At 62.8% G+C, this 112,871-nt stretch carries 110 protein-coding genes, 1 tRNA gene and 2 pseudogenes (1 of these 113 running past the window's edge); 62 read left to right on the top strand and 51 right to left on the bottom strand.

The window, feature by feature from the left end:
* From NKI58_RS11385 to NKI58_RS11375, 3 genes are all read right to left on the bottom strand, one after another.
* Positions 1-1,494, bottom strand: the 5' portion of a protein-coding gene (locus tag NKI58_RS11385) for an aldehyde dehydrogenase family protein (protein ID WP_352825218.1). Its footprint begins 879 nt before the window's first position; the window shows 1,494 of its 2,373 coding nt (coding positions 1-1,494); the start codon lies at positions 1,492-1,494; its stop codon lies beyond the left edge, outside the window.
* 13 nt (positions 1,495-1,507) lie between these two features.
* Positions 1,508-2,557: a deoxyribose-phosphate aldolase gene (deoC, locus tag NKI58_RS11380; RefSeq protein WP_031211867.1), complete on the bottom strand. Its 1,050-nt coding sequence runs from the start codon at positions 2,555-2,557 to the stop codon at positions 1,508-1,510.
* Positions 2,558-2,719: 162 nt separating this feature from the next.
* On the bottom strand, positions 2,720-3,547 hold the full coding sequence (locus tag NKI58_RS11375; protein ID WP_023677121.1) for a ferredoxin--NADP reductase: 828 nt from the start codon (positions 3,545-3,547) through the stop codon (positions 2,720-2,722).
* 218 nt (positions 3,548-3,765) lie between these two features.
* Between NKI58_RS11375 and NKI58_RS11370 the strand changes: the two genes are divergently transcribed.
* From NKI58_RS11370 to NKI58_RS11355, 4 genes are read left to right on the top strand one after another with little or no spacing between them, the layout of a single operon-like run.
* A complete protein-coding gene (locus NKI58_RS11370; protein ID WP_352571525.1) occupies positions 3,766-5,850 on the top strand; it encodes a hydantoinase/oxoprolinase family protein in 2,085 nt (694 codons plus the stop codon).
* Position 5,851: 1 nt separating this feature from the next.
* Entirely contained in the window at positions 5,852-7,567 is a 1,716-nt protein-coding gene (locus NKI58_RS11365; RefSeq protein ID WP_352636289.1) for a hydantoinase B/oxoprolinase family protein, read from the top strand.
* A 38-nt stretch (positions 7,568-7,605) separates the two neighbouring features.
* Positions 7,606-8,124: a hypothetical protein gene (locus tag NKI58_RS11360; protein ID WP_352853206.1), complete on the top strand. Its 519-nt coding sequence runs from the start codon at positions 7,606-7,608 to the stop codon at positions 8,122-8,124.
* A complete protein-coding gene (locus tag NKI58_RS11355) occupies positions 8,121-8,282 on the top strand; it encodes a hypothetical protein (RefSeq protein ID WP_352787113.1) in 162 nt (53 codons plus the stop codon). The genes NKI58_RS11360 and NKI58_RS11355 overlap by 4 nt, the downstream gene beginning before the upstream one ends.
* Before the next feature lie 28 nt (positions 8,283-8,310).
* On the opposite strand, the gene NKI58_RS11350 is transcribed toward NKI58_RS11355, so the two are convergent.
* From NKI58_RS11350 to NKI58_RS11335, 4 genes are all read right to left on the bottom strand, one after another.
* On the bottom strand, positions 8,311-8,967 hold the full coding sequence (locus NKI58_RS11350; protein WP_352787114.1) for a methionine ABC transporter permease: 657 nt from the start codon (positions 8,965-8,967) through the stop codon (positions 8,311-8,313).
* Positions 8,948-10,045, bottom strand: coding sequence for a methionine ABC transporter ATP-binding protein (locus NKI58_RS11345; RefSeq protein WP_502897010.1), 1,098 nt, complete (start codon positions 10,043-10,045; stop codon positions 8,948-8,950). The genes NKI58_RS11350 and NKI58_RS11345 overlap by 20 nt, the downstream gene beginning before the upstream one ends.
* A gap of 100 nt (positions 10,046-10,145) precedes the next feature.
* Positions 10,146-10,994, bottom strand: coding sequence for a MetQ/NlpA family lipoprotein (locus NKI58_RS11340; RefSeq protein WP_352571523.1), 849 nt, complete (start codon positions 10,992-10,994; stop codon positions 10,146-10,148).
* A gap of 345 nt (positions 10,995-11,339) precedes the next feature.
* Positions 11,340-11,639, bottom strand: coding sequence for a DUF1236 domain-containing protein (locus tag NKI58_RS11335; RefSeq protein ID WP_023677114.1), 300 nt, complete (start codon positions 11,637-11,639; stop codon positions 11,340-11,342).
* A gap of 96 nt (positions 11,640-11,735) precedes the next feature.
* On the opposite strand from NKI58_RS11335, the gene NKI58_RS11330 reads away from it, so the two are divergent.
* Positions 11,736-12,632, top strand: a complete 897-nt coding sequence (locus NKI58_RS11330) for a DUF1236 domain-containing protein (protein WP_502897011.1) — start codon at positions 11,736-11,738, stop codon at positions 12,630-12,632.
* Between the two features lie 106 nt (positions 12,633-12,738).
* Here NKI58_RS11330 and NKI58_RS11325 read toward each other — a convergent pair whose 3' ends face one another.
* The 3 genes from NKI58_RS11325 to NKI58_RS11315 all read right to left on the bottom strand — a co-directional run bounded on the left by NKI58_RS11325 (position 12,739) and on the right by NKI58_RS11315 (position 13,992).
* Positions 12,739-12,981, bottom strand: a complete 243-nt coding sequence (locus NKI58_RS11325; RefSeq protein WP_352636298.1) for a polymerase — start codon at positions 12,979-12,981, stop codon at positions 12,739-12,741.
* Positions 12,982-13,228: 247 nt separating this feature from the next.
* Positions 13,229-13,783, bottom strand: a complete 555-nt coding sequence (locus NKI58_RS11320) for a DUF4142 domain-containing protein (protein ID WP_352853204.1) — start codon at positions 13,781-13,783, stop codon at positions 13,229-13,231.
* Positions 13,784-13,901: 118 nt separating this feature from the next.
* A tRNA-Ser gene (locus NKI58_RS11315) sits at positions 13,902-13,992 on the bottom strand.
* Positions 13,993-14,441: 449 nt separating this feature from the next.
* On the opposite strand from NKI58_RS11315, the gene NKI58_RS11310 reads away from it, so the two are divergent.
* Positions 14,442-15,629, top strand: coding sequence for a porin (locus NKI58_RS11310; RefSeq protein WP_352785812.1), 1,188 nt, complete (start codon positions 14,442-14,444; stop codon positions 15,627-15,629).
* Positions 15,630-15,867: 238 nt separating this feature from the next.
* Positions 15,868-16,929 carry a tyrosine-type recombinase/integrase gene (locus NKI58_RS11305; protein WP_352785815.1) on the top strand — a complete coding sequence of 354 codons (1,062 nt, stop codon included), beginning with the start codon at positions 15,868-15,870 and terminating at the stop codon, positions 16,927-16,929.
* Between the two features lie 203 nt (positions 16,930-17,132).
* Here the strand turns inward: NKI58_RS11305 and NKI58_RS11300 are convergent, their stop codons facing one another.
* From NKI58_RS11300 to NKI58_RS11290, 3 genes are all read right to left on the bottom strand, one after another.
* Positions 17,133-18,434, bottom strand: coding sequence for an IS4 family transposase (locus NKI58_RS11300; RefSeq protein ID WP_352853202.1), 1,302 nt, complete (start codon positions 18,432-18,434; stop codon positions 17,133-17,135).
* Between the two features lie 287 nt (positions 18,435-18,721).
* Positions 18,722-19,615 (bottom strand): alpha/beta fold hydrolase, encoded by an 894-nt coding sequence (locus tag NKI58_RS11295; RefSeq protein WP_352785821.1) that lies wholly within the window; start codon positions 19,613-19,615, stop codon positions 18,722-18,724.
* A gap of 356 nt (positions 19,616-19,971) precedes the next feature.
* Complete coding sequence (locus tag NKI58_RS11290) at positions 19,972-22,011, bottom strand: lytic transglycosylase domain-containing protein (protein WP_352853231.1); 2,040 nt, start codon at positions 22,009-22,011, stop codon at positions 19,972-19,974.
* Positions 22,012-22,337: 326 nt separating this feature from the next.
* On the opposite strand from NKI58_RS11290, the gene dapA reads away from it, so the two are divergent.
* From dapA to NKI58_RS11270, 4 genes are all read left to right on the top strand, one after another.
* Positions 22,338-23,219 (top strand): 4-hydroxy-tetrahydrodipicolinate synthase, encoded by an 882-nt coding sequence (gene dapA, locus NKI58_RS11285; RefSeq protein WP_352490891.1) that lies wholly within the window; start codon positions 22,338-22,340, stop codon positions 23,217-23,219.
* Positions 23,220-23,244: 25 nt separating this feature from the next.
* Positions 23,245-23,724 carry an SsrA-binding protein SmpB gene (smpB, locus tag NKI58_RS11280; protein ID WP_023768487.1) on the top strand — a complete coding sequence of 160 codons (480 nt, stop codon included), beginning with the start codon at positions 23,245-23,247 and terminating at the stop codon, positions 23,722-23,724.
* A 106-nt stretch (positions 23,725-23,830) separates the two neighbouring features.
* The gene (locus NKI58_RS11275; RefSeq protein WP_352569836.1) at positions 23,831-24,559 is read left to right on the top strand and encodes a GH25 family lysozyme; all 729 of its coding nucleotides are present in this window, start codon (positions 23,831-23,833) and stop codon (positions 24,557-24,559) included.
* A 106-nt stretch (positions 24,560-24,665) separates the two neighbouring features.
* Complete coding sequence (locus NKI58_RS11270; protein WP_352826597.1) at positions 24,666-25,187, top strand: hypothetical protein; 522 nt, start codon at positions 24,666-24,668, stop codon at positions 25,185-25,187.
* 30 nt (positions 25,188-25,217) lie between these two features.
* On the opposite strand, the gene NKI58_RS11265 is transcribed toward NKI58_RS11270, so the two are convergent.
* Complete coding sequence (locus NKI58_RS11265) at positions 25,218-25,895, bottom strand: uracil-DNA glycosylase (RefSeq protein WP_245274739.1); 678 nt, start codon at positions 25,893-25,895, stop codon at positions 25,218-25,220.
* Positions 25,892-26,473 carry a LabA-like NYN domain-containing protein gene (locus NKI58_RS11260; RefSeq protein ID WP_023677774.1) on the bottom strand — a complete coding sequence of 194 codons (582 nt, stop codon included), beginning with the start codon at positions 26,471-26,473 and terminating at the stop codon, positions 25,892-25,894. The genes NKI58_RS11265 and NKI58_RS11260 overlap by 4 nt, the downstream gene beginning before the upstream one ends.
* Positions 26,474-26,751: 278 nt before the next feature.
* On the opposite strand from NKI58_RS11260, the gene rpoZ reads away from it, so the two are divergent.
* From rpoZ to NKI58_RS11165, 19 genes are all read left to right on the top strand, one after another.
* Complete coding sequence (gene rpoZ, locus NKI58_RS11255; RefSeq protein ID WP_023677773.1) at positions 26,752-27,153, top strand: DNA-directed RNA polymerase subunit omega; 402 nt, start codon at positions 26,752-26,754, stop codon at positions 27,151-27,153.
* A 111-nt stretch (positions 27,154-27,264) separates the two neighbouring features.
* On the top strand, positions 27,265-29,493 hold the full coding sequence (locus NKI58_RS11250; RefSeq protein WP_023677772.1) for a RelA/SpoT family protein: 2,229 nt from the start codon (positions 27,265-27,267) through the stop codon (positions 29,491-29,493).
* Positions 29,494-29,560: 67 nt separating this feature from the next.
* Positions 29,561-30,139 (top strand): orotate phosphoribosyltransferase, encoded by a 579-nt coding sequence (gene pyrE, locus NKI58_RS11245; RefSeq protein ID WP_352826598.1) that lies wholly within the window; start codon positions 29,561-29,563, stop codon positions 30,137-30,139.
* 42 nt (positions 30,140-30,181) lie between these two features.
* Complete coding sequence (locus tag NKI58_RS11240; protein ID WP_352826599.1) at positions 30,182-30,592, top strand: VOC family protein; 411 nt, start codon at positions 30,182-30,184, stop codon at positions 30,590-30,592.
* A 230-nt stretch (positions 30,593-30,822) separates the two neighbouring features.
* On the top strand, positions 30,823-31,404 hold the full coding sequence (locus NKI58_RS11235; RefSeq protein ID WP_023677769.1) for a DUF2062 domain-containing protein: 582 nt from the start codon (positions 30,823-30,825) through the stop codon (positions 31,402-31,404).
* Positions 31,401-31,814: a holo-ACP synthase gene (gene acpS, locus NKI58_RS11230; RefSeq protein ID WP_352826600.1), complete on the top strand. Its 414-nt coding sequence runs from the start codon at positions 31,401-31,403 to the stop codon at positions 31,812-31,814. Before NKI58_RS11235 ends, acpS begins: the two co-directional genes overlap by 4 nt.
* 77 nt (positions 31,815-31,891) lie before the next feature.
* On the top strand, positions 31,892-32,641 hold the full coding sequence (lepB, locus tag NKI58_RS11225; protein WP_352471047.1) for a signal peptidase I: 750 nt from the start codon (positions 31,892-31,894) through the stop codon (positions 32,639-32,641).
* Positions 32,642-32,645: 4 nt separating this feature from the next.
* The gene (rnc, locus tag NKI58_RS11220; protein ID WP_023677766.1) at positions 32,646-33,371 is read left to right on the top strand and encodes a ribonuclease III; all 726 of its coding nucleotides are present in this window, start codon (positions 32,646-32,648) and stop codon (positions 33,369-33,371) included.
* A complete protein-coding gene (gene era / locus NKI58_RS11215; protein ID WP_352826601.1) occupies positions 33,368-34,294 on the top strand; it encodes a GTPase Era in 927 nt (308 codons plus the stop codon). The genes rnc and era overlap by 4 nt, the downstream gene beginning before the upstream one ends.
* Before the next feature lie 367 nt (positions 34,295-34,661).
* Positions 34,662-35,366 (top strand): antitoxin Xre/MbcA/ParS-like domain-containing protein, encoded by a 705-nt coding sequence (locus NKI58_RS11210; protein WP_352785843.1) that lies wholly within the window; start codon positions 34,662-34,664, stop codon positions 35,364-35,366.
* A gap of 362 nt (positions 35,367-35,728) precedes the next feature.
* Positions 35,729-36,817: a porin gene (locus NKI58_RS11205; protein WP_352785846.1), complete on the top strand. Its 1,089-nt coding sequence runs from the start codon at positions 35,729-35,731 to the stop codon at positions 36,815-36,817.
* A gap of 115 nt (positions 36,818-36,932) precedes the next feature.
* Positions 36,933-37,721, top strand: a complete 789-nt coding sequence (recO, locus tag NKI58_RS11200) for a DNA repair protein RecO (protein WP_352771023.1) — start codon at positions 36,933-36,935, stop codon at positions 37,719-37,721.
* Positions 37,722-37,854: 133 nt separating this feature from the next.
* The gene (locus tag NKI58_RS11195) at positions 37,855-38,022 is read left to right on the top strand and encodes a hotdog fold domain-containing protein (protein ID WP_352785849.1); all 168 of its coding nucleotides are present in this window, start codon (positions 37,855-37,857) and stop codon (positions 38,020-38,022) included.
* Positions 38,023-38,076: 54 nt separating this feature from the next.
* Positions 38,077-40,776: a DUF2339 domain-containing protein gene (locus NKI58_RS11190; RefSeq protein ID WP_352853200.1), complete on the top strand. Its 2,700-nt coding sequence runs from the start codon at positions 38,077-38,079 to the stop codon at positions 40,774-40,776.
* A gap of 899 nt (positions 40,777-41,675) precedes the next feature.
* Positions 41,676-42,194 (top strand): RNA polymerase sigma factor, encoded by a 519-nt coding sequence (locus tag NKI58_RS11185; protein ID WP_023677758.1) that lies wholly within the window; start codon positions 41,676-41,678, stop codon positions 42,192-42,194.
* Complete coding sequence (locus tag NKI58_RS11180; RefSeq protein WP_352785854.1) at positions 42,191-42,982, top strand: anti-sigma factor family protein; 792 nt, start codon at positions 42,191-42,193, stop codon at positions 42,980-42,982. The genes NKI58_RS11185 and NKI58_RS11180 overlap by 4 nt, the downstream gene beginning before the upstream one ends.
* 209 nt (positions 42,983-43,191) lie before the next feature.
* Entirely contained in the window at positions 43,192-44,298 is a 1,107-nt protein-coding gene (locus NKI58_RS11175) for a peptidase C39 family protein (RefSeq protein ID WP_023677756.1), read from the top strand.
* Positions 44,295-45,758 carry a RimK family ATP-grasp domain-containing protein gene (locus tag NKI58_RS11170; RefSeq protein WP_352785857.1) on the top strand — a complete coding sequence of 488 codons (1,464 nt, stop codon included), beginning with the start codon at positions 44,295-44,297 and terminating at the stop codon, positions 45,756-45,758. Before NKI58_RS11175 ends, NKI58_RS11170 begins: the two co-directional genes overlap by 4 nt.
* 22 nt (positions 45,759-45,780) lie before the next feature.
* Entirely contained in the window at positions 45,781-46,053 is a 273-nt protein-coding gene (locus tag NKI58_RS11165; protein ID WP_023719871.1) for a DUF3303 domain-containing protein, read from the top strand.
* 129 nt (positions 46,054-46,182) lie between these two features.
* Here the strand turns inward: NKI58_RS11165 and NKI58_RS11160 are convergent, their stop codons facing one another.
* The 3 genes from NKI58_RS11160 to ygfZ form a co-directional block, all read right to left on the bottom strand.
* Positions 46,183-48,321 carry a putative bifunctional diguanylate cyclase/phosphodiesterase gene (locus NKI58_RS11160; RefSeq protein WP_352785859.1) on the bottom strand — a complete coding sequence of 713 codons (2,139 nt, stop codon included), beginning with the start codon at positions 48,319-48,321 and terminating at the stop codon, positions 46,183-46,185.
* 64 nt (positions 48,322-48,385) lie between these two features.
* On the bottom strand, positions 48,386-49,018 hold the full coding sequence (locus NKI58_RS11155; protein ID WP_023719870.1) for a YfbR-like 5'-deoxynucleotidase: 633 nt from the start codon (positions 49,016-49,018) through the stop codon (positions 48,386-48,388).
* Positions 49,018-49,878 (bottom strand): CAF17-like 4Fe-4S cluster assembly/insertion protein YgfZ, encoded by an 861-nt coding sequence (ygfZ, locus tag NKI58_RS11150; RefSeq protein WP_352785861.1) that lies wholly within the window; start codon positions 49,876-49,878, stop codon positions 49,018-49,020. The genes NKI58_RS11155 and ygfZ overlap by 1 nt, the downstream gene beginning before the upstream one ends.
* Before the next feature lie 83 nt (positions 49,879-49,961).
* Here ygfZ and NKI58_RS11145 point away from each other — a divergent pair, with 83 nt between their 5' ends.
* Positions 49,962-51,293, top strand: a complete 1,332-nt coding sequence (locus tag NKI58_RS11145) for a dihydroorotase (RefSeq protein ID WP_352785864.1) — start codon at positions 49,962-49,964, stop codon at positions 51,291-51,293.
* Here NKI58_RS11145 and NKI58_RS11140 read toward each other — a convergent pair.
* The 4 genes from NKI58_RS11140 to NKI58_RS11125 all read right to left on the bottom strand — a co-directional run bounded on the left by NKI58_RS11140 (position 51,290) and on the right by NKI58_RS11125 (position 53,656).
* On the bottom strand, positions 51,290-52,093 hold the full coding sequence (locus NKI58_RS11140) for a hypothetical protein (protein WP_352785867.1): 804 nt from the start codon (positions 52,091-52,093) through the stop codon (positions 51,290-51,292). The genes NKI58_RS11145 and NKI58_RS11140 overlap by 4 nt on opposite strands.
* 80 nt (positions 52,094-52,173) lie before the next feature.
* Entirely contained in the window at positions 52,174-52,431 is a 258-nt protein-coding gene (locus NKI58_RS11135; protein WP_023677749.1) for a hypothetical protein, read from the bottom strand.
* 373 nt (positions 52,432-52,804) lie between these two features.
* The gene (locus NKI58_RS11130) at positions 52,805-53,182 is read right to left on the bottom strand and encodes a TIGR02301 family protein (protein ID WP_023677748.1); all 378 of its coding nucleotides are present in this window, start codon (positions 53,180-53,182) and stop codon (positions 52,805-52,807) included.
* Positions 53,183-53,230: 48 nt separating this feature from the next.
* On the bottom strand, positions 53,231-53,656 hold the full coding sequence (locus NKI58_RS11125) for an NUDIX hydrolase (RefSeq protein WP_352745002.1): 426 nt from the start codon (positions 53,654-53,656) through the stop codon (positions 53,231-53,233).
* Between the two features lie 123 nt (positions 53,657-53,779).
* Between NKI58_RS11125 and NKI58_RS11120 the strand changes: the two genes are divergently transcribed.
* Positions 53,780-54,541, top strand: coding sequence for an SOS response-associated peptidase (locus NKI58_RS11120; RefSeq protein ID WP_352785870.1), 762 nt, complete (start codon positions 53,780-53,782; stop codon positions 54,539-54,541).
* Positions 54,542-54,596: 55 nt separating this feature from the next.
* Here NKI58_RS11120 and NKI58_RS11115 read toward each other — a convergent pair whose 3' ends face one another.
* Complete coding sequence (locus tag NKI58_RS11115) at positions 54,597-54,746, bottom strand: hypothetical protein (RefSeq protein WP_023677745.1); 150 nt, start codon at positions 54,744-54,746, stop codon at positions 54,597-54,599.
* Between the two features lie 414 nt (positions 54,747-55,160).
* On the opposite strand from NKI58_RS11115, the gene cysS reads away from it, so the two are divergent.
* The 7 genes and pseudogenes from cysS (at position 55,161) to rarD (ending at position 61,571) form a co-directional block, all read left to right on the top strand.
* Entirely contained in the window at positions 55,161-56,630 is a 1,470-nt protein-coding gene (gene cysS, locus NKI58_RS11110) for a cysteine--tRNA ligase (protein WP_352826602.1), read from the top strand.
* Positions 56,627-57,012 (top strand): annotated as a pseudogene (locus NKI58_RS11105) (VOC family protein). Before cysS ends, NKI58_RS11105 begins: the two are co-directional and overlap by 4 nt.
* Before the next feature lie 6 nt (positions 57,013-57,018).
* Positions 57,019-57,510, top strand: coding sequence for a GFA family protein (locus NKI58_RS11100; protein ID WP_352785876.1), 492 nt, complete (start codon positions 57,019-57,021; stop codon positions 57,508-57,510).
* Positions 57,507-57,983 (top strand): GFA family protein, encoded by a 477-nt coding sequence (locus NKI58_RS11095; RefSeq protein WP_352448982.1) that lies wholly within the window; start codon positions 57,507-57,509, stop codon positions 57,981-57,983. The genes NKI58_RS11100 and NKI58_RS11095 overlap by 4 nt, the downstream gene beginning before the upstream one ends.
* On the top strand, positions 57,980-58,936 hold the full coding sequence (gene pip / locus NKI58_RS11090) for a prolyl aminopeptidase (RefSeq protein ID WP_352785880.1): 957 nt from the start codon (positions 57,980-57,982) through the stop codon (positions 58,934-58,936). Before NKI58_RS11095 ends, pip begins: the two co-directional genes overlap by 4 nt.
* Positions 58,933-60,555 carry a citramalate synthase gene (gene cimA / locus NKI58_RS11085; RefSeq protein ID WP_352785883.1) on the top strand — a complete coding sequence of 541 codons (1,623 nt, stop codon included), beginning with the start codon at positions 58,933-58,935 and terminating at the stop codon, positions 60,553-60,555. The genes pip and cimA overlap by 4 nt, the downstream gene beginning before the upstream one ends.
* Positions 60,556-60,638: 83 nt before the next feature.
* Complete coding sequence (rarD, locus tag NKI58_RS11080) at positions 60,639-61,571, top strand: EamA family transporter RarD (RefSeq protein WP_352824951.1); 933 nt, start codon at positions 60,639-60,641, stop codon at positions 61,569-61,571.
* Between the two features lie 55 nt (positions 61,572-61,626).
* Here the strand turns inward: rarD and NKI58_RS11075 are convergent, their stop codons facing one another.
* Positions 61,627-61,917: a muconolactone Delta-isomerase family protein gene (locus NKI58_RS11075; RefSeq protein WP_352448978.1), complete on the bottom strand. Its 291-nt coding sequence runs from the start codon at positions 61,915-61,917 to the stop codon at positions 61,627-61,629.
* 100 nt (positions 61,918-62,017) lie between these two features.
* Between NKI58_RS11075 and NKI58_RS11070 the strand changes: the two genes are divergently transcribed.
* Positions 62,018-62,893 (top strand): LysR family transcriptional regulator, encoded by an 876-nt coding sequence (locus tag NKI58_RS11070; RefSeq protein ID WP_352853198.1) that lies wholly within the window; start codon positions 62,018-62,020, stop codon positions 62,891-62,893.
* Between the two features lie 138 nt (positions 62,894-63,031).
* On the opposite strand, the gene NKI58_RS11065 is transcribed toward NKI58_RS11070, so the two are convergent.
* Entirely contained in the window at positions 63,032-63,643 is a 612-nt protein-coding gene (locus NKI58_RS11065; RefSeq protein WP_352785890.1) for an LOG family protein, read from the bottom strand.
* A 114-nt stretch (positions 63,644-63,757) separates the two neighbouring features.
* Here NKI58_RS11065 and NKI58_RS11060 point away from each other — a divergent pair, with 114 nt between their 5' ends.
* From NKI58_RS11060 to NKI58_RS11045, 4 genes are all read left to right on the top strand, one after another.
* Entirely contained in the window at positions 63,758-65,251 is a 1,494-nt protein-coding gene (locus tag NKI58_RS11060; RefSeq protein ID WP_352785893.1) for a LysM peptidoglycan-binding domain-containing protein, read from the top strand.
* 60 nt (positions 65,252-65,311) lie between these two features.
* The gene (locus NKI58_RS11055) at positions 65,312-65,686 is read left to right on the top strand and encodes an ArsR/SmtB family transcription factor (protein ID WP_352637880.1); all 375 of its coding nucleotides are present in this window, start codon (positions 65,312-65,314) and stop codon (positions 65,684-65,686) included.
* Between the two features lie 20 nt (positions 65,687-65,706).
* Positions 65,707-67,593, top strand: a complete 1,887-nt coding sequence (locus NKI58_RS11050) for an ABCB family ABC transporter ATP-binding protein/permease (RefSeq protein WP_352785896.1) — start codon at positions 65,707-65,709, stop codon at positions 67,591-67,593.
* A gap of 89 nt (positions 67,594-67,682) precedes the next feature.
* Positions 67,683-68,030, top strand: a complete 348-nt coding sequence (locus NKI58_RS11045; protein WP_254820223.1) for an antibiotic biosynthesis monooxygenase — start codon at positions 67,683-67,685, stop codon at positions 68,028-68,030.
* 5 nt (positions 68,031-68,035) lie between these two features.
* Here NKI58_RS11045 and NKI58_RS11040 read toward each other — a convergent pair whose 3' ends face one another.
* The gene (locus NKI58_RS11040) at positions 68,036-68,902 is read right to left on the bottom strand and encodes an SMP-30/gluconolactonase/LRE family protein (RefSeq protein ID WP_352785899.1); all 867 of its coding nucleotides are present in this window, start codon (positions 68,900-68,902) and stop codon (positions 68,036-68,038) included.
* A 263-nt stretch (positions 68,903-69,165) separates the two neighbouring features.
* Here NKI58_RS11040 and NKI58_RS11035 point away from each other — a divergent pair, with 263 nt between their 5' ends.
* The 3 genes from NKI58_RS11035 (at position 69,166) to NKI58_RS11025 (ending at position 71,193) form a co-directional block, all read left to right on the top strand.
* Positions 69,166-69,864, top strand: a complete 699-nt coding sequence (locus NKI58_RS11035; protein ID WP_352706675.1) for a phosphatidylserine decarboxylase — start codon at positions 69,166-69,168, stop codon at positions 69,862-69,864.
* A 3-nt stretch (positions 69,865-69,867) separates the two neighbouring features.
* Positions 69,868-70,683, top strand: a complete 816-nt coding sequence (locus NKI58_RS11030) for a CDP-alcohol phosphatidyltransferase family protein (RefSeq protein ID WP_023677728.1) — start codon at positions 69,868-69,870, stop codon at positions 70,681-70,683.
* A 246-nt stretch (positions 70,684-70,929) separates the two neighbouring features.
* Positions 70,930-71,193: a hypothetical protein gene (locus NKI58_RS11025; protein WP_352592069.1), complete on the top strand. Its 264-nt coding sequence runs from the start codon at positions 70,930-70,932 to the stop codon at positions 71,191-71,193.
* A gap of 121 nt (positions 71,194-71,314) precedes the next feature.
* Here NKI58_RS11025 and NKI58_RS11020 read toward each other — a convergent pair whose 3' ends face one another.
* Positions 71,315-73,537, bottom strand: a complete 2,223-nt coding sequence (locus NKI58_RS11020) for an AMP-binding protein (RefSeq protein ID WP_352785903.1) — start codon at positions 73,535-73,537, stop codon at positions 71,315-71,317.
* Positions 73,538-73,668: 131 nt separating this feature from the next.
* On the bottom strand, positions 73,669-74,076 hold the full coding sequence (locus tag NKI58_RS11015; protein ID WP_352785906.1) for a tautomerase family protein: 408 nt from the start codon (positions 74,074-74,076) through the stop codon (positions 73,669-73,671).
* Positions 74,077-74,190: 114 nt separating this feature from the next.
* Between NKI58_RS11015 and NKI58_RS11010 the strand changes: the two genes are divergently transcribed.
* Positions 74,191-75,084, top strand: coding sequence for a LysR substrate-binding domain-containing protein (locus tag NKI58_RS11010; RefSeq protein WP_352637885.1), 894 nt, complete (start codon positions 74,191-74,193; stop codon positions 75,082-75,084).
* 157 nt (positions 75,085-75,241) lie between these two features.
* Here NKI58_RS11010 and NKI58_RS11005 read toward each other — a convergent pair whose 3' ends face one another.
* On the bottom strand, positions 75,242-76,150 hold the full coding sequence (locus tag NKI58_RS11005) for a DMT family transporter (protein WP_502898811.1): 909 nt from the start codon (positions 76,148-76,150) through the stop codon (positions 75,242-75,244).
* Between the two features lie 321 nt (positions 76,151-76,471).
* Here NKI58_RS11005 and NKI58_RS11000 point away from each other — a divergent pair, with 321 nt between their 5' ends.
* Complete coding sequence (locus tag NKI58_RS11000) at positions 76,472-76,978, top strand: OsmC family protein (RefSeq protein ID WP_352448969.1); 507 nt, start codon at positions 76,472-76,474, stop codon at positions 76,976-76,978.
* 151 nt (positions 76,979-77,129) lie between these two features.
* Here NKI58_RS11000 and NKI58_RS10995 read toward each other — a convergent pair whose 3' ends face one another.
* From NKI58_RS10995 to rpsF, 14 genes are all read right to left on the bottom strand, one after another.
* Positions 77,130-77,351, bottom strand: a complete 222-nt coding sequence (locus tag NKI58_RS10995) for a hypothetical protein (protein WP_254820234.1) — start codon at positions 77,349-77,351, stop codon at positions 77,130-77,132.
* A gap of 130 nt (positions 77,352-77,481) precedes the next feature.
* Positions 77,482-78,111 (bottom strand): hypothetical protein, encoded by a 630-nt coding sequence (locus tag NKI58_RS10990; RefSeq protein WP_352785909.1) that lies wholly within the window; start codon positions 78,109-78,111, stop codon positions 77,482-77,484.
* Between the two features lie 80 nt (positions 78,112-78,191).
* On the bottom strand, positions 78,192-78,938 hold the full coding sequence (locus NKI58_RS10985) for an SDR family NAD(P)-dependent oxidoreductase (protein WP_352647445.1): 747 nt from the start codon (positions 78,936-78,938) through the stop codon (positions 78,192-78,194).
* 23 nt (positions 78,939-78,961) lie between these two features.
* On the bottom strand, positions 78,962-79,231 hold the full coding sequence (locus NKI58_RS10980; protein WP_352637891.1) for a hypothetical protein: 270 nt from the start codon (positions 79,229-79,231) through the stop codon (positions 78,962-78,964).
* Positions 79,232-79,245: 14 nt separating this feature from the next.
* Positions 79,246-80,715 (bottom strand): amidophosphoribosyltransferase, encoded by a 1,470-nt coding sequence (gene purF, locus NKI58_RS10975; protein ID WP_023677717.1) that lies wholly within the window; start codon positions 80,713-80,715, stop codon positions 79,246-79,248.
* A 125-nt stretch (positions 80,716-80,840) separates the two neighbouring features.
* Positions 80,841-81,512, bottom strand: a complete 672-nt coding sequence (locus NKI58_RS10970) for a CvpA family protein (RefSeq protein WP_023677716.1) — start codon at positions 81,510-81,512, stop codon at positions 80,841-80,843.
* Between the two features lie 47 nt (positions 81,513-81,559).
* The gene (gene radA / locus NKI58_RS10965) at positions 81,560-82,978 is read right to left on the bottom strand and encodes a DNA repair protein RadA (RefSeq protein ID WP_352785912.1); all 1,419 of its coding nucleotides are present in this window, start codon (positions 82,976-82,978) and stop codon (positions 81,560-81,562) included.
* A 228-nt stretch (positions 82,979-83,206) separates the two neighbouring features.
* The gene (locus NKI58_RS10960; RefSeq protein ID WP_352592085.1) at positions 83,207-84,697 is read right to left on the bottom strand and encodes a replicative DNA helicase; all 1,491 of its coding nucleotides are present in this window, start codon (positions 84,695-84,697) and stop codon (positions 83,207-83,209) included.
* Positions 84,698-84,903: 206 nt separating this feature from the next.
* Positions 84,904-85,875 carry a small ribosomal subunit Rsm22 family protein gene (locus NKI58_RS10955; protein WP_352785914.1) on the bottom strand — a complete coding sequence of 324 codons (972 nt, stop codon included), beginning with the start codon at positions 85,873-85,875 and terminating at the stop codon, positions 84,904-84,906.
* 3 nt (positions 85,876-85,878) lie between these two features.
* Positions 85,879-86,202, bottom strand: coding sequence for a YnfA family protein (locus NKI58_RS10950; protein WP_352467171.1), 324 nt, complete (start codon positions 86,200-86,202; stop codon positions 85,879-85,881).
* A gap of 77 nt (positions 86,203-86,279) precedes the next feature.
* A complete protein-coding gene (locus tag NKI58_RS10945; RefSeq protein ID WP_352569676.1) occupies positions 86,280-87,569 on the bottom strand; it encodes a cyclopropane fatty acid synthase in 1,290 nt (429 codons plus the stop codon).
* A 153-nt stretch (positions 87,570-87,722) separates the two neighbouring features.
* Positions 87,723-88,307 carry a 50S ribosomal protein L9 gene (gene rplI / locus NKI58_RS10940; RefSeq protein ID WP_352785918.1) on the bottom strand — a complete coding sequence of 195 codons (585 nt, stop codon included), beginning with the start codon at positions 88,305-88,307 and terminating at the stop codon, positions 87,723-87,725.
* Positions 88,308-88,581: 274 nt separating this feature from the next.
* Positions 88,582-88,830: a 30S ribosomal protein S18 gene (gene rpsR, locus NKI58_RS10935; RefSeq protein ID WP_006203718.1), complete on the bottom strand. Its 249-nt coding sequence runs from the start codon at positions 88,828-88,830 to the stop codon at positions 88,582-88,584.
* Positions 88,830-89,330, bottom strand: coding sequence for a 30S ribosomal protein S6 (rpsF, locus tag NKI58_RS10930; protein ID WP_352454399.1), 501 nt, complete (start codon positions 89,328-89,330; stop codon positions 88,830-88,832). Before rpsF ends, rpsR begins: the two co-directional genes overlap by 1 nt.
* A 455-nt stretch (positions 89,331-89,785) precedes the next feature.
* Here rpsF and NKI58_RS10925 point away from each other — a divergent pair, with 455 nt between their 5' ends.
* Positions 89,786-91,330, top strand: a complete 1,545-nt coding sequence (locus tag NKI58_RS10925) for a TadE/TadG family type IV pilus assembly protein (protein ID WP_352785921.1) — start codon at positions 89,786-89,788, stop codon at positions 91,328-91,330.
* Between the two features lie 20 nt (positions 91,331-91,350).
* On the opposite strand, the gene NKI58_RS10920 is transcribed toward NKI58_RS10925, so the two are convergent.
* Positions 91,351-93,276, bottom strand: coding sequence for an LTA synthase family protein (locus NKI58_RS10920; RefSeq protein WP_352785924.1), 1,926 nt, complete (start codon positions 93,274-93,276; stop codon positions 91,351-91,353).
* Positions 93,277-93,523: 247 nt separating this feature from the next.
* On the opposite strand from NKI58_RS10920, the gene fabD reads away from it, so the two are divergent.
* The 7 genes from fabD to gmk all read left to right on the top strand — a co-directional run bounded on the left by fabD (position 93,524) and on the right by gmk (position 100,041).
* Complete coding sequence (fabD, locus tag NKI58_RS10915; RefSeq protein WP_352785927.1) at positions 93,524-94,489, top strand: ACP S-malonyltransferase; 966 nt, start codon at positions 93,524-93,526, stop codon at positions 94,487-94,489.
* A 60-nt stretch (positions 94,490-94,549) separates the two neighbouring features.
* The gene (gene fabG, locus NKI58_RS10910) at positions 94,550-95,287 is read left to right on the top strand and encodes a 3-oxoacyl-[acyl-carrier-protein] reductase (RefSeq protein WP_352785930.1); all 738 of its coding nucleotides are present in this window, start codon (positions 94,550-94,552) and stop codon (positions 95,285-95,287) included.
* Between the two features lie 187 nt (positions 95,288-95,474).
* Positions 95,475-95,711 (top strand): acyl carrier protein, encoded by a 237-nt coding sequence (locus NKI58_RS10905; protein WP_006203723.1) that lies wholly within the window; start codon positions 95,475-95,477, stop codon positions 95,709-95,711.
* A 34-nt stretch (positions 95,712-95,745) separates the two neighbouring features.
* Positions 95,746-97,008 (top strand): beta-ketoacyl-ACP synthase II, encoded by a 1,263-nt coding sequence (gene fabF / locus NKI58_RS10900; RefSeq protein WP_352785933.1) that lies wholly within the window; start codon positions 95,746-95,748, stop codon positions 97,006-97,008.
* A 93-nt stretch (positions 97,009-97,101) separates the two neighbouring features.
* On the top strand, positions 97,102-98,322 hold the full coding sequence (gene mltG / locus NKI58_RS10895) for an endolytic transglycosylase MltG (protein WP_352785936.1): 1,221 nt from the start codon (positions 97,102-97,104) through the stop codon (positions 98,320-98,322).
* Between the two features lie 138 nt (positions 98,323-98,460).
* Positions 98,461-99,351 carry a YicC/YloC family endoribonuclease gene (locus tag NKI58_RS10890; protein WP_352569681.1) on the top strand — a complete coding sequence of 297 codons (891 nt, stop codon included), beginning with the start codon at positions 98,461-98,463 and terminating at the stop codon, positions 99,349-99,351.
* Positions 99,352-99,384: 33 nt separating this feature from the next.
* Positions 99,385-100,041, top strand: coding sequence for a guanylate kinase (gene gmk, locus NKI58_RS10885; RefSeq protein WP_023677701.1), 657 nt, complete (start codon positions 99,385-99,387; stop codon positions 100,039-100,041).
* Here gmk and NKI58_RS10880 read toward each other — a convergent pair whose 3' ends face one another.
* From NKI58_RS10880 to lptF, 7 genes are all read right to left on the bottom strand, one after another.
* The gene (locus NKI58_RS10880) at positions 100,042-100,335 is read right to left on the bottom strand and encodes a DUF1330 domain-containing protein (RefSeq protein ID WP_352569682.1); all 294 of its coding nucleotides are present in this window, start codon (positions 100,333-100,335) and stop codon (positions 100,042-100,044) included.
* A 75-nt stretch (positions 100,336-100,410) separates the two neighbouring features.
* Positions 100,411-101,250: a 16S rRNA (adenine(1518)-N(6)/adenine(1519)-N(6))-dimethyltransferase RsmA gene (gene rsmA, locus NKI58_RS10875; RefSeq protein ID WP_023677699.1), complete on the bottom strand. Its 840-nt coding sequence runs from the start codon at positions 101,248-101,250 to the stop codon at positions 100,411-100,413.
* 67 nt (positions 101,251-101,317) lie between these two features.
* On the bottom strand, positions 101,318-102,337 hold the full coding sequence (gene pdxA, locus NKI58_RS10870; protein WP_352454406.1) for a 4-hydroxythreonine-4-phosphate dehydrogenase PdxA: 1,020 nt from the start codon (positions 102,335-102,337) through the stop codon (positions 101,318-101,320).
* Between the two features lie 12 nt (positions 102,338-102,349).
* On the bottom strand, positions 102,350-103,276 hold the full coding sequence (locus tag NKI58_RS10865) for a peptidylprolyl isomerase (protein WP_352454407.1): 927 nt from the start codon (positions 103,274-103,276) through the stop codon (positions 102,350-102,352).
* 116 nt (positions 103,277-103,392) lie between these two features.
* Complete coding sequence (locus NKI58_RS10860) at positions 103,393-105,810, bottom strand: LPS-assembly protein LptD (RefSeq protein WP_352785942.1); 2,418 nt, start codon at positions 105,808-105,810, stop codon at positions 103,393-103,395.
* Complete coding sequence (gene lptG / locus NKI58_RS10855) at positions 105,810-106,895, bottom strand: LPS export ABC transporter permease LptG (protein WP_023677695.1); 1,086 nt, start codon at positions 106,893-106,895, stop codon at positions 105,810-105,812. Before lptG ends, NKI58_RS10860 begins: the two co-directional genes overlap by 1 nt.
* Positions 106,892-108,094, bottom strand: a complete 1,203-nt coding sequence (gene lptF / locus NKI58_RS10850; protein WP_352785945.1) for an LPS export ABC transporter permease LptF — start codon at positions 108,092-108,094, stop codon at positions 106,892-106,894. Before lptF ends, lptG begins: the two co-directional genes overlap by 4 nt.
* 354 nt (positions 108,095-108,448) lie before the next feature.
* Here lptF and NKI58_RS10845 point away from each other — a divergent pair, with 354 nt between their 5' ends.
* The 5 genes and pseudogenes from NKI58_RS10845 to NKI58_RS10825 form a co-directional block, all read left to right on the top strand.
* A complete protein-coding gene (locus tag NKI58_RS10845; protein WP_352454410.1) occupies positions 108,449-109,615 on the top strand; it encodes a flavin-containing monooxygenase in 1,167 nt (388 codons plus the stop codon).
* A 73-nt stretch (positions 109,616-109,688) separates the two neighbouring features.
* On the top strand, positions 109,689-110,072 hold the full coding sequence (locus NKI58_RS10840) for a VOC family protein (protein WP_352471101.1): 384 nt from the start codon (positions 109,689-109,691) through the stop codon (positions 110,070-110,072).
* A gap of 49 nt (positions 110,073-110,121) precedes the next feature.
* Positions 110,122-111,618, top strand: coding sequence for a leucyl aminopeptidase (locus tag NKI58_RS10835; RefSeq protein ID WP_352621266.1), 1,497 nt, complete (start codon positions 110,122-110,124; stop codon positions 111,616-111,618).
* A 38-nt stretch (positions 111,619-111,656) separates the two neighbouring features.
* Positions 111,657-112,106: a DNA polymerase III subunit chi gene (locus tag NKI58_RS10830; protein WP_352708523.1), complete on the top strand. Its 450-nt coding sequence runs from the start codon at positions 111,657-111,659 to the stop codon at positions 112,104-112,106.
* A gap of 92 nt (positions 112,107-112,198) precedes the next feature.
* Positions 112,199-112,871 (top strand): annotated as a pseudogene (locus NKI58_RS10825) (phosphotransferase); the annotation flags it as partial.

Genomic DNA, 112,871 nt, shown 5'->3' with positions numbered 1-112,871 from the left:
CGTCGCCGGTTTGATAACCGGGCCGAGCGGCAGTTTTGCCGAGAGATATTCGAACATGCCCTCGCGCCCGCCTTCGCGGCCAAAGCCGCTCTCGCGGTAACCGCCAAAGCCGCAGGAGGCGTCGAACATATTGGTGCCGTTGACCCAGACGACGCCGGCCTTCAATTGCGGCGCGACGTGCAGGGCAAGATTGATGTTCTCGCTCCACACCGAAGCGGCCAGGCCATAGCGCGTGTTGTTGGCGAGCTCGACCGCTTCCTCGGTGTTGCGAAAGGTCATGGTGGCAAGCACCGGCCCGAACACCTCTTCCTGTGCCAGAATGTTAGCCGGCGAAACACCTGTCGCCAGCGTTGGCAGATGGTAATAGCCCGAGGAGGGCAGCGCCGAGTCCGGCTGCCAGCAGATTGCGCCCTGCTTGGCGCCCTCGGCGATCAGGCCCTTGACGCGATCGAGCTGGGTCAAATCGACCAGCGGGCCGATATCGGTGTTCTTGTCGAGCGGGCTGCCGACGCGCAGCCGGCTCATCCGCGTCTTGACCTTGGCGATGAAGGCATCGGCGATGCCCTCCTGCACCAGAAGGCGCGAGCCGGCACAGCAGACTTGGCCCTGGTTGAACCAGATGCCGTCGACCAGCCCCTCGACGGCGCTGTCGAGATCGGCATCCTCAAAGACGACAAAGGCCGACTTGCCGCCAAGCTCCAGCGACAGTTTCTTGCCCGAACCGGCGGTGGCTTTGCGGATGATCTTGCCGACCTCGGACGAACCGGTGAAGGCGATCTTCTGGATGCCGGGATGATTGACGATTGCCCCACCCGCTTCCGGCCCGCCCTGGACGATGTTGACGACGCCCTTCGGCACGCCTGATCGTTCACAGATCTCGGCGAACAGGATCGCGGTGAGCGGCGTGAATTCGGCTGGCTTCAGCACCACGGTGCAGCCGGCGGCGAGCGCCGGCGCGATCTTCCAGGCCAGCATCAAGAGCGGGAAGTTCCACGGGATGATCTGGCCGACGACGCCGACCCCCTTATGGCCTGAAAAATCCCTGTCCAGCGCCTGCGCCCAGCCGGCATGATGGATGAAATGGCGGATGGCCAGCGGCACGTCGATGTCGCGGCTTTCGCGGATCGGCTTGCCATTGTCGATCGATTCCAGCACCGCGAACAGGCGTTGGTGACGCTGCATGGCGCGGCCGATGGCGTGGAGCACTTTGGCGCGTTGATAACCGGTGCTGGCGCTCCATTTCGGCAGCGCTTTTGTGGCGGCCGAAACCGCCGCGTCGATATCGGCGGCACCGGCATCCGACACCTTGGCCAGCAGCTTTCCCGAGGACGGATCGCTGGTGTCGAAGGTTTTGCCTCCGCTGGCTGCCTTCCAGTCGCCGCCGATAAACAGCGCTTTGCCGAAATCCCGCGCGGCAAGCCACGCATCGGCCTCGTTGCGCGCCTCCGGCGCCGGGCCGTATTCCATGGCATGATAGCGTTCGAGAATGTTCATGGCGCGCTCCGAATCACGCCATCGCGTGGCGATGATTGGCCGAGTAGTGGCCGGTCAGATGATGCTCGAGCTGGCGCTCGATGTCGGTCAAAAGGCTCGATGCTCCGAAGCGGAACAGCTCCGGCTCCAGCCACGGCCGGCCCAGTTCTTCTTTCATCAGCACCAGCCAGTCGAGCGAGGCTTTTGCCGTGGAAATGCCACCGGCCGGCTTGAAGCCGATGAGATAGCCGGTTTCCTCGAAATAGGCGCGGATGGCGCGCACCATGGCAAGGCCGACCGGCAGCGTCGCGTTGACGCTTTCCTTGCCGGTCGAGGTCTTGATGAAATCTGCACCCGCCATCATCGCCACCATCGAGGCGAGCATGACGTTGCGCAGCGTCGCGAGGTCGCCGGTGCCGAGGATCACCTTCAGATGGGCCTCGCCGCAAGCGGCGCGCATCGAGACAATCTCGTTATAGAGCTCCTGCCATTTCGCCCCGAATACCAGGCCGCGCGGGATGACGACGTCGATCTCGTCGGCGCCGTCCCTTACCGATGCTTCGATCTCCTGCAGACGTGTCGAAAGCGGTGCAAGGCCGTGCGGGAAAGCCGTGGAAACGGCGGCGACATGGACGCCGCTGCCGCGCAGCGCTTCGACGGCAGTGGCGACGAAGGGCTGATAGACGCAGACCGCCGCCGGGCGGATCTTTTCACCAGTAATGCCGAGCCCCTCGGCAATGTCGCGACGGAACGGGTTGACCGCCTTGGCACAAAGCCGGCGCACGCGCTCTTCCGTGTCGTTCGAGTTCAGCGTCGTCAGGTCCATGCAGGCGACGGCGCGCAGCAGCCAGGCGGCCTGGTTATCGGCCTTGATCGAGCGTCTTTTGGTCAGGCTGGCGACGCGGCGTTCCAGCGCCGAGCGGTTGACGCCGCGCATCGATTCCATGAAGCCGAGATCGAGCCTCATGCCGGGATTGCGAGCAATGCCATGGGCTTGCGGGATTGGTGCATTGGCGGCGGCGCGTGCCGGCAGCGGCGTGACCTTCGATATGCCAACGTCGGTTTCGCGGATTGTGCTGCTCATCTCCTGCCCCTTGTTCAGCGACTTATGCCGAAGATAGACCGTGAAGCAGCGCTTCACGAGTCCTTCAAGCGGTCATAGCGGAAAAAGACAGTCAAGGCAGCCGATTTTTGACCGCATGATCAAAATCAGGGTCTCGAACCAGTGGACGCTGAACTGCGCGTCTCAGCCGACGAAGGCGCGCTCGACGACGAAGCTTGCCGGATGATGCAGCGAGCCTTCCTGGAAGCCGTGGCTTTCGGCCAGTTCCTTGACGTCCTTCAGCATATGCATCGAGCCGCAGATCATGATGCGGTCGGTTTCGGGATTGAGCCTGTCGATGCCGAGATCGGTGTAGAATTTGCCCGAGCCGATCAGCGCGGTGATGCGGCCCATGCGCTCGGAGGTCTCGCGCGTCGTCGAATTATACAGCGTGACGCGGCCGCCGGTCAGTTCGCCGATCAGCGGATCGTTCTCCAGTGCGGCCACCAGTTCCTGGCCGTAGGTGAGCTCGGCATTGTCGCGGCAGGTATGGGTCAGGATAACCTGCTCGAACTTCTCATAGGTATCGGGATCGCGCAGCAGGCTGGCGAATGGAGCAATGCCGGTGCCGGTCGAGATCATGAACAGGCGCTTGGCCGGCGTCAGCGCGTCGACCACCAGCGTGCCGGTCGACTTCTGCCGTATGATGACGGTATCGCCGATCTCGATTTTCTGCAGCTCCGAGGTAAGCGGGCCGTCCGGCACTTTGATCGAGAAGAATTCGAGTTCGTCGTCCCAGGCAGGGCTGGCGATCGAATAGGCGCGGAACACCGGCTTCTCGGCATTGGGCAGGCCGATCATGACGAACTCGCCGGAACGGAAGCGCAGCGATTGCGGCCGGGTGATGCGGAACGAAAACAGCCGGTCGGTATAATGCTTCACCGAGACGACGGTTTCGGCATAGACATTGGCCGGTATCGGGAACTGCAACGGCCGGGCGCCGGCAGTGTTGAACGCGGATATGGTGTTCATCAAACCTAACCTTCCGGGCCAGCTCAGCGCCCGCGCCAAATCTTCACCTGCGCGCCCGAACCGGTCAGGTTCCAGCGTGCCGTTTGCACACTCCGAAGCGGTAAGCTCTTGTGTCCGGAATTTATTAGTATACAAACGATATTTGCGTCAAGACGCCGCCGTAAAACAGCTTTCCAAACTGAGGCATGTAAGCAGTTCGGGCATTTCGGGTTTCGACAATGGAACAGAATTTTTCGGCGCAAGCTCTGGATTCGACGGGCAGCGTCGTCGCCGGTATCGATGTCGGCGGCACCTTTACCGACCTGCTTCTGATCGACGGCCGTGACGGCGGCCGGGTGCATATCGCCAAGACCCCGACGACGGTCGACAACCAGGCTTTCGGCGTCGTTGCAGCTCTTGGTGCCACCGGCTTTCCCGTCGACGGCATCGACCTCATCGTGCACGGCACGACGACCACCACCAACGCGGTGCTGGAGCGCCGGCTGGCCAAAACCGGCATGATCACCACGCGCGGCTTTCGTGACGTCATCGAGCTTGGCCGGCGGACACGGCCGCAAGCCTATGGCATGACAGGCACGTTCGTGCCGATCATTCCGCGCAATCTGCGGCTCGAAGTGTCGGAGCGGGTCGAGGCCTCGGGCGCGGTGCGCATACCGCTCGACGAGGCCGAGATGCGGGCAGCGATTTCACAACTGATCGCGGCCGGCTGCGAATCCCTCGTCATCCATTTCCTGCATTCCTACGCCAACCCGAGGCATGAGCGGCGTGCCGCCGAGATCGCGGCCGAGCTTTGGCCGAACGGCTACATCACGACAGGCCATGCGCTGCTTTCGGAAGCGCGCGAATTCGAGCGCGGCGTCACCGCTTCGGTCAACGCCTCGGTGCAACCGATCCTCGAACGCTATGTCGAGCGGCTGCGCAAGGAGCTGGCGTCAAAAGGCTACGCCCGCGACTTCCTGATCATGAACGGCAATGGCGGCATGATCTCGGCCCGCTTTGTCACACGTGAGTCGGCCAAGACCGTCATGTCCGGCCCCGCTTCCGGCGTCATTGCTGCCGCCTATACGGGAAAACGCGCCGGCTTCGAAAACCTGGTCACCTATGACATGGGCGGCACCTCGACCGACGTGGCGCTGATCCGCAACGCCGAGCCGGCGGTGTCGAACGAGATCGAGATCGAGTATGCGATGCCGATCCACGTGCCGATGGTGGCGGTGCATACGGTCGGCGCCGGCGGCGGCTCGATCGCCCGCGTCGATGCGGCCGGTCTGATCCAGATCGGCCCGGAAAGCGCCGGCGCCAATCCCGGCCCGATCTGCTACGGACGCGGCGGCTTGGAGCCGACCATTACCGACGCTAATCTGGTGCTCGGCAGGCTGGCGCCGAAGAAGCTGCTCGCGGTGGAAAACCCGGTCACCGTCGAACGGGTCACCGGCATATTCGAGGACAGGATCGGCCGCGCCACAGGCTTGTCCGGCGTCGAGGCGGCGGGTGCGGTGCTGCGGCTCGGCAACGTGAAGATGGCCGGCGCCATCCGCATGGTGTCGGTGTCGCGCGGCCACGACCCGCGCGATTTCGCGCTGTTCGCCTTCGGCGGCGCCGGGCCGCTGCATGCGACGGCACTGGCGCGCGAGCTCGGCCTGCCCAAGGTGCTGGTGCCGGCGCGGCCGGGCATCACCAATGCGCTCGGCTGCGTCGTCGCCGATCTGCGCCATGATTTCGTTAATACGGTCAACCAGCCGGTGGCCCGTCTCGATGAAATCCAACTCCACGAGACATTGGAACGGCACCGAAACGAAGGCAAGGAGCTGATCGGCAAGGAGGCGGTGAAGCCGGAAATGATCCGCGTCACGCATTCCGCCGACATGCAGTTCGTCGGCCAGACGCATATCATCAACGTGCCGCTGCCGTCGTCTGCGGTGACACGCGAGGGACTGCAGCAACTGTTCGAGAAGGCCTATTTCGCCCGCTTCAAGGTCCAGTTGCCGGAAATCCGCGCCAATCTGGTCAACCTCAACACCTCGGTCACCGGCGTGCGGCCGGCAATCGATCTGTCCCGGCTGATCGACCCGGCTGGGCGCGCCAAAACGCTCGAAGAGGCGCGGCGCGAGATCCGGCCTGTCTGGTATGGCGGGCGCTGGTACGACACGCCGGTCTACAGCAGAGAGAAGTTGCCGCTCGACGCAACAATCGAAGGTCCGGCGATCCTCGAACAGATGGACGCGACGACTGTGCTGGAGCCCGGTGACCGGGCGCGATCGGATGCCGACGGCAACATCATCATCGATATCGGCGAGGCCTGAGATGGAAAAACTCGACGCCATCACCCTTTCGGTCATCCAGGCGGCGCTACAGCAAGTCTGCGACGAAATGGACCTGACATTTTCGCGCGCCGCCTTCTCGCCTGTCATCGCCGAGGCCAATGACCGTTCGGATGGCATCTATTCGGCGCTCGATGGTTCGCTGATCGCGCAAGGCAGCCAGGGCCTGCCGGTGTTCGTCGGCGTCATGCAGTATTCGACCAAAACGGTGATCGAGATGATCGCCGACGGTCGCTGCCTGCCGCCCGAGCCAGGCGATATCTACATCGTCAACGATCCCTATCTCGGCGGCACCCATTTGATGGATGTGCGCTTCGCCATGCCGGTCTATCGGGACGGCAAGATATTCTGCTGGCTGTCGAACACCGGCCACTGGCCCGACATCGGTGGTTCGGTGCCGGGCGGCTTTTCCGCCTCGGCAACAGCGGTCGAGCAGGAAGGCTTGCGACTGCCGCCGGTGAAATTATTCAAGAAGGGCGTGCTCGACCCTGAGATCTACGCCATCATCTGCTCGAACATCAGGGTTGCCGACCAGCGCATCGGCGACATCCGGGCGCAGGCGGCGGCACTGCTGATCGGTCAAGACCGACTGAACGGAATCCTGGATCGTTACGGAGATGAAACGGTCGTCGGTGCGATCGCCGAACTGCGCCGCCGCGCCGCCGAACAGATGCGCGCGAACATATCAGCCATTCCCGACGGCATTTACCGGTCGCAGGCTTTTGTTGATTCCGACGGCGTGGTCAACGAGCCGCTGACTATCGCGCTGGCGGTCGAAAAACAGGGCGACACGCTCAGCTTCGACTTCTCCGGTTCGTCAAAGCCCTGCGCTGGGCCGATGAACAGCGTGCTGGCGACGACCTTGTCCTCGGTCTATCTCGCCATGCGGCACATTTTCCCCGACGTGCCGATCAGCGCTGGCGCCTTCGAGCCGCTGATCGTCAAGCGGCCGGAAGGCACCTTCCTCGACGCCAAATATCCGCGGCCGGTATCGGGCTGCGCGGCTGAGGTTTCGCAGCGCATTGCCGAAGCGGTGTTCGCGGCGATGGTGCAGGCGCTGCCGGACAAGGTGACGGCGGCCCCCGCCGGCTCCAGCGGCAATTTCGCGCTCGGCGGCAACGATCCGGCCCGCGGCCGCGATTATGTCATGTATCAGATCTCCGGGGGCGGCTATGGCGGCAATGCCGGTCACGACGGCCTGACCAATGGCTGCTCGACCATAGGCATTTCCAAGTCGCCGCCGGTCGAAATCATGGAGCAGGCCTTCCCGGTGCTCTACCGCCACTATGCCTTGCGCGAAGGCTCGGGCGGCGCCGGCAAGCATCGCGGCGGTTTTGGCCTCGCCTATGAGGTCGAGATCCTGCGCGGCGACGCCCGCGCCTCCTTCGTCATGGATCACGGCCGGTTCGGCCCGCAAGGCGCGCTCGGCGGCAAGGACGGTGCGGTCAACACGGTGACCGTGTTCCGCGACGGCAAGGAACATGTGCCGCCGCATCTGTCCAAGGAGCAGGACATCGCGCTGAAGACAGGCGACCGCGTGTGCGTCGGCACGCCTGGCGGCGGCGGCTACGGCGATCCGTTGCAGCGCGATCCGCAATTGGTCGCTCGGGATGTCAAGCTCGGCTACTATACCGCAGAGCAAGCCAGAGACCTGTTCGGAGTCGTAGCGGATGAGCAACCCAAATCCCCTGGAGGCTGATCTCTCGTCTGAACTGGCCCACGCAGTCGAACGCGTCTATGCCGCTTTCGCGTCTTATCCATCGCCCCGCCACCTGCATGGCTCGCCGTACAAGGATTTGGAATCGATCTTTCGGGGAGTATTCCAGTGGTCCGCTTCGGGAGCTCAGTGGTGAAAACCTCGGCGCCTATGCCGGATCGGCCATATGGACGGTCGGCGACGTCGATGACTACCGGCACTTTCTGCCGAGAGTGCTTGAACTTGCCATCCAAGGCGAACCTTCGATGGGGTTCGACGCCAACGTGATTGCCGCAAAGCTCGAAAGGACCTCCTGGCGCGATTGGCCGTTGGAAGAACAGCAGGCTGTCGAGGTGCTGTTTCAGGTTGCCTGGCGAAAAGCGATGACCATGCATCCCGATGAAGGGAACGCGGTTCCCTGGCTGGAGGGCATAGTGCTTGCCGGAATGGATGTAGCAGCTGCATTAGCGGCATGGCGTGATAGCCCTTACCCCGAGGCCATGTTGCACTGTGCGGACTTGATTACCGGCAACATCAAGACACTCGATAGGGGCACGTGATCTTCAGCGAACAGGTCACCACATGGCTTCTATCCGACAGTCTCGCCTGGCACTTGTTCACCGTCGCGGTCGAGGCTCCCTTGCGCCCCGACGATCGCGAAAAGCTCGCTTGGGCGAGCGAGACCATCGAGAACAATCTGAACTTTCCCGGAAATTAAAGGCATTGATTGGGCCGCGTTTCGCCGGTCACGCTCTGTGGTCCAGCCTCGCGACCAGCCGGTCGCCGGCCCACTGGATGCCGCAGACCAGGATGATCAGCACAATGACAACGGCGATCATGACGGACGTCTCGAAGCGCTGGTAGCCGTAGCGGATGGCGAGGTCGCCGAGGCCGCCGGCGCCGATGGCGCCAGCCATGGCCGAGGCGCCGATAAGCGTCACCAGCGTCACCGTGAAGCCGGCGACGATGCCGGGCAACGCTTCCGGCACCAGCACCTCGCGAATGATCGTCCAGCGGTTGCCGCCCATGGCGCGTGCTGCCTCGATCAGCCCGTGGTCGACCTCGCGCAGCGACACTTCGGCGATCCGCGCATAGTAGGGCGTCGCCGCGATCGACAGCGGCACAATCGCTGCCCAGGTGCCGATCGAGGTGCCGACGATCAGCCGCGTCACCGGGATCAGCGCAACCAGCAGGATGATGAAAGGCACCGAGCGGAAGCCGTTGATGAGCGCTCCGAGCGCGCGGTTCACCCACAGGTTTTCGGCGATACCGCCGCGGTCGGTGGCGACCAGCGCCAGGCCGAGCGGCAGCCCGAAAACCAGCGAGATGAGGCCGGAGGCGGCCGTCATCAGGATCGTTTCCCAGATCGAACGGACGAGAAGCTCAAACAGAACCGGCGACATGGCCAAGCACCTCCACCCGCGCTTGGCGGGCTTTCAAGAACGCGATCACCTCTGCCAGGTGAGCTTCATTGCTGCCGGCGACCGCCACGAACAGTGTCCCGACAGGCTGCTGCTGGACGTGATCGATGCCGCCATGCACGAGGCGGAACGAGCCGGGAACTGCCGAGGCAAGATCGGACAAAAGCGGGCTTCGCGCGGCCTCACCGGCCACGTCGATCTTGAGGATCGCCTCCACGCCGGCGTTCTGCGTTAGCTGGCTTGCGATCTCCGCCGGCAATTGCGGCCGGATGCCGCCGAGCAGGCTTTGTGTGATCGCCGATTTCGGGTCGGCAAAGACCGACCACACCGGCCCTTGCTCGACGATCCGCCCAGCGTCGATCACCGCGACCCGGTCGGCGATCGAGCGGATCACCTCCATCTCATGCGTGATCAGCAGGATGGTCAGGCCGAGCTGCCGGTTGATGTCTCTGAGCAAGGCAAGGATGGAGCGCGTCGTCTCCGGGTCCAACGCCGAGGTCGCTTCGTCGGACAGCAGCAGCGCCGGGCGCGCCGCAAGCGCCCGGGCAATGCCGACGCGCTGCTTCTGCCCGCCCGACAGCGACGCCGGATAGACTTTCGCCTTCTCCGACAGGCCGACAAGCTCGAGCAGCTCGGCGGCGCGCGCCAGGCGTTCGGCCCTGGGCCGGCCTTCGATCTTGAGCGGCAGCGCTACATTGTCTTCGACCGTCTTGGCGGACAGCAGGTTGAAATGCTGGAAGATCATGCCGATACGCCGGCGCAGCGGTTGCAATTCGCGCTCGCCGAGCCGGCTGATGTCGCGGCCTTCGATGAAGACCTGTCCTGTATCCGGCCGCTCCAGGCCGTTCAGGCAGCGTATCAGCGTCGACTTGCCGGCGCCGCTCCGGCCGATGATGCCGAGGATCTCGCCCTGGCGCACGTTGAGCGATACGCCGTCCAGCGCCGCTGTCGCGCCGAAGCGGCGCTTCAGCTCGATGAGGCGCACGACATCATTCGGTCCGGCGGAGCGGCCGCCGACGGGACGCATGACTTCGGTGACCGAGGCGAAATGCTGGTTCATAAAAGTTCCTGTATTGGTGTCCCGCAAACGCGATCGCGGTCCGCGTTGAAGCGCGGACCGTTTTATCATGCCGGGCTTCGGCGCCCAGTCGAGCTCGGCATCAATAGGCGCTGATGCCGGTTCCCTTGTAGACTCGGTCGAATTCGGCCTTCACCTTTTCGTTCTGGTAGGAGGCGACCAATGTCTTTACCCAGGGCTGGTTTTCATTGCCGGCCTTGACCGCGATGAAGTTGCGGTAGGGATTGTCGGCCACCGCCTCCTGGGCGATGCGGTTCTCCGGTGTGAGGCCGCTTTTAAGCGCCCAATCCGTGTTGACCACGGCCCCGTCGAGGTCTTCCACCGAGCGCCCGACAATCCCGGCGTCAAGCTCCTTGACGACTAATTTCTTCGGGTTTTCGGCAATGTCGGTCGTCGTAGCCAGAATGCCGGTGCCTTCCCTGAGCTTGATCAGACCTTCGCTCTGCAGAACGCGCAGTGCGCGGCCCTCATTGGACGGGTCGTTCGGCACGCCAATGACGGCGTCTTCGGGCAGGTCGGCAATCTTCGTGTACTTCTTGGAATAGAGGCCGATCGGCCAGACCCCGGTATAGCCGACCGGGACGATGTGATAGCCCTGCGTCTTGATCTGGTTGTCGAGATAGGGCTTGTGCTGGAAGGCGTTGGCGTCGATTTCGCCACGCTCGAGTGCTTCATTCGGCTGGGTGTAGTCGTTGAACACCACGGTCTCGATCGTCAGCCCCCTCTCCGCCGCCTGGGCGGTGACGACGCGCCACACATCCTCGTCCTCGCCGCTCATGATGCCGACCTTGACCGCCGTCTTGTCTTCGGCGAACGACGGCGCAGCAAGGCCGACAATCGCAACCGCCGACGCGAAAAGTACAGCCAGACCGGCGCGCCGGTTTATACTTGCGGAGAGAAATGAGAGCAAAGTGTTGGTATTCCCAGACATGATCTATCCCGTCGGTTCTGAAGTCGTTGCGGCCAGGCGGAGTGCCAAGCCTTGCCGGCATCATCGGGAATGCTGACCGTCGGATCAAAGCACCGTATTTCCCGCGAAATGCGAAGCCAGGAATATTCTCTCAAAGTTTCGGGCCTGGCGAGCACAGGGCGTGCTGGGATCATGCGTTCTAACCCAATGCTGGTTCAGAAATTGTCCGGACGTCGTCTCCGCTATGAGGCCCGCCGTGCTTCGAAGCGGCGGGCCTTTCTGCGTCCGAATGCCCAACACGGGCAGCAGTGTGGGATGTCGACAATGCTGGACGCGCCGCATGTCCCTTCAAAGCGACGCGCTTGCTCACTCGATGACCTTTACAATCCTGCGCGTGCCAGGATCGACCAGGACGGTCCGATTGTCGACGACGACATAGCGGTATTTGACGTCGGGAACCTCATGAAGCTCGACGGTGTCGGGCAGGGTCGAGCCGACATTGAGCTCCACGCCGGGAAGCTGCACGGACGCCAGAGGCTGCTTTTTCACATACTCGCGTACGATCGTCTCCTGCTGCGGTTCGATGACCACGTCCTGAGCGGCAGCGGCGCCAATACCCGCAAGCAGCAAGAACCCAGCCGCGGCTGCCGAAAGATGCATTCTCATGATCGTCTCCTTTCGTGGTGAGCCACCTCTGCGCTGCGCCGCGTCATGCTGTTCGCAGCGGGGTCGCTATAGGCCGGTAACGTCATCAGGTGGAGCTTGTTCCGCCACTCGGATCGCTTGCCGTTTCCCTCCATTAGTTTGGAACAAAGTTTTTTAGCCGCGGTTTTACGCGGTGAAGGGACGCGTTTTCCAAGGAGATCTCTCATGAAAGGCGTTCTGATCACCAGCATGCTAGCAATCAGCGTCAGTTGCGGGGCTGCACTTGCCCAGACGCAGCAGTCGACCGACGACCAGTCCGGCGCCAATTGTGCAGCCGGCACTGCCAATTGCCAGAACGGCGCCAAAATGGGCGAGCAGGCTCAGGGCAAGACCGGCGCTGCAACTGATCAACAGGCGCAAGGCAACAAGAAGCTGAAGACCGATGAGCAAGCCAAAGGCAAGGCCGGCGCAACGACTGACCAGCAAGCCCAGGGCAAACCGAAACTGAAGACCAACGAGCAGGCTCAGGGCAAGGCTGGCGCCACGACTGACCAGCAGGCCCAGGGCAGCACCAAGATGAAGACCGACGAACAGGCCCAAGGCAAGGCCGGAACCACCACCACCGAGCAGGGCCAAGGCAGCACGAAAATGAAGACCGAGGAGCAGGCTCAGGGCAAGACTGGGACCACGACCACCGAGCAGACTCAGGGCAATGCCTCGACGCAGACGCAAGACCAGAGTTCGACCGCTTCCATCAACAATGTGACCGTTGAACAGAAGACGGAGATCACGCAGGTCATCAAGGAGACGAACATCCAACCGGTATCCAGCGTCGATTTCGACATCTCTGTCGGTGTCGAGGTTCCGCGAAAGAAGGTCCGGCTGCATCGCCTGCCGGCGCGCATCGTCAAGATCGTTCCGGCTTACGAAGGCTATGAGTATTTCGTGCTCGCCGACGGCCGGATCGTCATCGTCGACCCGAATACCTACAAGATCGTGATTATCCTGACCTAGTCGTGGCCCAGACGGTCTACCGTGGGTTGATGCACCAAAAAAGCCCGCCGCGCAGCTCGGGCGGCGGGCTTTTCCGTACCCGGCTCCAGCGTCTGCAAATCGCAAATCAAGGTCCGTCCTCGGGGCGAGGAGTGAGCACGGTGTGATCGATGGTGTCGGGCAGGCAGGGACTGGGCACGCAGCTTGTTCGGACTGACGCGGTGGTCATGGCATCGATATCCGTAACCAGCACCATTCTCGCGTAGTACCGCGGCCACAGCGGCTCTCCAAACAGGACGAAGACGCCGCCAATCATCAAGGCCAGCAACATGAGTGCCGTAACATTTGCAAATATCTCGCCGTAGCGCATGAAGGCAGCCTGTCCCATTCGGAAAGCGATTTCAGCCTGTGACAGCGGCGACCAGGACGGCGCCGAAAGCCGGCGCTACTATCCTTGAGGCCCCGCGAATGCCGCCTTCCATTGGATCCTCCCCGAACAAGCCGGATAAATAACGGCACTCTCGGTGCTTTGTTCCCGGCCGTGTGGCCGGACGACAGCCGCGTCACACAGGCCGTGTGTGGGGCGGCCTTTCGTTTGCAAAAGGCACTCTTCGCTCTCATTGATGCGCGGCAGCGAGGTCCTTGAGATGACGTTCGTGCATTTGCAGCACCGGCAGCGTCTTCTTGGCAAACTCCTTCATCGCCGGATCGTCGCCGGAATTCGCGTAAGCGGAAAACAGCGCCACCGCTTCCTTATGCGCCTGGGTCTGCATGTCGATATATTTCGATTGGAAGCTGTCCCCGCTGGCCTCCTTGAGTTGGTCGAGCAGCGCCTGGTGCTTGGTGTCCAGCGACGGGCCGGCTGGCGCGGTGGCCGAAGTCGTCTGACCCTTGCTGAGCGCCGCCTTGAAGTCCTCGCCGGCCTTGGTGTGGTCCGTGACCATTTGCGCCGCGAATGCCTTCACGTCGTCGGCAGTCGCCTGCGTCTGCGCAAGTCGGCTCGATACGATTTCGAATGTATTGGCGATGGGCACGGTCTTGACGAACGTCGCGGTGTCAACCTTGCTCATGGTGTCGGTCGTTAGAGGCGTCAGCGTCGCCGATTGGGCAAAAGCAGCCAAAGGTGCGCCAGCCATCATCGCTGCCGCAGTGATGGATAGAAGGGTTTTCATGGGGGTTCTCCGAGGCTGATGTCATCCCTCCGATGGCTCAACGCGCAAGCTGCGGCGAGGTTGCCTGGTCGTGGGGGGGGGGGGGGCCCCCCCCCCCCCACCCCCGCAGGGCGTAGGGTGGCGGAGAGGATGGGATTCGAACCCACGAGAAGCTTTTGACCTCTACTCCCTTAGCAGGGGAGCGCCTTCGACCACTCGGCCACCTCTCCGTTGCGCCGGTGGATAAAGAAAAGCGCCGGCACAATCAACAAGCCGGCGCTATTATCCTTGAAAAATCGACCCTTCGCCAAAGCGCCGCCCAGCGATGTGGCGATTCTGCGGCAATTCCCTTGTTCGCGACTCGGGTCATGGTCACATTTCGGGCCGACCGTCGCCGGAATCCGCCGTTTGCAACGGCTGGCGAAGGGCTGTTGGTTAACGGGAGCTTTCGGAGTGAGGCCAAATCGTGTCATTTGTGCAACAACGCTGGGGGATAGCATCGATACAAACCTTTTGCCGGTACGATCGTGGTTGAACGCCGCCGTCTCATGGGTAATGTCGGGTTTGAAGGAGCGGCGCGGTGCGCATCTTTTTCGGTAGTGGGGATGGGGCAGGGAACGCTGTCCTTCAGCAAAGAATACCCAGACCCGTTTTTTAACTTTTGACTGGAGGTCAGAAAATGAACATCAAGAGCCTTCTTCTCGGCTCCGCTGCGGCACTGATCGCAGTTTCCGGTGCGCGCGCCGCCGACGCCGTCGTCGTCGCCGAGCCGGAACCCGCTGAATACGTCAAGATCTGCGACGTCTACGGCGCTGGCTACTACTACATCCCCGGCACCGAAATCTGCCTGCGCATCGGCGGCTATGTCCGCTACGACATCAGCGCTGGCCAGGCTGGCTCGTTCGACGGCGCCAGGTACCAGGACCTGTCGGATGCCTTGGATGGCGAAGACAACGTCAACGACGGCTATTACAAGCAGGCTCGCTTCACGCTGAGGACCTATACCGGCCAGGAAACCGAGATGGGCACCTTGAAGACCTACACCGAGACCCGGTTCAACTGGGGAACCGGCTACCAAACCGTGCCTGGGTTCGACGAGCACTTTTCCAACTTTGGCAGCAGAGGCGTTTCGCTGAACTTCGCCTGGATCCAGCTCGGTGGTCTCCGCGTCGGTAAGGACGAAACGGCCTTCAATACGTTCAGCGGCTACGCCGGCAACGTCATCCAGGATACGATCGTTCCGTATGGCGGCTTCGACACCAATGTCGTCCAGTACTACTTCGATGCCGGCAACGGCTTCTCGGCCGTGGCTTCGTTGGAAACCGGTGAAGGCTTTATCCTTAACGCCGCTAACACTGCCACCCATCTCGGCCACGACTCGATCGACAGCTATGTTCCGTATGTCGTTGGCGGTCTCAAATACACGCAGGGCTGGGGCTCCATCACCGGTGTTGCTGCCTATGACAGCAGCTTGGAAGAATGGGCTGCCAAGGTTCGTCTCGACGTGACGCCGATGCAGAACCTGTCGCTGTTCTTGATGGCCGGCTACGGCTCTGACGACAACCTCCCACGCAATTTCTACAAGCAGTGGGGCGGCAACTGGGCAGTCTGGGGCGGTGGCACCTACACCATCAACGAGAAGACCTCGTTCAACCTCCAGGCGTCATATGACGAAGCGAAGGAAGCTGGCGTCGCGGCGAATATCGCCTACGACATCGTTCCCGGCTTCACGATCACGGCCGAAGTCGACTGGGCTCATAACCAGCACAAGGCGGACGGCTTCGGTGGTGAATACAACTGGACCGGCATCCCGGGCGACAAGAAAAACGCCGTTGGCGGCATGCTCCGCTTCCAGCGCTCGTTCTAAGGGCTGGACTTAAAGCAAGTGAAATCCAGCCCGGGCGCTTTAACGCCCGGGCTGTTTTTGTTTTCGCGACTGGTAGCAAACAGAAGGAAAAGGGGGTTCGGTAGCTGAACAGGGTTGTGGAACGATGTCGTTGGGATCCGCCACTGGTGGATGAAATCGGCCGCAACGCTTAAAACTCTTGAAAGGGCACCGCCAAGCAGGTAGGTCTAGGCCTATCCACTCGGGGGTGTGGCGAATAATGACGAACGATGCGATTCAAGAGGGAGGAACCTCTGATCATTTTTCGATGTTTTCTTCTCAAACTGCAAAGATAAAATACAGTTACAACAAGATACGAGAAGTAAAGTCGCACAGGATCGGAGAACTGTTTTCAGCATACCGGGACATACTTTGGGATGACGGGCGGCATAAATACAATGTCAGCTCCTTCATCGGCGAGATAGACGAGATCCTCCTAGGGGAGCGTTTCAGCGCCTTTGACCAAAGCACCCTCGACAATCTTATCGGCACCTTGCGCCAGCGCGGCAACAGCAACGCAACCATCAACCGGAAGATGGCTGCCCTCAGCAAACTGCTGCGCAAGGCTCACAAGATGGGAGATATCCACAGCCTGCCCGAGTTCCGCCGCCAGAAGGAGCGGGCGGGACGGATTCGTTTCCTCGAAAGGGACGAGGAAGCCAGGCTGTTCGCCGCCATCAAGAGCCGCAGCGAGGACGCTTATCGGCTTTCCGTCTTTCTCGTCGACACCGGTTGCCGCCTCGGCGAAGCGCTGGGCTTGATCTGGAACGATATCCAGGAGCACCGCGTCAGTTTCTGGATCACCAAATCCGGCCGCAGCCGCACCATCCCGATGACCGAGCGGGTAAAAGAGGTGATCAAGCTGCCGGCCACCGAGGGCCGCCGGCCCAAAGGTCCGTTCACCAAGCTCAGTCAGGCGCAGTTTCGTGCCATCTGGAACGATGCCAAGGCCGAGGTCGGGCTTGGCGCCGACGATCAGGTCGTGCCGCACATATTGCGCCATACTTGTGCCTCGCGTCTCGTCCAGGGCGGCATCGACATCAGGCGCGTGCAGATGTGGCTCGGTCACCAGACGCTGTCGATGACCATGCGCTACGCCCATCTGGCCACCAACGATCTCGATGGCTGCGTCACCGTGCTGGAGACGCCGCGGTGCAGTGGCGCGGACAGAGGCGGTGCAAGCGCTTTGTCTGCTCATTCAGCGATGGATGAGCAGAAGAATAAGCCGGCTAAGAGCGAAAAGTCTCCGAAAACCGTGGTGAAAAGGGCAAAATCCCGGTAGTGTCGCTCATCTGGCTCGCGTACGGCTCTCCCTTCTCCCCTTGTGGGAGAAGGTGGCCGAGCGCAGCTCGGTCGGATGAGGGGTGTTCCAGGGAACGCCAACGCCTCATTTCTTCCAACACCCCTCAACCGTCTTGGCGCTACGCGCCAATCCACCTTCTCCCACAGGGGGCTAGCGTGCGCACACATCTGATTTGGCGGGGATTAGTTTGGATTTGCAAGAGCGAAGCCCTCGGCGATGGCGTGGAAGCGTTTTAGCCCATTGGAGAAGGTGACGGGGCCTGGCGGCCGCTCCTTTGCGTAGCCGTTCCATCCGCCGAGCCGGGCGATGCACCAGGCGGCCCAGGCGAGCGTGTGTTGCGGATGCGGGTTGTTCTGCTTTTGGGTTTTGCCTTCGAGTCTGGCAATCAGCGCCTCCAGCACGGTGATCTCGGCGGGGCTGAAGAGGCGAGCGGCCTTGAAGGTGCGGCCGGCGGCATCGCGCCCGTGCACGAGTTGCATGACCCTGACGGCGACGATCAGCGCGGTCGCGGCCAGCCGTTCGAGTGCCTCACCATCGGCAAGCAGGCTTTCCTCCAGATCGATGGCCTGCGACTTCACGGTTCGGAACAGCTGTTCGACGGTCCAGCGCAACCGGTAGAGATCGACCATGCGGCAAGCGTCGGCGAGCGTTTTGACCGTGTGAGTGGTCAACAGTCGCCAGATCACCGCCTCCTTGGGCGAAGGCGGATCGATCTCGCGCACTTCGACGATGTTGAGCGTGATCTCGCGCGGATCGCGGCGGTCGGCACCAAGGTGCGGCTGGCGCAAGGCGACCTCGGCGAAGCGGACGGCCAGTTGCACCTTGCGCGCCAGTCGGCCGGGACGCGCCTGCAGCTCGAAGGCGATCCGGCCGGCTTCCGGCGTTTTGGCGATCTCGCCGAACAGACGGCCGCCCTGCTCACCCAGAGCCCGGTCGCGCACGGCGCGGATGAGCACATGCGTGCGCTCGTCAGGCAGCCTTGCCAGTACTTCGTAGATGTCGGCCTCGCGGTCGCCGATCACGGTAGCCAGCGGCGTGTCGGTCAGCGCCTGGCGGGCCGCCTTGGCGGTGGCGATCCATTTGTAACTTTCCTTGGCTTCGATCGGCAGGGCTTGGTAGTCGTGCGCCTTCTGCCCCCGGCGCCGCCAGATCGTGGCAGCCGCAAGCCCCAGCACGGAACCGTCGGCGGCATCCACGGCCAGCGCCGGGTGGACGAACAGCCCGACATCCTTGCCGTTGCCGACACGCCCGAGGCCGCGCTTGCGCGAGGCCTTGGCCTCATAGTTGATCTCGCTGCTGTCCTGGATGATCAGCACATGGCGGCCGGCCGCCGCCTCGCCCGTTCGCGCCGCTGCCGTGCGCACGATCTCCTGCACCGTCACCTGGGGATTGCGAAACAGCCGCGTGAACGCAACTTGTTCCGCGCGCGTATCGGCCAGCCTGCGCAGGCCCACGCTGACGCGCGTGCACATGCGATCCAGCACCATGCTCCCCTTTTTTGCAGGCGCAGGTCGCCGAAGTATCCAAGTAGCGGTGCCATCGTCGAAACCTCCCGAATCAACAATGGCAGCTACAGAATCACACATGATTCCAACCCCGCAGGCCAAACCTGCTACCCAACCAAAACTCCCTTGACACCTCTCCGAAGCAGATGTGTGCGCACGCTAGCCCACAGGGGGAGAAGGGAGAAACGTGGGCACCGACTTCGACAATTTGTCACCACTAAATAGGTCCGTGTAAAGCTTTCAAGGTGGTTATTTGATCTTGAGCTTTACTTCCTGCCACCCCGCCGCTCCGCCCGATCGAAAAAACCAGCGATCCTGCCCGGCAGGATCCCGGACTCCAAAAACGGTGCATGCCCCTGGCCGTCGGCGGTGATCGTCTCGATATCGGTATGGCGCGTCCGCATCTGCTCGAGCGTTTCGGCGGACAGCAGCTTCGAATTGGCGCCGCGTATGACGAGCATCGGGATGGCCGCTAGTGCGTCGAACTGCGGCCACAGATCGGGCAGCGGCCGGGTGAGGTCCAGGCCTGCCAGCGTGTCGACCAGTCTCGGATCGAAATCGGGCAAAAATCCCTCTTCGGTCTCGCGGTAGAGAGCTGACGCCATCCGCTCCCAATCCGCATCGGTCAGCGCCGAAAAATCCGCACCATGGGTGCTGCGTAAGCCGCGGACCACCTCTGCGTACGTCTTCGGCCTGGGCGCGGGATCAAGATAGAAGCGGATATGGGCGAGACCTTGCGACTCGATCACCGGGCCGATGTCGTTGAGAACGACGGCCTTCAGCACGGCCGGCCGCATCGCCCCGAGCACATGGATGATCAGTCCGCCGCGCGACGTCCCAATGAAGGCTGCCTTCTCGATGTTCAGCGCCGCCAATCCGGCAAGGATATCGCCCGCCTCGATGCCGATATTGTAATGGCCGATATCGGCATCGTAGGCGGACTGCCCGCGCCCGCGATAGTCGAAGGCGACGACGTTGCGCTTCGCCTGCGCCGACAGATAAAGCGCCAATTCGTGAAAGTCACGGCAATTGCGGGTCAGGCCGGGCAGGCAAACGACTGGCCAGCGGCCGGAATTCGCCTCGCCGTAGATGCGGGCGTGCAGGGACAGCCCGTCCGGCGCGGCGTAGAAGAAGTCGGAAAAACCCTGCTCGGTTGGCATGTAGACTCCGTTCCTCTCACCGCCGGATCGTTTCGACTGCTACAGGCGAGGGGCAGGTAGGGTCAAATAGGGAAGGCGCCGCCATTGGAGATTAGCGAAAGAGGTAGTGCCGGCCAATTTCCTCCTTTGAGGGGGAGATGCCAAGTCGTGGCAAGGAGGGCGGGACAGAGGGGCGCCGTCCCCGCCAACCTCACGCCGGCAACATCGGAACTTCAAAGCCTTGAAACGAAAAACCCGCCTCATCGGGCGGGTCGCCGGTGCGAATCAGCACCATACAGAAATTAGTAGCATAGCTGCCGGCACAAAGCAAGAACAAAATACGACGTGACCGACAAACTTGGTTTGAAGCCCGCTCGTCACCCCCGGCCGTTCACCAGATCTCCGACAATATCGTACTTGCCGGAGATACGCATCTTGTAGACCTCGTAATTCTCCATCACGCGCTGGACGTAACTTCTTGTTTCCGTATAGGGAATCCGCTCGATCCAGTCGACGACGGCATCGATGTCCTTGCCGCGCGGATCGCCGTATTTCGCCACCCACTGGGCGGCGCGGGTGGGGCCGGCATTGTAGCCGGCGAAGGTCAGCACGTAGGAGCCGTCGAAGCGGCCGAGCTGCTCGCCGAGAAAGGCAGCGCCCAGCGTCGCATTGTAGCCGGCATCGGTGGTCAGCCGGGCCTGCGAGAAAGTCATGCCGGCCTTCTTCGCCAATTGCTTGGCCGTGCCTGGCATCAGCTGCAGCAGTCCTCGCGCGCCGGCGCTGGAGACGGCGCCGATGTTGAACTCGCTTTCTTGGCGGGCAATCGCATAGGCCAGCGCCTTGCCCGAGCCGGAAATGTTGGCGGTGTCGGGAATGACGCCGAGCGGATGCGACAGCGCGCCGACGTCGATGCCACGTGCGCCGGCGATCTTGCCGACCTTCAGCGCCATGAAATGGTTGCCTTGTCTTTCCGCCAGCATCGCAAGCAGCGCCAGTTCGCCGGGGCTGCTCAACTGCCCGGCAAGGTCGCGGTAGAGGGTTTCGGCATAGCGGTCATAGCCTGCCTGCTGCAGCCGCTCGATGGCGCTGACCGCCTCGCGGGTGGCAAAATTCTGGCGGTCGGCGGCACTTGGCTGCGGGTAGACGATGTTGAGGGTCTGCCGGCCGACGCGCTCGCCTGCGAGCTGGCCGTAAAAGGTCGTGCCGTAGCTGGCGGCGCGGCTGAAATAATCCTTGGCACTGCCGGGACCGCCGAGTTCGGCGGCACGGCCGAGCCAGTAATAGGCGCGCGACAGCGACATCGGCCCTTGGGCGAGCTCCGCGATTTGCGCAAAATGCTTGGCGGCGGTGCTCGGGTCGTTGAGGCCGCGCAGCGCGTACCAGCCCGCATGGAATTCCGCCTCGGCAGCATTGGCGGGACTTTCGGCGGCATGCGCGGCGACTATTCTGTAGGCGGTCTTCATGTCGCCCTGGTCGACCAGCTCGCGCGACAGCACCCGGCGTTCGACCCACCAGGCGTCCGGATCGACCAGAGCGTCGCGGTCGCCCGGCGCCTTCAGCACCAGCGCGGCGGCATCGGAAAATTTCTGTTGCTTGCGCAGATATTCGGCTTCGGCAAACAGATAGCCGGCCGCCCGCTGCGCTGCCGGCACCGCCTTCAGCAGCTTGGCCGCGTTCTTGTCGCCTTTGGTGACTGCCGCCCAGGCATCGGCCAATTGCTGGGCGCCGGCGAGACCGGCGACGCGCAGCGCCGAAGCGACCCGATCGGCATAGAACATGCGCTCCATGCGGAAGCGATGGTCGGCGGCCGGGATCAGCGCGCCGAACTCGCGGATGACCGCCGCCTCGTTCGTGGCTTCGAGCTTTTCGGTGCGCCAGAATGGCGACAGCACCGAGCGCGCCGCCTTCGTATCGCCCTGCGCTACATAGGAGCGGGCTAGGATCACCACACCCTCGAAGGTCAGCGGCTGGCTGCCGTCGAACGCCCGCACCACCACCTGTGGCGCGGGGTTCTCGCGATAGAGCGCGCGCTCGCTGTTCTTGCGCAAGGCGATCGTGCCCGGCCAGTTCGGCAGCATCTTCGCGGCATCGGCGATGTCGCCGCTCGGCACCTGGTCGCCGCCATAGAGCGCAATCGCCCAGGCAAGGATGTGCCGATCGAGCGATTTGGCCGGCAGCGCTTCGCGCACCTGGCGCGCGCGCTGAATGTCGTTTGCCGCCAGCGCATCGAGACCGCTCTTCAGCGCCGCGACGCTGGCGGATGGCGAAGGGGACTGCTGCAGTGCATCGTTCTGCGGCTCCGTCATCGGGATCGCCGACGTGACCTGCCCATCGACGCTGCCGCCGATCGCCGCGCCAGGGATCAGCACAACGATCGCGCCGAGAAGCGCGAAAAGATGAGGCCGCCTAGTCGGCATGGATTTGGTCATTTCCTATTCTTCGATGCTACAGCTGGCACAGATGAACTGCAGCCTATTCGTCTGTGATGAAGGGCCCGTAAAGAAACCTTATCGAGGTCGTTCGAATTGCAATTGCTGGCGCAATGCTTGCCGCGCAACAATGTCGAGACTATGGTGCGCCGCTTCGCTTTCGGCTAGAAGGCGCGCACGACAAACACCTACAGCGCCGCGCGTCTTCTCAGACGCGCAAAGGACGCTGTAGCAATTTAAATTTGGCGCATGATCCTTTCCGAAATCGACTGCGATTTTCGGGGTCATGCGCTAGTCCCAAGGAGTTGGACGACATGCTAAGAGGCTCGCTGACCGCGCTCGTCACACCGTTCGAAAAGAGCGGCCGTTTCGACGAGAAAGCCTTTCGCGCGTTCATCGCCTGGCAGATCGCCGAAGGCACGACGGGCGTGGTCCCTGTCGGCACCACCGGCGAGTCGCCGACGCTGTCGCATGACGAGCACCGCCAAGTCGTCAAGGTTTGCATCGAGGTCGCCAAGGGCCGGGTTCCGGTCGTCGCCGGCGCCGGCTCCAACAACACCGACGAGGCGGTCGGCCTGGTCCAGTATGCCGAGAAGGCGGGCGCCGACGCGGCCCTTGTCGTCACGCCTTATTACAACAGACCGACGCAGCGCGGCCTCTATGCGCATTTCGCCGCCGTCGCCAAGGCGACCAGCCTGCCGATCATCATCTACAACATTCCACCGCGCTCGGTGGTCGACATGAGCCCGGAGACGATGGGGCAATTGGTGCACGACTTCAAGAACATCGTCGGCGTCAAGGATGCCACCGGCAAGGTCGAGCGGGTTTCGGAGCAGCGCGCCACCTGCGGCAAGGATTTCATCCAGCTCTCCGGCGAAGACGCCTCGGCGCTCGGCTTCAACGCGCATGGCGGCGTCGGCTGTATTTCGGTGACGGCAAATGTCGCACCCAGGCTTTGCGCTGAATTCCAGGAGGCAACGCTTTCCGGCGACAGCGCCAAGGCGCTCGACCTGCAGGACCGTCTGTTGCCGCTGCACAAGGCGATTTTCATGGAGCCCGGCGTTTCCGGCGCGAAATATGCGCTGTCGAAGCTGGGCAAGGTCGAGAACGTGCTGCGCTCGCCGCTAATGACGGTCGAGCCGTCGACCGCCGAGAAGATCGACGCGGCGATGAAGCACGCCGGCTTGATAAACTAAGGATGAGGCGCCACCTCTCCGCATCATGAATCAAGTCAGAAAAGCCGATCCCAACAACAAGACCGTTGCGGAAAACCGCAAGGCGCGGTTTTCCTATGAGGTGCTCGACACGATCGAGGCCGGCCTGGTGCTGACCGGTACGGAAGTGAAATCGCTGCGCCAGGGTCAGGCCAATATCCAGGACAGCTACGCCTCGGTCGAGGGCGGCGAGATCTGGCTGATCAACTCCTATTTGCCGGAGTATCTGCAGGCCAACCGCTTCAACCATGAGCCGCGCCGCCGCCGCAAACTGCTGCTCAACAAGCGCGAGATGGCCAAGCTGGCGCAAAGCGTCGACCGCGAAGGCATGACGCTGGTGCCGCTGAAGATCTACTTCAACGACCAAGGCCGTGCCAAGCTGCTGCTCGCCGTTGGCCGCGGCAAGAAGCTGCACGACAAGCGCGAGACCGAAAAGCAGCGCGACTGGTCGCGCGAGAAGGGCCGGCTGCTGAAGGAGCGAGGGTGAGGAGCGGTCCGCGAAGCGGAGGAAAAGCCAGCGATTTGGCTTTTAGAGCGACGAACGCCCGGAGCCATAGCGGCGGGCAGGGCGGACCAAAAGGGATAGGTCTCGTTTGAAAAACCGGATCGTCTTATGGGGCGCGGCCGGTCTGCTCGTGGCGGGCCTCGTTCTGGCCGGCGGCTATACCTACTTCCAGACGTTTTCTCCGGACCGCGGCAAATATCCGGTCAGGGGCATCGACGTCTCCCATCATCAGCGGCAGATCGACTGGCGGCGTGTTGCCGCCGACGATGTCGCCTTCGCCGTGATCAAGGCGACGGAAGGCGGCGATCATGTCGACGATGCCTTCGCCGCCAATTTGCGCGCGGCCCGCGCCGCCGGTCTTGCCGTCGGTGCCTATCATTTCTTCACCTTCTGCAGACCGGGTGCGGATCAGGCACGCAACTTCATCTCGGTGGTGCCGCACGATCAGCCTTTGCTGCCGCCGGTGGTAGACATCGAGTTCGGCGGCAATTGCCCGCAGCGGCCAACTCCCGAACAGCTGAGCGCCGAACTCTCCGCCTTCCTCGGCCCGGTCGAGGCGGCGTTCGGCAAGACGGCGATCCTCTATGTGACCGACGAGGCGGCGCAAGCCTATGCCGGGCAGCTAGCCAGCCGCCCGCGCTGGCTGCGTTCGCTGGCGCTGCGGCCGGGCCATGACAACTGGATCTACTGGCAGTATCACAACCGGGGCCGCGTCGACGGCATCAGCGGCGACGTCGACCTGAATGTTCTCCAGGGCGGACCTGCGACGCTGGCCGCATTGTTTGCCGCAGCGCCTGAAGCGACAGCGTCGGATTGATGCTATTCCCGTCCACCAAAACACCCTCGATGGCACGAAGACAGAGCGACGAAGCTTCCCCATGTGGCTATTCATATCGCAGGCGGCGCCGTGCTAAGGACGTTTGATGCCGGAGCGCCCTTCATCAACCAATGACAGCAACGCCCCGCCTGCTGCGACGGACGGCGGCGACCCCCGCCTAACATTTGTCTATGCGGAGGCGGTGCGTGGCCTCCAGCACCAGCAGGGCGTGGTTGAAAGTCTCAATACGCGCGCCGGCAATCTGATCTTCGCAACCGCGTTCGCGAGTTCTCTCCTTGGAGGCAGGGCGCTCCTGGATGGCGTGGGGCCTTGGGACTGGCTGGCGCTGACATTGCTTTTTCTTATCGGGCTGCTGGTCGCGATTATGGTGTGGCCGTATTATAACTATACGTTCCGTTTCGATCCAGAGAAGCTGCTCCAGGACTTCGTCGATCAGCACCCTCCCGCAACCCTGGACGGGATGCACCGAGCGCTTGCGCTGCGCATCAAATCCGACATGGCCAGCAATTGGCGGATCATCCAACGCCTGCGCGTCGCGCTGCAGCTTGCACTGTTTCTGTGGTTGCTGGATCTCCTGGCCTGGTTGTTCGCGATCGCCCGAATCTAGGGCTCGTGCCCTGGCGGGCCTCGTCCGACTCTATGTCTTCAGAAAAGCTTCTATCTGACTGAAGACGTTGACGAACATCGCTTCCGTCAACACGCCGGTATTGGTGTTGTAGCGCGAGCAATGATAGCTGGAAAACAGCGTGATGCCATTGGCCTGCTGCTGCCCACCATGCCGGAACGGATAGGCGGCAACGCGTTGGCCGAGCGCCCGCACGGTCGACTGGTGCGCGATCGAGCCAAGCGCCAGCACGGCGCGCAGATTTGGAAACCGCGCAATCGTCGGCACCAGGAACGTCCGGCAGGTCGCTATCTCGGCGCCAACCGGCTTGTTGTCCGGCGGCACGCAGCGCACCGCATTGGTAATCGCCGTACCGACAAGCTCCAGCCCGTCATCCGGTCGCGCTTTGAATTCGCCGCGCGCAAAGCCGTGCGCGATCAGCGTGTTGTAGAGCAGGTCGCCGGCAAAATCGCCGGTGAAGGGACGCCCCGTCCGGTTTGCCCCGCGCAGGCCCGGCGCCAGCCCGACGATCAGCAGACGCACTGCATCCTCGCCTTCCGGCGGCAAAAAGGTCGGCACCGGCGCGTTGAACCAGGACGGCTCGCGCCGCCGCCACTCGGCGATGAAGTCGTGCAACCGCGGGCAGAGCGGGCAATCGCGATCGGGTTCGGGGGAGACGACCAGGGGTGCGGTCAAGGCAACGACCGTCAATAGTCTTCCTCGTCGACTTCGGCCGGTTCGGGCCGGCGCACCGGCCGCTCCGACGGATCGCGGCCGACTTCATTCTTGAGCGTCATCAAGTCGATGAAATGATCGGCCTGGCGGCGCAGATCGTCGGAGATCATCGGCGGCTGCGAAGCCATGGTCGAGACGATCGACACCTTGCGCCCGCGCCGCTGCAGCGCCTCGACCAGCGTGCGGAAATCGCCGTCGCCCGAAAAGATGACATAATGGTCGACGACATCGGCAAGCTCGAGCGCATCGACGGTCAGCTCGATATCCATATTGCCCTTAATCTTGCGCCGGCCGGTCGAGTCGGTGAATTCCTTGGCCGGTTTGGTCACCACCTTGAAGCCGTTATAGTCGAGCCAGTCGATCAGCGGCCGTATCGAGGAGTATTCCTGATCCTCGACCAGCGCGGTGTAGTAATAAGCGCGCAGCAGATAGCCGCGTTTCTGGAAGCTCGCCAGAAGTTTGCGGTAATCGATGTCAAAGCCCAGCGCGCGCGAGGTGGCGTAGAGATTGGCACCGTCGATAAAGAGAGCGATTTTTTCACGAGGATCGAACATGGAAAATGTCCTTTTTCGAAATAAGCGGTCGTCTAAATGGGTGGCGACTATCGGCCGGTCTGATAATAGACCTGTTGGCCTTCATCGTTCGAGATAACGCCAGTTTTACGGCAATCCAAGGCACCATGCCGCACCGCAAGCAATTGTGATCGGCGCTGTGTCGTCGCAGGCGGCCCGCGTCAGAGCTGCGCACCGCCATAAAAGCTTGTATTTTGGCGGCGTTCGGGTTATGGACCGCGCCTGTTTTCCATCAAATCCAGGCATGAAAGGGGCAACTCATGGCCCGCGTAACCGTTGAAGATTGCATCGACAAGGTCGACAACCGCTTCGAGCTGGTGCTCTTGGCCGGCCACCGCGCCCGTCAGATCAGCCAGGGCGCGCAGATCACCGTACCGCGCGACAACGACAAGAACCCGGTCGTTGCGCTCCGCGAAATCGCCGAAGAGACGCTGTCGCCGGATGACCTCAAGGAAGATCTCATCCATTCGCTGCAGAAGCATGTCGAGGTCGATGAGCCGGAGGCCGATGGCGAGGCGATTGCCGACCAGACCGGCAGCGCCGTTGCGGCCACCGATGCCGACGACGCCGAGGACAACGTCACCTTCGATCGCATGACCGAAGAAGACCTGTTGGCCGGCATCGAAGGCCTGGTGCCGCCGGAAAAAAGCGACGATTATTGATCTTACCGACAACTGCCGACACTTTCGCGTCGGCAGTTTCGTGGCTATCTATGACATGCGCCGTACGCCAGTGCGGCGCATGATTCATTTCAGCATTGCGAGATCCCGCCCATGATGCGTCAGTATGAGCTTGTCGAGCGCGTGCAGCGCTACAAGCCTGACGTCAACGAGGCGCTGCTCAACAAGGCCTATGTTTACGCCATGCAGAAGCATGGCCACCAGAAACGCGCCTCCGGCGACCCGTATTTCTCGCATCCGCTCGAAGTCGCCGCCATCCTCACCGAAATGCACATGGACGAGGCGACGATCGCCGTTGCCTTGCTGCACGACACGATCGAGGACACCACGGCGACCAGGGCCGAGATCGACGAATTGTTCGGCCCGGAAATGGGCAAGCTGGTCGAGGGCCTGACCAAGCTGAAGAAGCTCGACCTCGTCTCGAAAAAGGCCGAGCAGGCGGAGAACCTGCGCAAGCTGTTGCTGGCGATCTCGGAAGACGTGCGCGTGCTTCTGGTCAAGCTCGCCGACCGCCTGCACAATATGCGCACGCTCGACCATGTGCCGGAAGCCAAGCGCCTGCGCATCGCCGAAGAGACGATGGACATCTACGCGCCGCTGGCTGGTCGCATGGGCATGCAAGGCATGCGCGAGGAGCTGGAAGAGATTGCCTTCCGCTTCATCAATCCGGAAGCCTACCGCGCCGTCACCGCACGGCTGGCCGAAATCTTCGAGCGAAACAAGGGCGTGCTGTCGGAGATCGAGAAGGCGCTCTCCACGCTGTTCGACAAATATTCGATCAAGGCCGAGGTCAAGAGCCGGCAGAAGAAGCCGTGGTCGGTATTCCGCAAGATGGAGGCCAAGGCGCTGTCGTTCGAGCAGCTGTCCGACATTTTCGGCTTCCGCGTCGTTGTCGAGACGGTCGAGGACTGTTACCGCGCGCTCGGCGCCATCCACACCACCTGGTCGATGGTTCCCGGCCGCTTCAAGGATTACATCTCGACGCCGAAGCAGAACGACTACCGCTCGATCCACACCACCATCGTCGGCCCGTCGCGCCAGCGCGTCGAATTGCAGATCCGCACCTATCAAATGAACAAGATCGCCGAATACGGCGTCGCGGCTCATTCGATCTATAAGGATACCGGTGGCAAGATGAATGGTGCCGCCCATGCGATCTCGAAGGAAACCAATGCCTATGCCTGGCTGCGGCGCACCATCGAGCAGCTTGCCGAAGGCGACAATCCCGAGGACTTCCTCGAAAACACCAAGCTGGAACTGTTTCAGGACCAGGTATTCTGCTTCACGCCGAAGGGCATGCTGATCGCGCTGCCGCGCGGCGCCACGCCGATCGACTTTGCCTATGCCGTCCACACCGACGTCGGCGACACTTGCGTCGGCGCCAAGGTCAATGGCCGCATCATGCCGCTGATGACGGAGCTGAAGAACGGCGACGAGGTCGAGATCATCCGCTCGAAGGCGCAGGTCCCGCCGGCGGCGTGGGAATCGGTGGTCGTTACCGGCAAGGCACGCTCGGCCATCCGCCGCGCCACCAAGAATGCCATTCGCAAGCAATATTCGGGTCTCGGTATCCGCATCCTGGAGCGCGCCTTCGAACGCTCTGGCAAGACCTTCACCAAGGAAAGCCTGAAGCCGGTGCTGCACCGGCTGGCGCGCAAGGACATCGAGGATGTACTGGCCGCGGTCGGCCGAGGCGAACTTGCCTCCACCGATGTCATGAAGGCGGTGTTTCCCGACTACAAGGACGAGCGTGTCACGCTGGTCGCGCCCAAGCAGCGCGAGGAGGGCTGGTCGAAGATCCGCAACGCCGCCGGCATGCTGTTCCAGATTCCGGGCCGCGCCGCACGCAAGGACAAGAACCAGCCGCGCGACGACGCGGTGCCGATCCGCGGTGTGCGCGGCGATCTGCCGGTGCGCTTCGCGCCGGAGGGGGCAGTGCCAGGCGATCGCATCGTCGGCATCGTGCAGCCGGGAACCGGTATCACCATCTATCCGATCCAGTCGCCGGCGCTGCAGGCCTTTGACGACCAGCCCGAGCGCTGGATCGACGTGCGCTGGGATATTGACGAGCGCACCAAGGAGCGGTTCCCGGCGCGCGTCTCGGTCACCGCCATCAACGCGCCGGGTTCGCTGGCCGACATTGCACAGGTAGTCGCATCCAACGACGCCAATATCCACACTCTGTCGATGGTGCGCACCGCGCCCGATTTCACCGAAATGCTGATCGATCTTGAAGTGTGGGACCTCAAGCACTTGAACCGGCTGCTGTCGCAGCTAAAGGACAATTCGAGCGTCAGCGATGCAAGGCGCGTGAATGGGTGAATAGTGAATAGTGAATGAGGGTGCTCTCACTACCCTACTACCATTTACCATGGACATGGAGTGAACGATGAACACCGATGAAGTGCTGGGCATTTTCCGCGAGGCCGGCGCCGTTCTCGAAGGGCATTTCATCCTGACGTCGGGCCTGCGCAGCCCGGTCTTCCTGCAGAAGGCGCGCGTTTTCATGCATGCCGACAAGACCGAGCGCTTGTGCAAGGCGCTCGCCGAAAAGATCCGCACTGACGTGCCCGGCAGGATCGACTACGTCGTCGGCCCGGCGATCGGCGGGCTGATCCCGGCCTATGAGACCTCGCGCCATCTTGGTGCGCCGGCGATCTGGGTCGAGCGGGAAGGGGGCGAATTCAGGCTGCGCCGTTTCGAGATCGCCAAGGGATCGCGCGTTGTCATTGTCGAGGACATCGTCACCACCGGTCTGTCGATCCGCGAGACCATCGACTGCCTGCGCGGCCTTGGCGCCGAAGTCGTTGCCGCCGCATGCATCATCGACCGCTCGGCCGGCAAGACCGATGTCGGCGTGCCGCTGATCGCGCTCGCCGAATATGAAGTTCCGGCCTATCCAGCCGACATGCTGCCGCCCGAGCTCGCCGCCATACCGGCGATCAAGCCGGGCAGCCGCAATATCTAATGCATGTCGCCCAAAAGTGTGCGGCGGTTTTGGGACAACGACATGCATAAAAACAAGTCAAGAGGCGCTGCCGTGATTGCCGGCATCGATCATTTCGTGCTGACAGTTCGTTCGGTGGACGATACCTGCGCCTTCTATCAGCGGGTGCTTGGCTTCAAGCGCCTCGACGAGCCGGACCGACCAACGGCGCTGCTGTTTGGAACGCAGAAGATCAATGTGCATCAGGTCGGGCGTACCTTCGAGCCGAAGGCCAAGGCGCCGACGCCGGGCTCCGGAGATTTCTGCTTGATTGCTGCCCAGCCGCTCGCCGAGATATGTGCCAACCTCGCCGCCAATGGTGTGGTGATAGAGGTCGGCCCGGTCGAGCGTGTCGGCGCCCGGGGCGCGATGATGTCGGTCTATTTCCGCGATCCGGACGGCAACCTCGTCGAGGTCAGCGAATATCGATCCTAAGTGACGCTCCTTAAATTCGCCGCGATCATGCCCTGTTCAGAACGGCGATACCCAGGGCTGGCGCGACCGGCCACCGAGCGGATGCCCTCGGCCTCGTTGTTCTTCGGCCAGCGCATCGCTATATCAAAGTCGTAGTTGCTTTTCGGCGACCGCAGAGCGCAGCATAGGCTGTCGCGCCTGGCTGGAAAGGCCGGTGCGAAGCCATCGATGGAACTAGGAACAGGAACAGAGTGCTTTTTCGACGGCGCAAGCCTGATGGTTTTTTCGAGCGGGTGCGTACTTATTTGTGGCCGCGCCGCTCGTTCTCGCGCTCGCTGCGGTATTTTTCCAAGCGCATCCTGCGGCTTAGGGCCACGCCGCATGCCGTGGCCGCCGGTGTTGCGGCGGGCGTATTCGCGTCGTTTTTCCCGCTTGGCTTTCACTTCATCATTGCTGCCATCCTGTGCTGGCTGATCGCCGGCAATCTGGTCGCGGCAGCACTCGGCACGGTCTTCGGCAACCCCCTGACCTTTCCGCTGCTATGGGCCGCCTCCTGGGAGGTCGGCAAGCTGATCCTGCATGAACACCTGCCGGCGCATGGCCCGCCCGCGCATCTCGGCGACATGCTGCATAATCTTTCCTTTGCGCAATTGTGGGGACCGGTGCTGAAGCCGATGACGATCGGCGCAATACCGCTCGGCCTGGTTTTCGGCCTGCTGTTTTACGGCATCACCCGCTGGGGCATGGTCACTTTCCACGAGCAGCGCCGCAAGCGGCTGGCCGAAAGAGCGGCAAAGGCTGGAAAAACCGGGCCGGAAGTTCCTGCCGAATGATTATCGGTATCGGCAGCGACCTCATCGACATCAGACGCATCGAGAAGTCGCTGGAACGCCATGGCCAGCGCTTCATCCAGCGCATCTACACCGAGATCGAACAGGCGCGCTCCGAAAACCGCGCGGCGCGTGCGGCCTCCTACGCCAAGCGTTTCGCTGCCAAGGAAGCCTGCGCCAAGGCATTGGGTACCGGTATGGCGCAGGGTGTGTTCTGGCGCGACATGGGGGTCGTCAACCTGGCCAGCGGCAAGCCGACCATGGCGCTGACCAATGGGGCGGCCGCGCGGCTGGACGAAATTCTGCCTGAAGGGCACCGCCCGGTGATCCACCTCACCATCACCGATGATTTTCCGCTCGCTCAAGCCTTTGTGATCATTGAAGCGTTGCCGGTCGAAGAAGCGCCACATTGATTGCATCTGACCACCGGCATGACGTTGCCCAGCGCGCGCCGAGACTCTATACCATCCAACGCACAATCGAGGACGACATGAGCGTGGCTGAAAAAACCCAGAAGAAATCCGGCGGACTTGGCGAAACCGTCAGCGTCATAGTCCAGGCCCTGCTGCTTGCGCTGGTCATCCGCACGCTCCTGTTCCAGCCGTTCTCGATCCCGTCCGGGTCGATGCGGCCGACTTTGCTCGAAGGCGACTATCTCTTCGTCACCAAGTGGTCCTACGGCTTCTCCCGCTATTCACTGCCGTTCGGGCCGAACATCTTTTCGGGCCGCATCTGGGGCTCAGAGCCGAAGCGCGGCGACGTGGTGGTGTTCAAGTTTCCGCCGGATCCTTCTGTCGATTATATCAAGCGCGTCGTCGGCCTGCCGGGCGACAAGATCCAGGTCAAGGATGGCCAGCTCTTCATCAACGACGTGGGCGTGCCGCGCGTCAAGGTCGGGCAAATCGACAACCGCGACATCACCGAGGAGAACGGGCCGGTCGATGTCTATCGCGAGACGCTGCCTAACGGCGTCAGCTACGACACGCTCGACCTGACGCAGGCTTCGATCGGCGACAATACCAAAGAGTTCAAGGTGCCGCCCGGTCACTATTTCATGATGGGCGACAATCGCGACAACTCGTCGGACAGCCGCTTCACCGTCGGCTTCGTGCCGGACGAGAATTTGGTCGGCCGCGCCAACCTCATTTTCTTCTCGATCGGCGGCAGCGCCAGCCCGCTCGAAATCTGGAAATGGCCGTCACTGATGCGCGCCTCGCGCCTGTTCCATTTCGTCAATTAGGGCCATGGCGGCGACGAAACGGCTGACCGCCGATGCGCTCGCCGAGGCGCTCAGGGAGCGCACCGGCCACAGTTTTGGCGACCATCAGCGCCTGCAGCGGGCGCTGACCCATGCCAGCGCTCGCGGCAGTCACGCCGGCATCGACTACGAACGTTTCGAATTCCTGGGCGACCGCGTTCTCGGCCTTGTCGTTGCCGATATGCTGCTGGCGGCATTTCCCGACGCCGCCGAGGGTGAGCTGTCGCTGAGATTGAACGCTCTGGTCAACGCTGAAGCCTTGGCGGAAATTGCCGAGGAGATCGGCCTGCCGGAACTTATTCGCGCCGGTTCGGACGTACGCGGCCTCGACGGGCGCAAGCGCGTCAATCTGCGCGCCGATGCATTGGAATCGCTGATCGCCGTGCTCTATCTCGACGGAGGGTTGGAAGCGGCCCGTGCCTTCATCCACAGATACTGGCAGCCGCGCTCGCAAGCCATTGACGCCGCCCGTCGCGATGCGAAAACCGAACTCCAGGAATGGGCGCATCAGGCGGCAGGCGCAGTGCCGGTTTACATAATCGACAGCCGCGAGGGACCGGACCACGATCCGCTGTTCACCGTCAGTGTCAAGGTTGGCGCCTATCCGCCGGCGACCGGCAGCGGGCGCTCCAAGCGCGAGGCGGAGCAGGCTGCAGCCGCGGCACTTCTGCAGCGGGAAGGCGTCTGGCTCGATCAAGGGAGTGCCGCATGACCGCCACCGAAGCTCCGGCAACAGAAGCTCCCGCTACCCGCTCCGGCTTCGTCGCGCTGATCGGCGCGCCCAATGCGGGGAAATCGACGCTGGTCAACCAATTGGTCGGCGCCAAGGTGTCGATCGTGACGCACAAGGTGCAGACCACGCGCGCTATCGTGCGCGGCATTGCCACCCACAACAACGCGCAGATCGTCTTCGTCGACACGCCGGGCATATTCAAGCCGAAGCGCCGGCTGGACACCGCGATGGTGACCACAGCGTGGGGCGGTGCCAAGGACGCCGATATCGTGCTTCTCTTGATCGATGCCGAGCGCGGCATCCGGGGCGATGCCGACGCTATCCTCGATCGGCTGAAGGATGTCCGACAGCCGATGGTGTTGATCCTCAACAAGGTCGATCGGGTCAAGCACGAGACGTTGCTGGCATTGTCGGCGGCAGCCAACGAAAGGGTGCCGTTCAAGCGCACCTTCATGGTTTCGGCGCTGACCGGGTCCGGCTGCAAGGACCTGCTCGACTATCTCGCCGAGACCTTGCCGGCCGGCCCCTGGTACTATCCGGAGGACCAGATCTCCGACCTGCCGATGCGCCAGCTTGCGGCCGAGATCACCCGCGAAAAGCTCTATCTCAGGCTGCATCAGGAACTGCCTTATTCCTCCCACATCGAGACCGAGAAATGGGAAGAGAAGAAGGACGGCTCGGTGCGCATCGACCAGACAATCTATGTCGAGCGTGACAGCCAGAAGAAGATCGTGCTCGGCCATAAGGGCGAGACGATCCGCGCCATCGGCCAGGCCGCGCGCATGGAAATCGCAGGCATACTCGAGCAGAAGGTGCACCTCTTCCTGTTCGTCAAGGTGCGCGAGAACTGGGGCGACGATCCCGAGCGCTACCGCGAAATGGGGCTCGAATTTCCGCACTGAGCCTGTTTGGGCGATCCGCAGAGCGGCCTGTTGGCCGCCTCAGGATTCTGAGCGGTCGCCGGGCTGCCCGCTTGGTCGACTTTGCATTTTGAACAACGGCCGAGTCATTCCGGGAGGCCATGCGTCGACCACGTCGTCGACCCGTTCCTCATTGGTACCGGCGCGACGGGAAATCCTGAGCGGGTTCTGAGAAATTTCCGATATTTCATGCAAACAGGCCAGCTGGGACGGCTGGAACACCTGCCGATAATGCGATCGTGCATGGTTACCGTTTGTCGTCTCTCCGTCATACACCCTGCCTATAGGCTGTGCGAAAGACCCGCTTCCGAGCAAACCGGAACCGGCAGGCAAACAGCCAGATCAGGACATGACCGGGACTTGGAATCGCATCGACCCCATCCGTCAGATCGAGTTTGCAAACGCCGTCGCTGTTGAGATCGAGCGCGTGCTGGCGCGGCAAGGCAAGGTGACGAACAGCGATGCGGTCGTTGCAGCGGGCAGGGTCGCCGGCGCCGTTGCCGCCGCCGTCGCTTTGCTTGCGCCGACCGACATCAGTGCGATCGACACCATGCAGGAAAGATTACCCGGCATGGCGTCGCGTTTCGTGCGGATATTGGCAGCCGAAGCTGCGGAACGCCGTGCCCGGACGCATCTGTCGACGGCGCACGAAGGCCAAGGGGCAGACATCCAACGCCTGGCCGGAACGGGCGACCTCGACTCGATGCGGGTCGAGGACTGGGCCGGTCGCGTCGCCGGGTCGACGTTCCTGCAGCAAAATCTCGGCATATCGCGCTCGACCCTGCATCGCTGGCAGCGGAGCGGCACGGTCGTTGCGTTGCGCACCGGTGGCCGCAAACATGTATTTCCCCTGGCCCAGTTCATCGATGGCAGGCCGGCGCCGGGTATCAAGGAAGTGTTATCCGCGATGCCCGATCCACGGCATGCCTGGTCGTGGCTGATCGGCCCCACGCCCGGCCTCGCCGGACGTATTCCCATTGAAATGCTCAAACGGGATCTGGTGGCGGAAGTCGTTCTTGCCGCACAGAACGCAGCGATGGCGAAGTCGGCTTGATCTCGCTGCCAACGTTAGAAGTCTATTCCAAAAAAAGAACACGTAGAAGAAATGTATGTCGGATTACGATCGGTTTTACGGCTAATGGCATAAGTATATTTTTGTGCAATTGTGACAGTGTCTCGTTTGTGCCGGCGGGAAATGTGAAGAAAATATGAAGTGATATTTGTGAAACATGGAGTTATTCTGTTATGCAAACATTGATTATTTTTGGAATAGTCATTGAGACTGGAATGCGGATGAGTATGTTCGCCGCCTGAAGAGGGGGTGCGGTGCGCGCCTTTTTCGACGTGGGTGAGGCGTTCAGCCGTTCAACCCATGAATCCAAAGCCATTTTTAACTTTGACTGGAGAGGTCAGAAAATGAATATCAAGAGCCTTCTTCTCGGCTCAGCCGCGGCATTCGTCGCGGTCTCCGGTGCGCGCGCCGCCGACGCTGTTGTGGTCGCCGAGCCGGAACCCGCCGAATACGTCAAGATTTGCGACGTCTACGGCGCCGGCTACTTCTACATTCCCGGCACCGAGACCTGCCTGCGCATCGGCGGCTATGTCCGCTATGACGCCAGCTTCGGCGACGCCGGCCGCGTTTTCGATGGCGCGACGACACATGACCTTTTGGACGGTGACGAGCAGCAGACCTGGAACAAGAATGCCCGCTTCAATCTGAAGACGTGGACCGGCCAGGAGACCGAGCTCGGCACGTTGAAGACCTATACCGAGACCCGTTTCAACTTCGGCAACACCAAACACACCGTGAGCGGTGTTGATTTCAGCGTGCAGGACAACAAGGCGGTTACCCTGAACTTCGCCTGGATCCAGCTTGGAGGTTTCCGCGTCGGTAAGGATGAAACTGTCTATGATTCGTTCATCGGTTACGCCGGCAACGTCGTCCAGGACACTATCATTCCTTACGGCACCAAGGACACCAACCTGATCAGTTACTATTTCGACGGCGGTAATGGCTTTACGGCAGTCGCCTCGGTCGAAACGGGCTCCGGCGCTGACCAGTCGATCGACAGCTACGTTCCGTTTGTCGTCGGCGGCGTGAAATACAAGGGCGACTGGGGTGCGATCATTGCGGTCGGCGCCTATAACAGCACGTCGGAAGAATGGGCCGGCAAAGCTCGCCTCGACGTCAAGCCGGTTACTGACCTGACCCTGTTCGTTATGGCGGGCTACGGCAGCGACGACAACGTCGCGAAGAACTTCTACAAGCCGTGGACTGGCAACTTTGCCGTCTGGGGCGGCGGCAGCTATGCCGTCAACAAGAAGACCTCTTTGAACGCCCAGGTCTCCTATACCGACGACCAAGACTTCGCCGTTGCGGCCCACGTCGCCTACACCATCGTTCCTGGTTACACGATCACCGCCGAAGTCGATTATTACGACAATTTCGATGCCGACGATGCCGACGCAATCGGCGGCATCTTCCGCTTCCAGCGCTCGTTCTGATCAAACGACGATCTCGCAAAAAACGGCCTAGCGATACGCTACGGGCCGTTTTGGTTTGGCGGCGGATACGTCGCTCATCTTGATTTCGCCATCCAACCGGTGACAAGCTCTCGTCATGGAATGGCGCGACGAGGGAATCATTCTCGGCACCCGCAAGCATGGCGAAACCAGCGCCATTCTCGAGGTGATGACGCGCGCGCATGGCCGCCATCTCGGTCTCGTGCGCGGCGGCCGTTCGCGCAAACAGCAGCCTGTCTTGCAGCCCGGCAATCGCGTCGACCTGTTGTGGCGGGCGCGGCTCGACGAGCATCTCGGCACCTTCCAGGTCGAGGCCATCGAGATGAACGCCGCCCGGCTGATGGACAGCGCCGTTGCCGTCTACGGCCTGCAGACGATGGCCGCGCATTTGCGTCTTCTGCCTGAGCGTGACGCCCATGGCGGCCTTTACGAGACGCTTGCGGTGATGATCGCTCATCTCGACGATGCCGATGCCGCCGGCGAGCTGGTGGCCCGCTTCGAGCTGCTGGTACTCGACGAACTCGGTTTCGGCCTCGATCTCAGCCAGTGTGCGGCGACCGGCACCAGGCAGGACCTTGCCTATGTCTCGCCGAAATCCGGCCGCGCCGTGTCGCGGGCGGCGGGCGCGCCGTGGCGCGACAAGATGCTGGCGCTGCCTGCCTTCCTGCAGCGCGGCTCCGGGCTGCGCGCCGATCCGGCGGCGATCGAGGACGCCTTCCGGCTGACCGGCTTCTTTTTGACCCGCCATGTCTACGAACCGCGCGGCATCGAGCCTCCCGGCGCCCGCGCCGGGTTTCTCGCCGCCTTGCGCAGGCATCATTCACCCGGCCGTGAATCCGGCAAGGCAAGCGCCGGGGAAGCCGCCACCGGGGAAACCACCAGATGAGCGAAGTTGAACCTGATCCCGAAAACGTTTCGCCGCTCGGCCTTGGCACCATTTCGCAGGTGGGCGAGGCCTATGCGACGGCCAAGTTCAAAGTGAATTTGACTGGCCGATCACGCCAAGGACGGGCGAGGTGGTGTGCGAGGGCAAAGTGGTGCACAAGGGCCGCACGCTGACCGTTTCGGAAGCGGCGCTGAAGGACGCCAACGGCAAGCTGCTGGCTTTCGGCACCGAAACATGCTCGATCTTTCCGGCCAATCTGGCGGCACGTCGAATGGACCGGCCGTTTGGCCGCCGCATTTGAATGTCACTGAACATTGAATGTCAGTGACAACTGGCCTGGTTTGGGGGAACCGCCATGTTTGAAAGCCTGATTGGCCTCGTCGCCATAATCGTGCTGTTCGTCATCATTTCACGCCAGCAGAGCCGCATCGGCCTGATCGAGCGCGAGCTTGGCGCGTTGCGCAGCCTCGTGCTCTCGGGCGCGCCTGTCCTGCCGCCGCAAGCCAAGGAACCGGCTGCAAACGACAGCAAACCGGCGGATGCCGCAGCCCCAGTTACGGTTGCTGCCGACATTGCCTCATCGCCAACGACCGCAGCGGTCGTGTCAGCTACAGAGGCCGATGCCGATACAACGGCGCCGTCCGCGCCGGAGTCGGCGCAACCGGCGGCAGCGGCGAAGGCAGCTCGCCAGTCCGACGTCGAAACGGCGCTCGGTACCCGCTGGGCGGTCTGGGTCGGCGGCATCGCGCTGGCGCTGGGTGGCTTGTTTCTGATCCGCTACACCATCGAGGCCGGCATTTTCGGGCCACGCGTGCGGCTTGTCATGGCGGCGGCACTCGGGCTGGTGCTGGTCGCCGGCGGCGAGTTCATCCGGCGCACCGGCTTCAGGGTGCCGGTGCAAGGTGCCGCCGGTGCCTATATCCCGGCGATCCTGACGGCGGCCGGCGCTTTCATCCTGTTCGGTACCGTCTACGCCGCGTACAGCGTTTACGGCTTCATCGGCCCGACGCTCGCTTTCACGCTGCTCGGCGCCATCGGGGTGGCGACGATCGCGGCAAGCCTGGTCCACGGTCAGGCGCTGGCCGGCGTCGGCCTGCTCGGTGCCATGGTGACGCCGCTGCTGGTCGCCTCGCAGGCGCCCAATCCGTGGGCGCTGTTCGGCTATCTGGCGATCGTGCTCGCCGCCACCTGCGTCATTGCCCGCATCCGCGACTGGAGGCTTTTGATGGCCGCAGCCTTCGTCGCCACGGGCATCTGGACCATCTTCTACATGACCGACGCGCCGGGGGCGAACCTTGCCGTCATCCTCTTTATCGACGCGGTGACACTGGCCGTGCTCGCCTTCGTCTGGCTTGGCCGCCGCGACGAAGCGGTCGCCGGCAGCGGCTTCGACTGGCCGTCGATCGCGCCGGGCTTCTTTGTCGGCCTTTCGGCGCTGGCCCTGTTTGTCGATCCGGCCTTCGCCGCCATCCGCGGTGCATTGCCGGGGGCCGCCCTTGTCGCAGCCCTGGTGGCGGTGGCGCTCTACCGGCCGCGGGCGCTTGCACTGCTGCACGCCGCCGGGCTGGCGACGGTACTGGTCTATCTCGGCATCATTCCGCCGACCACGATCGCTTCTGATTTTTCGGGTGGCGCTCTCGGCGTCGACGGCATGCCGGTTGTGGCGTCCGATGCCTTGATGTTCAGGGTCGGCATCGCGCTCAGCCTGGTCTTCATCGGCGCCGGCTTTTGGGCGGCGCGCCGTTTTGCGGCCTCTGGCTGGCTGCGCGCCGCCGCATGGGCGGCCTGGAGCGCTGTCGCGCCACTGGTCATCCTGCTGGCGCTCTGGTCTGCCTTCGGCAATCTCGACCGTGACCTTGCTTATGCGGCGGTCGCAGCCGTTTTGGTCGGCGTCTTCGTCGCCGGCGGCGAATGGATAGCGCGCGGCGAAGCGCCGCCGCTGACCGGCGGCGCTGCCGTCTCCTTCGCGCTCGGCGGCGCGGCGATTGCCGGCTTGCTGATGCTGCACATGGCCTTCGGTTCAGGCTGGACAACCATCCTGCTCGGAGCAGCCGCCGTCGTGCCAGCGCTGGCGACGCGCTGGCGCAGCTATCCGGTGCTTGGCTGGATTTCCGTTGGCGCGGTGATTGCAGTGCTCGGCCGCGCTGCCTTCGACCCGACCATCGTCGGTGCCGAGTTCCTGTCGAAGACGCCGGTGTTCAACTGGCTGCTGCTTGGATATGGCGTGCCGGCGCTCGCCTTCGGCTTTGCCGCCTGGCAACTCGCCCGCACCACCAATGGCCGGCCGCGCCTCGCCATGGAGGCCGGCGCCGCGCTGTTTGCTCTGCTCGCCGTTGCCATGCTGGTGCGCCATGCCATGCATGGCGGCGTCATCGATACGGCTGCTGCGACGCTTGCCGAACAGACGATCTACACGCTGATCGCCATCGGTGCCGGTGCCATCCTGGTCGCCATCGACATGCGCTCGCCAAGTTCGGTGCTGCGCTACGGCTCGATTGCAGCGGGCGTGGTCTCGGTCGCCTTCATCGTCCTCCAGCATTTTCTGGTGCTGAACCCCTTGCTGACGGACGAATCGACCGGCAGCATTCCGGTGTTCAACCTTCTGTTGCTCGCCTACCTCTTGCCGGCAGTCGCGACAGGCGCACTGGCGCTCTATACCCGCGACAAGCGGCCGAAATGGTATGCGGCCATGCTGGCGGTCATGGCGGCGGTGCTCGCCTTCGCCTATGCGACTCTGTCGGTCAGGAGGCTGTTCAAGGGTGAGTTCATCGGCCTGTGGAGCGGCCTCGGCCAACTCGAGACCTATACCTATTCGGCGCTCTGGCTGGTCATCGGCGTGGTGCTGCTCACCGCCGGTGTCTGGCTGAGGTCGCAGGTGCTGCGCATTGCGTCGGCGGCGCTGATCTCGGTCGCCGTGCTTAAGGTCTTCGTCTTCGACATGTCGGAGCTGGAAGGTGTGTTGCGGGCGCTGTCCTTCATCGGCCTCGGCGCGGTGCTCATCGGCATCGGCTTGTTTTATCAGCGGCTGCTGACAAGGGCCGCGAGGGAGGCCTAAGGGATCAGGGAGATCGCTGGAGTCACCGGCCTTCTTCAATTTTCCAAGGATGCAGAAAAGGCGCTGTCGCCGAAGCTGCCAATCTCCCCACTTGTGGGGGAGATGCCCGGCAGGGCAGAGGGGGGCGAAGGAACGCGGCCTCCAAGGCGAACAGGGCGAAGCGAATTCGCATTTTTTGCCGGTCGCAATGTATTTTGTTCTTGCTTTGTGCCGGCAGCTATGGTATTAGTTTGGGTATGGTGCCAATTGGCTCCAACGACCCGCCCGCCGAGGCGGGTTTTTTGTGTGTGCCGAGCATGATCGACAGCTCGGAGGTGCAAGTCCTCTACCCAGCCTGATGGCGGCGAAGGGTTATCGAAGCACAAGGGCGTCGTCGTGAGGCGGGGTCTGAAGGAAGTGTGGAGCAAAACCGCGACCCGATGGACAAGAACCGGATATGAGGCCTACCCGGCCGGACGAGCGGGCAACTGACCGCGAAGTCCAAGGTCATCCAGCCCCACCCTCTGTCCTGCCGGACATCTCCCCCACTTGCGGGGAGATCGCTGTCATTACTGCCTTCGCCAATTTTCCAGGGATGCAGAAAAGGCGCTGTCGCCGAAACCGCCAATCTCCCCCTTGCGGCGGCAGGCCAGAGGGTGTGCGAAGGAACTCGACGGCTCGATTCTGGATCGCTGCGCCTTCCGGCACGTGCCAAGGCGGGATATCGGGTCTTTGTCGCGTCGCTCGCGATGGGAGGGACTCTGTTTGCCTCTCAATCCTGCCGGGAATAAACCTGCCACTGGCAGCGTTATTCAGATGCTTGGGTGACCGGGGCGGCGGACCGCTTCGCGCTGGCCGCTTGCGCCGCGCCGCGAAGGCGCGTTCAATCACCACGGACAGGGGCTCCAGAACCAGCGGTCATGGACGAAAAGAAGGCAGCAATCCTTGGTGAAATACCGCGTCTGCGCCGCTATGCACGCTCGCTGTTGCGCGACCGCGATTCCGCCGACGATCTCGTCCAGGATTGTCTCGAGCGGGCACTTGTGCGGCTCGACAATTGGCAGACAGGAGAAAGCCCCAGGAGATGGCTGTTTACGATCATGCATCATTTATTCATCGACCAGATGCGCAAGGTGAACCGGCGCGGCGAGGCAGCGATGCTGCCGCTCGAGGCGAGCGAGGCGCAGGCAGCACCCGCCGAGCAGGTCGAGAGCATCGCCTCGCGCGAGATCGTCGAGGCTCTGCAGGCGATCAGCCCAGACCGGCGCGCGGCCCTTGTGATGGTCGCCATCGAAGGGTTTTCCTATGCCGAAGCCGCCAACATCCTTGGGGTTCCCGCCGGCACTTTGATGTCGCGCATCGCGCGCGGGCGTGAGGAGTTGCGCGGGCTTTTGGACGACACCGCGCGCCGCCGCTCGATAAGGATCGTCGAGAAATGAGCCGGCGCGATTTCTCCGAACGCGACATCCACATGGCTCTCGATGGCGAGTTGCCGGGCGACGAGCGGACGGCCTATGAGGCATGGCTCGAGGCCAATGCCGAGATGAAGGCCAAGAGCGCACGCTACGCCGCCGACCGGGCAGCATTGCGCGCAGCCTTTAACGGCGTGCTGGACGAACCCGTCCCGGTGCGGCTGAGCAAGGTGGTGCTTGGCGAGGCGCCGGTGGTCAGAGCGTCGCCGTCGCGCTCGCGTTGGTGGCTTGCGGCCGCCGCTGCCGCCATGCTGGTGATTGGCGGTGTTGGCGGCTATCTTGCCGGCATCGGCGGCCTCGGCCTGGAAAATACGGCCGAGGACCAGCTTGCCGAAGAGGCGATTGCCGCCCACGTCATCTATGCGGCTGAAAAGCGGCATGCTGTGGAAGTGCCGGCAAGCGACAAGGATCATTTGCAGAACTGGCTGTCTAACCAGGTAGGTTTGAAGCTGGTCGCGCCAGATCTGGCGGCGCAGGGATTCCAACTGGTCGGTGGCCGGCTGCTGCCTGCCGGCCAGGGCAAGGCCGCGATGCTGCTTTACGAGGACGACAAGGGCGAGCGCATATCGCTCTTCGTAATCGCCGAATCGGCAGCCAAGGCCAAGGGCACTTATGGGGAGGAAGATGGTCCTGAGGCCGTCTACTGGCTGGACAAGGGTTATGGCTGCGCCGTCGTCGGCTCGCTGCCGCGCGAGCAACTGGCCGCGGTGGCCAAGAGCGCCTATGGCCAGCTGCTAGCAGGCTTGCAAAGCTGAGCAGGCTCTCGTTTTTTCCGGAGCCGCGCCGATGCCGAAACACGGAGGTCGTTCAAAGCCTTTGCGCGACCTGCCTGCCTTAAAAACTGTCACAATTCGGCCCTAATCGAGGTGCGATAGCGCTTGCTGAATGCTGGCATTTCGGCTGGTGTGACCGATGTTTAGACTAGGCCCTTTTCCACAACCCAATCGAGGTTTTCTGAGCCCGCATGCCTGCCGAGATTCGCAAGGCCCGCGCGTCCGACGTCGATGACCTCGCCGCCATCGAAAAAGCTGTTTTCTCGAGCGACCGCATTTCTCGCCGCTCCTTTCGCCAACTGATCGAACGCGACACCGCCGAACTGCTGGTTGGCGAGAACGATGGCCACGTCGCCGGCTATGCGGTCGTGCTGTTTCGCAAGGGCAGCGGCGTCGCACGACTCTATTCGATCGCCGTCGGTCCATTTTTCGGCGGCCGCGGCGTTGGCCGCCTGCTGCTGGAAGAGGCCGAGGCCGCCGCTTTCGAGCACGGCCGCATGATGCTTCGTTTGGAAGTCCGCGAAGACAATCCGCGCGCCATCCAGATTTACGAGCAGAGCGGCTACCGCAAGATCGGCCGTGAACCGGACTATTACGAGGACGGCGCCACGGCGCTGCGCTATGAGAAGACCTTGCGCGGCGACATTCCGGTCGCCACCGAAGTGCCGTTTTATCAGCAGACTTGCGAATTCACCTGCGGACCATGCTGCCTGATGATGGCGATGGCTAACTTCGACCCCGGATTCGTGCCGGATCCGGTGATGGAAATCCGGCTGTGGCGTGAGGCGACGACCGTTTTCATGATGTCGGGGCCGGGCGGCTGCGAACCGTTCGGGCTGGCCGTCGCCGGTTATGAGAGCGGGCTTGCTGCTGAGATCTATGTCTCCTTCTACGGCGCGCTGTTCCTGCAGTCGGTGCGCAGCGAGGACAAGCGCCGGGTGATGGAGCTGGCGCAGGTCGACTTTCGCCGCCGCGCGGAACTTTACGGCATCCCGGTGAATTACCGTTCATTCGGGCTTGACGACATTCGCACCGCGATCGCAGAGGGAAAACTGGTGCTGGTCCTGATCAGCGGCTTCCTGATGTTCGGCAAGAAGGTTCCGCACTGGGTATTGGCCATCGGTGACGACGGCGATCATATCCTGATCCACGACCCTTGGGTCGAGGACGAGCGGCAGGAGACGATCCTCGATGCTGCCAACATTCCCGTGCCTTACGGCATCTTCATGAACATGGCGCAATTCGGCCGCGACGGATTGCGCGCCGCCATCACTCTCGGAAAGCGCGACAGCCAATGACCTGGGTCATCCTTACCGGCCGGCAGAACGATCTCGACCAGGTGGCGACGCCGCACAAGATCATCACCAATCGCGACTACCTTGCCCATCCGGCACTGTTTCGCGGTCAGCGGCCGAAGGTCATCAACCTGTCGAACAATTATGGCTACCAGAGCCGCGGCTATTACGCGTCGCTGCTTGCCGGTTCGCGCGGCCATAAGGTCATCCCGACGGTCGAAACGATGATCGACCTGTCAGAACGCAAGCTCTATGAGCACGCGTTGCCGGAACTCGAACTCGCACTCAACAAGTGCCGCAAGGACCTGGGTGGCGCTTTTCCGCAGAAGGTCTGCATCTTCTTCGGCATCGGACCATCCAGGATCTGGGACCGCTTTGCAAAACTTCTGTTCGACTGGTTCCGTGCCCCGGCGCTCGAGGTCCACGTCAGGGACAGCGCCGAATGGGCCTCGATCCGCAAGATTGGCTTCCATCCGCTGGCCAGGATGACCGAGGACGAGGAAACGCACTTTCTCCAATGCCTGGACACCTACACCAACCGCGAGTGGCGCGACACCAAGGGCCGCACGCCGGCGCGCTACACTTTCGCCACGCTGGTCGATCCGCATGAGGAACTGCCGCCGTCGGAGATTTCGTCGCTGCGCCACTGGGCCAAGATCGCTGAAAAGATGGGCGTCGAAATCGAGCCGATCACCAAGCGGGATCTGGCCAAGCTCGCCAACTACGACGCGCTGTTCATCCGCGAGACCACCTCGATCTCCAATCATACCTACCGCTTTGCCCGCCGCGCCCAGCAGGAAGGCATGCCGGTCATCGACGATCCGCTGTCGATGATCCGCTGCACCAACAAGGTCTATCTCAACGAGCTGATGACCTACAACAAGGTACCGGTGCCGCCGACGGTGATGCTAGCCGGCCCTTCGGACCTGGAACTTGCGGCACAGACGCTGGGCTTCCCGCTGGTGCTGAAGATCCCGGACTCCTCGTTTTCGCGCGGCGTCAAGAAATGCGGCACCTTCGAAGAGTTGAAGACGCTCGCAACCGAATGGCTGGAGGATTCCGACCTCCTGATCGCGCAAAAATTCATTCCGACGGAATATGACTGGCGCGTCGGTGTCCTCGGCGGCCAGCCCTTGTTCGCCGTCCATTATCTGATGGCCAAGAAACATTGGCAGATCGTCAATCATAAGGCCAACGGCAAGCCCGACCAGGGCGGCATCAAGACCTTCACCCTGAAGGAAGCACCGGCCCATGTCGTCGAGACGGCGGTGAGCGCGGCGCGCTGCATTGGCGACGGCCTCTACGGCGTCGACCTCAAGGAAACCAGGGACGGCGTCTTCGTCATCGAGGTCAATGACAACCCCAACCTCGACCACGGCTGGGAAGACTCCGGCGAAAAAGACGAGGTCTGGGTGCGGCTGACGCAGTGGTTCCTGGAGCGGCTGGACCGGCCGGGGCGATAATATCCGAACTGAGGGGAAAAAGATGCTGTTCTTCGTAACCGAGGATTTTCGCGGCTGCGACCGCAAGGAGATCTACCGCCGTTTCCGCGACCAGGGCCGCCTGAAGCCGGACGCGCTTCTCGTGCACCACAGCTGGATCGCAGCGGATATGAGCCGCTGCTTCCTGCTGGTGGAGGCCGATGACGTCACGCTCCTGCAGCGGTGGGTCATCGAATGGGCGGATCTGGTCGAATTCGAGATCGTTCCCGTGGCGACGAACAAGGATATGGTGGAGGCATTGAGCGGACATCTCTGACCCGTTGGGAACCTCCTGGTTCGCCACACCTGAATGCCGCCTTCTCCCATCAAGGAATTAAGACGCGGATCGAGCGTCATCTCAAGGAGATCTAAGCCGGTTGACCGCGCTTCCGTGATACTGTCGCACTTAGCCGGATTGCCGGATCGTCGCGCTCGACTTCAGCAGCCGATTAATGTCCGACGCCTTTGACGGCACCCCGATCAAATAGCCCTGGGCCTCGACACAACCCTCCTTTTGCAGGAATTCAAGCTGCGCTTCGGTCTCGACACCTTCCGCGGTGACGGTGATGCCCAGCTGTGTGCCAAGCCCGATGATGGTGCGCACGATCGCCGCGGTATCGCGACTGTCGATGTCACGGGTGAAAGAGCGATCGATCTTGATCTTGTCGACGGGAAAGCGCCTGAGGTAGCCCAGCGACGAATAGCCGGTGCCGAAATCGTCCAGCGCGATGCGGACGCCTAGATCGCGTAGCTGCCTGAGTGTCTTGAGCACCAGATCGCTCTCGTCCATCAGCACCGTTTCGGTGATTTCCAGTTCAAGCCGGTTGGCCGGCACGCCCGAGAACGCCAGTGCCGAGATAACGCTGCGGGCAAAGGTACCGCTTTTGATCTGCACGGCGGAGACATTGACTGCGATCCGCCAAGCCGCCCAGCCTGCCGCGGTCGTGCAGGCTTTTCGCAGCGCCCATTCTCCAAGCGGCACGATCAGCCCGGTCTCCTCGGCGGCCGGAATGAAGTCGTCCGGCCGTACCAGGCCGCGCACCGGCGAACGCCAGCGCATCAAGGCTTCGGCACCGACGATTTCGCCGGAGGCGATGTTCATGATCGGCTGGAAATCCAGCTCGAATTCCCGGCGCGACAGCGCTGCCCTGAGATCGATTTCGAGCGCCCGGCGTGCCCGCACCATCGCGTCCATGGCTGGTTCGAAGAAGCGGTACAGGTTGCGTCCTTCGCTCTTTGCCCGATAGAGCGCCATATCGGCATTTTTCAGCAAAGTGTCGGCGTCCTTGCCGTCATTCGGAAACAGCGCGATGCCGAGACTGATGCCGACACGCATGTCGTGTCTTTTGTCGCGAAACGGCTTTCCGATGATCTCGACGATGCGTTTGGCCAGCTTTTCCGCGTCGCCCGGGCTTTTGAGATTGAACTGGATGATGACGAATTCGTCGCCGCCGAAGCGGGCGACAACGTCCGTTTCATTGCGCAGGCACCGTTGCAGCCGTTCGGCCACGCATTTCAGCAGCCAGTCGCCGGCGGGGTGGCCCCAGCTATCGTTGACCGCCTTGAAGTGATCGAGGTCGAGCGAGAATATCGCCAGCGATCCGTCTCTCGTCTCACTCAGGGCTTGGTCGAGCCGTTCGCGAAGCATCGAGCGATTGGGCAGGTTGGTCAGTGTGTCGTGGTGCGCAAGATGGGTCATGCGCTCTTCCACGCGCCTGCGCTCGGTGACGTCGTCGAACGTCGCGACCCAGCCGCCGCCGCTCATCGGCCGGCGCGCAACCAGCAGCGTTCTGCCGTCAGCGAGATGGCGATGCGTTACGTGTGTTTTCCCCGCCCGCAGGCAGGCTTCGATTTGCGAGATTTCGCTGTCGGGGTCGAGCTTTGTATAAATGCCCAGTTCCAGCAGCCGCTTGAACGCATCATGGTGACTCATGCCAAGTGGGAAGTCGGCCGGCCTGACATGATAAAGTTCCAGGAAACGTTCGTTGCGCACGATCAGCTTGCCATCCGCATCGTACATCAAAAGGCCTTGCGACATGTTGGCAAGTGCCGCGTCGAAACGGCGGTGCTGCTCCTTCAACTCCTGCTCGGCGCGCCGTTGCTCGGTGATGTCCTCGTAGATCGATACCCAACCGCCTGACGCCAGCGGCCGGTGCGAAATGTTGACGATACGCCCGTCTGCAAGCGTTTCCTCATAGGTGGAAGGTTTTGCCTGGTCGATATAGGGCTTGCGGATGGCATAGAGTTGCTCAGCGCTTTGCGAGGCGATGCCGATATCCACGCTGTGCTGGAGGATGTCGAAAAACCGGATGCCGGGCCGCACCACTTCGGCGTCGAGGCGAAAGATGCTGATGTAGTTCCTGTTGCAGATGATCATCCGTTCATCGGCATCGAACATGCACAGGCCATGCGACATGTTCTCGACCGCTGCCGAAAAACGCTCGTTCTGTTCGCGCAGCTCGTCTTCAATAGGTTGCGGCTGACCAACGCCTTTGGCCCTCCGTCGGCGGACGGACGAACCAGCCTTGATACCGGCAACGGGCATGAGGCAAGCCTATGGACCATGGTTAACCATGGCACTGTTGTCCCTGCCGGTTAATTTACCGTTTTCAGCCGGCTGGAACGGCAGTCTGGCGTCGCGACTTTTCGATCGCCGCAAAGCGTTTGAGAAAGGCATTCTGCGCCCAAGTCACCGAGCGCGGCGTGACGTCGAAGCGCTCGGCATTGAAGCCGCGCGGCCTGCCGAAGAACTCCGTCGCCTCTGCCGTCGAAAAACCCGCAAGCAGCGTTGCTTCGAAATAAGCGGCGATCTGATCCGCTCGCTTGATCTCCTTGCGCAGTCCCGCGTCGAGTTCGGCCGGCAGTGAAAAGCGCAGATGGATGGCGCGCTGCAGCCTGATCTCGCAATCCCTGTAGCTGCCGCCCATCACGGATTTGAACGGCGAGATCATGTCGCCGATGACATATTCCGGCGCGTCGTGCAGGAGCGCCGCCAACCGCGCGTCGGCGTCGGCATCCGGCATCAGCTCGCCGACAAGCGTTTCGACCAGCAGCGAATGCTGGGCGACAGAAAAGGCGTGCTCGCCTCTGGTCTGGCCGTTCCAGCGTGCGACGCGGGCAAGGCCATGGGCAATATCGGAGATCTCGATGTCGAGCGGTGAGGGATCGAGCAGGTCGAGCCGGCGGCCGGACAGCATACGCTGCCAGGCGCGTGGCGGCGCCCCGGCGCGATCGGCCGCCATCAGGCGTCCTCCGCGCCGACGGCTTCCTGCGGAAAGCTGAATTTCGCCCAGGACGGGATAGCGAGCGACACGGCGACGTCGTCAGCCAGGATCGGCAGGCCGGCCTCGAACGCTGCCTTGACCCGGTCGATGCGGGCAATGGCGAGGCCTGTCGTGCCCGCGGTCGAGCCAAGCGTGCCGACCGGTCGCCCCTCCACGGTCAACTCTGCGCCCGAAGCGGGCAGGGAGCGTTCGGCCGAGACGATCAACACCCGACGCCTGGCAGTGCCGCGATGCTGCATGCGCGAGACGACCTCCTGGCCGACGTAGCAGCCTTTCTTGAAGCCGACACCGCCGATCTCGTCGAGCAACACGTCATGCGGAAAAGCGTCGCCGAGCTGGTAGTCCGCACCGCTTTCGGCAATGCCATGGGCGATGCGAAAGGCTTGCCATGCGGCAAGGTCGCCGCCATCTGCGGTGTCATCGTAGAAGCGCTTGACGGCAGTATCGACAAACCGCGCATCGGCAAACGGTGCTGATTCAAATTGCGAAGTGGTTGAATCGCTTCCCCATGCGACGGCCACAACCGGCTGATCCAGCTTGGCAATTTCGACTTTGGCGCGCAATTTGTAGAGCGTCAGCCGGCGCATGAAATCGTCAGCGGTCTCGGCACGGCACTCGAGCCGGAAAGCATTTTCGCCGGCGCGCGAGATCAGGAAGTCGAAAAGGATCTTGCCTTGCGGCATCAGCAGGGCGCCGGGCTTTGCTTCACTGCTGCCGAGCACGTCGAGGTCGGTAGTCAGGATGTTCTGTAAAAAGTGCTCGGCATCCGGCCCGGACACGGAAACGAGTGCGCGATCTCTGAGCGAGGCAAAGGGCATGGTGGGAAAACGAGCCTGATCTTGCAAAACTATCGGCCATTACGTAAGCCGCTGGCACTTCCCCCGCAAGAGACTGGATCCGTATGGCCCCCATCTACGATCTCATCCTGACAGGCGGCACCGTGGTCAATCACGACGGCCAGGGTTTTCGCGACGTCGGCATCAATGGTGGGCGCATCGCTGCCATCGGCGACCTCCGCCAGGCGTCGGCCGGTGAGACGATCGACTGCCGTGGGCTCCACATCCTGCCGGGCGTCGTCGACAGCCAGGTGCATTTCCGCGAGCCGGGCCTGGAGCACAAGGAAGATCTGGAGACGGGCTCGCGGGCAGCGGTGCTCGGCGGCGTCACCGCCGTCTTCGAGATGCCGAACACCAATCCGCTGACCACCAGTGAGGCAACCCTTGCCGACAAGGTGCGGCGTGCCACCGGCCGCATGCATTGCGATTTTGCCTTCTGGGTCGGCGGGACCCGCGACAATGCAAAAGACGCTGGCGATCTCGAGCGGCTGCCTGGTGCGGCCGGCATAAAAGTTTTCATGGGCTCGTCCACCGGCGACCTGCTGGTCGAGGACGACGAAGGCGTTGCCTCGATCCTGAGGAGCACACGCCGCCGCGCCGCCTTTCACTCCGAGGACGAGTTCCGGCTGCGCGAGCGGCTTGGCGAGCGCATCGCGGGCGATCCGTCCTCACATCCGGTGTGGCGCGACGAGATCGCTGCGTTGCGCTGCACGGAGCGCCTTGTGCGAATCGCGCGCCAGGTCCGCGCCCGGATCCATGTGCTGCACATCTCGACCGCCGAGGAGATAGGCTTCCTCGAACAGCACAAGGATGTCGCGACCTGCGAGGCGACGCCGCATCATCTGACGCTGAGCGCCGATGATTATGCGCAGTTGGGCACCCTGATCCAGATGAACCCGCCGGTGCGCGCCACGCCTCATCGCGACGGGGTCTGGTACGGCGTTGCGCAAGGCATCGTTGATGTGCTCGGCTCCGACCATGCGCCGCACACGCTGGCCGAGAAGGCAAAGCCTTATCCGGCGTCGCCGTCCGGCATGACCGGGGTGCAGACTTTGGTGCCGATCATGTTGGATCATGTCAACGCCGGCCGGCTGACGTTGCAGCGCTTTGTCGACCTGACCAGCCACGGCCCGCAGCGCATATTCGGCATCGCCAGGAAAGGCCGTATTGCCGCCGGCTACGATGCCGATCTGACCATCGTCGATCTGAAGCGCCGCGAGACCATCGCCAACGCCCAGCAAGGCTCCAAGGCCGGCTGGACGCCTTATGACGGCAGGCAGGTGACCGGCTGGCCGGTCGGCACCATCGTTCGCGGCCGGCGCGTGATGTGGGAAGGCGAGATCGTCGCGCCAAGCCAGGGCAGGGCGGTGGAGTTTTCCGAGGCGCTGGCGCGCTAGTCGCCGGCGACGAAGAACGTCCATTGTCCGGTCGGCGTGATGCCGACGCGGTAGAAAATGTAGGCACCGAACTGCTTCATGTCGTCATAGTCGCTGGCGGTGACGATCTTGAACAGCTCGACCCGTTGTCTGGCGTCGAGCTTGTCCAGCGGCAGGGCGAAGAAATAGGGCCAGACATAGAGATCCTGCGGCGTGCCGGCATCGACATGGACAAAACCGGCACTGAGCACTTCTTCCAGGATGGCGAGGATCTCCTGGCCTTCCGTATCGCCCGAAAGGCCCTTCAGGAAGGCGATCGGGTCGCCCTCGATGTCACCCAGCGACAATTGGGTCATCGTGTCGCCCTTGCCGATCAGCGGCCGAAGTTTTTCGATGTCGCCGCTTTTGCAGGCCTCGACTATCAGATCGTGCATGCGCCTGACCGGTTCCGGCAACTTGGCCAGGTCGTAGACGACTTCGGGCACGGGCGCGTCCGGATCGACATGCGGATTGGCCATGCCGCCATCGTTGGCCGGCCCTTTCGGTTCGGTTTGTTCCGGCTCGTCGGATGGCGTCGGCTGGCTGGCCGGTGGTGGCGTCGTGCCGAGCGGGCCGGGCATCGGCACGGTACTTCCGGGCGGCGACATGTCACCGTCGGGCGGCGGCGTGACCGGTGAGGGAAGGTCTTGGCGCTTGATCTCGCTGAGGGCGTGAGCGGGACTGCTCGCAAGAAACAGTGCAAGGGGAATCGTGGCGCAGGAAGCAGTAAGCCAAATGCTGAGGACCAGGCCGCGCGGCTTGCCTGATATCGAAAAATTCACCGCCTGCTACTCCCTGGTTCCAGCCCATCCATGTGCCCGGACATGATGTCCGGCGGCGCGCCGTCGTCAAAGAACCGGGGTCAGTGCCGCAGTCTTTCGGGCTCGAAGGCCCCGGCAATCACCTTTTCACGCATGCGATCGAGCAGGGCAAGCGCCGAGGTCTCGCCATTGGTGCGCAGCATTTCGCCGAATGCCGTTTCGAGGGCTGCCTCGGCGATGATTTCCGGCTCGATCCCGGCCGACAATCCTTCTGCCCAGGCTTCGCTGTGGCTTTCCACGGCGGTCAGGCGCTTTTCTTCCCTGACCAGCGCGTCGATGTCGTTGACGCCATGTTCCATTGCGATTTCCACCCTTTCAAGCGGTGATCCGTTGGACAGGGATCAAGCTTGAGTTGTCCCTTTTACACGCAGGCGCAGTAAGTACTTGTAAATACGACATTTTTTTGGTCGTCTTCTACAAATTCCGTCGCGTCTAGCAAACCTGCGTCCGATCCGTTTCAAACTTAGCCGATTAGGCCGGCCAAGGGGACGGAAACCTTCAGTTTGAGTTAATTTCACATTCGCGCGCTAACGTTTCGTTAACATAGTTGCAAAAGTGCAACAGCAGGTTTGCACCAAGACCTCACCCGAGGCAAGTGGAGAAGTGTCGAACGCGTCCGCCGCAACGGCGCCGGCGGTTGATGGCGGTTTGCCGGAACGGTAGCTGCCGCCGTCAGTTTCCGTAGCGAGAGGCTATGTCGCGAGACAGCGTCTCGCCTTCCTTCATGTAGCGGCTGATGGCTTCCGTCGCCGAGGCCGTGCATTGCGTATAAGTACCGCCGAACGACCGGTAGCCGCGGTTGAAGCTGGCGATGAAGCGGGCGCGCCGCTCCGGGTTCGGATTTTCCGATGCGATCAGTTTTTCCATCTCGGCTCGCCACCGATCGCCCTTCTCGCCACACAGATTACGCAGGAAATGCAGCGAGCCGAGCACTTCCGCCAGCCGCATCAGCCCGGGCTCGAACGGTGCTTCGGCGGCAATCGCCGGGCGCGCACCGACAACCACACTGACGGCGAGGCATGCGGCGAGAAACGAAGACGTGCGGCTCATGAGTCCTTGTGCTGAAACAATTTGTCGCCTGCAAGGCGATTCTCTGGCTCAGGTCTCGCCGTCTTTGTTGGGACCGAGTAGATCGTCCGCAATTTCAAACACCGCATCGGCGAGCGGCATCGCTGTCATTTCGGCCAGCGTATAGAAAGCCGCGGTTTCGGCGTCGTCGCTGGCCACCGCCTCGCCGCCAGCATAATTGGCCCCAAACACCGTCAGCCAGTAGTCGACCGGATGCCCGTCGCCGCTGCCGTCGATGTGGATTTCCCGCAGCGGCCGGTAGCTGCGCGCCTGCAATCCGGTCTCTTCCAGCAATTCGCGCCGTGCTGCCTGTTCCAGCGTCTCGCCGGCTTCGACCTTGCCGCCGGGAAAGGCATGGAGGCCTTGCGAGGGCGGCCTGGCCCGCTTGACCAGCAGCACCGTGTTCTCGCGCACGACGCAGACCGAGACTGCCGGAATGATCTTGCGTGCTTCCATGGGCTTCGGATCGCTCGATTGGCATAGCCCGTTGTGGACCGGCCGTCGGCGAACAGCTTTAGCGGTTGCGAAAGGCGGGTTCCATGGCCACTTTCACATGCCACCAATTCGAGAGCTGAATTCATGTGCGGACGCTTTGCCTTGACCGCCACTCCGGACCAGACCGCCGCCTTTCTCAGCCTGGCGGAACTTGAGGAGTTTCCGGCCCGCTACAACATCGCGCCGACGCAGCCGGTGCTGATGGCGCTCGCCGGATTGCCGCAGGCGCCGGGCTCGAACCTGCCCGACCGCCGCTCGATGCTGGTGCGCTGGGGCCTGATCCCGGCCTGGGTCAAGGATACGCGTAACTTCCCGCTGCTGTTCAACGCGCGTTCTGAGGGGGCTTCGGAAAAGGCGTCGTTTCGCGCTGCCATGCGCCATCGCCGCGCCCTGGTACCGGCTTCGGGATTCTACGAATGGCACCAAACCGGTGGCAGAAGAGGGCAGCCCTATTGGGTGCGGCCAAGGCGTGGCGGGCTTGTCGCCTTCGCCGGGCTGATTGAGACCTATGCCGAGCCGGGCGGCTCGGAAATGGACACCGGCGCCATTCTGACCGCCCACGCCAATGCCGATACTGCCCATATCCACGACCGCATCCCGGTGGTGATCCATCCCGAAGATTTCGCGCGCTGGCTGGATTGCAGCACGCTCGAGCCGCGCGATGTGGCCCATCTGCTGAGACCCGCCCAGCCCGATTTCTTCGAAGCGATCCCGGTTTCCGACCTCGTCAACAAGGTCGCCAATACCGCGCCGGAGATTCAGGAGAAGGGCGTCGTCGAGCCTGAGCCTGAGAAGGTCAGGCGCCAGAAGTCCGGCGCGAACGACAGTCAGATGAATTTATTTTAGCAAAAGCTACTATTGCTGGTGCGCCGTGAGCGCCTCAATCTTCCCGACGGCATTCTCAGGCAGCGCGCGGCGAAACGATCTTCTGCGCCGGCTTCTTCTTCTTCGCGGTGTGCAGAAGAGCTGCGACGATTGCTGCCGGGCCGATCGCCCGGTAGTGGCTGGCGAGCGCCGGTTGCTTGGCGCGGTTGGATTCTTGCTTAGGCATTGTTCTCTTCCCTGGTAACGTCTTCATGTCTGCGTTTGCTGGCCGAATCCGACCAAATCGTGACGCTTGCTGATCTAGCCGGCGAATGTTTCATCACAGTGCCGACCTGTTTAATAAAATGTTTCAGTGGCTCAATTCCTGTGAGCCAACGATATTTTTGGCGAAGGTAGCGACTTGACGGCAACACCGGGCAAGGCGATAAAGCCGGCCATGAAAACGTCTTTCGCCATTTGTGGCATTTGCATTATCGGCTAGCCTCGCGCTGGTCCTGGACGTTTTCGCCTCATCTCCTCCCAGATTGGACAAACGCCCCGGCCAGCAGGCTGGACCCCGATTTGCGCCTCGGCGTAACCGACTCCATCCAGAGCACGATCCCAAAAGATCATGCCAAAGTAACGCACCGGGAACGCACGTATGTCTGACGCATCGAAGAGCCTGCGCCTCTACAACACGCTAACGCGGAGCAAGGAGGATTTCTTCCCGATCGATCCGCGCAACGTGCGCATGTATGTCTGCGGTCCGACGGTCTATGACTTCGCCCATATCGGCAATGCGCGGCCGGTGATCGTCTTCGACGTGCTGTTCCGCTTGCTGCGCCATCTCTACGGGCAAGCGCATGTCACTTACGTCCGCAACATTACGGACGTCGACGACAAGATCAACGCTCGCGCGCTGCGCGATTTCGGCGGCGAAATTGCATCGGGCAAGCTGTCGCTGAACGAAGCGATCAGGCGGGTCACCGAAAAGACCGCCGGTCAGTTCCACAAGGACGTTGCGGCGCTCGGTTGCCTGGAACCGACGGTCGAGCCGCGCGCCACCGAGTTCGTCGAGCCCAGGCCCGACGGCAAGGTCGACATGATCTTCTTGATTCAACGCTTGATCGAACGCGGCCATGCCTATGTCGCGGCTGGAGAAGTCCTGTTCGACACCGCTTCCATGCCGGACTACGGGCAGTTGTCGAAGCGCAATCTCGATGAGCAGCAGGCCGGCGCCCGCGTCGCCGTCGATGAGCACAAGAAGAACCCGCAGGATTTCGTGCTGTGGAAATTGTCTTCGCCCGAGGAGCCGGGCTGGGACAGCCCGTGGGGCAAGGGTCGGCCGGGCTGGCACATCGAGTGCTCGGCGATGTCGGCCGCCTATCTCGGCGAGGTGTTCGATATCCATGGCGGTGGTCTCGACCTGATCTTTCCGCACCACGAGAACGAGATCGCGCAATCGCGTTGCGCCCACGGCACCGAAACGATGGCCAAGATTTGGATGCACAACGGTTTCCTGCAGGTCGAGGGCCAGAAGATGTCCAAGAGCCTGGGCAATTTCTATTCGATCACCGAATTGCTGGAGACGGATACCTTTGGCGGCCGCAAATGGCCGGGCGAGGTGCTCAGGCTGGCGATGCTGATGACGCACTATCGCGAGCCGATCGACTTTTCCGTGCGCAAGCTGGAAGAGGCGGAGAATACGCTGCGCAAATGGAAGCGGGCGGCCGATCTGGCGCCGCCGACGGCAAAGCCGGTGCCGGCGAATGTGATCGAAGCGCTGTCGGATGACCTTGCCACCTACGCCGCATTCCAGTTGCTGACGCAGTTGGCTGGTGATGCTGTTGATTTCAACGCAGGTAGCGGCAACGCAGCCGCCGAAGACAACGATGCTGCCGCTTCACTGAAGGCATCGCTTCTGTTCCTCGGCTTCGACATCGCAACAGCCAAGGTGGATGAAGACGCCATTGCCAAGGCGATCGCCAAACGCCTCGCGCTGATCGCCGCCAAGAACTGGGCCGAGGCCGACCGCATCCGCGACGAGTTGCTGACGCAAGGCATCCAGTTGAAGGACGGCAAGGACCCCGTCACCGGCGAACGCATCACCACCTGGGAGGTAAAAAGATGATCGATCATCTCGGCATCACCGTTTCGGATTTCGACGCGTCGAAGGCTTTTTACGACAAGGCGATGCGCCGCTCGGCGCCTCGCTGCTCTACATGGTGCCGCAGGAATATACCGGCGGCGCCAAGGTCGGCGGCTACGGCCGCGACCGGCCGGTGTTTTGGCTGCATGCCGGCAACGACAAGCCGAAGGATCATCAGCATGTCGCCTTCACCGCTCGCAGCCGCGCCGAGGTCGATGCCTTTCACGCCGCGGCGATTGCCGCCGGCGGCAAGGACAATGGCCGGCCGGGCCTGCGCCCGCACTACCATCCGAACTATTATGGCGCTTTTGTTTTCGATCCCGACGGCAACAATGTCGAGGCGGTTTGCCATGCCCCGGAGTAGTGCGCGATGAGCCTCGACAACAGACCGGTCTATACAGGCGGCTGCCAGTGCGGCGCGGTGCGCTTCCGCGTCGAAGGAGCGCTCGGCGATGCTTCCGTCTGCCATTGCCGCATGTGCCAGAAGGCGAGCGGCAATTTCTACCTGCCGCTGGTCTCGGTACGCGGCGCAAGCCTGGACTGGACGCGCGGTGAGCCCAAACGCTTCCGCTCGTCCAACGCGGCTTTGCGCGGTTTCTGTGCCGAATGCGGCACGCCGCTGACCTTCGAAGCGCCCGACGGGGTGGCCCTCGCCATCGCCACATTCGACCACCCCGAGGAGATCGCCCCGACCATCCAATGGGGTGTCGAAGCCAAGCTCCCGTACGTGGATCACGTCCACGAATTGCCAGGTGAGGAAACGATGGCCGACGTCTCGTCGGCCTCCTATCTCGCCGATCTCGTCTCCTACCAACATCCCGACCACGACACCGAACAATGGCCGCCGGAGGAAAAATCATGACCGAAACCGTTCGTACCGGCGGCTGCCAGTGCGGCGCCGTGCGCTTCCGCATCCACGGCGCGCTCGGCCGCCCGTCCATTTGTCATTGCCGCATGTGCCAGAAACAGTTCGGGTCGTTTTTCGGCGCGCTGGTGACAGTGCCGAGCGACGGCGTCGAATGGGTGCGCGAGGAGCCGAGTTACTTTCAGTCGTCGGTCAACATCGATCGCGGCTTCTGCGCCCGCTGCGGCACACCGCTGACCTACCGCCAGCCCGGCGCGCTGGAGATCGCCATCGGCGCCTTCGACGACCGTTCCGATCTGGCGCCGCAGATCCAGGTTAACTACGCCGCCAGGCTGCCTTGGGTCGAGACGATCTTCGACGCGCCGATCCATGATGACCCGGATTTCTACGCGCGACAGGAATCCATCATCTCCTTCCAGCATCCCGATCACGAGACGGCCAACTGGCCGCAGCAGGGCCTGAAATTATGAGCAGCGAATTCCGTACCCTCTATCCCGAGATCGAGGCTTTCGAGTCCGGCATGCTCGACGTTGGCGATGGCCATCAGGTCTATTGGGAGCGCTCCGGCACCAGAGGGGCCAAGCCGGCTGTCTTCCTGCATGGCGGGCCGGGCGGCACCATTTCGCCAAAGCACCGGCGGCTGTTCGATCCGACGCTGTACGATGTCATCCTGTTCGACCAGCGCGGCTGCGGAAAATCGACGCCCAATGCCTCGCTTGAAGCCAACACCACCTGGCACCTGGTCGCCGACATCGAGCGCCTGCGAAAAATGTGCGGCTTCGACAAATGGCTGGTGTTCGGCGGTTCGTGGGGTTCGACGCTGGCGCTGGCCTATGCCGAGACCCACCCCGAGCGGGTCAGCGAACTGGTCGTGCGCGGCATCTACACGCTGACCCGCGCCGAACTCGAATGGTACTACCAGTTCGGCGTGTCGGAGATGTTCCCCGACAAGTGGGAGCGGTTTCTGGCGCCGATCCCGGAGGCCGAGCGCGGCGACATGATGGCCGCCTACCGCAAACGGCTGGTCGGCAGCGATCCTATGGCGCAGGTCGAGGCCGCCCGCGCCTGGAGCCTGTGGGAGGGCGAGACGATCACGCTGCTGCCGGAACCGGAAACCAGCGGTCCCTTCGGCCAGAATGATTATGCCCTGGCTTTCGCCCGCATCGAGAACCACTATTTCGTCCATGCCGGCTGGCTGGAAGAGGGACAGCTGCTGCGCGATGCATGGAAGCTTAAGGATATCCCGGGTACCATCGTTCACGGCCGCTACGACATGCCGTGCCCGGCGCGTTACGCCTGGGCGCTGCACAAGGCGTGGCCGAAAGCGGATTTCCATCTGATCGAAGGCGCCGGCCACGCCTATTCGGAGCCGGGCATCCTCGACAGGCTGATCCGCGCAACGGACATGTTTGCGGGGAAATGACCATGGCTCGCGAGCGCCTTTATCTGTTCGACACCACGCTGCGCGATGGTCAGCAGACGCCGGGTGTCGACTTCTCCGTCGAGGACAAGATCGCCATCGCCAAGCTGCTCGACGAGTTCGGCATCGACTACGTCGAGGGCGGCTACCCCGGCGCCAATCCAACCGACACTGCCTTCTTTGCCGAGCGCCGCACGGCCGATGCCAAGTTCGTTGCCTTTGGCATGACCAAACGGGCAGGAGTGTCGATCTCGAACGATCCTGGGCTTGCCGCGCTGGTCCAGTCGAAGTCGGACGCCATCTGCTTCGTCGCCAAGAGTTGGGACTACCATGTCCGCGTCGCGCTCGGCTGCACCAATGAGGAGAACCTCGAGGCGATCAAGGCCTCGGTCGAGGCGGCGCTCACTGCCGGCAAGGAGGCGATGGTCGACTGCGAGCATTTCTTCGACGGCTTCAAGGCCAATCCAGATTATGCGCTGGCCTGCGCTAGGACGGCCTACGATGCCGGCGCGCGCTGGGTGGTGCTGTGCGACACCAATGGCGGCACGCAGCCCTCCGAGGTGCGCGCCATCGTCGAAAAGGTGATCGCGGCCGGCATACCGGGCGACCATCTCGGCATCCACGCCCATGACGACACCGGCCAGGCGGTGGCGAATTCGCTTGCCGCCGTAGAGGCCGGCGTGCGCCAGATCCAGGGCACGCTGAACGGCATCGGCGAGCGCTGCGGCAACGCCAACCTGATCTCGATCGTGCCGACACTGGCGTTGAAGCCGGCCTTTTTCCGCCGCTTTGCAACCGGCATTTCGGCAGAGGCGTTGACCGGTATATCGCGCCTGTCCCGCGCCTTCGACGAGTTGCTGAACCGTGCGCCGGAAGCGCAGGCGCCCTATGTCGGTGCCTCCGCTTTTGCTACCAAGGCCGGCATCCATGCCTCGGCGCTGGCAAAGGAGCCGGCGACCTACGAGCATGTGCCGCCAGAGACCGTCGGCAACCGCCGCCGCGTCATGGTTTCGGACCAGGGTGGCAAGGCCAATTTCCTCGCCGAGCTGAAGCGGCGCGGCATCGACATGCCCCGGGATGACCATCGCCTCGACGCGCTGATCGCTGTAGTCAAGGAACGTGAGGCGGAGGGCTACGCTTACGAAGGCGCCGACGCCAGCTTCGAGCTTCTGGCGCGCAAGATGCTGCATGGCCTGCCGGAATTCTTCCGCGTCACTTCGTTCCGCTGCATGGTCGAGCGCCGCTTCGACGCCAACGGCCAGCTGAAGACGGTCTCGGAGGCGATCGTGAAAGTGCTGGTCGAGGGCGAGGAGAAGATGTCGGTCGCCGAAGGCCATGGCCCGGTCAACGCGCTCGACATTGCGCTGCGCAAGGATCTCGGCAAATTCCAGAGCGAAATCGCCGATCTCGAGCTGGCCGACTTCAAGGTGCGTATCCTCAATGGCGGCACCGAGGCGATCACCCGCGTGCTGATCGAATCGCATGACGGCACCGGTGCGCGCTGGTGGACGGTCGGCGTCTCCGAAAACATCATCGATGCTTCATTCCAGGCGCTGATGGATTCGATCGTCTACAAGCTGATGAAGAACCGCGACATGGCGGGATTGGCGGCGGCGGAATAGCGTTGAACCATCAGCGAGACTCCATTGATCCATCAGCAATTTGCGATGGTTTTGGGCAAGCCGCTGGGGCATAGCCTTGGGCCATGGCTACCCAAGCACTTCAAATCGAGGCCGATACCAAAGCTCGTCGCGGCTTCCTTCTGGCGCTCGGCGCCTACCTGCTTTGGGGGCTGCTGCCCTTCTACATGAAGGCTGTCGCGCATCTGCCGCTAGCCGAAGTCATTGCCCACCGCATCGTCTGGTCGGTGCCGATCGCGGCCGCTGTCCTGGTCTGGGCCGGTCGCACTGCCGATTTCAAAGCGGCAGTTCGTTCACCGCGCATCATTTCGATGGCGGTGCTGACGGCGGCGCTGATCTCGGTCAACTGGGGCATCTATGTCTGGGCGATCGCGGTCGACCGCACCATCGAGACCGCGCTCGGCTACTACATCAACCCGCTGGTCAGCGTCGTTGTCGGCGCGCTGCTGCTCGGCGAGCGGCTCGACCGCCTGCAGATCGCGGCGGTGGTGCTGGCGGCAATCGCAGTCGCGGTGCTGACCATCGACGCCGGCAAGCTGCCCTGGGTGTCGCTGGTGCTAGCCTTTTCCTTTGCCGCCTATGGCTTCTTCCGCAAGACGCTGCCAATCGGCCCGAGCCAGGGCTTCCTGCTTGAAGTGCTGCTGCTGTCGGTGCCGGCACTCGGCTACATCATCTTCCTGATCGCCACAGGACAGGATCATTTCATCTCCAGCTCGCTGAACGACACCGCCTTGCTGATCGGCTGCGGTCCGGTCACCGCCGTGCCTCTGCTGTTGTTTGCGTTCGGCGCCAGGCTGCTGCGCCTCTCCACCATCGGCATCATGCAATATATCGCGCCGACGATCGTCTTTTTGATCGCGGTGCTGATTTTCGGCGAACCCTTCGGCAGTGTTCAGGCCATAGCCTTCGGGCTGATCTGGGCGGCACTGGCGATGTACTCTTGGTCGATGTTTTCTTCGGCGCGCAAGACCGTTTCCGCATCAGCTCGAGCCGCGTAACGAAGAAAGGCGGCTGGCCGGTCTTAATGCCGGCAGCCGCGTCTTTCACGAGCGCTCAGCGCTTCGGCCCGAAGCCGGGATATGGCTGCAGCGGCACGACGGCGGCAATATCCATCATGCCGGCCTTGACCAGCGGTAGAGTTGCAAGATGATGGCGCACATCCGCATCGCTGCCGGCTTCGAACATCATGCCGCTGCCGGGAATGTCGCCCCGATTCCACACCTGACGCACGGCGCCTTCGGCATAGAGCGTGCGGCGCTGCTCGGCCTCGCCAGGCAGCAGCGGCGCGAAATCGGCGTCGGTGAACTTTTCGGTGTTGCGCGCAAGAAGAGCAAAGAACTGCATCGGAATCTCCTGATGTTGGCCGTTGGAATGGCGGAAATATTCGCTTCTGCTGGCCAGACAGTCCAAGACTGATTAGGCTAAATTTGAGACCTCACGGGACTTGAGCATCGAAGCAACAATGTTCGACCTGCGCCAGCTCCGCTATTTCATCACGGTGGCCGAAACCGGCAACGTCGGGCGTGCCGCCGAATTGCTGCACATCTCGCAGTCGCCGCTCAGCCGTCAGATCATTCAGCTGGAGGAGCAGCTGGGCGTCGCACTGTTCGAGAGGGCGAGGCAGCGGGTTCATCTCAATGCCGAGGGCCGCGCTTTTCTTGCCGAGGCGCGTGCGCTGCTGGCCCATGCAAGACGGCTCGAGGAGCTCGGCCGCAATCTCGCCAGCGGTACGGTCGGCCGTCTCGCCATCGGTTATGTGGAAGGTGCGGTCCATGCCGGGCTTGTCGCTCGGATGCTGCGCCAGTTTCGCCGCGACCGGCCCGAATTTCATCTTCAACTGAAGGGTCAGCGTTCCGCCGCCCAGATCGAAGCGCTGCGCGAACGATCGCTCGATCTGGGCCTTGTCTACACGCCTCCTTCTGCCGATGATCCCGACATCGTCGCCATGCTCATCATGCGCGAGCCGCTGGTTCTGGCGATGCCGGAAGGCGATCCATTGGCAGAAATCGCGGAGATACTGCCGCAGCAACTGGACGGCCGTACCTGGATCACGGTGGTGCGCCAGCCTGACGACACCAACCGCAGCCAATTTCTCGCCGCCTGCGCGAAGGCCGGTTTCCTGCCCGACATAGCCTATGAGACGACCGATCCGTTGACGTCGTTGGGCTCGCCGGGCTTGGGCTGGCGACGGTGCAGGCCAGCCTGCGGAGTGCCGCGCCGCCTCAGATCGTGTTTCGCGATCTGCCGTGGTTCGAACGCACCGTCTCGATCCATCTCGCCTGGCGGCGTCAGGACAAGCGTGCGGTCATCGGAGACTTGAGGAAGGCAGTAGGGAAGGAGTGAATAGTGAATAGTGAATAGTGAATAGACAGGCGCCGGTTTGGAAAGTCTTCTACTTCACCATTCACCATTCACCATTCACCATTCACCATTCACCATTCACCATTCACCATTCACTCTACATCTTATCAATCACCGACTGCACGCCCTCCGTCGGTGCATCGACGGAGGATCCCGCCACCATGATAGCGGCGACGATTGCTTCCGGATCCTCGACCACCAGCGGCTTGGCCCGTTGCGCTGTGTGGATGAAGCCCTCCGTTGCCATGTGGTCGAGCAACGCCAGCATCGGATCCCAGAACCCGCCGACGTTGCCGAAGACGATCGGCTTGCGGTGATGGCCGAGCTGTGCCCAAGTCATGATCTCGACGATCTCCTCGACGGTGCCGATGCCGCCGGGCAACGCCACAAAGGCGTCGGATTTCTCAAACATCCTGTGCTTGCGCTGGTGCATGTTGTCGGTGATGACGAGCTCGTCGAGCCGGTTAAGCGCGGTTTCGGTCGCCTCCCGGTTGATCAGAAAACGTGGAATTATGCCGGTTACCTTGCCACCGGCCTTTAATGCCCCTTCAGCGACGGCACCCATGATCCCTTTAGTGCCGCCGCCATAAATCAGACGCAGGCCGGACTTGGCGATCGAGCGGCCAAGCAGGTGTCCGGCCTTGATATAGGTTTCATCTCGGCCCGGGGACGAGCCGCAATAGACGCAGACAGATCGAATCGTGTTCATGTTATGATTGGTGATAGGGACTATTGGCATGGTCAAGCCCTGGGGCGGGCTTTTTCTTGTCGGCTTTGGTAAAACAGGCTAGACCGAAATTAGGTGGCTAAGGGGCAGGGAAACATGGCAATTAATCCATTGAAGGCGTTTTTGTTCGCGGCTGGCGGCTCTGTCGCCGCGGCGGGAACCGCCTATGTATCGGGCGCGCTCGACCCGTATCTCAATTCTACCCGGCCTGCGGAGGTCGCGGCGCTGACGCCGCCGGCTTCGAAACCGGCCGCTCCGGCGACCGAGGGCCGCCTGCCGCCTGCGCCCGCCGCGTCCACCGATGCCGCAGCGCCCGCCGCGCCGGCCGCAGCAGGTGCAATCGTGCCGACCTTCGACATCGTGCGGGTCGAAAGCAACGGCTCGATCGTCGTCGCCGGCAATTCGGCGCCCAACGCCAAGGTAGAGATTCTTAACGGTTCGGCTGTGCTCGGCTCAACGGTCGCCGGCCCGGACGGCGCCTTTGCCATTATTCTCGACGATCCGCTGAAGCCCGGCGACTATACGATCACGCTGCGCTCTACGGCTGGCAATGTCGTGACCGCCTCGGCGCAGACCGCCGTCGTTTCGATCCCCCAGAATTCCACCGGCCAAGTGCTGGCAATGGTCGAGGAGCCGGGCAAGCCGTCCGAACTGCTCACTGTTCCGGCCCCTCAGGCGAAATCTGACGCCTCGCCGCCTGTCGGCGAACAGCCACCCGCCACCGGCACCGAATTGCCGGCTGCCGCAGCGCCGGCGCCAGCCGCCCCGGCGGCTGATGTTCCAGCAGCGCCTGCTCCTGCCGCGCCGGCCGCTGTTGAAGCCGCGCCGGCTCCGGCAGCACCCGCCACACCGGCAGCGCCCGCTACTCCCGCGGTGGAGCCGAAGATCGTCGTCGAAGCTGTCGAAATCGACGGCAACAAGATTTTCGTTGCCGGCCTCGCCGATCCCGGCCGCAAGGTGCGTGCCTATGCCAACGATATCCTGCTCGGTGACGCGAAGACCTCGCCCGACCGCCACTTCCTGGTCGAAGCGACACGCGACATCCCGGTCGGCACCTACACCATCCACGTCGATGCGCTCGACGCCGACGGCGTGACGGTGGTGGCCCGTGCGGCTGTGCCGTTCGAGCGCGAGCCTGGTGAGGCGGTTGCGGCCGTCGCGCCGGCCGAGCAGAAGCCTGCCGGGGTAAAACAAGCCGAGCCGAATGCTCCGGCGACCGAAGCCGCACCGGCAACGGCCGCCGAAACGCCCGCAACTGCCCCCGCTCCTACAACCGAGGCCCCGGCCGAAATGGCTGTCGCAACGCCTCCGGGCGAAACTCCCGAGACCGTGGCGCCAAAGCTCGAACATGCCGATGGCGCAGTCATCATCCGCCGCCATGACACGCTGTGGCGGATTTCGCGGCGGGTCTATGGCCAGGGCATGCGCTACTCGACCATCTATCTCGCCAACCAGGACCAGATCAGCAATCCGAACCGCATCTGGCCGGGGCAGGTGTTCAAGGTGCCGGAGAAATCGAAGGAAGGCGAGCCCGCCGATCTCAAGGCAATGGGCGACCAGATGACGACGGCGCCAGTCAAGACCGAATAGCCGTTCTGCCCATCAGGATAGCTTGCGGCAGGGCCAGTCATCGTTTATCGCCGATGGACGATGACCGAATCCCCGCTCGTAACGGACCGAAGCCGCGCAGCAGATGAACGCGCGCCGGCCAACTGCACGCCGGCCAACTGCATGCCGGATAGCCGCGCTGTCGCTGTCCGGCTCGCGGCCCTTTCGCATCCAGCGCGGATCGAAATTCTCAAACACCTTTCCGCAAGCCGTTCCTGCTGCTGTCGCGAGGTCGTCGAGCATCTCGACCTGGCGCAGTCCACCGTTTCCCAGCATTTGAAGATCCTGGTCGAGGCCGGGCTGATCCGCTTCGAGCCTGACCGCCAGCGCTCGCGCTATGAGCTCGACCGCGCCGCGCTCGCCGATGTTTCGGCATCGCTGGCCGCGCTGGTCGATTCCTGCTGCTCCGGCCGCTAAAATCATAAAGGTAAACAAGAATGGCCGAGAAAACCGTTTCCGCAGATTCCGGCTCGACCTTCAGAACGTTGCGTAATCTCTGGCCCTATATGTGGCCGGCCGACCGCGCCGACCTGAGGGCGCGCGTGGTGTGGGCAACCGTACTGCTGGTTGTCGCCAAGCTGACCCTGGTGGCCGGACCCTATTTCTTCAAATGGGCGACCGACGCACTGGCCGGCGATGGCAAATCGCCGCCGCCGCTGCCGGCCCTGCTGCTGGCGCCGGTCATGCTGGTCGTCGCCTACAATGCCGTGCGGCTGGTGCAGCTCGGCTTCAATCAGTTACGCGACGCCCTGTTTGCACGGGTCGGCCAGCATGCGGTGCGCCGGCTCGCCTTCCGCACCTTCGTGCACATGCACGAACTGTCGCTGCGCTTCCACCTCGAACGGCGCACCGGCGGACTGTCGCGCGTCATCGAGCGCGGCACCAAGGGCATCGAGACGATCGTCCGCTTCACCATGCTGGCGACGGCGCCGACAATCGTCGAATTTGCGCTCACCGCCGGCATCTTCGCCGTCACCTATGGCTGGCTATACGTCTTGGTGATTGCGGTCACGGTCTGGCTCTATGTCTGGTTCACCGTCAGGGCAAGCGATTGGCGTATTTCGATCCGCCGTGAGATGAACGAAAGCGACAATGAAGCCAGCACGAAGGCGATCGACTCGCTGCTCAACTACGAAACAGTCAAATATTTCAATAACGAAGCCATGGAGGCCGAGCGCTTCGACCGGTCCACGGCGCGCTATGAGTTGGCGGCGACCAGGACCTGGACCTCGCTTGGCTGGCTGAACTTCGGCCAAGGTGTGATCTTCGGTATCGGCATGACCGTCGTCATGGTGATGTCGGCGCTCGAGGTGAAGGCGGGCACACAGAGCGTCGGCGATTTCGTCTTCGTCAACGCCATGCTCATGCAGCTTTCGGTGCCGCTGAATTTCATCGGCATGATCTACCGCGAAATTCGCCAGGGCCTGACCGACATCGAAAACATGTTCGATCTGCTCGACGTCAAGCGTGAGATCGTCGATCGGCCGGGCGCCAAGCCGCTGGTCGTCGATGCCGGCAGGGTCGAGTTCCGCGACGTACATTTTTCCTACGACCCCAACCGCAAGATCCTGAAGGGCATCAGCTTCGAGGTGCCAGCCGGCAAGACGGTGGCCATCGTCGGCCCCTCCGGAGCCGGCAAGTCGACCATTTCGCGGCTTTTGTTTCGCTTCTACGACATCCAGCGCGGCAAGATTCTGATCGACGGCCATGACATTCGCGACGTGACGCAGGAGAGCTTGCGCGCTGCCATCGGCATGGTGCCGCAGGACACGGTGCTGTTTAACGACACCATCGCCTACAACATCCGCTACGGCCGCGTCGGCGCCAGCGAGGAGGATGTGCGCAAGGCGGCAGAACTGGCCCAGATCGGACCGTTCATCGAGCGGCTGCCCGACGGCTATCGCTCAATGGTCGGCGAGCGCGGATTAAAACTGTCCGGCGGCGAGAAGCAGCGGGTGGCGATTGCCCGCACCATTTTGAAGGCACCGCCGATCCTGATGCTCGACGAGGCGACCTCGGCGCTGGACAGCCACACCGAGCAGGAGATCCAGGCGGCACTCGACCTGGTCAGCCAGGGCCGCACCACCCTCGTCATCGCCCATCGGCTGTCCACAGTGATTTCGGCCGACGAGATCATCGTCCTGCAGGATGGCCAGATCGCCGAGCGCGGCACCCATGTCGCCTTGATAGCCAAGCGCGGCCTTTATGCATCGATGTGGGACCGCCAGCGCGAGGCAAGCGAGGCCGAGGAGCGGCTGCGCATTGCCCGCGAAAGCGACGAGTTCGGCGTCGTCGTCCGCCGCCGCACCTCGGAGGTGAGCTGAAAATTCGTGCTTGACCTCAACTTAAGTTGAGATCGTAGGCCGTTTTGGATCGCAGCAAGATGCGTCGTTCAAAAACGGAGACAATCGATATGAATGGGATAAATCAGGCAGTTAGTGGCGGCAGTGTATTCCGGGTGGACAAGTTTGTCGTTCCGGCCAACGCCCGCGAGGAGATTCTTGCCAAGGTCCGGATGACGCATGAATTGCTGCGCCAGCAGCAAGGGTTCGTCCAGGATTTCCTGCTCGAGCAATTCTCGGGGCCGGGCGAGTTCAACCTCGTAACCATTGTCGAATGGGAAGGGCAGGCCGCTGTCGACAAGGTCGTGCCGATCATCAAGGCTGCGCATGAGCGCAGCGGCTTCAATCCTCAGGAGACCATTGCGCGACTTGGCGTCAAGGCCGATATTGCCAACTATCAGCGGATTCCCGGGATGTAAGCTCTCTACGGCCAGCCGGCGCCCGGCGCAGTAGCGTCGACGCTGAGCACTTGGCCGGTACGGGCATCGCTGATCATATGTTCGAAGCCGCGCCATTCGGCTGCGACGATGAACAGCGTTTTTCCCTCGCTGCCGCCGAGCATGCAGGCAAAGCAGCCGCGGTCGACATCGACACTTTCGAGCATCGCGCCGCCCTCGCGCACCCGCACGCAATGCCGGTTCGGAACGTCGGCATACCAGGCCGCACCTTCGGCATCGAGGCAGATGCCGTCGGGAAAACCGTTGCCGAGATTGGCCCAGATCCTGCGGTTGGAAAGGCCACCATCGGCAGCGATGTCGAAGGCGGTCAGCCGGTTGGCGTGGGACTCGGCAACGATAAGCGTCTTGTTGTCAGGCGTCACCGCCATGCCATTGGCGAAGGCGAGGTTCTCAGCCACCTGCTGAACCGAGCCGTCAGGCGCGACCAGCACGATGGCGCCGGGGCCGAAATGCTGGCCGGGACCCGGAGCGGGCCCACCACCATTGACGTAGATGTTGCCGCGTCCATCGACGACGATCTCGTTCCACGGGCTCTTTGATAGTTGTCTCAGATCGGCATGGGTGACCAATGTCCCGTCTGCCTCCTGCCTGAGGATCAGCCCTTCGCGGCCGGACACGACAAGCAGGCGCCCGTCCGGCAGCCAGTCAATGGAATAGGGCAGGGTGGCCGGCACGGTGAGCGCGATCTCGCTGTTGCCTAGGGCGTCAACGGCGATGATCTGGCCTGTGCCCCAGTTGCAGAACCACAGCCGGCCATCGTGCCAGCGCGGTGACTCGCCGAAGGCCAAGCCGTTCATCACCACTTGCACTTGCCTAGCTGCTGATTTCTGCATGGGCCGAGAACCTCCGGGTTTGCGCAAATCGTCATGGCCGAAAGGCCGATGAGAGGCGCTGTCTTGCCAAGGACGGGCGAGAGTGCTGCGTTCCGACAATCGCAATGAACATTTCCGGTTGATCACTTCGGCAGTCCGGATGCTGCTAACGGCATCCTGAAACGGCGGCGACCGCCACCCCCCGAGCGCTCTCATTGTCGCGTTGCGACCGCGGGGTGTTTCCGCTATTGAGGCCGGACTTGGAACCAAGGTTGCCCTCATCCATGAGCCTCGTTGACACGATCAAGAATGCGTTCGTTCCGATCCATCGCGAGGGTTATCCCTTTATCGCTGCATTCGGCGCGGCGACGCTCTTTCTTGGCTATTTCTCCTCGACCCTGTTCTGGATCGGTCTCATCCTGACGGCCTGGTGCACCTATTTCTTCCGCGATCCCGAGCGTGTCACGCCGATCGATGACCGGCTGGTTGTCAGCCCGGCCGACGGCATCGTTTCGGCGGTTGGCCCGGCCGTGCCGCCGCGCGAGCTTGGCCTCGGCGGCGGCGAAATGACCCGCATCTCGGTATTCATGAACGTCTTTTCCTGCCACGTTAACCGCTCTCCGGTGCGTGGCCGCATTTCCAGGATCGAGCATCGGCCAGGAAAATTCCTTAACGCCGAACTCGACAAGGCAAGCACCGAGAACGAGCGCAACGGGCTGGTCATCGAAAGCCCCAATGGAACGGTCGCCGCGGTACAGATTGCCGGCCTGGTGGCGCGGCGCATCGTCTGCTGGGCCGAGCCCGGCGGCGCCATCGGCACCGGCGAGCGCTTCGGGCTGATCCGCTTTGGCTCGCGCGTCGATGTATTCCTGCCCTCGACCGCGACGCCGCGTGTCGCCGTCGGCCAGACCGCAGTTGGCGGTGAGACGGTGCTGGCGGAATTCGGCGGCGTTGCCGCAACGCCGCTAGTGCGGATCTCCTGACCGGTGGCGCCGCCGTTCAAGAAATTCGAGGCGCATGGCGGCGGTGGCCCGCGCATTCGCGAAATCCCGATGCGCATGGTGCTGCCCAATCTGGTCACGGTGCTCGCCATCTGCGCCGGCCTGTCCGGTATTCGCTTCGGCTTCGAGGGCCGCTTCGAGCCAGCGGTGGTGATGGTGCTGCTCGCCGCCTTCCTCGATGGTATCGACGGCCGTCTGGCGCGAATGCTGAAGGCGACTTCCAAATTCGGCGCCCAGATGGATTCGCTGGCCGATATCGTCAATTTCGGCGTGGCACCGGCGCTGGTGCTCTATGCCTTTCTGCTCGACAGGGCAGGTTCGCCGGGCTGGATCGCCGCGCTGCTGTTCACCATCGCCTGTGGGATGAGGCTTGCCCGTTTCAACGTGCTCGACGAAGAGCTCGACCGTCCGCAGTGGCAGACCGAATATTTCGTCGGCGTGCCGGCGCCGGCGGGTGCGGTGCTGGTGATGCTGCCGCTCTATCTGTTCTTCCTCAGGCTTGGGCTTGAACCCAGCCGCCTGGCAGCCTTCATTGCCACCGGCTTTACAATATTGGTGGCGTTCCTGCTGGTCAGCAGACTGCCCGTCTATTCCGGCAAGAGCGTCAGGATACCGGGCGACAGGGTGCTGCCGATCATCCTCGCAGTCGTCCTCTACGTCCTGCTTTTGATGACCTATCCCTGGTATACGCTGACGGCCTCGGTTGCCGGCTATCTGGTCTTCTTGCCGTTCAGCGTGCGCGCCTATTCGAGACGCGCCAAGCGCGAAGGCGAGAAGGTGCCCTCCTCGGATATTGGTTGACAGATTTGGTGCCAGTTCGCGTTGCGCCTGGCAGTGCATGATCCGAAAAGGGTCGTCCGTTTAGACTCAGGACCGGCTCACACAGCGCGCCGCTGTGGAATGCACCTCAAAAACCCCGTTTTCGGAACTTGCTGGGCGGCTAGACCGTTTGTGTTTGGTAGGTCCGTCTGAGCGGCTGCTCGTGGTACGTCGTCTACGTCGCGCAAGCTGCCGCATCGGGCGCAGAACCATCGGAAACGAGGAGAAATGGCTGTCATCCTCATCGGCGTGTTACTGACTGTCGCCGGCCTCGTCTATATGGCGGTAGCAGCCATCATGCGCGGGCGGCTTAGTGAACCGACCGCTGTCTCCACCGCGCCGGACAGTCCGACGCCCAATCTCGCAACACCAGGTCCAACCCTGGAGCCGCGGCGGCGCGGGCTCCGTTTTCTCGGCCTGTCGCAGAACTGGCCGGGCCTGCTGATGATGGCCGTCGGCGCCATTCTGCTGTTGTCGGTGGTGGTCTTCTAATGCATTCGCGCAAAAGTGTGCAGCGGTTTTGCGATAACGGCATGCATAAAAGCAAGAATCTAAAGCGCGTCGCACAAGGCCGGTCGAACGCGACGCGCTTTAGAGTTCTCGACAGCAAACCTCAGGCGGCTGCGCTCAGTCCCAGCCTCTCGAGTGCCAGCTTTCTAGTCGAGACATAGTCGGTCTTGCCGGAGCCCAGTACAGGGATCTCCTCGACCTTGACGATGTCGTTCGGCACCATCAGTTCGGCCGCGCCGGCTTTTTTGCCGAATTCGCGCAATTCGTGGGGATCGGCATTGTCGGCGGTGGTGACCAGAACGAGGCGCTCGCCGCGCCGCTTGTCCGGCACCGCTACCACGGCGTGATGCTCTTCCGGCCACAGCGACTGCACCAGCATCTCGACCGCACCAAGCGATACCATCTCGCCGGCTATCTTGGCGAAGCGCTTGGCGCGGCCGCGAATGGTGATGAAGCCTTCGCGGTCGACCGAAACGATATCGCCGGTGTCGTGCCAGCCTTCGAGCGGCTGCAGCTCGCCAGGCCGGTCGCCGGTCATGTAGCCCATCATCAGGTTCGGCCCGTCGAGCCACAGCCGGCCGGCGTCGCTGATGCCTTCGACCGGTTCGAGTTTCATGCGCATGGCCGGCAGCAGCCGCCCGACCGTTCCATCGCGGCCGTGGATGGCGGTGTTGACGGCAACCACTGGTGCGGCCTCGGTCAAGCCAAAACCTTCCATGATCTCGGCCTGGAAGCGCTCGCGGTAAACGCGGCGCGTCTCCGGCTTCACCGCCTCGGCACCGGCCACGACGAAGCGCAGGCTGGAAAAATCGCCCTCCTTGGCGGTGCGGGCATAGTTGGCGAGGAACGTGTCGGTGCCGAACATCACCGTCGGCCGGACCTTGCGCGCCACCTCCGGAATAAGTTTGTAGTGGAGCGGTGACGGGTAGAGGAACAGCTTTACTCCGGTGACCAGCGGCAGGATGGTGCCGCCGGTCAGCCCGAACGAGTGGAACACCGGCAGCACGTTGAGCAGGATATCGGCCGGCGAGATGGTGATGCGAGCTTCCGCCTGCATCGCATTGGCAAGAAGGTTCCGGTGCGACAGCACCACGGCCTTGGGCGTGCCTTCCGAGCCGGAGGTGAACAGGATCACCGCCGGCTTGGCTGCATCCTGGCGCTGCAACGGCCAGCGCCACAGCAAGCCGGCTGCGGCCTTGTCCAGCACGGTCACGCTTGCGCGGACATCCTCCAGCCACAGCAGTTTCGCCCCGCCTTTTTCTACCGCCTCGACAATGTCGGCGAGGTTGGCCTTTTCGACAAAGGCGCGTGAGGAGACCACGGTGCGGATCATTGCCGTGCGGACGGCGGCGGTGACGCTGGCCGGGCCGGCGGTATAGTTGATCATTGCTGCCACCCGCGCAGCCGACAGAAGTCCGACGAACGACAGCACAACGCCATTGGCGTTGGGCAAGAGCAGCCCAACCGCTTCGCCCGGCGCTGTTATTGCCTCGAACCGTCGGCCCAAAACCCTGGCGCCGATGAACACTTTCCGGTAGCTCAGGGCACCGCCAATGACGTCCTCGATTATTGGGTGCGAAGCGCCAACACGGTCGGCCGCATCGCGCATGGCGAGGAACAGCCCTCGGTCGAGATCACTGCCGAAAAGCCTGGCCTCGGCGAAGCGATCAAACAGCGCATTGGTGTTGGAGGCCTGATCTGGGTTCCGCGCCACCAGCTCGGCGATCGTCATCGGCTCCAGCACGCTGATCGACAGCTCCGGAAACCAATGGCGCGGCGCCTTGTCCGCCGGCGTCAGCGACGCCGGCAGGCTGCGTGCGCCGGCAACGAAGACCGGCACGATACGGGCGTCGGCCTGCATGGCGATACGGGTGATGGCGCGAAACAACCGAAACGACTTGACGTCTGGCTCGACCGCATCCGGCAGGTAAACGGCGAGCCGGCCCTTGCCCTTCAGCACCCGCACCAATCTGCGGCTGACGAAGACATGCTCGGCGTTGAAGGCGATGGTGCGGCCGAGCTCGCGCCACGGCTCCAGCCACGGCGATCTGGCCGAAGCCTGGTCGAGGATGTGCAGCGTGTCCTCCGGCAGCAGCGACAGCATCAGCGCCGGCTCGATGCGTGACTGATGCCAGATGACATAGATGACCGGGGCCACCGACCTGCGCGCAATCTTGATGCGCTCGTCGCTGATCCGGTAGGCGAGCTTGAACGGCACGTAGAGCAGCGCCTGGCTCAAACGCAGGCCGAGGCGGAACTTCTCCACCACGCCGATCAGCAGCCAGGCCGCGACAAGACCCGCAAGCAGCGCCAGTGTCAGGATCATCGCCGCATCTCCCAACGATCTCACGTCACGGCTCTTCAGTGGCCGCTTCGGGTGAGAACCTAGCCGAAGTTGGATCAACGTCAATGCGGCTCCATTTTTCCTTCTTGATTCGGCTCGGCTGCCTATCGCAGCTACGCCGCTTTCATCCTTCCGCTGATGAAGCGGAATTCCTGCGTCTTGCCGCCAAAGCCATAGGCGGCTGCAGGCACTTCATGCACGAGGGCGTAGCTTTCCTCATGCACCTTACCCAGCAGCCGGCCGAATGCCGCGAAAATTGCCTGCAGATACGCCTCCAGTTCGAGCTTGGTGTTGGTGCCGTCGACAACCTTGATGTCGAGCCAGGCCGTGTTGGTGCCATGCTCGGCCAGCGACTTGCCGCCGGCGAACCAGTGCTCGGGGTCGTGATAGGAAATGGCAACAGCTGTGATCGACGCGTCCTTGCGCAGATGCGTGGCCGTCAGTTCGGTCACTTCCTTGGCAATGGCGGCGGACAAAGCGGTATCGGGCTTGCCGGTAACGCTGATATTGATGATCGGCATATTTCTTCTCCTCGGTTTCAAGCGGCGCCTCTTCGCCGTCGAGAAAATCATGCCATCGTCCTTTGATCAAAAAAATCGAATTGTTTTTGATAAACACTTTGATAGTATCGAATTATGCAGATGTTCGATCCCGACCTCCTCAAGACTTTCCTCGCTTTCGTCGATGGCGGTTCCCTGGCGCGGGCCGCGTCGATCGTCGGTCGCTCGCCGTCCGCAGTGACCGCGCAGATGCAGCGGCTGGAGGATGTTGTCGGCGAACCGCTGCTGGTGCCGCAGGGGCGAGGGCGCGGCCTGACGCCGGCAGGCGAGGATCTGATCGTTCACGCGCGTCGCATCCTTGCCGCGCACCGCGAGGCGTGGCTGGCCCTCAAAGGCGCGCACGCCGACGGGCGCGTCGCCATCGGCACCACGCAGGATTTCGCCGACAGCGGCTTGCCGCAGCTTCTCAGGGCTTTTGCTGTCAGCCATCCGCGCGTCAGGATCGAACTGCGCGTCGGCCGTTCCGCCGAACTGGCGCAGGCTTTGCAGGCCGGCACCCTTGATCTGGCCATTGCCATGCGGCAGGTGCCGACACGGGACGAGGTCGGTGTGCTCAAGGAACCAATGATCTGGCTTTGCTCACAGAACGGGCTGGCCACCCGCCACGACGAACTGCCCTTGGCGCTGCTCGATCCCCATTGCGGGTTTCGCGAAGCGGCGACCAGTGCACTCGATGCGGCCGGCCGTCGCTACCGCATTGCTGCCGGCAGTGCCAGCCTTGCCGGCCTGCGCACGGCGGTGCACGCCGGCATCGCCTTGACGTTGAGGACGGCGCGCTTCGCTCATTCCGGCATCGTCGAGGCGCCGCGCGATCTTGATCTGCCGCCGGTGCCGGTCGCCGAATTCGCCGTCCGCTTGCGTGAGGATGCCGACCGGCCGGCGCAGGATCTGGCCGCGTTGTTCAGCGGCAACCTGGCCTTGGCCAATCGAGCCAGCAAAGAAAAAGCCGACCTTGCGGTCGGCTTCTAAGTAGGACGGGCCGAGGGGTTTGGGGGGACTTGGGGTGGCCCGTCGCAGCCATAATGCCTGAGCCCTATGATGGTTCCATGACTTTTCAAATTAATTTTCAGGACCGGATTTCTCGTGATCGGACCACCAACTCGCGCTCGGACGCGGCGAGGATTAGTCATGCATCCGCTGCGCGCTGCCTGGCCATCAGCCAGTCGCGGCCGGCGTGAGCGAACACCGCGCAAAGCACGATGGCGCCACCGACCATGCTGGCTGCCGGCGGGATCTCCGCCAGGAACAGGAAGGCAAACAGGATCGCGAATGGCACTTCAGTTGAACCCAGCAATCCGGACTCGGCCGCCGGAATAAGCCGGGTACCCTCCGTCCACAGGATCGAAGCCAGCGCGAACGAGGCGCCGAAGGTGGCTAGAAGCACAGCGTCCCTGGCCGAGACAGCCAGCGGATCGGCGACGAACCAGCCGAGCACGAACAGAAGGAATGCCGACACCGCACCCGCCCACACCACCGGCGTGTCGCGGAAGGCGCGCACCATGATCATGTAGAGCGCGCTGCCGATCGTCATCAGCAGCGCCAGCCCGTCGCCGAACAAATGGCCGGTGCCGAAGCCGGACCAGACCATGATTGCCACACCGCATAGTGACACAGCAGCGGCGGCAAGCGTCTGCAGCCGGAACGGCTCGTGGACCAACAGGAGGGCCAGCACCGCGGTGACGAACGGGGCCGTGGCATAGATGATCGCGACATTGGCGACAAACGTGAACTTGAACGCCGAGATAAAGGCGATGCTCGCGAGCGCGCCCTCGATCGCCAGCAGCCAGCCTCGCCAGCCGAGCCGCAAGCTGTCGCGACCGCCGGAGCGCTGGCGGCGCCATAGGACATAGAGGCTGATCAGGATCGAGCCGACGAAGCCGCGCCAGCAGGTAATGGTCAGCGGGTCGGCATGGATCGATTTGGTCAGCACGCCGGTGAGGCCGAAGACGGCCGCCGATGCCGAGACCAGGATGATGCCGAGGGTACGCTCGCGGGCGCTTTCCACTGTGCATGGCATGTCCAGCGATCCCGTCATCTCACCAGCCTACGCTGCCCCTTCCTGACACCATAGTGTCAGCTTGAGGCGTCCTGCATCGAAAACAGCAAGTAGGCAGCCCCGGTGAACAGGATTCCGGCAAGAACCCGTTCGCGGGTTTCCACGATGGCGATGTCGGCCATATGTCCGGCGGCCTTACGAATGTGTTGCGAGAGACGGTGTGAAGGCGTTGGATGCTCGCCGTATCGTTAGACTATACGGGCGAAACCCTGCCAAGCGCTACGCCAGTGGAGACTTGCGTTTGGGCAGGCGGCATCGCCGTTAGGCAGCGAAGCCAGGCAACTATGGGAGAGAAACGAAATGGACGCGATTGCATTGAAGGCCATGCAGGCGCCGCTGAAGGTGGCCTATCGCGACGACGCCTCGCGCGCGCTGATTACTCTCCGCGCCAAAGGCTCGATCGACGACCAATCGATCGCCTGCAAGGTCGAGACAGGCAGGGCGATCGCCATTGCCGGGCTGCATCCGGCGACCGGCGGCACCGGGCTCGAACTCTGCTCCGGCGACATGCTGCTGGAGGCACTGGTGGCTTGCGCCGGCGTCACGCTGAAGGCTGTAGCGACGGCGCTGGAATTCAAGCTTGGGGCCGCCACGGTGGAAGCCGAAGGCGACCTAGACTTTCGCGGCACGCTTGGCGTGGCAAAGGATGCGCCGGTTGGCTTCCGCGCCATCCGGCTGACATTTGGCCTCGACACCGACGAGCCGCAGGAGCGCATCGATGCGCTGCTCAAGCTGACCGAGCGCTACTGCGTCGTGTTCCAGACCATCAGCCAGAAGCCGGAGCTGACGGTAAGCGCGCGACGCTGACGATCTCCCCCCTTGAGGGGGAGATGTCGCCGAAGGCGACAGAGGGGTTGTCTCGCGTGAAGCGCCAACCGCTGCAGCAGGCCGAGCCCGGTCGGACCAACCCCCGCTGGCCTGTCGGCCATCTCCCCCTCAAGGGGGAGATCACGCTGTCCTACTGCGCCGACGGCTCCTCGGCGTCGCCCTCGTCGGCGAAGGGCGAGGCGCTCGGCACGCACTGCACCGACCAGCCGGCCGGCGTCGGTTGCTTCTGGTATTCGGTTATGGCGAAGGCGCACTGTTCGCGGGTGTCGAATGTGCTGGGCAGCACGACCATGCCGCCTTGCGGGCCGGCGATCACCAGATACCAGACTAACGCTACGCTCGGTGCCGCCATGAGTATTTCCTCGCTCTGCTTGTTTTGGGAGTCGCACGATCCTAGCAACTCCGGCCCAGCGGCGAAAGCTGGGCCAAAGCGCGGCGTTAAGCCACGGCATCACAGCCACGTGATGTCGGGTCGTTTTGGTTCAGTTCACCGCAAAACAATAGAACAGGCCGTCGCCGCCGGTGCCCTTCAGCGCTTCCTGGCTGCAGCCACCGCGTGACGCATGCGAGGAATTCCACGATTTGGCGGCTGCCGAATCATCGAGGCCGGTACGATCGTGATGACCCATCATCGCCACACCTTCTGCTCCGCTCAGCGTCCAGTCGCCGCAGGTCTGGTCGGCTATTTTCGTGCCATCCGGCTTGGAGCCGGTCAACACGTCGTGCCGGTTGGGCGTGTCGCCGCGGCCGCTGACCATTTGGCCCTTTTCGTCGAGTGCCGTCTGTTTGGTGATGGCGTTGGCATCGCTATGCAGGGAAGCGACATCATCGGCGATCTTGACGCCCTTGGCGTTGAACCACGGGCCTTTGCCGATACGGTCGCGTGCATCGGTATCGCTGGTCGAGAGATAGGCGCGCCATGTCTTGCCGGTAACGCCCGCGGCTTCGGCCAGTGAACTACAATGGGCGTCGGCGCCGTCGAGACCGCCGAGATCGGCGCCTTTGCCGGAGCCGACGCTGGTGACGAAAAAGCTCATCGTTGCCTCCTGCGACGACGCGGCGCCGATCACTGCAAGCAGCGCGGTGGCAGTCAAGAGAAGCAGTCTCCGCATATGGTCCTCCGTTTCTCGAATTGTGGCACCCGAACAACGTTGGTGCCGGCGCAATTCTTCCGGCAAAATGCGATGTGTGGCTACTCCGGCTGCCGGTAGGCGACAAAGCGATTGTGCTTGGCCTGGAAGATCAGCCCGGTCTCCTTGAGCGTAGGGCTGGCCAGCGGCACGATACGCTTGGCAATCTCCGAAGGGTGCGGCAGTGTTTCAGGATCCTCGCCGGGTACGGCCTGCGCCCGCATCGCGGTGCGCGTTGCCCCGGGATCGGCGGCATTGACCCTGAGCGGCAGGTTTTCGGTCTCATGCGCCCATGAACGCGTCATGGCCTCGACCGCCGCCTTCGACGCCGCATAAGGCGCCCAGAAGGCGCGTGCGGAGTGGGCAAGGCTGGAGCTCAGCACGATAGCACGGCCGGCATCGGAAAGCCTGAGCAGCGGGTCGACCGAGCGGATCAGCCGCCATGTTGCGGTGACGTTGATGGTCATCACCTTCTCGAAGGTCTTGGCCTCGACATGGCCGATCGGGGCGATGACGCCGAGCACAGCGGCGTTGGCGACCAGTATGTCGAGCTTGCCCCAGCGCTCGTGGATGGCGCCGCCCAGCCGGTCGATCCCCGCCATGTCGGCAAGATCGAGCGGTACCAGCGTCGCCTGTCCGCCACCTGCCTTGATCTGGTCGTCGAGTTCTTCCAACCCGCCGACGGTGCGAGCAACCGCAATCACATGCGCACCGGCCGCGGCAAGCTCCCTGGCGATGAAATAGCCGATACCGCGCGAGGCGCCGGTGACGACCGCGACGCGGCCGGAGAGGTCAAGGGCAGAAATCATGAGGTCACTCTGAAGATCAAAGGTTACGGAGACCAGCTACTATCATAACCGGTCGGAAACCAGATTCCCCGACGCAGGTAATGGCCGATATTCGGCCTGACATGGTTCTGGTCCAGGGTGTCCAGATCGGGGATGATCTCGATCCTGTAGGCGGTTGGAAATTTTCCGCTGGCAAACAACCGTGTTTTGGCGAGATCTACCGCATCCGTTTCGTCTTCTGCGGTGATGCCGACGCCCATCGGAAAACCGTGGCGGCGTCCTGCTTCAAAATCCAGCCAGAACAGCTTCAGCATTGAAGCAGCGTCTGCTAAGACCCGCCGGCCGCTAACAGCGACAGCGTGCGCACATTGTCGGAGCCTTCGAAGTCGGCAAGCCGGGTCGGATACTGGCCGGTGAAGCAGGCGTCGCAGAATTGCGGCTGCTCGTTGTCGCGGCCGGCCTCGCCGACGGCGCGGTAGAGCCCGTCGATCGACAGGAAGCCGAGCGAATCGACGCGGATGAACTCGGCCATCTCCTCCACCGACATGCGCGACGCCAGCAGCTTCGACTTTTCCGGTGTGTCGACGCCGTAAAAGCAGGAGGCGCGCGTCGGCGGCGAAGCGATGCGCATATGCACTTCCTTGGCGCCGGCATCGCGCACCATCTGGACGATCTTCTGGCTGGTGGTGCCGCGCACGATCGAATCGTCCACCAGCACCACGCGCTTGCCTTCGATCATGCGGCGGTTGGCGTTGTGCTTGAGCTTGACACCCATGTGGCGGATCGAATCGCCGGGCTGGATGAAGGTGCGGCCAACATAGTGATTGCGGATGATGCCGAGCTCGAACGGAATGCCCGCGGCCTGCGAAAAGCCGATCGCCGCCGGCGTGCCCGAATCCGGCACCGGCACGACGATGTCGGCCTCGACCGGACTTTCCTGCGCCAGCTCGGCGCCGATGCGCTTGCGCACTTCATAGACGTTGCGGCCTTCGACCGACGAATCCGGCCGCGCGAAATAGACATATTCGAAGATGCAGAAGCGGGTCTTCTGCGGCTCGAACGGGAACAGGCTTTCGATGCCCTTGCTGGTGACGACGACCATTTCGCCGGGCTTCAGGTCGCGCACGAAACGCGCACCGATAATATCGAGCGCGCAGGTCTCGGAGGCGAGAATCCAGGCGCCGTCGAGATCGCCGAGCACCAGCGGGCGGATGCCGAGCGGGTCGCGGCAACCGATCATCTTCTTGGACGTCATCGCCACCAGCGAGAAGGCGCCTTCGACTTGGCGCACCGCATCGATGAAGCGCGAATTCAGGTCGCGCTCTTTGCTGGTGGCAACCAGGTGCAGGAGCGTTTCGGTGTCGGAGGTGGAAGAGAAGATGGCGCCTTGCTTCTGCAGGGCGCGCTGAACGGTCATGGCGTTGGTGAGATTGCCGTTATGGGCGACGGCAAAGCCGCCATCGGCAAGTTCGGCGAAGAAAGGCTGGATATTGCGCAGACCGGCGCCGCCGGTGGTGGCATAGCGTGTGTGGCCGATGGCACGGTTGCCCTGCAGGCTGTCGATGACACGCTGCTTAGTAAAGGTGTCGCCGATCAGGCCGACATGGCGTTCGACATGGAATTGGGTGCCGTCATAGGAAACGATGCCGGCCGCTTCCTGGCCTCGATGCTGCAACGCATGCAGACCGAGCGTTACGATGGCTGCGGCGTCCTGCCGGCCGAAAATGCCGAACACGCCGCATTCGTCGTGGAAATGGTCGTCGGCTTCGGCGGAAAGCACGTCGTCTGCGTCTGCCACTGAGGCTGCCATTGGGGCTCAAGCTCCGCTAAAGTCGCCATATAAGGTCATAGCGCATCGAAAGCAACGCACGTCGTGCGGCGTTCACATGATCGACAGTCTTGAGCCTCGCAAGTCTGTCGAAATCAGTTTGCCGGCGCCGGGTTTGCAGGTGCCGGCGTCGCGGGCGCATTGTCGGCCGGCGGCGCATCGCTGTCGTCGGGTGCCGGAGCAGTGGCGTCGTCGCCGGCGGCAGGGGCTTCCGCTGCAGGCGCGTCGGGGGCCAGAGGCGTCTCGGTGGCCGGCTGATTCGGATTGAGCTTGTTGAGGATGGCGTTTTCCGGATCCTCGGGCAGCAGGCTTTCGAGCTTGGCGCCGATCGATTCGAGCAACGGCTTTGACTTGGCGTTGGCAATCCAGCCTGGAGCCTTGGCGCCGGCCAGCCAATTGAAGAAAAGCAGCGCGACAGCGACGACCAGGATGCCGCGCGCCGCGCCATAGAGGAAGCCAAGTGTACGATCGAGCGCGCCGATCCTGGAATCGATGATCCAGTCGGCGAGCTTCATGGTGATGACCGAAACGACGATCAGCGCGACAATGAAGACGATACCGGCGGCCGCCGCCATGGCGGCCTTTTCGTTGTCGACATAGGGCTGAATGTAAGGCAGCACCGGCTTGTAGAAGAAGAAGGCGGCGGCCGCGGCGGCTGCCCAGGAGATGATCGACAGGATCTCGCGCGAAAAGCCGCGAACCATAGCGAGCATCGCCGAGACCAGGGTGAAGCCGACGAGAATTCCGTCAAGCAGCGTAATCGGCATGTTTTTCGCCCCACTCCGATCTCTTTTTCACGACTCGACGAGCCGCATCACTCTTGCTCGTCGGCGCGGCTGCGCCGAGAGCCGGCTATGCGCGCCACGAGATCGGCAAGCTCGGTGGGCTGGAAAGCGCCGGCTCCGATCCCCCCGACCCCATTACCACCAACAAGTTCCTCGCTGCCCAAGGGCAGAACCGCGCGTCCGAAACCCAGCTTTTCGGCTTCCTTGAGGCGCTGCTGCGCATGCGCAACCGGCCTCACCGCACCCGAAAGGCTGATTTCGCCGAAATAGACGCAATCGGCGGGAAGGGCAAGACCGGTGAGCGAGGAAACCAGTGCCGCCGCCACCGCCAGGTCGGCCGCCGGCTCCGAAATGCGGTAGCCGCCGGCAACGTTGAGATAGACGTCGTGCGTGCCGAAGCGGACGCCGCAATGGGCTTCCAGAACCGCCAGGATCATCGACAGCCGGGCACCGTCCCAGCCGACGACGGCGCGGCGCGGTGTGCCGAGCGACGATGGCGCTACGAGCGCCTGGATCTCGACCAGCACCGGCCGTGTGCCTTCCATGCCGGCGAAAACCGCCGCACCCGGCGACTTCGCGTGGCGTTCACCGAGGAAAAGCTCGGACGGGTTGGCGACTTCCCTCAAGCCCTTGTCCGACATTTCGAAGACGCCGATCTCGTCGGTTGGCCCGAATCGATTCTTGACCGTGCGCAGGATGCGGTAGTGGTGGCCGCCTTCGCCTTCGAAATAGAGCACCGCGTCGACCATGTGCTCGACAACGCGTGGGCCGGCGATCTGGCCCTCCTTGGTGACGTGGCCGACCAGAACGATCGCCGCCCCTGTGGATTTTGCATAGCGGATCATCGCCTGGGCGGCGGCACGCACCTGGGTCACCGTGCCGGGCGCCGAATCGGCCATATCGGTCCACAGCGTCTGGATCGAATCGAGAATGACCAGATCCGGCCGCTTGCCATCGGCGATGGTGGCGAGGATGTCCTCGACATTGGTTTCGGCGGCGAGCTCGACCGGGGTGTCGGCGACGCCGAGCCGCTGGGCGCGCAGCCTGATCTGCGCGACCGCCTCTTCGCCCGAGACATAGACGATGCGGTGGCCCTTTGCCGCCAGCGCGGCCGCGGCCTGGGTGAGCAGCGTCGACTTGCCGATGCCGGGATCGCCGCCGACCAGCAGCGCCGAGCCGCGCACGAAGCCGCCGCCGGTGGCGCGGTCGAGTTCGCCGATGCCGGAGACGATGCGCGGCGCGTCCTCGATGTCGCCGGAGAGGCTGGTCAGCACCACCGCGCGGCCCTTGCGTGCATTGCGCGTACTGGCCGGGCCGGAACCTATGCCGCCTGACGTGCCTTCCTCGACCAGCGTGTTCCACTCGCCGCAGGCATCGCATTTGCCGGCCCAGCGCTGATGCACCGAACCGCAATTCTGGCAGATGAACTGAATGCGGGATTTGGCCATCAGGCGCGGCCTGCGGCAATTGAAAGACAGGTCGGCGGGACAGCGCCCCCCTCTGTCCTGCCGGACATCTCCCCCTCAAGGGGGAAGATTGGCAGCTCCGATATTGCCGCACATCTAGCAGCATTGACGATTGCCGAAAGCCGAAATGACATCCGATCTCCCCCCTTGAGGGGGAGATGTCCGGCAGGACAGAGGGGGGTGCGAAGGAATGAGACCTGTATCAAGAGGTCACTCGAACCGATCCGGCAAATGATGCTCTTCCGCAAGGTCCGAGAAGCGGGTGAATTCGCCCTGGAAGGCGAGGCTGACCGATCCCGTTGGGCCGTGGCGCTGTTTGGCGACGATGACCTCGGCCTTACCGCGCATCTCGTTCATCTCGTGTTCCCATTTGATGTATTCGTCGGTGCCCGGCTTCGGCTCGCGGTTCTTCAGATAATATTCCTCGCGGTAGACGAACAGCACCACGTCGGCGTCCTGCTCGATGGAGCCCGATTCGCGCAGATCCGAAAGCTGCGGGCGCTTGTCGTCGCGGCTCTCGACCTGGCGCGACAGCTGCGACAGCGCGATGATCGGCACCGCCAGCTCCTTGGCTAGTGCCTTGAGGCCGGTGGTGATCTCGGTGATTTCCTGGACGCGGTTTTGCGAGGATTTCGCGCTCGATCCCTGCATCAGCTGGATATAGTCGATAACGATGACGTCGAGGCCGCGCTGGCGCTTCAGGCGACGCGCGCGGGCCGACAGCTGAGCGATGGAAATTCCGCCGGTCTGGTCGATGAACAGCGGGATTTTCTGCATTGTCTGCGAGCAGGCGACCAGCTTTTCAAAATCCATCTCGCTGATCTCGCCGCGCCGGATTTTCGACGACGGGATTTCCGTCTGTTCGGAAATAATGCGGGTGGCCAGCTGTTCGGATGACATTTCGAGCGAAAAGAAGCCGACGACGCCGCCATTGGCCGCCTTGAACGAGCCGTCCGCCTGCTGCGCCGGGACATAGGCCTCGGCGATGTTGAAGGCGATATTGGTGGCGAGCGAGGTCTTGCCCATGCCGGGGCGGCCGGCAATGATGATCAGGTCGGACGACTGCAGGCCGCCCATGCGGCGGTCGAGATCGCGCAAGCCGGTAGCAACGCCCGACAAATGCCCGTCGCGCATATAAGCCGCATTGGCCATGTCGACCGCCGTCTTGACGGCATCGGTGAAGCTCTCGAAGCCGCCATCGTAGCGGCCGGTTTCGGCCAATTCGAACAGGCGCCGCTCGGCATCCTCGATCTGGTCGGAGGGCGACATGTCGACCGGCGCGTCATAGGCGATGTTGACCATGTCCTCGCCGACAGTGATTAGCGCGCGCCGCGTCGCCAGATCGTAGATGGCGCGGCCATAGTCGGTGGCGTTGACGACGGTGACGGCCTCGACCGCCAACCGCACGACATATTGCGCCACCGTCATGTCGCCGACCTTCTCGTCGGCCGGCAGGAAGGTCTTCAGCGTGATCGGCGTCGCGATCTTGCCCATGCGGATGAGCTCGGCCGCGACCTCGAAGATCTTTCTATGCAGCGGCTCGTAGAAATGGCCGGCCTTCAGGAAGTCGGAGACGCGGTAGAAGGCATCGTTGTTGACCAGTATGGCGCCGAGCAGCGCCTGCTCGGCCTCGATATTGTTCGGCGCCTCGCGATAGAGCGGTGTTTCCGCCACGCCGAATTTTCGTGCTGCCTCTGCCATGATGTCCCCGGTCCTGATCCCCGTCTCTCGATATCAGAACGAGACAAGTCGGTGATGACTTATCTGCATCAGTCCCAAACCAACCAACTTTGATGCCCGCGATTCACAGCCAGGATCTTTCGGTGGAAAGAATCTCGATTGACTCGAATCAAGATGGCGAGCCTAGCCGTTCTCAGGCGAGAACAAAACAGGAAAATAGCTGCCGGTCATTCCGGCAAGGCATCACCCCAATCCAGTCGCCGCGCGGCCTTGAACGTCTCGCCGTCGCGCTTGGTGAACAGTCGCTCGGCAGCACCCCCATCCTGTTCGCAAAGCTTCAGCAAGACCTTGCCGGAGCCCGACTTCGGCGGTGCGATCACTCGCGCTCGAGGCGGAGCGGCCGGATGGCGGGAGGCCGCGACAAAGATGAATTTCTCGTCCTCCCACGGCACCTCGGCATCCTTGGCCAGACGGTGTAGGCGCGAGCGGGCGACGCGGCGGGCGAAATGGCACCAGTCGGGGGCGACGAGCGGACAGGGCGCCTCATGCGGGCAGGGCGCAAGCACGTGCGCGCCCGCCTCGATCAGCTGCCGCCGCACGGCAAGAATACGCTGCCAGCCGGCCGGCGTGCCCGGCTCGACCACCAGCAGCGTGTCTGCGGTCAGCTGCCAGAGCCGGTCGATGAGTTTTGCCAGCGATGCCGGCGCGATCTCATCCAGCACATAGGCTGAAGTCACCAACTCGGCCGGCTCCAGATCGACCACCAGGTCGATGGTGATGTCGCCGGTCCGCCAGGCGGTCCTGGCCGTGATCGCATCCGCGGCAAGTGCTTCGCCGACCCTTCGTACCGCGGCGCCGGCCTCGAGTAGCACCGCCTGTTCGAGATCCGGCCAGAGATTGATTGTGGCCCAAAGCACCGTGCCAGGGCCGGCGCCGACATCGAGCAAGGTCTTCGGAGCATAGTCGGGCCGAGACTCGCCCACCGCATCGAGGCTGGCGCGAACGGCCGCGTAGGTCGCCGGTAGCCGCGTTGCCAGATAGGCCTTCACCGCCATGTCTTCGGCCATGTGCAGGCGACCGTCGCGCAGCTCTGCGCGGTAGCGGTCCGACAGCGTCTTTGCCGCTTGCTTAAGCATCGGCAACGGCACCTGTTCGAGAAGGCGGTCGACGCCTTGTCTAAGCGGGACGGGCAGTTCCATCGCTTAGGCAGTCCGAGGTGCGAGCAGAATGACCGAGGCGCCAACGATGCAGATCGCGGCACCGGCAAGATCCCAGCGGTCGGGGTGCACGCCTTCCGCCAGCCACAACCAGGCCAGCGAGGCGGCAATGTAGATGCCGCCATAGGCGGCATAGGCCCGGCCCGCCGCGCTGGTGTCGACCAGCGCCAGCAGCCACGCGAATAGCACGAGCGAGACGAGACCGGGCGCCAACCACAGCGGCGACTTGTCCAGTCGCCACCACGCCCAGAACGAAAAGCAGCCGGCGATCTCGGCAAGTGCGGCGGCGACGTAGAGGAGGTAGGTCATGAAGGTCCTGCGTTGACGGGACCCTTTTCAGCGTGCCGGCCGGCAATGACAAGTGGCAATGGCGTGATGCCGGCAGTCTACTCCGGATCCGCCACCTTGCGGCGGCGAGTGGGCTTGGCCACCGGAGCCTTTTCGCGACGTCCAAGATCGCGCATCTCCAGCGCCTTCTCGCAACTGGCCATGTAGTCGCGCGTCATCGGCAGCGTGTCGTTCTTCTTGGCAATCTGGATCTGGAAGATCACCAGATCCTGCCAGCGGAAGGCAGCTTCCGAGGCGGCAAGATAGAACTCCCACATGCGGCAGAAGCGCTCGTCATAAATCGCCTTGGCCTTGTCGCGGTTGGCCGCGAAGCGCTCGCCCCAATGCTTCAGTGTCTCGGCATAATGCAGCCGCAGAACCTCGATATCGGTGACGACGAGCCCCGATTTTTCGATGGCCGGCATCACTTCGGATAGCGACGGGATGTAGCCGCCCGGGAAGATGTACTTGCGGATGAAGGCGCTGGTTGCCCACGGCACGCCGGAGCGGCCGATCGTGTGCAGCAGCATGACGCCGTCCGGCTTCAGCAGCGTCGCCGACTTGTCGAAGAAGGTGCGGAAATGATTGACCCCGACATGCTCGAACATGCCGACGGAGACGATGCGGTCGAAACGCTCATTGAGCTCGCGATAGTCCTTGATGTCGAAATGCACCCGGTTTTGCAGGCCTTGCGCATGGGCGCGGTCGGTGGCGACGCCGTGCTGCTCGGTCGACAGCGTCACGCCTTGCACGTCGACGTCGAACGCCTTGGCTAGATAGAGCCCAAGCCCACCCCAGCCGGAGCCGATATCAAGAACCGTCTGGCCGGCCTTCAGCCTGAGCTTGGCGGCGATATGGCGCTTCTTGGCCGCTTGTGCCTCGTCGAGCGTCATGTCCGGCTGCTCGAAATAGGCGCAGGAATATTGCATGTCCTCATCGAGGAAGAGGCGGTAGAGGTCGCCCGACAGATCGTAATGGCGCTGCACGTTGCGGCGCGCCCGCGACGCCGTGTTGATCTGCTGCAGGCGCCGGAAGGCGTGGCGCAGACCTTCGATCGCCTTCGACCAGGTGGCATCGATACCGCCGCTGCCCATGTTCTGGAAGGCAATCCGCATCACCCCCAGCACGCCGCCCTCGAGAATGTCGAGTTCACCGTCCATGTAGGCTTCTGGCACCGCCAGCATCGGATCGAAGGTTATTGCGCGCTCGGCATGCCTTGTCTTGATGTGCATGTGCACCGGCTCGCCGCTGCCGTCACCGAAAGTCACCATCGAGCCTTGCGGCCCTGTCACCTTGAGATTGCCTATGCGGACCAGGCGGTCGAGAACGCGTTTCAGCAGAATATTCATGACCAATTGTCCCCTCTCGGCCAGACATGCTGTCCTATTCTGCATCAAGATATAGGGGTTCGAAAAGTTCCATTTGGCATAAAAATGCCCGGGTACGAGGCCCGGGCATTGGTCCAGAATAGCGATTAGCCGGCGAATGCCGACGAATGACGATCAGCGGTTGTCTTCGCCGCCTTCGAACTCCGCATTCGGATCGAAGAAGTTTTCCGGCCGCGCATTATCGTTGATGTCCTCGCCGTAGATGGCTTCGGCGGTGGTCAGTGTTTCGCCCTTGGCCTGGCGCTCGGCTTCGTCGGCCGTGCGGGCAATGTTGAGCGTGATGGTAACCTCGACTTCCGGGTGCAGCGCGATCGCCACATTGGTGACGCCGATGGTCTTGATTGGCTGGTTGAGCAGGATCTGGTTGCGGTTGACCGAAAAACCTTCCGCCGTCACCAGCTCGGCGATGTCGCGCGTCGAGACCGAACCATAAAGCTGACCGGTTTCGCCAGCCGAGCGCACGGCGATGAAGCTCTTGCCGTCGAGCTTTTCTGCAATCTGCGCGGCTTCGGACTTGCGCTCCAGGTTGCGGGCTTCGAGCTGGGCCCGCTGTCCCTCGAACTTCTTCTTGTTAGCTTCGTTGGCGCGCAGCGCCTTGCCTTGCGGCAGCAGGAAATTGCGGGCGAACCCGTCCTTGACCTTGACGGTATCGCCCATCTGGCCGAGGCGGGAAACGCGTTCGAGAAGAATGACTTCCATGGTTTTGTTCCTTCGCTTGGGCACCTATCCTCAGGATCGGCGCCGAATTGTCTGGAACAGGTCAGGAAGCTGGGGCGTCATCGCCTGTGTCGCTGTCCTGCCTGTCGCGGCAGTTAGGATCTCTTGTCGAAATCCAACCCGGGATTTGATGTTCGATCCGGCTACGACCGTCGTGGCCGGTGAAAAAGCGGGCGGCGAACCGCCCGCTGGCTAGACCATGATCCCGAAAAGTGGAAACCGGTTTTCGGATAAGATCATGGTCAACTAATCAGTGTTAGCGGACCACGTAGGGCAGCAGGCCGAGGAAGCGGGCGCGCTTGATCGCCTTGGCGAGCTCGCGCTGCTTCTTCTGGCTGACGGCGGTAATACGCGATGGCACGATCTTGCCGCGCTCGGAGATGTAGCGCTGCAGAAGCCGCACGTCCTTGTAGTCGATCTTCGGCGCGTTGGCGCCGGAGAACGGGCAAGTCTTGCGGCGGCGGTGGAAGGGGCGCCGGGTTGGGATCTGGTTGATGTCGACCATTATTCTGCGGCTCCTTCAAAGCCTTCGCGCGGACGGCGCGGGCCACGATCGGCACCGCTATCGCCGAAGCTGCGCGGCGGACGATCACCACGGTCACCGCGATCGCGGTCGCCGAATGAGCGCGGGCCACGATCGCCACGGTCGCGGTCGCCGAAGCCGCCGCGTTCCGAGCGCTCTTCGCGCTTCTGCATCATTGCCGACGGACCTTCCTCATGCGCATCGACCTTGATGGTCAGGAAACGCAGCACGTCCTCGGACAGGCCCATCTGGCGCTCCATCTCATTGAGCGCGGCCGGCGGGCAGGTGATGTCCATGAGTGTATAATATGCCTTCCGGTTCTTGTTGACCCGGTAGGTGAGGGACTTCAGTCCCCAGTTCTCGACCCGGCCGACGGACCCGCCATTCGCGGTAATGACGCCCTTGTACTGTTCGACAAGCGCATCGACCTGCTGCTGCGAGAGGTCCTGCCGGGCAAGAAACACATGTTCGTATAGAGCCATAGTGTTCGTGCCTTTCTTCGTTTCTCTCCCGGTTCCCGGCGGCAAAAGCCTCTGCAACTTCTCTGACCCGCAATCCTTGCGAAGGCGGGGAAGAAAGGAGCATGACGAGACGGTCGAGAGCGGAGACACGGGAGGCGGAAGCGCTTCTCGCTTCACACGAAGGTTTCGAAAAACCTCCGGCCCTCCGTTCAGCCCCCAGCAAGGACCGGCAGATTGCGGGCGTCTATACAGGAATTTGACCGCAAAGCAAGGCCAAACGACAGGGCAAACGGCCCTACCGTCCCAGAGCGCCACGGGCCTCGACGGCAAGGCTTACGGATTTCCTGAAACCGGACCTTAACCACCATGCGAAGTTCCAGCACCGGCGGGCGTGGCGGCAACCCGTCGTTCATCATGCGGATGCAAAAGCAAACAGTCTGCGCGAGGTCGGCAGCAAGGCGGTTTTGGGGACAAAAATGCTTTTCGAGAAATTCTGCCGTTCGAAGAGCGGCAACTTTGCCCTGATGCTGGCGTTCGGGCTGCCTGCGGTTCTGACCGCCGTCGCCTTTGCCGTGGACGTGTCCACCTTGATGAGGGCCAAGGTCAGCTTGCAGAACGCGCTCGATGCCGCGAACCTTGCATCTTCGCATCTCGGCGACATCGAGGCTTCGCGCAAGGACGTCTTCGACCGCTACTTCCAGACCAATGTCGCCGGCCACAGCGAGTTGAGGAACGCCGAAGCGACGCTTACCGTGGAAAGGGGCCTCAATTACATCCAGACAAAGGCTGTCGCCATGGCGGACGTCAATTTGAACTTCGCCTTCCTGTTCGGCAACGACAAGCGCATCACCGTCGATGCCGGCGCCGTCGAATCGACCAATCAGCTCGAAGTCGTGCTGGCGCTCGACAATACCGGGTCGATGGCCAGCAACGATCGCATCGGCGCATTGCGGACGGCGGCGACGGCCCTGATCGATATGCTCGAAGCGGCGAAGTCGCCGACGCGCAGCGTACGTGTCGCGGTGGTGCCGTTCGTCACCGCGGTCAACGTCAAGGGCGAGGACTACGATCCGGCCTGGATCGACATGGCCGGCAAATCGCCGAACAATGGCGCCAATTTCCCCTTGGTCGGCGGCAAGCGCGTCAACCATATGGACCTGTTCAAGCAATTGGGCGTCGAATGGAGAGGCTGCGTCGAAGCGCGGCCCGGAACCAACAATGTTTCCGACATTTCGCCCGACCAAAACAAACCGGACACCCTGTTCGTACCCTATTTCGCGCCGGACGATCCAGGTAACGCTAAAAATCCAACCAGCTCCTACGGCAATTCAGCGACCGGCTACAACAATTCCTATCTCGACGATACCGTTGTCACCGTGCTTCCCGGCCTCACCAGCGACATGGCGAAGTACAGTGTTTCGACGATGAAGCTGATCAACGACAAGAGAGGCCCACTGACTATCGGCCCAAACCGGGCCTGTCCGACGCCGATAGTGCCGCTGACCGATGATTTCGACAAATTGCGGAAGGCCGTCGGTGAGATGATCGAATGGAACGGCTCGGGGACCAATGTTTCGGAAGGCTTGTCATGGGGGATGCGGGTGCTCTCGCCGGAACCGCCTTACAGCGACGGCGCGCCGTTCAGGGCGTCAGGCACGACCAAAACGGTGCTGCTGCTCACCGACGGCGAGAATGTTGTCTATGGCGCGAAGGATACGCCACAGAAGTCGGACTATGGCTCCTACGGATTCCTGGCCTCGGGTCGGTTTGGATCCAGCGACCAGACCGCGGCTGCGCGCAATGTCGACGATTGGACAACCAATGTATGCAACACATTGAAGAAGCAGGACGTGCAGATATTCACAGTGCTGCTGCAGGCCGACACCGCAGCCAACCGCAAGCTCTACGAGGCCTGCGCATCGTCGCCGTCGGATTATTACCCGACCAACGACGTCAGTCAGCTCGAAAGCGTCTTCCTGAAAATCGGAAGCTCGATTTCGCAGCTGCACTTGACGAACTGAACGACGTCGGCCGCCGCTGCTCAACTCGTGTGTGCAGCCACTTTGCCTGTGGTTTCGGGGAAGAAATCGGGCGCCGCATGGCGCTTGCCGAACATCATGTCGTATTGCAGCAGACGGAAGTCGCGGATTGCCGGATCGATCTCTTTCTGACGCGACCAATCGGGGGTGGCGTCGCCACCCGGTGCCAAAAGCAAATTGCGGTCGATAACGCGGTAGCGCTCTCGCAACTGTCCGAGGAAGCCGGTGTAATAGGGATGGCTGATCCCGGCTGTCTTCAGGATATGGTAGGGCAGGAAGGACGGGCTGACGGCGCCCAGATCCTCGGCCGGGCCGCTGCGATTCGACCAGACGATCAGCGGCGTCTGGTGGTGCAGCAGCATCTGGTCGGCCGCCTCCTTGCGCGGCGCAACATTGTCCTTCAGGAAGCCGGTCTCGACGTAGACCGGCCCAAGCGGCGGCAGATGGTCGCCGAAGAACGCGATGACGGTCGGCCGCTCGCGGTTCTTCGCCCATTCGATCAGCCGCTCGAGGCCGCGGTCCGCGTCAGAAGAGCCTTCGGCATAGCTCAACAGCGATTCACGCGCCCATTGGCTGATCGGCGCCTGCACCTTGTGGGTCGGATTGTTATAGCGATACGGCTCATACGGCCCGTGGTTCTGCAGGCTGACGGCGAAAAAGAAGACCGGCTCGGCGCTGGTATCGGCTTCGTGGATGATCTCGTCGGTCATCGCAGCGTCCGACGCGAGCGGTCCGCGCTTCTGCATGGGCGGCAACGTCTCCTCGGACTTGAAGTCGTTGAAGCCGAAATCGGCATAGACGGCCCCCCGGTTCCAGAACCAGTTAGTGCCGGGATGGATAGCGCGCGCCCGGTAGCCTTGACTTTTCAGGAAGGTCGCCAGCGAGGGAGTCGGTGTCCGCACATATTGCTGGTAGGGAATGCTGCCCGCCGGCAGGAAGGCGTTGGAAAAGCCGGTCAGGGCCTCGAACTCGATGTTGGCCGTCATGCCGCCGAACTCGGGCGAGAACATGTAACCCGTGCGCAGTGCCCGCACATTGGGGATAGGGTCGGGCGTGATGGTGACGCCGGGTAGCTTGGTCGGATCCCAGAAGGATTCGCTCATGACGACGATGATGTCGGGCTTCTCGGCGGGTACCGAAGCCGTCACCTGCGGTTTGCCGATCGCTTCGATCGCCTTGCCGGAATAGCCGGGCGGCGCCGAGACATGCGCCATCGGGACGTTCAGCGCGAAGGCGAGCGCAAAACCGTTCGAGGCATAGTTTTCCTTCTGGTCCCACATGATCGGGATGATCTGCAGCCGGTCGCGTGTCCACGAGAAAGTGGCATAGTCCATGATGGAGACGAAGAAGGCGATCAGCGGCACCGTCAGCGTCAGCCGGGCAAGGCGGCCCTTGTGGCTGAGTGCCGGAACGCGGCGGCGCCATAGCCGCCAGCCATAGACGAGCAGCGACAGCCCGCCGACGATGCCGATCGCCAGGGCAATGGCGGTTCCCGGGCGATCGCGTACCAGAAGCGGCATCAGTGCCACGATCTGCCGGGAATAGAGGAAATCGGTCGGATAGAGCGGATCGCCGAGATACAGCGACTTCTGGTGGCCGACGAACGCCAGCGACAATGTCAGCGGCGCGACGATCATCAGGCTCTGGTGACTGCGGCCGAGCACGGCGTCGAGGCCGATGAGGATCAGCGCAAAAATGATGATCGTGGTCCAGCCGGGTTTGAAAGGCTGCAGAAAGAAATCAATGGTGCCGGCAAAGTTGCCGCGCACGATCAGTTCGATGGCAAACACAAGGATGGCCGCAGCCAGCAAGCTGATAAGGCCATAGCGGATGACAGGCCATTTGCGCGCCGGCAGATAGCCGGTCGACGGATCGCCTTCAAGAAACTGGGGCGCCGCCTCGGCTGCGCTCTGCTTGGTCTTTGCCACTTCAATAGTTCCCCGGCCCGCAACAAAAGCGTCACTCGATTGTCATCGAACTGTCACGCAAAGCTTAGCGCCTGCGGCGGAAATAAGAAGAGCCAGCAAACAAATCGTGAGCGGTTTTCATCATGAGTGATCGCCAAAAAGCCTGCCGAAACAGGCACTCGGCCGATATTACGCGATCAAGGTTGGACTTGACTTGGCCGCACGCCTTGCGTCACAGGCAACGAGAACCAGCAGCTGGGAGCCGCCGATGGCCATCGCATTCACCTTTCCGGGGCAGGGCAGCCAGGCTGTCGGCATGGGCAAGGACCTCGCCGATACCTTTGTGGAATCGCGGCGGATCTTCGAGGAAGTTGACGACGCGCTCGGCGAAAACCTATCGAAGCTGATCTGGGAAGGCCCGGAAGAGACGCTGACGCTGACCGCCAACGCCCAGCCGGCGCTGATGGCGGTGTCGCTTGCCGCAATCCGGGCGCTGGAGGCGCGCGGCTTCTCCCTGAACGGCAAGGTCACCTATGTCGCCGGCCACTCGCTCGGCGAATATTCGGCACTTGCGGCCGCAGGTTTCGTTTCGGTCGCCGACGCCGCCCGGCTGTTGCGCATCCGCGGCAATGCCATGCAGGCGGCTGTGCCGGCCGGCGAGGGCGCCATGGCGGCGATCATCGGGCTGGAACAGGCCGACGTCGAAGCCGCTTGCGCAGAGGCCGCCCAGGGCGCCGCCAAAGATCCCGCACAAGCCTTGGTTTGCCAGATCGCCAATGACAATGGCGGCGGCCAGCTGGTGATCTCCGGCGCCAGGCCAGCGGTCGAACTGGCGGCGAGGCTATGCACGGAGAAGGGCGCCAAGCGGGCGCTGATGCTGCAGGTCTCGGCGCCCTTCCATTCGGCATTGATGAAGCCTGCGGCCGAGATCATGCGGGAGGCGCTGGCCGCCGTGACGAAGAGTGCGCCGGTCGTGCCGCTGGTCTCCAATGTTACGGTGACCCCGACGAGCGATCCCGACGAGATCGCCCGCCGACTCGTCGAACAGGTGATCGGGCGCGTGCGCTGGCGCGAAACGGTGGAGTGGTTCGGCAGCAACGGCGTTGTGACGCTTTACGAAGTGGGCGCCGGCAAGGTGCTGTCGGGGCTGGCCCGCCGCATCAACCGCGATATTGCCACCACTGCCATCGGATCCGCGGCGGATGTCGAGGCGGCGCTGGCGGCGCTTGCATAATCAACTGGCGATTTGACCCCGCTCCATGCGAAGGGTGTTCGCTCAGATCAGGAGGCAAGAATGTTCGAATTGACCGGCCGCAAGGCGCTCGTCACCGGCGCATCGGGAGGTATCGGCGAGGCGATCGCCCGCGTGCTGCACGGCCAGGGCGCCATCGTCGGCCTGCATGGCACACGTATCGAGAAACTGGAGGCGCTGGCCGCTGAACTGGGCGACCGGGTCAAGCTTTTCCCGGCCAATCTTTCCAACCGCGACGACGTCAAGGCGCTCGGCCAGAAGGCGGAGGCCGACCTCGAAGGCGTCGACATCCTCGTCAACAATGCCGGCGTCACCAAGGACGGGTTGTTCGTACGCATGGCTGACGCCGACTGGGATAGCGTGCTCGAGGTCAACCTGACCGCCGCGTTCCGGCTGACCCGTGAGCTTACCCATCCGATGATGCGGCGCCGCCATGGCCGCATCATCAACATCACTTCAGTGGTTGGCGTCACCGGCAATCCCGGCCAGACCAACTACTGCGCCTCCAAAGCCGGTATGATCGGCTTTTCCAAATCGCTGGCGCAGGAGATCGCCACCCGCAATATCACCGTCAACTGCGTCGCCCCGGGCTTCATCGAATCGGCGATGACCGCCAAGCTCAACGACAAGCAGAAAGAGGCGATCATGGCGGCGATCCCGACCCGGCGCATGGGCACGGGCGCCGAAGTCGCCTCTGCCGTCGCCTACCTAGCTTCCAACGAGGCAGCCTACGTCACCGGCCAGACCATTCATGTCAATGGCGGCATGGCTATGATCTAACACTTGGGAAAACGCTTCATTCCGTCTTGGATGCACGGGATTTTTCGTGTAATGCCGCCCGCAACCCGGCGGTTCGGGCAAAAACCGGTCCTGTTCCGCTGCGTTTCCGGCAGGACCATCTTTCAGCTTGATTAGCGGCATTCTGGCCGCTAACGAAGACAGACAACCAAAAGACGAGGATGGCCAAATGAGTGACACCGCAGAGCGCGTCAAGAAGATCGTCATCGAGCACCTTGGCGTCGATGCCGACAAGGTGACGGAGCAGGCGAGCTTCATCGATGATCTGGGCGCGGACAGCCTCGACACGGTCGAACTTGTCATGGCGTTCGAAGAAGAGTTCGGTGTCGAAATCCCGGACGACGCCGCCGAGACCATCCTGACTGTTGGCGATGCGGTGAAATACATCGACAAGGCCTCCGCCTGACGCTATTTGCAGTCATCACCGGGGAGGACCTGCGATGAGGCGTGTCGTCGTCACGGGCCTTGGGCTGCTTTCGCCGTTCGGCATGGGCTACGAGCACAGCTGGAAGGAGCTTCTGACCGGCCGCAGCGCAGCCAAGCGCATCACCGAATTCGAGGTGGAAGACCTTGCCTGCAAGGTCGCCCACGTCATTCCGCGCGGTGACGGCTCCAATGCCACTTTCAATCCTGAAGCCGTTCTCGAGCCGAAGGAACTGCGCAAGATCGGCGACTTCATCCTGTACGGGATCGCGGCCGCCGACGAGGCACTCAAGGATTCCGGCTGGCAGCCGAAGACGCACGAGGAACAGTGCGCCACCGGCGTGCTGATCGGTTCGGGCATCGGCGGCATCGAAGGCATCGCCGAGAATGCGATGATCCTCAAGGAACGCGGTCCGCGCCGCATCAGCCCGTTCTTCATCCCCGGCCAGATCATCAACCTCGTCTCCGGCCAGGTTTCGATCCGGCATGGGCTGAAAGGACCAAACCATGCCGTCGTCACCGCTTGCTCGACCGGTGCGCACGCCATCGGCGACGCCGCCCGGCTGATCATCTGGGGCGATGCCGACGTTATGGTCGCAGGCGGCGCCGAAGCGCCGGTGACGAGACTGTCGGTCGCCGGGTTCGCGGCTTGCCGCGCGCTCTCCACCGAGCGCAACGACGCGCCACAAACGGCCTCACGCCCCTATGATCGCGATCGCGACGGCTTCGTCATGGGCGAGGGCGCCGGTGTTGTCGTGCTCGAGGAGCTCGAACACGCCAAGGCCCGCGGCGCCAAGATCTATGCCGAGGTCACCGGCTACGGTCTGACCGGTGACGCCTATCACATCACCGCGCCTGCCGAAGACGGCGACGGCGCTTTCCGTTGCATGACCGCGGCGCTGAACCGGGCGAAGCTGACGCCGGCCGATGTCGACTACATCAACGCGCACGGCACCTCGACCATGGCCGATACGATCGAACTCGGCGCCGTCGAGCGGCTGGTCGGCAACGCCGCCTCGAAGATATCGATGTCGTCGACCAAATCGTCGATTGGCCACCTGCTGGGCGCGGCTGGTGCTGCCGAGGCGATCTTTTCGATCCTCGCCATTCGCGACAACATCGCGCCGCCGACCATCAATCTTGACAATCCGGAGCGCGAAACGGCGATCGACCTGGTGCCGCACAAGCCGCAGGCCCGGCAGATCGACGTGGCGCTGTCCAACTCCTTCGGCTTCGGTGGCACCAACGCCTCGCTCGTCTTCCAGCGCTACAATGGCTGACCGCTCTGCCGGTTTCCGTCTGCCGTCAATTTTGCCATATTCGCCCCTACTCTGCCCGAGGGGATTCGTCGCAAGATCAAATGGTAGGGCGCTATGAACACAAATCCGGCCGATAACGGGGAATTCGGGCAACGGGCAGCAACGCCCGGCCCGATCGTGCCGAAGACGGCCAGCGAGGCGTTGCGGCCCGAGGCCGGCACGCCGCCGCCGAAGCGCTCGCGTGCCTCGCGCAGCCAGTTCGTCGTGTTCATGAACTTCGTCATCTCTTCGGTGATGCTGATGGTGCTGGCGGCAGGCGTTGCGCTGTATTTCGGCAAGCAGGAGTTCAACGAGCCCGGCCCGTCGGCCAATGGCGACACTTTCCTGGTCAAGCCGAATAGCGGCGTCCAGGAGATCGCTGACCAGCTTGAGCGGCGAGGGCTGATCAGCGACGCCCGCATTTTCCGCCTTGGCGTGCGCGCCTTCGGCAATGATTCGGCCCTGAAGGCCGGCGAATACGAGATCAAGCCGCAGGCGTCGATGCACGATATCATGGAACTGCTGAAGAGCGGCAAGTCGGTGATGTATTCGCTGACTATCCCCGAGGGGCTGACGGTCGCGCAGGCGCTGCAACGGATCGCCGAGCAGGACGCGCTGACCGGCGATATGCCGTCGACCACTCCACCTGAGGGCAGCCTCGCCACCGACACGCTGCGTTTCACCCGCGGCGCAACACGCCAGCAGATGGTCGACAAGCTTCTGGCCGACCAGACGAAGCTGGTCGACGAGGTCTGGCAGCGCCGAGCGCCGGATTTGCCGATCGCCAACGTTGAGGATTTTGTCACCCTGGCCTCTATCGTCGAGAAGGAGACCGGCAAGGGCGATGAACGATCGCGCGTAGCCGCCGTCTTCCTCAACCGGCTGGCCAAGGGTATGCGGCTGCAGTCGGACCCGACCATCATCTACGGCCTGTTCGGCGGCAAGGGCAAACCCACCGACCGCCCGATCTATCAGTCGGACATCCAGAAGCCGACGCCCTACAACACCTATCTGATCAACGGCTTGCCGCCGACGCCGATCGCCAATCCCGGCCGTGCGGCGCTGGAGGCAGTCGCCAATCCGTCGAAGACCAGCGATCTCTACTTCGTCGCCGACGGCAGCGGCGGGCACGTCTTTGCCTCGACGCTCGATGAGCATAACGAGAATGTCGCTCGCTACCGGGCACTGCTGAAAAAGCAGGCGCAGGACGCCGCCAAGGCCGGAGCAACCAATACCGGAGCCGACACGCCGGCGGGAGCCATCGTTGACGATGCGGGCCCCACCGCCGCCCAGTAGGGCCGGACGCCATCAGGTTGGCCCTGTGCATGTCCGGGTGGATGTGCAAGGGCTGCTATGGCATTGAAATTCACATGATCCTGTCCGGAGAAAATCGCTCCGGCTTGAGGGGCATTCGGCAAAGGGACGCACGGCTACATGAACTTGCAGAGCATGACCGGTTTTGCGCGCAGTGTCGCCGAACACGACGGCACTTCGATTGCCTGGGAAGCCAAGTCCGTCAACGGCAAAAGCGTCGAGGTCAGGCTGCGGCTGCCGCAAGGTTTCGACCGGCTGGAGCCGGCCGTCCGGCAGACGGTGCAAAAGCGTTTTGCGCGCGGCAATTTCCAGATGACGCTGACCATTGGCCGCGCCGCCGGCGCTCAAGCGCAACCCGTGGTCAACGAGGCTTTCCTGAAGGATCTGGCGGAGTTGGCCAAGCGGCTGCAGGAGCAGTTCGGAGTAGCCCCTGCGGCGGCCGACGGGCTGCTTGCGCTGCGCGGCGTCCTCGACATTCCCGAAACCATCGAAACCGAAGAGGCGCGCAGTGCGCTCGATACCGCAATACTGTCGGCGCTGGAAGCAGCACTGAACGGGCTGCAGCAGGCGCGCCAGGGCGAAGGTGCGGCACTTCGTTCCCTGCTGTCCGGCCATATCGATGCCATCGAGGCGCTGACGCTGCGGGCCGAGGCCGATCCATCACGCGAACCGGCCACGATCCGCGAAAGGCTCGCCGAGCAGATCCGCCTGTTGATGGACGCGTCTGCCAACCTGGACGCCAGCCGGCTGCATATGGAAGCGGCGTTCCTGGCCACCAAGGCCGACATACGCGAGGAAATCGACCGGCTGAAGACGCACGTGGTGTCGGGGCGGGCACTGCTCGCCGGCGGTGGGGCCATCGGCCGCAAGCTCGATTTCCTGGCACAGGAATTCAACCGCGAATCGAATACGCTGTGTTCCAAGTCGAATGCTGCCGCGGTCACCGCCATCGGGCTGGAACTGAAGGCGGTCGTCGACCAGTTTCGCGAACAGGTCCAGAATCTGGAATGATCCCGATGCCAAGCCACATGACTGCCAAGCCCCATGACCGCTAGGGATGTGGGTTCCCGCATTCGGCGCCGCGGGCTGATGCTGGTCTTGTCGTCGCCGTCAGGCGCCGGCAAGTCGACGATTGCGCGCAATCTGCTGGAGAGCGATTCCAGCCTGGAATTGTCGGTCTCGGTCACCACGCGGCCACGCCGCGGCAGCGAGATCGAGGGCGTCCATTACCACTTCCGTACCATGCGCGAGTTCGAGCGGCTGCGCGATTCCGATGCGCTGCTCGAATGGGCGGAGGTGCACGGCAATTGCTACGCGACGCCGCGCGAGCCGGCTGAACAGGCGCTGGCCGAAGGCCGCGACATGCTGTTCGACATCGACTGGCAAGGCGCTCAGCAGCTCAAGGAGAAGATGCGCGCCGACATCGTCTCGATATTCATCCTGCCGCCATCGATGAAGGAATTGAAGGCGCGGCTGAAGCGTCGCGCCGAGGACCAGGAAGCGGTGATCGAGACGCGGCTCAAGAACGCCCGCAACGAGATCGAGCACTGGAAGGAATATGATTTCGTCATCGTCAACGACGATCTCGACCGCGCTTTCGCCGAGGTGCGGGGCATCGTCACGGCCGAACGGCTCAGACGCGATCGCCGGCCGGGCCTGTTCGATTTCGTCTCGGGGCTGCTCGACGAAAAGACGGATTGATCAAGGCGCTGTCCCCGCGACCAGGATCAGATTGCGGCTGAGCGCGGCGTCGCGCAGTTCCAATGCCGCGGCATATTCGGCGGAGCGGTACCAACGCCGCGCCGTGTCCATGTCGGGGAATTCCACGATGATCAGCGGCCCGGGAGACCAGTCGCCTTCCAAACTTTCCACCTCGCCGCCGCGTACCAGATAGCGCCCGCCATGCTGGGCGATGGAGGCAGCCGCGCGGGCGCGATAGGCTTCGATAGCCTCTGCGTCACGGATCGTGACGTCGGAAATGACATAGGCGGTCACTGTTTGTCTCCGGGCGGGGTTTGTCCGGCTATCTATGCCATGAGAGCGGAAATTCCACGCGGACGCTTCCCGGCATCACACCGCGTTGGTCAGGCGAACGAATTCCTCGACGCTGAGCGTCTCCGCACGCCTGGTCGGATCGATGCCGGCGCGGGTGAGCAGCGCCTCGCCGCCGAGGCTTTTCACGCTCTGCCGCAGCATTTTCCGGCGCTGGCCGAATGCCGCTTCGGTGACGCGGCTGAGCCGTTTCACCTCTGCCGGCAAGGGGTTGGCACGCGGCACAAGATGCACCACCGAGGACGTCACCTTGGGTGGCGGCGTGAACGCCTGCGGCGGTACGTCGAAGGCAATCCTCGCCTCCGTCCGCCAGCCGGCCAGCACGCCGAGCCGACCATAGGCCTCGCTGCCGGGGCTGGCTGCAATGCGTTCGGCGACCTCGCGCTGGAACATCAGCGTCATCGATGTGTAGAACGGCGGCCACTCGGTAACGGTCAGCCAGCGGATCAGCAATTCGGTGCCGATATTGTAGGGCAGGTTGGCAACGATTTTCGCCGACCCGCCGCTTCCCGGCACTCCTTTTGCAAGCGCTGCAAAATCAGCTTTCAGCGCATCGCCGGCTACGATCTCGAGCCGACCCGGATAGTGGTTCGCGATCTCGGCCAAGGCCGCCAGGCAGCGCTCGTCGCGCTCGATCGCGACGACCCGCCGGGCGCCGTTGAGGAGCAGGGCACGAGTCAGCCCGCCCGGACCGGGACCGACCTCGATAACCGTAACGTCGCTCAGGTCGCCGGCGGTTCGCGCAATCTTGCTTGTCAGGTTAAGGTCGAGCAGAAAATTCTGGCCCAGCGCCTTTTTCGCCTGCAGCCCATGGCGCTCGATCACCTCGCGCAGTGGCGGCAGGCCGTCTATGCTCATCGGGCTGGGCTCATCAGGCGGGCTCATCGGGTTAAGGCCATCGAATTTGGCTGATTGGGCTCAGGGCCTACGGCCTTTTCCCGGTATCGGCAAGAACACGAGCGAGTTTCAGCGCTGCAATCAGGCTGCCGGCACGGGCGATGCCCTTGCCGGCGATGTCGAAGGCGGTGCCGTGGTCGGGCGAGGTGCGGACGAAGGGCAGGCCGAGCGTGACGTTGACCGCCTCGTCAAACGCCAGCGCCTTGGCCGGGATCAGCGCCTGGTCGTGATACATACAGAGCGCCACGTCGTAGCCGGCGCGGGCGCGAGCATGAAACAGCGTGTCGGCCGGCAATGGCCCGAAGGCGTCGATCCCTTCCTGCCTCAGCCGGTCGACTGCCGGGCGCACGATCCGCTCGTCTTCGGTGCCCATGGTGCCGCCTTCGCCGGCATGCGGGTTGAGGCCGGCAATGGCGAGCCGCGGCTTGGCAATTCCGAAGCGGTTCGCAAGGTCGGCGGCGGTGATGCGGCCGGTGGCGACGATAAGGTCCGTCGTCAGCTCTTTCGGCACCTCGGCCAGCGCGATGTGGATGGTGACCGGCACGGTGCGCAGGTCCGGTCCGGCAAGCAGCATCACAGGCGTCACTTCGGTGCCGGTGTGAAGCGATGCCAGATGCGCCAGATATTCGGTGTGGCCGGGAAAGCGAAAGCCGGCGTCGTAGAGCGGCTTCTTGGCGATGGGGCAGGTGACGACCGCGGCAGCGCGGCCAGCCAGGCAGTCGGCAACGGCGCGGTCGATCGCCTCGATGATGCCGGCGGCGTTGGCTGGATCCGGGCGGCCGGGACTGTCGACGAAACGGGCAGCAAGCGCCACCACCGGCAGCGCGCGCGAAAACACCCCCGGCGCTAACGCCGGCGTCGTCTCGGCAATCGCGATATCGGTGCCGAGCCTGTGCGCCCGCGCGGCAATCAGTGCCGGATCGGCAAGGAGATAAAAAGACGGAACGCCAGCGCTATCGCGGGCCTGCCAAGCAGCGATGGCGATGTCCGGCCCCACGCCGGACGGATCGCCGACGCTCAACGCCAGCGGAAGCTCTGCGTCAGCCACGGCGCTTCGACTTCAGCGCTCGATTATGCGGGCTTTCTTCCGCAACTCCTCGACATATTTCTTCGAGAGTTCGTCGGCGTTCTTGTCGTTCGAACCTTCACTCTGGAACACCATCTGCGCGGCTTTGTCGTCTGACACTTCGCGCGACGAGCAGATGCCGATGAATTCGACACCGCGGTCGGTTTCGCGCGTCGTGGTGGCGCCGCCGACCTTTGTAGCCTTTATCTGCTCGGCCCAGTCCGCCGGCAATTGGGGCGCCAGCACCCGGCCGAGATCGCGAACGGTGACATCGATCAGGCCCTTGGCGAATTCGCGGGTGGTGTTGCAGCCGTTGAAGCGGGCGCGCATGGCATCGGCTTCGCGTTTGCGCTTGGCCAGCGTCGCGCTGCGCTCGGCCGCCGGCACCACGAAGATGACCTGCTGCAACATGTACTCTGTGGCGCTCGGTTTGCTGCCGCCTTTTTCGAGCATGCGCTTGACGAGGTCCTGCTCGCTCACGGCGCCGCCACCGTCTCCGGAACGGGAACGCGCGGTCAGCGCCTGGTTCCAGGCCATCTGCGCCCGGATAAAGTCCTTGAAATGCTCCTTGGTGACGCCGGATTGCGCCATCGCGCCGTCAAGCTGCTTGAGCGGCATCTTGTTGCTGGTGGCGAAACGCTGATAAGCGGCATCGACCTGCGCGTCGCTGATGCGGATGCCGAGCCGCCGGGCTTCGGCCAGGCGCAGCGTCTGGTCGATCATTTCCTGGCCGGCATCGCCCTTTCTGTGCTGCAGGCGCAGGAAAGCGGCCCGATGCTGGATGTCGCCGGTGGTTATCGGTATATTGTTGACGACGTATTTGATCTCGGTGGCGAAAACTGGCCGCGTCACCGCGGTGGTCGAGAACGCCACCAGCAGCGCGAACCCTGCCGAAAAGAGGTATTTCCTCATCGAAAGCATCCCAATTCCATCCCGATTCGGCCCAACCTATCCAGTTCAGGCCGTCAAAATTCGTGCCTGCTCTATGCGGCGAAACAATGTCGTCCGCCAGGCGCCCCGTTGCCGACCGCTGCCCGTTATTGAATGGTGTCGATGGAGCGTTGCGACGAGCCGAAATCGCCGAGCGTGCGGAACGACAGGTTGAAGCCGACGTTCTGCGATACTTCCTTGGTGTTCAGGTCACGTCTTTCCGAAAACGTCATCAAATAGGTAAAGCACGAATCACTATAGGCAAAGCCGACCCCGTCCTTGACCAGAACGCTCTGCTCCAGATCATATGTGCCGGTGCCAAAGACGCGCCAATTCTCGGCAAGATGTGTCGAGGCGCCGAGCGTAACCTCATGGCGATCGGTCGAGAAGCCATAGAGCGGCTGCGCCTGGATGAAGGCGTATTTGGCGCTCAGCGATACCGGCAGGCCTGAAAAGGCGGCCTTTACCTCAGCGCGGCGGATCTCGAAGCTTTGCTCGTCGAAACGGCCGCTGACCGAGCCGGAAAACCCGCTGGGGCTGTTGAAGCCGACAAGGCCGACATAGTCGGAGGTTGCAGTTTCAAGACCTGAATAGGCGCCGACATTGACCAGGTCCGGCGTGCCGAACGAGTTCTGGCCGCCGAGCTGGTAGGATTGGCCGAACACCGCATTGGTGCCCCAGCCATTGTCATATGCGCCGGAATAGCGCAGCCCGACATTGGCGCGTGTGCCGCCTTCCATGCGGTCATAGCCCGAGAATTTGTCGCGCTCGAACAGCGTCGTGGCGTCGAAGACGAAGCTCTGGGCGTCCTCGTTGGGGACCGCCAGCCCGCCGACATATTGCTCGTTCGGACGCATGAATACCTGCGCCATCGGTTCGAAGACATGGCTGGAACTGGTCATCGAAAACAGCACCGGCCAGCGCATCTCAAGGCCGGCGGTCGCCATGTAGCGGGCAAGCGATGAACGCATATCGTCCTCGACGCCGAGATTGGTCGCCATCTGGTTGATGGCGTCGAGCGAGGCCGAGGAGGCGTTGACGTAGCCGGCGTCGCCGCGCAGCGCCAGGAGCGGTGTCAGCAGCAGCCCGCCATCGGTGGTGAAGGTGCGCTTCCATTCGGCTTCCGCGGTAAGGCGGCCGGATTGACCGTCGATGCCGCGGACGTTGTTGACGGACGAAGGGATGCCCGAATTTGCAAGAGCCGTATCGAGCCTGTCGCGGTCAATGACCCGCGCGTTGACGTCGAACGACAGCTGCCCGCCGGCCACCGGCATGTCGGGGATATAGGCGTAGTCGAGCGAGGGCAGCACCCAGGGCTGCTTGGCGGCGCGTGCAGTCGGATCGCTGGCGAGCGTGTCTTCCTGAACCTCGAAGTGCATGGCGCGCACGTCGAAGTAATTGCGATCGTTGAGCCCCGTCAGGTACACCTCGGAGCGGTGCACGCTATCGTTGAAGCCATCGATGTCGTAGGTGCGCGCGAAATTCTTGTCGCTCTGCAGCAGGATGTCCCAGCCGAAGTCCCAGCGCGGGTTGATGGCGAACTGGCCCTGGGTGCCCATCATGCCGCGGAACCTGTTCGGGTCGCCTTCGGTACCCGAATTCACGTTGTGGCCATTGTCGTCGATGAAGGCGTCGGGATTCTCCTGCCGGATGCCCGCAATCTTCAGGCTGTACTGACCGTTGTTGAAGCGCTGCCTCCACTCGGCCTCACCGAGGAAACCTTGCTTGGTATAGCCGCTGCCAGTGACAGTGAGATCGTAGGTCGGCGAGAGCGCGAAATAATAGGGGACTTTAACACCGACGCCGAGATCGCTCTTGTAGGCGACGCCGGGGATCAGGAAGCCGCTCTTGCGCTTGACCGTTGGGTCGGCGATCTCGAAAGCCGGCAGATAGGCCAGCGGAAAGCCGAAGAACTCGAAATTCGAGTTCTCGAAGCGAACCGTCTTCTTCTCGCCGTTCCAGATGATCTTCCTGGCCTTGATACGCCAGGTCGGCGCTTTGTCGGGCTTGTCCTCGCACGGCTCGCAGGCGGTGTAGACGCCATTGTGGAACGTCGTCAGCACGCCGCCCATGCGCTCCGCGCTTTCGGCGGCGAAATACGCCTTGTCTATGGTCTCGACCCGCAGCGCGTTGACGAAGCCGTCGGCGAAATCGTCAGTGATGTCGGCATGCTGCGAATAGATTTTGGTGCCGTCGCTATTGACGAGTTCGACATTGCCGCTGGCGACGAGGCGTTTGGTGTTGCGGTTGTATTCGACCCGCTGGGCGACCAGACGGTTGCCGCCGTAGTCGATCTGGACGCCGCCGACGGCCGTCACGGTCTGCTTGTCGTTGTCGTAGACCAGCGTATCGGCTGCCAGCAGCATCTGCGTGCCGCTCGGAACCTTCTTTGCCAGCTCACTGACGTCCTGGGCAAAAGCCGGAGCAACCGGGGCGGCGCTGGCAAGCAGGCACGCCAAGGCGCTCGCCGCAGAGAGGCGTGCCAAACCGGCGTGCCTATGGCTGCGCAAAACCGCCTCCCTCACTAGCCGTCTTCCTTGTATAGCAGGAATGTCACCCCGAAGAACATAGCCACGACAACCGGGACCCAAGCCGCTACGGCCGTGGGTACGAATCCCGCTACGCCGAATGCCTTGACCAGCACCGAAACGACATAAAGCAGAAACCCGGCCACGATGCCACCCAGAATCATCGTTGCCGACTGCCCCATCCTCGCAAATCGCATTGATACCGTTGCCGCAATCAGCGTCATCGCGACAAGCAGGAAGGGCAGCGCAATCAGGGAATTGAACTGCATGGCGAAGGCATTTGCCTTGAGGCCGAAGGAGCGGGCCACTTCGATCTTGCCGGGCAGATCGTAGAAGGGAATGGTCTCAGGGCGCGCCAACCGCTCTTGCACGAATTCCGGCTTGAGATTGGTCGGCAGCCGATCGCTGGGTAACGACTGGATGGTACCGTCCCGGAACACCTTGACGTCCTGCAATTCCCAGTAGCCGTCCCGCAAAAAGGCGCGCGCCGCATCCTTGCGCTCGATGATGTCGCCTTGCGGGCTGAAGCTGAAGAAGACCGCGTCGGCCATCTCTAGGCCTTGATTGAGAATGGCGCGCGCGCCGATGATGGTGTCGCCGGCGTTGGTTTTCTGCCTGATCCAGGGCGCAGCATCGGCCGAGACGCTGTTCGACTTGCCCGAACGGAGCTGGGTCTCGATCTCCTCGGACCAGGAATAGGCGTGCGCGGCTACCGGATTGATGACGCCGACCGACAAGGCTCCAAACAGCAGCGCCCCGATGCAGCACGGCAGCAGGAATTGCCATGCGGAAACCCCGGCGGAACGGGCAATGACCAATTCATATTTGCGGTTGAGCGACACCAACGTCGCCATCGCCGAGAACAGGCCGACGAACGGCACCGTCTGCAGCATGATCATCGGCATCCTGAGCCCCGAAATGGCGAACGCAGTTGCGTAGGTGAAGCCCGGCACGCCGGTCGTGCGGCCGGAAAGCTCGGTGAAATCGATCAGGAACACCAGCGCCAAGAGGCCGATGAAGAACCAGATGGTGATCGTCACATAGCGAAAGAAGAAGTACCGACCCAGAGTCCAGCCCATCAGCGGGCTCCCTGTCCGGATGCGCCACGCCCGGCAAAACGGAGCTTGATGGCGCTCCAGCCGTCACTGAAGCGGCCGGCAAGATTGGTTATCCAATCGGCCCAGGCAACCGGCAGTTCCATGGTCCGGTTGGACACGATGAACCAGATGGCGATCGCCGATGCCACGATCGGGACGCCGTAGACCATATAGGCATATTGCGGCACCTTGTCGGCCTTGCCGGCGGCAAAGAACCCGAGCCAGCGCACGAACAGCGCGATCGCGATTGCCGTGATCAGCGGGTGCACACGCGCCTCGCGATGCGAGCGCGCATCTCCGGCAACGGCGAGCGCGATCAGCGCGAAGACGAGCGAATAGGACCACTCGGAAAAACGCTGGTTGAGCTCGGCCAGGTACCTGTTCGGCTTTTGCTGGTACATCTTGTCGTTCGGACTGGGATTGAGCAGATACTGGGTCGTCCGGTCCTTCGGCAAAAGCAGGATGTCAGATGATGCCGACATGAAAGCGGACAAGTCGAAGGCGTAGGAGGTGAACCGGATCACCGAGAGGTCGCCGGTCATGGTTTTGCGATGGATGACGCCGTCATTCATCATCAGCACCTTCTCGTCGCCGCGTTCGATGATGCTGCCGGTCTTGGCGTAGTAGATGAGATTGACGCCTTCTTCGCGCGAATCGGCGACGAAGATGCCGCCGAGGCGGTTGTCGGGAAGCCGTTCGCCAACCTGCAGGAACAGGCCGTCGTCGATCTTGCGGAAGGTGCCTTCCTGGATGATCAACGACAACAGATCGGCACGCGACGACGCAATCAACTCGCGGTTCTTCTGGCGTGCGTAAGGATCGACGCCATTGTCGACGGCGAAGGAAAAAACGCTGGCTGCAAGTGCCAGAAGCATGATCGGCCTGACAATGGTCCAGCGTGAAGCGCCGGCGGCATTGATGACGGCCAGCTCCGAATCCGAATTCATCACGCTGAGGATCTGGGCGACCGCGACCACCAGGGCGAACGGCACGACGATCGGAACGATTGTCGGGATGATCAGCGCTGCGACTTCGAAGAAGGTGAGGGCCGACTGACCGCTATCGGTGACGAGGTCGATGCGGGCGAGCACCTGAGTCGTCCAGACGATCGCCAGCGTCCAGACGAGCGCCAGCGCGAATACCGCGAAAGCACGGCGCATGATGTAACGTTCAACGACCTTCATGAAGGCTTTTCTCGGCGATTTCGAACGGCATCATGCCTTGGAACAAGGTAGTCGTCCGGCGCCGGCTGCACAACTGGCTCAGTTTGGCGGTTCGATCTGGGTTCTGTCCCGGATCGCAAAATCCGCTGGGCCGGAGTGTCGGCGGCAATGGATAAGAAAGAGCGAACATTGTTGGTTAACAACAGGTTGCGGCGGGAAGCGGGGCCGTGCCGCGACGAATCGTGGATGGTTCGATATCGCATATGGGAGCGATTTCGGCCAAAGTCTTGCCAAATGCGGCAAAACGACCAAATGTCGCGCCGGTCGCGACCGCCGCGGCGTGATAAGACGGGTCAGGATCTGTTGAGCCCCAGCATGGAAGCGGAAAAATTGCGCGGTCAAACCGGTCGGGAAGCGGTCTTTGACGGCGCGATCGTGGTCGGGGCCGGCGCGGCCGGCCTTGCCGCCGCCCACGCCTTGATGAAGGCCGGCGTACCGACGCTCGTCCTGGAAAAGGAGAGCCGGCTTGCCGAACCCTGGCATCGGCGGCACCAGCGGCTGCACCTCAATACGCATCGCGATCTCTCGACGCTGCCCGGCGTCGGCTATCCCGCAGGCACCCCGGCTTTTCCGCACAAATCGGCCGTCATTCGCCATCTGAACGATTTCAGCCAGGCGCATGGTCTGCCGGTGGCATTCGGCGTTGCCGTTGAAGAGATCACGTTCGACGGCGATCACTGGACCGTGCGGACGAACGCCGGACGTCGTCTGGCGCGTCATGTCGTCGTCGCCACCGGGCGCGACCGGCAGCCGTTTATTCCTGCGTGGAAAGGCATGAAGGATTTTGCAGGCCGGATTATCCATTCGGCCGATTTTGGCGAGGCGAAGGACTACGTCGGCAAAAGGGTGCTGGTCGTCGGAGCCGGCAATTCGGGGTTCGACGCACTCAACCATCTTGCGAATGCAGATGCCCAAAGCATCTGGCTGTCGGCCCGCAACGGCCCGTCGCTGCTGCCGAAACGCATCGGCAAGGTCGCCGTCCACAGGCTTTCACCGTTGATGGCGAGCTTGCCGGTGCGGCTGGCCGATGCGGTGATGGCGACAACCCAGCGCCTGGTTTTCGGCGACCTGACGAAATTTGGGCTTCCGCCGGCTCCCACAGGCGGTGCGAGCCGTCTGAGCGCCGACTACACCGCGATCGCAGCCGATGACGGCGCGGTTCGCGCCATAAAGGCAGGCACGATCGTGGTGGTGCCACCATTGCGGGAATTTACCCAAGACGGCATCGTATTGAATGACGGCAGGTTGATCACGCCCGATATCGTCATTGCGGCGACCGGCTATCGCACCGGTCTGGAGCAGATGTTCGGCAAGCTCGGCGTTCTCGACGGCAAGGGCGTTCCGCTTTTCAACGGCGGCGATGCCGATCCGAAATTGCCTGGTCTGTGGTTTACCGGCATGCGGCCGAGCATTCGCGGTTGTTTCGCCAACGCCCGCATTCAGGCCAGGGCGATAGCGGCGCGGATTGTCAAGCAGCGATGATGAGCCGGACTATGCCGACTGTTCCGCCCGCAATAGACACGCCTTGTTGAAAGGTGCTCGAACCGAAAGGCCAATGGTCATGACGCCAGTCAGCATTCGCTACATGGTCGATGATGTCGCCGCCTCGATCGACTTCTACTGTGGACATCTGGGCTTCGCTGTTGAACAGGACGCGCGACCGGCTTTTGCTTCCGTCACACGCGGCGCTTTACGGCTCCTTCTAAGCGGACCCGGCAGTTCGGGTGCACGGGCGATGCCGGATGGCCGGCAGCCGGTGCCGGGAGGTTGGAATCGCATCCTGTTGGTGGTGCCGGACCTGAAAGAAGAGGTTGCGCGCCTCAAGAGTGCTGGACTTGTCTTTCGCAACGATATCATAACGGGCGTCGGCGGTTCCCAGACGCTGCTCGAAGACCCATCGGGCAATGTCATCGAGCTGTTTCAACCCGCCGCTCACTGACGAACGTTTCTCGCGATAATCCAACTCACTTCCCCGAAAGCAGGACATGATGAATTCGAGACCCTCGATCGCCTTTGCCAAATTCGCCGCGCCCAAAAAAGGCAGCGTTTTCGTTCTGGTGGCCGACGAGGGCGGCCTCAGCGATGCCGCCAGGGCTTGCGATCCGGCAAAGACCCTCGAGCGGGCTTTTCCGGTCGCCGACTTCACCGGCAAATTCGCCAGCCTGGTCGAAGTGCTGGCACCGGAAGGGACATCGCTCGAGCGGCTGGTGGCGGTCGGTGCCGGCAAGGGCTCCAATCTCGATGATTACGCCTGGCTGAAGCTCGGCGGCACGATTGCCGCGTCCTTTCGCAAGGCAACCGAAGTGGCCGTCGTGCTCGATCTTCCCGGTGCGGCCGTCAGCGGCAGGCAAGCCGTTCAGCTTGCAGCGGGCATCCTGCTGCGCAGCTATTCCTTCGACAAGTACAAGACCAAAAAGAACAATGGTGACGACAAGCGCGAGCCAAAAAAGCCGGTCAAGGTGACTATTCACACCGCCGATCCGGCAGCTGCAAAGAAGGCCTTCGCCGATGAAGCGGCGGTGATCGACGGCGTCTTGCTGGCGCGCGATTTGGTCAATGAACCGGCCAATGTTTTGGGACCGGTGGAATTCGCCGCCCGCATCGCCGAACTGGAGGCGCTCGGCGTCACGGTCGAGATCCTGGCCGAGAAGGAGATGAAGAAGCTCGGCATGGGTTCGCTGCTGGGCGTAGCGCAGGGTTCGCCGCGTGGCGCCCGCATCGCGGTCATGCGGTGGGACGGCGGCAAGGCCAAGGAAAGCCCGGTCGCCTTCGTCGGCAAGGGCGTCACCTTCGACACCGGCGGCAATTCGATCAAGCCGGCGTCGGGCATGGAGGACATGAAGGGCGACATGGGCGGCGCTGCTGCCGTCACCGGGCTGATGCACGCCCTGGCCGCGCGCAAGGCGAAGGTCAATGTCGTCGGCATTGTCGGGCTGGTTGAAAACGCCGTCGACGGCCACGCTCAGCGACCGGGCGACATTGTCACCTCGATGTCGGGCCAGACTATCGAAGTGCTCAATACCGACGCCGAGGGCCGCCTGGTGCTGGCCGATGCGCTCTGGTACTGCAACGACCGCTTCCAGCCGAAATTCATGATCAATCTGGCGACGCTGACCGGCGCCATCATGGTCGCGCTCGGCCAGCATTATGCCGGCCTGTTCTCCAACAATGACGAGTTGGCGGACCGGTTGACGGCGGCCGGACAGGCGACGCAGGAGCGGGTGTGGCGCATGCCGCTCGGTGCCGAATACGACAAGCTGATCGATTCCAAGAATGCTGACATGAAGAACATCGGCGGCCGCCATGGCGGCGCCATCATTGCCGCGCAGTTCCTGCAGCGCTTCGTCAAGGACACGCCCTGGGCGCATCTCGACATCGCCGGCACCGCGATGGGCGCGCCTTCCAACGAGATCAACCAGTCATGGGCTTCCGGCTTCGGCGTCAGGCTGCTCGACCGGCTGGTGCGCGATCATTACGAGCAATGAGCGGCTGGGGCGGGACTCCGACAATGTAGACTGAACGCATGGCCGAGATTCTGTTTTATCACCTGACCGAATCGACGCTGGAGGATGCGCTGCCCGGCCTCCTGGAGCGCAGTGTCGATCGCGGTTGGCGCGCCGTGGTGCAGACCGGCACCGAGGAACGGCGCGACGCGCTGGACCAGCATCTGTGGACTTTCCGGGACGATTCGTTTCTGGCCCACGCAACGGACCGCGAAGCCCATCCCGCCGAGCAGCCGGTGCTTCTGACCGTCGGCCCTGACAATCCGAACCAGGCGCAGATACGCTTCCTGGTCGATGGGGCGGTGCCGCCGGAGCTTGGCGGCTACCAGCGCGCCGTGTTCCTGTTCGACGGCCACGATGCAGCCCAGCTAGAGGCGGCACGCACGCATTGGAAGACAATGAAGGAGGCCGGCCACACCGTGACCTACTGGCAGCAAACGCCCGACCGGCGCTGGGAACGCAAGGCTTAGAGAATTTGCAGCCAAGTGGAATCCCTGGCGCCGCAAGAGTGCGACGACAAAAAGATGGACCGCCGGCTATTCAGAAGACCGGAGCAAGCCCGATGCCGCCCGATGAACGAACGCCAGGCATGCCGATAGATGCCGCACTTGTTCGCCGGCTGATTGCCGCGCAGTTCCCCAAATGGGCGGACCTGCCTGTAGAGACGGTCGAGCCTGGCGGCTGGGACAACCGCACGTTCCGGCTGGGCGACAGCATGTCGGTGCGGATGCCGAGCGCTGCCGCCTATGTCGCCCAGGGTCGAGAAGGAGCATCGCTGGCTGCCCCGCCTGGCGCCTCACCTGCCTCTGCCGATACCCGTGCCGCTGGCCAAAGGCGCGCCCGGGGAAGGCTATCCATGGCCTTGGTCCGTCTATCGCTGGCTTGGCGGCAGACCGGCGGCTGGTGGACTGATTGCCGATCTTACTGAGTTCGCCCGTTCGCTGGCCGGCTTTCTGGTTGCGCTCTACCGGATCGACGCTGCCGATGGGCCACCGGCAGGGCAGCATAATTTCCACCGCGGTGGCCGGCTTTCGGTCTACGACGCCGAGACCCGAGCCGCGCTCTCGGCGCTCGGCGGCCGCATCGACAAGGCCGCCGCCGAGGCCGTGTGGGCGACGGCCCCTTGGGCGCGCTGGCGAAGGGCCCCGGGGTGGGGGCAAGGGGCGCGCGGCGCCGGGCCTGTGCGGGGGCGAGATGGGCAACACTGCCGGGGGGGGGTGTTAGGGTTGTTGGGG

The sequence above is a fragment of the Mesorhizobium sp. M0522 genome, assembly GCF_040321085.1.
Taxonomy (GTDB): domain Bacteria; phylum Pseudomonadota; class Alphaproteobacteria; order Rhizobiales; family Rhizobiaceae; genus Mesorhizobium.
Note: the sequence above shows the minus strand (reverse complement) of the source record. Positions and strands in the feature narration are given on the sequence as shown.

Coding starts and splice junctions, on each gene's coding strand:
- deoC (WP_031211867.1), bottom strand. CDS start 2,557: ATGAGCAGCACAATCCGCGAAACCGACGTTGGCATATCGAAGGTCACG.
- NKI58_RS11375 (WP_023677121.1), bottom strand. CDS start 3,547: ATGAACACCATATCCGCGTTCAACACTGCCGGCGCCCGGCCGTTGCAG.
- NKI58_RS11370 (WP_352571525.1), top strand. CDS start 3,766: ATGGAACAGAATTTTTCGGCGCAAGCTCTGGATTCGACGGGCAGCGTC.
- NKI58_RS11365 (WP_352636289.1), top strand. CDS start 5,852: ATGGAAAAACTCGACGCCATCACCCTTTCGGTCATCCAGGCGGCGCTA.
- NKI58_RS11360 (WP_352853206.1), top strand. CDS start 7,606: ATGCCGCTTTCGCGTCTTATCCATCGCCCCGCCACCTGCATGGCTCGC.
- NKI58_RS11350 (WP_352787114.1), bottom strand. CDS start 8,967: ATGTCGCCGGTTCTGTTTGAGCTTCTCGTCCGTTCGATCTGGGAAACG.
- NKI58_RS11345 (WP_502897010.1), bottom strand. CDS start 10,045: ATGAACCAGCATTTCGCCTCGGTCACCGAAGTCATGCGTCCCGTCGGC.
- NKI58_RS11340 (WP_352571523.1), bottom strand. CDS start 10,994: ATGTCTGGGAATACCAACACTTTGCTCTCATTTCTCTCCGCAAGTATA.
- NKI58_RS11335 (WP_023677114.1), bottom strand. CDS start 11,639: ATGAGAATGCATCTTTCGGCAGCCGCGGCTGGGTTCTTGCTGCTTGCG.
- NKI58_RS11325 (WP_352636298.1), bottom strand. CDS start 12,981: ATGCGCTACGGCGAGATATTTGCAAATGTTACGGCACTCATGTTGCTG.
- NKI58_RS11320 (WP_352853204.1), bottom strand. CDS start 13,783: ATGAAAACCCTTCTATCCATCACTGCGGCAGCGATGATGGCTGGCGCA.
- NKI58_RS11310 (WP_352785812.1), top strand. CDS start 14,442: ATGAACATCAAGAGCCTTCTTCTCGGCTCCGCTGCGGCACTGATCGCA.
- NKI58_RS11305 (WP_352785815.1), top strand. CDS start 15,868: ATGACGAACGATGCGATTCAAGAGGGAGGAACCTCTGATCATTTTTCG.
- NKI58_RS11295 (WP_352785821.1), bottom strand. CDS start 19,615: ATGCCAACCGAGCAGGGTTTTTCCGACTTCTTCTACGCCGCGCCGGAC.
- NKI58_RS11290 (WP_352853231.1), bottom strand. CDS start 22,011: ATGCCGACTAGGCGGCCTCATCTTTTCGCGCTTCTCGGCGCGATCGTT.
- dapA (WP_352490891.1), top strand. CDS start 22,338: ATGCTAAGAGGCTCGCTGACCGCGCTCGTCACACCGTTCGAAAAGAGC.
- smpB (WP_023768487.1), top strand. CDS start 23,245: ATGAATCAAGTCAGAAAAGCCGATCCCAACAACAAGACCGTTGCGGAA.
- NKI58_RS11270 (WP_352826597.1), top strand. CDS start 24,666: ATGCCGGAGCGCCCTTCATCAACCAATGACAGCAACGCCCCGCCTGCT.
- NKI58_RS11260 (WP_023677774.1), bottom strand. CDS start 26,473: ATGTTCGATCCTCGTGAAAAAATCGCTCTCTTTATCGACGGTGCCAAT.
- rpoZ (WP_023677773.1), top strand. CDS start 26,752: ATGGCCCGCGTAACCGTTGAAGATTGCATCGACAAGGTCGACAACCGC.
- NKI58_RS11250 (WP_023677772.1), top strand. CDS start 27,265: ATGATGCGTCAGTATGAGCTTGTCGAGCGCGTGCAGCGCTACAAGCCT.
- pyrE (WP_352826598.1), top strand. CDS start 29,561: ATGAACACCGATGAAGTGCTGGGCATTTTCCGCGAGGCCGGCGCCGTT.
- NKI58_RS11240 (WP_352826599.1), top strand. CDS start 30,182: ATGCATAAAAACAAGTCAAGAGGCGCTGCCGTGATTGCCGGCATCGAT.
- acpS (WP_352826600.1), top strand. CDS start 31,401: ATGATTATCGGTATCGGCAGCGACCTCATCGACATCAGACGCATCGAG.
- lepB (WP_352471047.1), top strand. CDS start 31,892: ATGAGCGTGGCTGAAAAAACCCAGAAGAAATCCGGCGGACTTGGCGAA.
- rnc (WP_023677766.1), top strand. CDS start 32,646: ATGGCGGCGACGAAACGGCTGACCGCCGATGCGCTCGCCGAGGCGCTC.
- era (WP_352826601.1), top strand. CDS start 33,368: ATGACCGCCACCGAAGCTCCGGCAACAGAAGCTCCCGCTACCCGCTCC.
- NKI58_RS11210 (WP_352785843.1), top strand. CDS start 34,662: ATGACCGGGACTTGGAATCGCATCGACCCCATCCGTCAGATCGAGTTT.
- NKI58_RS11205 (WP_352785846.1), top strand. CDS start 35,729: ATGAATATCAAGAGCCTTCTTCTCGGCTCAGCCGCGGCATTCGTCGCG.
- recO (WP_352771023.1), top strand. CDS start 36,933: ATGGAATGGCGCGACGAGGGAATCATTCTCGGCACCCGCAAGCATGGC.
- NKI58_RS11190 (WP_352853200.1), top strand. CDS start 38,077: ATGTTTGAAAGCCTGATTGGCCTCGTCGCCATAATCGTGCTGTTCGTC.
- NKI58_RS11185 (WP_023677758.1), top strand. CDS start 41,676: ATGGACGAAAAGAAGGCAGCAATCCTTGGTGAAATACCGCGTCTGCGC.
- NKI58_RS11180 (WP_352785854.1), top strand. CDS start 42,191: ATGAGCCGGCGCGATTTCTCCGAACGCGACATCCACATGGCTCTCGAT.
- NKI58_RS11175 (WP_023677756.1), top strand. CDS start 43,192: ATGCCTGCCGAGATTCGCAAGGCCCGCGCGTCCGACGTCGATGACCTC.
- NKI58_RS11170 (WP_352785857.1), top strand. CDS start 44,295: ATGACCTGGGTCATCCTTACCGGCCGGCAGAACGATCTCGACCAGGTG.
- NKI58_RS11165 (WP_023719871.1), top strand. CDS start 45,781: ATGCTGTTCTTCGTAACCGAGGATTTTCGCGGCTGCGACCGCAAGGAG.
- NKI58_RS11160 (WP_352785859.1), bottom strand. CDS start 48,321: ATGCCCGTTGCCGGTATCAAGGCTGGTTCGTCCGTCCGCCGACGGAGG.
- NKI58_RS11155 (WP_023719870.1), bottom strand. CDS start 49,018: ATGGCGGCCGATCGCGCCGGGGCGCCGCCACGCGCCTGGCAGCGTATG.
- ygfZ (WP_352785861.1), bottom strand. CDS start 49,878: ATGCCCTTTGCCTCGCTCAGAGATCGCGCACTCGTTTCCGTGTCCGGG.
- NKI58_RS11145 (WP_352785864.1), top strand. CDS start 49,962: ATGGCCCCCATCTACGATCTCATCCTGACAGGCGGCACCGTGGTCAAT.
- NKI58_RS11135 (WP_023677749.1), bottom strand. CDS start 52,431: ATGGAACATGGCGTCAACGACATCGACGCGCTGGTCAGGGAAGAAAAG.
- NKI58_RS11130 (WP_023677748.1), bottom strand. CDS start 53,182: ATGAGCCGCACGTCTTCGTTTCTCGCCGCATGCCTCGCCGTCAGTGTG.
- NKI58_RS11125 (WP_352745002.1), bottom strand. CDS start 53,656: ATGGAAGCACGCAAGATCATTCCGGCAGTCTCGGTCTGCGTCGTGCGC.
- NKI58_RS11120 (WP_352785870.1), top strand. CDS start 53,780: ATGTGCGGACGCTTTGCCTTGACCGCCACTCCGGACCAGACCGCCGCC.
- NKI58_RS11115 (WP_023677745.1), bottom strand. CDS start 54,746: ATGCCTAAGCAAGAATCCAACCGCGCCAAGCAACCGGCGCTCGCCAGC.
- cysS (WP_352826602.1), top strand. CDS start 55,161: ATGTCTGACGCATCGAAGAGCCTGCGCCTCTACAACACGCTAACGCGG.
- NKI58_RS11100 (WP_352785876.1), top strand. CDS start 57,019: ATGAGCCTCGACAACAGACCGGTCTATACAGGCGGCTGCCAGTGCGGC.
- NKI58_RS11095 (WP_352448982.1), top strand. CDS start 57,507: ATGACCGAAACCGTTCGTACCGGCGGCTGCCAGTGCGGCGCCGTGCGC.
- pip (WP_352785880.1), top strand. CDS start 57,980: ATGAGCAGCGAATTCCGTACCCTCTATCCCGAGATCGAGGCTTTCGAG.
- cimA (WP_352785883.1), top strand. CDS start 58,933: ATGACCATGGCTCGCGAGCGCCTTTATCTGTTCGACACCACGCTGCGC.
- rarD (WP_352824951.1), top strand. CDS start 60,639: ATGGCTACCCAAGCACTTCAAATCGAGGCCGATACCAAAGCTCGTCGC.
- NKI58_RS11075 (WP_352448978.1), bottom strand. CDS start 61,917: ATGCAGTTCTTTGCTCTTCTTGCGCGCAACACCGAAAAGTTCACCGAC.
- NKI58_RS11065 (WP_352785890.1), bottom strand. CDS start 63,643: ATGAACACGATTCGATCTGTCTGCGTCTATTGCGGCTCGTCCCCGGGC.
- NKI58_RS11060 (WP_352785893.1), top strand. CDS start 63,758: ATGGCAATTAATCCATTGAAGGCGTTTTTGTTCGCGGCTGGCGGCTCT.
- NKI58_RS11055 (WP_352637880.1), top strand. CDS start 65,312: ATGACCGAATCCCCGCTCGTAACGGACCGAAGCCGCGCAGCAGATGAA.
- NKI58_RS11050 (WP_352785896.1), top strand. CDS start 65,707: ATGGCCGAGAAAACCGTTTCCGCAGATTCCGGCTCGACCTTCAGAACG.
- NKI58_RS11045 (WP_254820223.1), top strand. CDS start 67,683: ATGAATGGGATAAATCAGGCAGTTAGTGGCGGCAGTGTATTCCGGGTG.
- NKI58_RS11040 (WP_352785899.1), bottom strand. CDS start 68,902: ATGCAGAAATCAGCAGCTAGGCAAGTGCAAGTGGTGATGAACGGCTTG.
- NKI58_RS11035 (WP_352706675.1), top strand. CDS start 69,166: ATGAGCCTCGTTGACACGATCAAGAATGCGTTCGTTCCGATCCATCGC.
- NKI58_RS11025 (WP_352592069.1), top strand. CDS start 70,930: ATGGCTGTCATCCTCATCGGCGTGTTACTGACTGTCGCCGGCCTCGTC.
- NKI58_RS11020 (WP_352785903.1), bottom strand. CDS start 73,537: ATGATCCTGACACTGGCGCTGCTTGCGGGTCTTGTCGCGGCCTGGCTG.
- NKI58_RS11015 (WP_352785906.1), bottom strand. CDS start 74,076: ATGCCGATCATCAATATCAGCGTTACCGGCAAGCCCGATACCGCTTTG.
- NKI58_RS11010 (WP_352637885.1), top strand. CDS start 74,191: ATGCAGATGTTCGATCCCGACCTCCTCAAGACTTTCCTCGCTTTCGTC.
- NKI58_RS11005 (WP_502898811.1), bottom strand. CDS start 76,150: ATGACGGGATCGCTGGACATGCCATGCACAGTGGAAAGCGCCCGCGAG.
- NKI58_RS11000 (WP_352448969.1), top strand. CDS start 76,472: ATGGACGCGATTGCATTGAAGGCCATGCAGGCGCCGCTGAAGGTGGCC.
- NKI58_RS10995 (WP_254820234.1), bottom strand. CDS start 77,351: ATGGCGGCACCGAGCGTAGCGTTAGTCTGGTATCTGGTGATCGCCGGC.
- NKI58_RS10990 (WP_352785909.1), bottom strand. CDS start 78,111: ATGCGGAGACTGCTTCTCTTGACTGCCACCGCGCTGCTTGCAGTGATC.
- NKI58_RS10985 (WP_352647445.1), bottom strand. CDS start 78,938: ATGATTTCTGCCCTTGACCTCTCCGGCCGCGTCGCGGTCGTCACCGGC.
- NKI58_RS10980 (WP_352637891.1), bottom strand. CDS start 79,231: ATGCTGAAGCTGTTCTGGCTGGATTTTGAAGCAGGACGCCGCCACGGT.
- NKI58_RS10970 (WP_023677716.1), bottom strand. CDS start 81,512: ATGCCGATTACGCTGCTTGACGGAATTCTCGTCGGCTTCACCCTGGTC.
- radA (WP_352785912.1), bottom strand. CDS start 82,978: ATGGCCAAATCCCGCATTCAGTTCATCTGCCAGAATTGCGGTTCGGTG.
- NKI58_RS10960 (WP_352592085.1), bottom strand. CDS start 84,697: ATGGCAGAGGCAGCACGAAAATTCGGCGTGGCGGAAACACCGCTCTAT.
- NKI58_RS10955 (WP_352785914.1), bottom strand. CDS start 85,875: ATGGAACTGCCCGTCCCGCTTAGACAAGGCGTCGACCGCCTTCTCGAA.
- NKI58_RS10950 (WP_352467171.1), bottom strand. CDS start 86,202: ATGACCTACCTCCTCTACGTCGCCGCCGCACTTGCCGAGATCGCCGGC.
- NKI58_RS10945 (WP_352569676.1), bottom strand. CDS start 87,569: ATGAATATTCTGCTGAAACGCGTTCTCGACCGCCTGGTCCGCATAGGC.
- rplI (WP_352785918.1), bottom strand. CDS start 88,307: ATGGAAGTCATTCTTCTCGAACGCGTTTCCCGCCTCGGCCAGATGGGC.
- rpsR (WP_006203718.1), bottom strand. CDS start 88,830: ATGGTCGACATCAACCAGATCCCAACCCGGCGCCCCTTCCACCGCCGC.
- rpsF (WP_352454399.1), bottom strand. CDS start 89,330: ATGGCTCTATACGAACATGTGTTTCTTGCCCGGCAGGACCTCTCGCAG.
- NKI58_RS10925 (WP_352785921.1), top strand. CDS start 89,786: ATGCTTTTCGAGAAATTCTGCCGTTCGAAGAGCGGCAACTTTGCCCTG.
- fabD (WP_352785927.1), top strand. CDS start 93,524: ATGGCCATCGCATTCACCTTTCCGGGGCAGGGCAGCCAGGCTGTCGGC.
- fabG (WP_352785930.1), top strand. CDS start 94,550: ATGTTCGAATTGACCGGCCGCAAGGCGCTCGTCACCGGCGCATCGGGA.
- NKI58_RS10905 (WP_006203723.1), top strand. CDS start 95,475: ATGAGTGACACCGCAGAGCGCGTCAAGAAGATCGTCATCGAGCACCTT.
- fabF (WP_352785933.1), top strand. CDS start 95,746: ATGAGGCGTGTCGTCGTCACGGGCCTTGGGCTGCTTTCGCCGTTCGGC.
- mltG (WP_352785936.1), top strand. CDS start 97,102: ATGAACACAAATCCGGCCGATAACGGGGAATTCGGGCAACGGGCAGCA.
- NKI58_RS10890 (WP_352569681.1), top strand. CDS start 98,461: ATGAACTTGCAGAGCATGACCGGTTTTGCGCGCAGTGTCGCCGAACAC.
- gmk (WP_023677701.1), top strand. CDS start 99,385: ATGACCGCTAGGGATGTGGGTTCCCGCATTCGGCGCCGCGGGCTGATG.
- rsmA (WP_023677699.1), bottom strand. CDS start 101,250: ATGAGCATAGACGGCCTGCCGCCACTGCGCGAGGTGATCGAGCGCCAT.
- NKI58_RS10865 (WP_352454407.1), bottom strand. CDS start 103,276: ATGCTTTCGATGAGGAAATACCTCTTTTCGGCAGGGTTCGCGCTGCTG.
- lptF (WP_352785945.1), bottom strand. CDS start 108,094: ATGAAGGTCGTTGAACGTTACATCATGCGCCGTGCTTTCGCGGTATTC.
- NKI58_RS10845 (WP_352454410.1), top strand. CDS start 108,449: ATGGAAGCGGAAAAATTGCGCGGTCAAACCGGTCGGGAAGCGGTCTTT.
- NKI58_RS10840 (WP_352471101.1), top strand. CDS start 109,689: ATGGTCATGACGCCAGTCAGCATTCGCTACATGGTCGATGATGTCGCC.
- NKI58_RS10835 (WP_352621266.1), top strand. CDS start 110,122: ATGAATTCGAGACCCTCGATCGCCTTTGCCAAATTCGCCGCGCCCAAA.
- NKI58_RS10830 (WP_352708523.1), top strand. CDS start 111,657: ATGGCCGAGATTCTGTTTTATCACCTGACCGAATCGACGCTGGAGGAT.